General features: G+C 60.1%; 113 protein-coding genes, 7 tRNA genes and 2 pseudogenes. 107 read left to right on the top strand and 15 right to left on the bottom strand.

The genetic code is table 11. The features are described 5' to 3' along the window. Positions 1–250: 250 nt before the first annotated feature. Positions 251–2104, top strand: coding sequence for a carbon starvation CstA family protein (locus VXJ24_RS07705; RefSeq protein WP_330972345.1), 1854 nt, complete (start codon positions 251–253; stop codon positions 2102–2104). 306 nt (positions 2105–2410) lie between these two features. Next, positions 2411–3637, top strand: coding sequence for an iron-containing alcohol dehydrogenase (locus tag VXJ24_RS07700; RefSeq protein WP_330972344.1), 1227 nt, complete (start codon positions 2411–2413; stop codon positions 3635–3637). A 136-nt stretch (positions 3638–3773) separates the two neighbouring features. On the opposite strand, the gene VXJ24_RS07695 is transcribed toward VXJ24_RS07700, so the two are convergent. Beyond that, on the bottom strand, positions 3774–5330 hold the full coding sequence (locus tag VXJ24_RS07695) for a Mur ligase family protein (RefSeq protein WP_330972343.1): 1557 nt from the start codon (positions 5328–5330) through the stop codon (positions 3774–3776). A 72-nt stretch (positions 5331–5402) separates the two neighbouring features. On the opposite strand from VXJ24_RS07695, the gene VXJ24_RS07690 reads away from it, so the two are divergent. Next, positions 5403–5478: transfer RNA gene (locus VXJ24_RS07690), tRNA-Val, on the top strand. Between the two features lie 157 nt (positions 5479–5635). Here the strand turns inward: VXJ24_RS07690 and VXJ24_RS07685 are convergent. Further along, positions 5636–5899, bottom strand: a complete 264-nt coding sequence (locus VXJ24_RS07685; RefSeq protein ID WP_330972342.1) for a Txe/YoeB family addiction module toxin — start codon at positions 5897–5899, stop codon at positions 5636–5638. Between the two features lie 3 nt (positions 5900–5902). Next, complete coding sequence (locus VXJ24_RS07680) at positions 5903–6169, bottom strand: type II toxin-antitoxin system RelB/DinJ family antitoxin (protein ID WP_330972341.1); 267 nt, start codon at positions 6167–6169, stop codon at positions 5903–5905. Positions 6170–6455: 286 nt separating this feature from the next. On the opposite strand from VXJ24_RS07680, the gene rph reads away from it, so the two are divergent. The 3 genes from rph (at position 6456) to nagB (ending at position 8752) form a co-directional block, all read left to right on the top strand. Beyond that, positions 6456–7211, top strand: a complete 756-nt coding sequence (gene rph / locus VXJ24_RS07675; protein ID WP_330972340.1) for a ribonuclease PH — start codon at positions 6456–6458, stop codon at positions 7209–7211. A 2-nt stretch (positions 7212–7213) separates the two neighbouring features. Beyond that, the gene (gene rdgB / locus VXJ24_RS07670) at positions 7214–7846 is read left to right on the top strand and encodes an RdgB/HAM1 family non-canonical purine NTP pyrophosphatase (protein WP_330972339.1); all 633 of its coding nucleotides are present in this window, start codon (positions 7214–7216) and stop codon (positions 7844–7846) included. 171 nt (positions 7847–8017) lie between these two features. Continuing rightward, the gene (gene nagB / locus VXJ24_RS07665) at positions 8018–8752 is read left to right on the top strand and encodes a glucosamine-6-phosphate deaminase (protein ID WP_330972338.1); all 735 of its coding nucleotides are present in this window, start codon (positions 8018–8020) and stop codon (positions 8750–8752) included. Between the two features lie 112 nt (positions 8753–8864). Here the strand turns inward: nagB and VXJ24_RS07660 are convergent, their stop codons facing one another. Then, positions 8865–9605, bottom strand: coding sequence for a GntR family transcriptional regulator (locus VXJ24_RS07660; protein ID WP_330972337.1), 741 nt, complete (start codon positions 9603–9605; stop codon positions 8865–8867). 211 nt (positions 9606–9816) lie between these two features. On the opposite strand from VXJ24_RS07660, the gene VXJ24_RS07655 reads away from it, so the two are divergent. The 3 genes from VXJ24_RS07655 to VXJ24_RS07645 all read left to right on the top strand — a co-directional run bounded on the left by VXJ24_RS07655 (position 9817) and on the right by VXJ24_RS07645 (position 14230). Continuing rightward, positions 9817–11148, top strand: coding sequence for a 6-phospho-alpha-glucosidase (locus VXJ24_RS07655; RefSeq protein ID WP_330972336.1), 1332 nt, complete (start codon positions 9817–9819; stop codon positions 11146–11148). A gap of 61 nt (positions 11149–11209) precedes the next feature. Continuing rightward, entirely contained in the window at positions 11210–12658 is a 1449-nt protein-coding gene (locus VXJ24_RS07650) for a PTS transporter subunit EIIC (protein ID WP_330972335.1), read from the top strand. A 96-nt stretch (positions 12659–12754) separates the two neighbouring features. Next, the gene (locus tag VXJ24_RS07645; protein ID WP_330972334.1) at positions 12755–14230 is read left to right on the top strand and encodes a serine hydrolase domain-containing protein; all 1476 of its coding nucleotides are present in this window, start codon (positions 12755–12757) and stop codon (positions 14228–14230) included. 194 nt (positions 14231–14424) lie between these two features. Here VXJ24_RS07645 and VXJ24_RS07640 read toward each other — a convergent pair whose 3' ends face one another. After that, entirely contained in the window at positions 14425–15501 is a 1077-nt protein-coding gene (locus VXJ24_RS07640; protein WP_330972333.1) for a M24 family metallopeptidase, read from the bottom strand. Positions 15502–15708: 207 nt separating this feature from the next. Here VXJ24_RS07640 and VXJ24_RS07635 point away from each other — a divergent pair, with 207 nt between their 5' ends. The 3 genes from VXJ24_RS07635 to VXJ24_RS07625 all read left to right on the top strand — a co-directional run bounded on the left by VXJ24_RS07635 (position 15709) and on the right by VXJ24_RS07625 (position 17093). Beyond that, positions 15709–15999: a Veg family protein gene (locus VXJ24_RS07635; RefSeq protein ID WP_330972332.1), complete on the top strand. Its 291-nt coding sequence runs from the start codon at positions 15709–15711 to the stop codon at positions 15997–15999. Positions 16000–16122: 123 nt separating this feature from the next. Next, a complete protein-coding gene (locus VXJ24_RS07630; protein WP_330972331.1) occupies positions 16123–17001 on the top strand; it encodes a 4-(cytidine 5'-diphospho)-2-C-methyl-D-erythritol kinase in 879 nt (292 codons plus the stop codon). A 15-nt stretch (positions 17002–17016) separates the two neighbouring features. Continuing rightward, positions 17017–17093 (top strand) — tRNA-Pro (locus VXJ24_RS07625). Positions 17094–17134: 41 nt separating this feature from the next. Here the strand turns inward: VXJ24_RS07625 and VXJ24_RS11585 are convergent. Beyond that, complete coding sequence (locus VXJ24_RS11585; protein WP_489685561.1) at positions 17135–17311, bottom strand: DUF8462 domain-containing protein; 177 nt, start codon at positions 17309–17311, stop codon at positions 17135–17137. An 83-nt stretch (positions 17312–17394) separates the two neighbouring features. Between VXJ24_RS11585 and VXJ24_RS11580 the strand changes: the two genes are divergently transcribed. The 3 genes from VXJ24_RS11580 to VXJ24_RS07615 all read left to right on the top strand — a co-directional run bounded on the left by VXJ24_RS11580 (position 17395) and on the right by VXJ24_RS07615 (position 19294). After that, the gene (locus VXJ24_RS11580; protein WP_489685560.1) at positions 17395–17541 is read left to right on the top strand and encodes a hypothetical protein; all 147 of its coding nucleotides are present in this window, start codon (positions 17395–17397) and stop codon (positions 17539–17541) included. Between the two features lie 225 nt (positions 17542–17766). After that, entirely contained in the window at positions 17767–18021 is a 255-nt protein-coding gene (locus VXJ24_RS11575; RefSeq protein ID WP_489685559.1) for a hypothetical protein, read from the top strand. 589 nt (positions 18022–18610) lie between these two features. Continuing rightward, positions 18611–19294 carry a VanZ family protein gene (locus VXJ24_RS07615; protein WP_330972329.1) on the top strand — a complete coding sequence of 228 codons (684 nt, stop codon included), beginning with the start codon at positions 18611–18613 and terminating at the stop codon, positions 19292–19294. Positions 19295–19339: 45 nt separating this feature from the next. On the opposite strand, the gene VXJ24_RS07610 is transcribed toward VXJ24_RS07615, so the two are convergent. Together VXJ24_RS07610 and VXJ24_RS07605 are read right to left on the bottom strand one after the other, a co-directional pair. Beyond that, on the bottom strand, positions 19340–19540 hold the full coding sequence (locus VXJ24_RS07610) for a hypothetical protein (RefSeq protein WP_330972328.1): 201 nt from the start codon (positions 19538–19540) through the stop codon (positions 19340–19342). Between the two features lie 23 nt (positions 19541–19563). Beyond that, positions 19564–19920 carry a DUF1304 domain-containing protein gene (locus VXJ24_RS07605; RefSeq protein ID WP_330972327.1) on the bottom strand — a complete coding sequence of 119 codons (357 nt, stop codon included), beginning with the start codon at positions 19918–19920 and terminating at the stop codon, positions 19564–19566. 156 nt (positions 19921–20076) lie between these two features. Here VXJ24_RS07605 and VXJ24_RS07600 point away from each other — a divergent pair, with 156 nt between their 5' ends. The 3 genes from VXJ24_RS07600 to VXJ24_RS07590 all read left to right on the top strand — a co-directional run bounded on the left by VXJ24_RS07600 (position 20077) and on the right by VXJ24_RS07590 (position 23252). Beyond that, on the top strand, positions 20077–21495 hold the full coding sequence (locus VXJ24_RS07600; RefSeq protein ID WP_330972326.1) for an MATE family efflux transporter: 1419 nt from the start codon (positions 20077–20079) through the stop codon (positions 21493–21495). A 111-nt stretch (positions 21496–21606) separates the two neighbouring features. Further along, positions 21607–22098 (top strand): DUF3955 domain-containing protein, encoded by a 492-nt coding sequence (locus tag VXJ24_RS07595; protein WP_330972325.1) that lies wholly within the window; start codon positions 21607–21609, stop codon positions 22096–22098. A 14-nt stretch (positions 22099–22112) separates the two neighbouring features. Further along, positions 22113–23252, top strand: a complete 1140-nt coding sequence (locus VXJ24_RS07590) for a DUF3810 domain-containing protein (RefSeq protein WP_330972324.1) — start codon at positions 22113–22115, stop codon at positions 23250–23252. Here the strand turns inward: VXJ24_RS07590 and VXJ24_RS07585 are convergent. Next, positions 23249–24832: an alpha-amylase gene (locus VXJ24_RS07585; protein ID WP_330972323.1), complete on the bottom strand. Its 1584-nt coding sequence runs from the start codon at positions 24830–24832 to the stop codon at positions 23249–23251. The genes VXJ24_RS07590 and VXJ24_RS07585 overlap by 4 nt on opposite strands. A 224-nt stretch (positions 24833–25056) precedes the next feature. Here VXJ24_RS07585 and VXJ24_RS07580 point away from each other — a divergent pair, with 224 nt between their 5' ends. The 6 genes from VXJ24_RS07580 (at position 25057) to VXJ24_RS07555 (ending at position 33560) form a co-directional block, all read left to right on the top strand. After that, entirely contained in the window at positions 25057–25566 is a 510-nt protein-coding gene (locus VXJ24_RS07580) for a MarR family winged helix-turn-helix transcriptional regulator (RefSeq protein WP_330972322.1), read from the top strand. Beyond that, complete coding sequence (locus VXJ24_RS07575; RefSeq protein WP_330972321.1) at positions 25544–27319, top strand: ABC transporter ATP-binding protein; 1776 nt, start codon at positions 25544–25546, stop codon at positions 27317–27319. The genes VXJ24_RS07580 and VXJ24_RS07575 overlap by 23 nt, the downstream gene beginning before the upstream one ends. Beyond that, a complete protein-coding gene (locus tag VXJ24_RS07570; RefSeq protein WP_330972320.1) occupies positions 27306–29168 on the top strand; it encodes an ABC transporter ATP-binding protein in 1863 nt (620 codons plus the stop codon). The genes VXJ24_RS07575 and VXJ24_RS07570 overlap by 14 nt, the downstream gene beginning before the upstream one ends. Positions 29169–29557: 389 nt before the next feature. Then, complete coding sequence (locus VXJ24_RS07565; protein WP_330972319.1) at positions 29558–31027, top strand: APC family permease; 1470 nt, start codon at positions 29558–29560, stop codon at positions 31025–31027. Between the two features lie 78 nt (positions 31028–31105). Then, a complete protein-coding gene (locus VXJ24_RS07560) occupies positions 31106–32353 on the top strand; it encodes a metal-dependent hydrolase family protein (RefSeq protein ID WP_330972318.1) in 1248 nt (415 codons plus the stop codon). A gap of 352 nt (positions 32354–32705) precedes the next feature. Next, positions 32706–33560 (top strand): LysR family transcriptional regulator, encoded by an 855-nt coding sequence (locus tag VXJ24_RS07555; RefSeq protein ID WP_330972317.1) that lies wholly within the window; start codon positions 32706–32708, stop codon positions 33558–33560. Positions 33561–33638: 78 nt separating this feature from the next. Here VXJ24_RS07555 and VXJ24_RS07550 read toward each other — a convergent pair whose 3' ends face one another. After that, positions 33639–34937: an alpha-amylase family glycosyl hydrolase gene (locus VXJ24_RS07550; RefSeq protein ID WP_330972316.1), complete on the bottom strand. Its 1299-nt coding sequence runs from the start codon at positions 34935–34937 to the stop codon at positions 33639–33641. A gap of 249 nt (positions 34938–35186) precedes the next feature. Between VXJ24_RS07550 and VXJ24_RS07545 the strand changes: the two genes are divergently transcribed. The 8 genes and pseudogenes from VXJ24_RS07545 to VXJ24_RS11500 form a co-directional block, all read left to right on the top strand. After that, positions 35187–36197, top strand: coding sequence for a LacI family DNA-binding transcriptional regulator (locus VXJ24_RS07545; RefSeq protein ID WP_330972315.1), 1011 nt, complete (start codon positions 35187–35189; stop codon positions 36195–36197). Between the two features lie 45 nt (positions 36198–36242). Continuing rightward, a complete protein-coding gene (locus VXJ24_RS07540; RefSeq protein ID WP_330972314.1) occupies positions 36243–37583 on the top strand; it encodes an ABC transporter substrate-binding protein in 1341 nt (446 codons plus the stop codon). A gap of 106 nt (positions 37584–37689) precedes the next feature. Next, the gene (locus VXJ24_RS07535) at positions 37690–38577 is read left to right on the top strand and encodes a carbohydrate ABC transporter permease (RefSeq protein ID WP_330972313.1); all 888 of its coding nucleotides are present in this window, start codon (positions 37690–37692) and stop codon (positions 38575–38577) included. Then, on the top strand, positions 38577–39440 hold the full coding sequence (locus tag VXJ24_RS07530; RefSeq protein WP_330972312.1) for a carbohydrate ABC transporter permease: 864 nt from the start codon (positions 38577–38579) through the stop codon (positions 39438–39440). The genes VXJ24_RS07535 and VXJ24_RS07530 overlap by 1 nt, the downstream gene beginning before the upstream one ends. A gap of 10 nt (positions 39441–39450) precedes the next feature. Continuing rightward, positions 39451–40941 carry a 4-alpha-glucanotransferase gene (malQ, locus tag VXJ24_RS07525; RefSeq protein ID WP_330972311.1) on the top strand — a complete coding sequence of 497 codons (1491 nt, stop codon included), beginning with the start codon at positions 39451–39453 and terminating at the stop codon, positions 40939–40941. A 1-nt stretch (position 40942) separates the two neighbouring features. Continuing rightward, positions 40943–42142 (top strand): ABC transporter ATP-binding protein, encoded by a 1200-nt coding sequence (locus VXJ24_RS07520; protein WP_330972310.1) that lies wholly within the window; start codon positions 40943–40945, stop codon positions 42140–42142. Between the two features lie 488 nt (positions 42143–42630). Continuing rightward, the gene (locus tag VXJ24_RS07515) at positions 42631–42756 is read left to right on the top strand and encodes a hypothetical protein (RefSeq protein ID WP_330972309.1); all 126 of its coding nucleotides are present in this window, start codon (positions 42631–42633) and stop codon (positions 42754–42756) included. Between the two features lie 12 nt (positions 42757–42768). Further along, a pseudogene (locus VXJ24_RS11500) lies at positions 42769–42924 on the top strand (ATP-binding protein); the annotation flags it as partial. Between the two features lie 385 nt (positions 42925–43309). Here the strand turns inward: VXJ24_RS11500 and VXJ24_RS07510 are convergent. Both VXJ24_RS07510 and VXJ24_RS07505 read right to left on the bottom strand, forming a co-directional pair. Beyond that, positions 43310–44794 (bottom strand): RNA/DNA-binding domain-containing protein, encoded by a 1485-nt coding sequence (locus VXJ24_RS07510; protein WP_330972308.1) that lies wholly within the window; start codon positions 44792–44794, stop codon positions 43310–43312. Positions 44795–45027: 233 nt separating this feature from the next. Then, complete coding sequence (locus tag VXJ24_RS07505) at positions 45028–45483, bottom strand: hypothetical protein (protein WP_330972307.1); 456 nt, start codon at positions 45481–45483, stop codon at positions 45028–45030. 134 nt (positions 45484–45617) lie between these two features. Here VXJ24_RS07505 and VXJ24_RS07500 point away from each other — a divergent pair, with 134 nt between their 5' ends. The 4 genes from VXJ24_RS07500 (at position 45618) to VXJ24_RS07485 (ending at position 48913) form a co-directional block, all read left to right on the top strand. Beyond that, a complete protein-coding gene (locus tag VXJ24_RS07500; protein WP_330972306.1) occupies positions 45618–46457 on the top strand; it encodes an LOG family protein in 840 nt (279 codons plus the stop codon). Positions 46458–46775: 318 nt separating this feature from the next. Beyond that, the gene (locus tag VXJ24_RS07495; protein ID WP_330972305.1) at positions 46776–47840 is read left to right on the top strand and encodes a hypothetical protein; all 1065 of its coding nucleotides are present in this window, start codon (positions 46776–46778) and stop codon (positions 47838–47840) included. A gap of 6 nt (positions 47841–47846) precedes the next feature. Continuing rightward, positions 47847–48536 (top strand): ATP-binding cassette domain-containing protein, encoded by a 690-nt coding sequence (locus VXJ24_RS07490; protein WP_330972304.1) that lies wholly within the window; start codon positions 47847–47849, stop codon positions 48534–48536. A gap of 38 nt (positions 48537–48574) precedes the next feature. Further along, a complete protein-coding gene (locus VXJ24_RS07485) occupies positions 48575–48913 on the top strand; it encodes a hypothetical protein (protein WP_330972303.1) in 339 nt (112 codons plus the stop codon). A 113-nt stretch (positions 48914–49026) separates the two neighbouring features. On the opposite strand, the gene VXJ24_RS11495 is transcribed toward VXJ24_RS07485, so the two are convergent. Then, positions 49027–49182: a type II toxin-antitoxin system RelE family toxin gene (locus VXJ24_RS11495; RefSeq protein WP_430623815.1), complete on the bottom strand. Its 156-nt coding sequence runs from the start codon at positions 49180–49182 to the stop codon at positions 49027–49029. 124 nt (positions 49183–49306) lie between these two features. Continuing rightward, a pseudogene (locus tag VXJ24_RS11490) lies at positions 49307–49459 on the bottom strand (DUF6290 family protein); the annotation flags it as partial. Between the two features lie 296 nt (positions 49460–49755). Here VXJ24_RS11490 and VXJ24_RS07480 point away from each other — a divergent pair. The 5 genes from VXJ24_RS07480 (at position 49756) to VXJ24_RS07460 (ending at position 53147) form a co-directional block, all read left to right on the top strand. After that, positions 49756–50619 carry a transporter substrate-binding domain-containing protein gene (locus tag VXJ24_RS07480; protein ID WP_330972302.1) on the top strand — a complete coding sequence of 288 codons (864 nt, stop codon included), beginning with the start codon at positions 49756–49758 and terminating at the stop codon, positions 50617–50619. Between the two features lie 74 nt (positions 50620–50693). Further along, positions 50694–51347: an amino acid ABC transporter permease gene (locus tag VXJ24_RS07475; protein ID WP_330972301.1), complete on the top strand. Its 654-nt coding sequence runs from the start codon at positions 50694–50696 to the stop codon at positions 51345–51347. After that, positions 51340–52104, top strand: coding sequence for an amino acid ABC transporter ATP-binding protein (locus tag VXJ24_RS07470; protein WP_330972300.1), 765 nt, complete (start codon positions 51340–51342; stop codon positions 52102–52104). Before VXJ24_RS07475 ends, VXJ24_RS07470 begins: the two co-directional genes overlap by 8 nt. Before the next feature lie 29 nt (positions 52105–52133). Beyond that, the gene (locus VXJ24_RS07465) at positions 52134–52739 is read left to right on the top strand and encodes a GIY-YIG nuclease family protein (RefSeq protein ID WP_330972299.1); all 606 of its coding nucleotides are present in this window, start codon (positions 52134–52136) and stop codon (positions 52737–52739) included. A gap of 114 nt (positions 52740–52853) precedes the next feature. After that, complete coding sequence (locus VXJ24_RS07460; protein ID WP_330972298.1) at positions 52854–53147, top strand: DUF1292 domain-containing protein; 294 nt, start codon at positions 52854–52856, stop codon at positions 53145–53147. A 65-nt stretch (positions 53148–53212) separates the two neighbouring features. On the opposite strand, the gene VXJ24_RS07455 is transcribed toward VXJ24_RS07460, so the two are convergent. Then, positions 53213–53947 (bottom strand): HAD family hydrolase, encoded by a 735-nt coding sequence (locus tag VXJ24_RS07455; protein WP_330972297.1) that lies wholly within the window; start codon positions 53945–53947, stop codon positions 53213–53215. 232 nt (positions 53948–54179) lie between these two features. Here VXJ24_RS07455 and tatA point away from each other — a divergent pair, with 232 nt between their 5' ends. From tatA to VXJ24_RS07125, 66 genes are all read left to right on the top strand, one after another. Then, on the top strand, positions 54180–54500 hold the full coding sequence (tatA, locus tag VXJ24_RS07450) for a twin-arginine translocase TatA/TatE family subunit (protein ID WP_330972296.1): 321 nt from the start codon (positions 54180–54182) through the stop codon (positions 54498–54500). Between the two features lie 62 nt (positions 54501–54562). Then, positions 54563–55030: a transcription elongation factor GreA gene (greA, locus tag VXJ24_RS07445; protein WP_330972295.1), complete on the top strand. Its 468-nt coding sequence runs from the start codon at positions 54563–54565 to the stop codon at positions 55028–55030. Between the two features lie 87 nt (positions 55031–55117). Further along, positions 55118–57472 carry a lysine--tRNA ligase gene (gene lysS, locus VXJ24_RS07440; RefSeq protein ID WP_330972294.1) on the top strand — a complete coding sequence of 785 codons (2355 nt, stop codon included), beginning with the start codon at positions 55118–55120 and terminating at the stop codon, positions 57470–57472. 78 nt (positions 57473–57550) lie between these two features. Beyond that, positions 57551–58078 (top strand): heme-binding protein, encoded by a 528-nt coding sequence (locus VXJ24_RS07435; protein WP_330972293.1) that lies wholly within the window; start codon positions 57551–57553, stop codon positions 58076–58078. Between the two features lie 171 nt (positions 58079–58249). Continuing rightward, positions 58250–60838 carry an ATP-dependent Clp protease ATP-binding subunit gene (locus VXJ24_RS07430; protein WP_330972292.1) on the top strand — a complete coding sequence of 863 codons (2589 nt, stop codon included), beginning with the start codon at positions 58250–58252 and terminating at the stop codon, positions 60836–60838. A gap of 214 nt (positions 60839–61052) precedes the next feature. After that, complete coding sequence (gene disA / locus VXJ24_RS07425; RefSeq protein WP_330972349.1) at positions 61053–62093, top strand: DNA integrity scanning diadenylate cyclase DisA; 1041 nt, start codon at positions 61053–61055, stop codon at positions 62091–62093. Then, entirely contained in the window at positions 62090–62908 is an 819-nt protein-coding gene (gene ispD / locus VXJ24_RS07420; protein WP_330972291.1) for a 2-C-methyl-D-erythritol 4-phosphate cytidylyltransferase, read from the top strand. Before disA ends, ispD begins: the two co-directional genes overlap by 4 nt. Beyond that, positions 62908–63411 (top strand): 2-C-methyl-D-erythritol 2,4-cyclodiphosphate synthase, encoded by a 504-nt coding sequence (gene ispF / locus VXJ24_RS07415; RefSeq protein ID WP_330972290.1) that lies wholly within the window; start codon positions 62908–62910, stop codon positions 63409–63411. The genes ispD and ispF overlap by 1 nt, the downstream gene beginning before the upstream one ends. An 80-nt stretch (positions 63412–63491) precedes the next feature. Continuing rightward, a complete protein-coding gene (gene cysS, locus VXJ24_RS07410; protein WP_330972289.1) occupies positions 63492–64967 on the top strand; it encodes a cysteine--tRNA ligase in 1476 nt (491 codons plus the stop codon). Positions 64968–64970: 3 nt separating this feature from the next. Beyond that, the gene (gene rlmB, locus VXJ24_RS07405; protein WP_330972288.1) at positions 64971–65921 is read left to right on the top strand and encodes a 23S rRNA (guanosine(2251)-2'-O)-methyltransferase RlmB; all 951 of its coding nucleotides are present in this window, start codon (positions 64971–64973) and stop codon (positions 65919–65921) included. Next, the gene (locus tag VXJ24_RS07400) at positions 65918–66475 is read left to right on the top strand and encodes an NYN domain-containing protein (protein WP_330972287.1); all 558 of its coding nucleotides are present in this window, start codon (positions 65918–65920) and stop codon (positions 66473–66475) included. The genes rlmB and VXJ24_RS07400 overlap by 4 nt, the downstream gene beginning before the upstream one ends. An 18-nt stretch (positions 66476–66493) precedes the next feature. Continuing rightward, a tRNA-Thr gene (locus tag VXJ24_RS07395) sits at positions 66494–66568 on the top strand. A gap of 554 nt (positions 66569–67122) precedes the next feature. Further along, positions 67123–67206 (top strand) — tRNA-Tyr (locus VXJ24_RS07390). Between the two features lies 1 nt (position 67207). Beyond that, a tRNA-Thr gene (locus tag VXJ24_RS07385) sits at positions 67208–67283 on the top strand. Between the two features lie 13 nt (positions 67284–67296). After that, positions 67297–67373 (top strand) — tRNA-Met (locus VXJ24_RS07380). A gap of 96 nt (positions 67374–67469) precedes the next feature. Beyond that, a complete protein-coding gene (gene tuf, locus VXJ24_RS07375) occupies positions 67470–68660 on the top strand; it encodes an elongation factor Tu (protein ID WP_330972286.1) in 1191 nt (396 codons plus the stop codon). Between the two features lie 208 nt (positions 68661–68868). Beyond that, the gene (rpmG, locus tag VXJ24_RS07370) at positions 68869–69018 is read left to right on the top strand and encodes a 50S ribosomal protein L33 (RefSeq protein WP_330972285.1); all 150 of its coding nucleotides are present in this window, start codon (positions 68869–68871) and stop codon (positions 69016–69018) included. A 15-nt stretch (positions 69019–69033) separates the two neighbouring features. Beyond that, a tRNA-Trp gene (locus tag VXJ24_RS07365) sits at positions 69034–69109 on the top strand. 76 nt (positions 69110–69185) lie between these two features. Further along, complete coding sequence (secE, locus tag VXJ24_RS07360) at positions 69186–69545, top strand: preprotein translocase subunit SecE (protein ID WP_330972284.1); 360 nt, start codon at positions 69186–69188, stop codon at positions 69543–69545. A 2-nt stretch (positions 69546–69547) separates the two neighbouring features. Then, positions 69548–70093 (top strand): transcription termination/antitermination protein NusG, encoded by a 546-nt coding sequence (gene nusG, locus VXJ24_RS07355; protein WP_330972283.1) that lies wholly within the window; start codon positions 69548–69550, stop codon positions 70091–70093. Between the two features lie 91 nt (positions 70094–70184). Continuing rightward, the gene (rplK, locus tag VXJ24_RS07350) at positions 70185–70616 is read left to right on the top strand and encodes a 50S ribosomal protein L11 (protein WP_330972282.1); all 432 of its coding nucleotides are present in this window, start codon (positions 70185–70187) and stop codon (positions 70614–70616) included. Between the two features lie 119 nt (positions 70617–70735). After that, on the top strand, positions 70736–71440 hold the full coding sequence (rplA, locus tag VXJ24_RS07345; RefSeq protein ID WP_330972281.1) for a 50S ribosomal protein L1: 705 nt from the start codon (positions 70736–70738) through the stop codon (positions 71438–71440). A 343-nt stretch (positions 71441–71783) separates the two neighbouring features. Then, positions 71784–72299, top strand: a complete 516-nt coding sequence (gene rplJ, locus VXJ24_RS07340; protein ID WP_330972280.1) for a 50S ribosomal protein L10 — start codon at positions 71784–71786, stop codon at positions 72297–72299. Positions 72300–72381: 82 nt separating this feature from the next. After that, positions 72382–72759: a 50S ribosomal protein L7/L12 gene (gene rplL / locus VXJ24_RS07335; protein WP_330972279.1), complete on the top strand. Its 378-nt coding sequence runs from the start codon at positions 72382–72384 to the stop codon at positions 72757–72759. A gap of 276 nt (positions 72760–73035) precedes the next feature. Continuing rightward, on the top strand, positions 73036–76551 hold the full coding sequence (rpoB, locus tag VXJ24_RS07330; protein ID WP_330972278.1) for a DNA-directed RNA polymerase subunit beta: 3516 nt from the start codon (positions 73036–73038) through the stop codon (positions 76549–76551). Between the two features lie 2 nt (positions 76552–76553). Next, the gene (locus VXJ24_RS07325) at positions 76554–80996 is read left to right on the top strand and encodes a DNA-directed RNA polymerase subunit beta' (RefSeq protein WP_330972277.1); all 4443 of its coding nucleotides are present in this window, start codon (positions 76554–76556) and stop codon (positions 80994–80996) included. 244 nt (positions 80997–81240) lie between these two features. Next, a complete protein-coding gene (gene rpsL, locus VXJ24_RS07320; protein WP_330972276.1) occupies positions 81241–81615 on the top strand; it encodes a 30S ribosomal protein S12 in 375 nt (124 codons plus the stop codon). Between the two features lie 44 nt (positions 81616–81659). Next, the gene (gene rpsG, locus VXJ24_RS07315; protein WP_330972275.1) at positions 81660–82130 is read left to right on the top strand and encodes a 30S ribosomal protein S7; all 471 of its coding nucleotides are present in this window, start codon (positions 81660–81662) and stop codon (positions 82128–82130) included. Positions 82131–82151: 21 nt separating this feature from the next. Then, complete coding sequence (gene fusA / locus VXJ24_RS07310; RefSeq protein ID WP_330972274.1) at positions 82152–84251, top strand: elongation factor G; 2100 nt, start codon at positions 82152–82154, stop codon at positions 84249–84251. Positions 84252–84292: 41 nt separating this feature from the next. After that, a complete protein-coding gene (gene rpsJ, locus VXJ24_RS07305) occupies positions 84293–84601 on the top strand; it encodes a 30S ribosomal protein S10 (RefSeq protein ID WP_330972273.1) in 309 nt (102 codons plus the stop codon). A gap of 345 nt (positions 84602–84946) precedes the next feature. Beyond that, complete coding sequence (rplC, locus tag VXJ24_RS07300) at positions 84947–85567, top strand: 50S ribosomal protein L3 (protein ID WP_330972272.1); 621 nt, start codon at positions 84947–84949, stop codon at positions 85565–85567. Positions 85568–85605: 38 nt separating this feature from the next. Beyond that, positions 85606–86232 carry a 50S ribosomal protein L4 gene (gene rplD / locus VXJ24_RS07295; RefSeq protein WP_330972271.1) on the top strand — a complete coding sequence of 209 codons (627 nt, stop codon included), beginning with the start codon at positions 85606–85608 and terminating at the stop codon, positions 86230–86232. Next, entirely contained in the window at positions 86233–86535 is a 303-nt protein-coding gene (rplW, locus tag VXJ24_RS07290) for a 50S ribosomal protein L23 (protein WP_330972270.1), read from the top strand. A gap of 149 nt (positions 86536–86684) precedes the next feature. After that, positions 86685–87521, top strand: a complete 837-nt coding sequence (gene rplB, locus VXJ24_RS07285; RefSeq protein ID WP_330972269.1) for a 50S ribosomal protein L2 — start codon at positions 86685–86687, stop codon at positions 87519–87521. 22 nt (positions 87522–87543) lie between these two features. After that, the gene (rpsS, locus tag VXJ24_RS07280; RefSeq protein ID WP_330972268.1) at positions 87544–87804 is read left to right on the top strand and encodes a 30S ribosomal protein S19; all 261 of its coding nucleotides are present in this window, start codon (positions 87544–87546) and stop codon (positions 87802–87804) included. 15 nt (positions 87805–87819) lie between these two features. Next, positions 87820–88182 carry a 50S ribosomal protein L22 gene (rplV, locus tag VXJ24_RS07275; RefSeq protein ID WP_330972267.1) on the top strand — a complete coding sequence of 121 codons (363 nt, stop codon included), beginning with the start codon at positions 87820–87822 and terminating at the stop codon, positions 88180–88182. Positions 88183–88185: 3 nt separating this feature from the next. Beyond that, entirely contained in the window at positions 88186–88896 is a 711-nt protein-coding gene (gene rpsC / locus VXJ24_RS07270; protein ID WP_330972266.1) for a 30S ribosomal protein S3, read from the top strand. Then, entirely contained in the window at positions 88896–89309 is a 414-nt protein-coding gene (rplP, locus tag VXJ24_RS07265; RefSeq protein WP_330972265.1) for a 50S ribosomal protein L16, read from the top strand. Before rpsC ends, rplP begins: the two co-directional genes overlap by 1 nt. Before the next feature lie 3 nt (positions 89310–89312). Continuing rightward, entirely contained in the window at positions 89313–89528 is a 216-nt protein-coding gene (gene rpmC / locus VXJ24_RS07260; protein ID WP_330972264.1) for a 50S ribosomal protein L29, read from the top strand. A 16-nt stretch (positions 89529–89544) separates the two neighbouring features. After that, the gene (gene rpsQ, locus VXJ24_RS07255; protein ID WP_330972263.1) at positions 89545–89811 is read left to right on the top strand and encodes a 30S ribosomal protein S17; all 267 of its coding nucleotides are present in this window, start codon (positions 89545–89547) and stop codon (positions 89809–89811) included. A gap of 83 nt (positions 89812–89894) precedes the next feature. Further along, positions 89895–90263, top strand: coding sequence for a 50S ribosomal protein L14 (gene rplN, locus VXJ24_RS07250; RefSeq protein ID WP_330972348.1), 369 nt, complete (start codon positions 89895–89897; stop codon positions 90261–90263). Positions 90264–90277: 14 nt separating this feature from the next. Continuing rightward, complete coding sequence (gene rplX, locus VXJ24_RS07245) at positions 90278–90595, top strand: 50S ribosomal protein L24 (RefSeq protein WP_330972262.1); 318 nt, start codon at positions 90278–90280, stop codon at positions 90593–90595. 114 nt (positions 90596–90709) lie between these two features. Beyond that, positions 90710–91708 carry a D-2-hydroxyacid dehydrogenase gene (locus VXJ24_RS07240; protein ID WP_330972261.1) on the top strand — a complete coding sequence of 333 codons (999 nt, stop codon included), beginning with the start codon at positions 90710–90712 and terminating at the stop codon, positions 91706–91708. 204 nt (positions 91709–91912) lie between these two features. After that, complete coding sequence (gene rplE / locus VXJ24_RS07235; RefSeq protein WP_330972260.1) at positions 91913–92470, top strand: 50S ribosomal protein L5; 558 nt, start codon at positions 91913–91915, stop codon at positions 92468–92470. A gap of 85 nt (positions 92471–92555) precedes the next feature. Beyond that, entirely contained in the window at positions 92556–92741 is a 186-nt protein-coding gene (locus VXJ24_RS07230; protein WP_330972259.1) for a type Z 30S ribosomal protein S14, read from the top strand. Positions 92742–92828: 87 nt separating this feature from the next. Further along, positions 92829–93227: a 30S ribosomal protein S8 gene (gene rpsH / locus VXJ24_RS07225; protein ID WP_330972258.1), complete on the top strand. Its 399-nt coding sequence runs from the start codon at positions 92829–92831 to the stop codon at positions 93225–93227. A gap of 30 nt (positions 93228–93257) precedes the next feature. Continuing rightward, positions 93258–93794, top strand: a complete 537-nt coding sequence (gene rplF, locus VXJ24_RS07220) for a 50S ribosomal protein L6 (RefSeq protein WP_330972257.1) — start codon at positions 93258–93260, stop codon at positions 93792–93794. A 53-nt stretch (positions 93795–93847) separates the two neighbouring features. Then, entirely contained in the window at positions 93848–94216 is a 369-nt protein-coding gene (rplR, locus tag VXJ24_RS07215) for a 50S ribosomal protein L18 (RefSeq protein ID WP_330972256.1), read from the top strand. Between the two features lie 10 nt (positions 94217–94226). Continuing rightward, a complete protein-coding gene (gene rpsE / locus VXJ24_RS07210; RefSeq protein ID WP_330972255.1) occupies positions 94227–94748 on the top strand; it encodes a 30S ribosomal protein S5 in 522 nt (173 codons plus the stop codon). Positions 94749–94750: 2 nt separating this feature from the next. Beyond that, positions 94751–94942, top strand: coding sequence for a 50S ribosomal protein L30 (rpmD, locus tag VXJ24_RS07205; RefSeq protein ID WP_330972254.1), 192 nt, complete (start codon positions 94751–94753; stop codon positions 94940–94942). Between the two features lie 10 nt (positions 94943–94952). Beyond that, positions 94953–95402: a 50S ribosomal protein L15 gene (gene rplO / locus VXJ24_RS07200; protein ID WP_330972253.1), complete on the top strand. Its 450-nt coding sequence runs from the start codon at positions 94953–94955 to the stop codon at positions 95400–95402. Further along, positions 95396–96682, top strand: coding sequence for a preprotein translocase subunit SecY (secY, locus tag VXJ24_RS07195; RefSeq protein WP_330972252.1), 1287 nt, complete (start codon positions 95396–95398; stop codon positions 96680–96682). Before rplO ends, secY begins: the two co-directional genes overlap by 7 nt. Before the next feature lie 32 nt (positions 96683–96714). Then, a complete protein-coding gene (locus VXJ24_RS07190) occupies positions 96715–97344 on the top strand; it encodes an adenylate kinase (protein WP_330972251.1) in 630 nt (209 codons plus the stop codon). Continuing rightward, complete coding sequence (map, locus tag VXJ24_RS07185; protein WP_330972250.1) at positions 97338–98204, top strand: type I methionyl aminopeptidase; 867 nt, start codon at positions 97338–97340, stop codon at positions 98202–98204. Before VXJ24_RS07190 ends, map begins: the two co-directional genes overlap by 7 nt. A gap of 174 nt (positions 98205–98378) precedes the next feature. Beyond that, positions 98379–98597 (top strand): translation initiation factor IF-1, encoded by a 219-nt coding sequence (gene infA / locus VXJ24_RS07180; RefSeq protein WP_330972249.1) that lies wholly within the window; start codon positions 98379–98381, stop codon positions 98595–98597. Positions 98598–98660: 63 nt separating this feature from the next. After that, entirely contained in the window at positions 98661–98774 is a 114-nt protein-coding gene (gene rpmJ / locus VXJ24_RS07175; RefSeq protein WP_013252436.1) for a 50S ribosomal protein L36, read from the top strand. Between the two features lie 15 nt (positions 98775–98789). Beyond that, positions 98790–99161, top strand: coding sequence for a 30S ribosomal protein S13 (gene rpsM, locus VXJ24_RS07170; protein ID WP_330972248.1), 372 nt, complete (start codon positions 98790–98792; stop codon positions 99159–99161). 10 nt (positions 99162–99171) lie between these two features. Then, complete coding sequence (rpsK, locus tag VXJ24_RS07165) at positions 99172–99573, top strand: 30S ribosomal protein S11 (RefSeq protein ID WP_330972247.1); 402 nt, start codon at positions 99172–99174, stop codon at positions 99571–99573. Between the two features lie 15 nt (positions 99574–99588). Next, entirely contained in the window at positions 99589–100182 is a 594-nt protein-coding gene (gene rpsD, locus VXJ24_RS07160; RefSeq protein WP_330972246.1) for a 30S ribosomal protein S4, read from the top strand. Positions 100183–100203: 21 nt separating this feature from the next. Continuing rightward, positions 100204–101145: a DNA-directed RNA polymerase subunit alpha gene (locus VXJ24_RS07155; protein ID WP_330972245.1), complete on the top strand. Its 942-nt coding sequence runs from the start codon at positions 100204–100206 to the stop codon at positions 101143–101145. A gap of 33 nt (positions 101146–101178) precedes the next feature. Beyond that, positions 101179–101664: a 50S ribosomal protein L17 gene (rplQ, locus tag VXJ24_RS07150; protein ID WP_330972244.1), complete on the top strand. Its 486-nt coding sequence runs from the start codon at positions 101179–101181 to the stop codon at positions 101662–101664. A gap of 243 nt (positions 101665–101907) precedes the next feature. Beyond that, on the top strand, positions 101908–102735 hold the full coding sequence (gene truA / locus VXJ24_RS07145) for a tRNA pseudouridine(38-40) synthase TruA (RefSeq protein ID WP_330972243.1): 828 nt from the start codon (positions 101908–101910) through the stop codon (positions 102733–102735). A gap of 5 nt (positions 102736–102740) precedes the next feature. Then, the gene (locus tag VXJ24_RS07140) at positions 102741–103688 is read left to right on the top strand and encodes a putative manganese transporter (protein ID WP_330972242.1); all 948 of its coding nucleotides are present in this window, start codon (positions 102741–102743) and stop codon (positions 103686–103688) included. A 39-nt stretch (positions 103689–103727) separates the two neighbouring features. Further along, positions 103728–104462 (top strand): hypothetical protein, encoded by a 735-nt coding sequence (locus VXJ24_RS07135; RefSeq protein WP_330972241.1) that lies wholly within the window; start codon positions 103728–103730, stop codon positions 104460–104462. Positions 104463–104786: 324 nt separating this feature from the next. After that, a complete protein-coding gene (locus tag VXJ24_RS07130) occupies positions 104787–105830 on the top strand; it encodes a glycosyltransferase family 2 protein (RefSeq protein WP_330972240.1) in 1044 nt (347 codons plus the stop codon). Positions 105831–106232: 402 nt separating this feature from the next. Beyond that, positions 106233–113193, top strand: a 6961-nt coding sequence (locus VXJ24_RS07125) for an MBG domain-containing protein (protein WP_330972239.1), incomplete at its 3' end; no start/stop codon positions are given.

Raw genomic sequence — 113193 nt, 5'->3', positions numbered from 1 at the left:
TTACGCGATGAATAAGCTCCGGATGTACATTTGATTGCAAAATTGTTGCACAAATGAATATAGACAGATAAATAATAGATATAGTGCATAAATATGCATCGCATTGCGAAATTCTGGAAGTGTGGAGGCAACAAGACGCTCACAGCACTGAAAACAGGCTTTTGAAATCAGTGTAATGTCCAGCGTCACCACACGTCGAAGTACGGGAACGGCCTGCTACGCGGCGTCCAAGCTAAGGAGGTAAGAAGACATGAACGGTATCACGATCATCTTAGTTAGCGCGGTGGTCCTCATTATTGGCTACCTCGGATATGGACGCTGGCTAGCGAATCAGTGGGGCGTCGACAAGAATGCTCTGACTCCTGCAGTGCGCATGGAGGACGGCAAGAACTTCTCGCCCGCTTCCCGCTTTACCGTTTTTGCCCATCAGTTCTCTTCCATCTGCGGCGCTGGCCCTGTCACGGGCACCATCGTCGCCATGGCATTCGGCTGGGTCCCGGTCATGCTCTGGGTCCTCGTCGGTGGCATCTTCTTCGGCGCTGTCCATGACTTCGGCGCTCTCTATGCTTCCATGAAGAACAACGGCAAGTCGCTTGCCCAGCTCATCGAGAAGTACATCGGCAAGACCGGCCGTCGCCTGTTCCTGCTCTTCAGCTGGCTCTTCTGCCTCATCGTCATCGCCGCCTTCACCTCCATGGTTGCAGGCACCTTCAAGATGACCGTGGCTGACGGCGGTGCTGTCGACTATGCCAAGTCCTACTACGGTGGCGCTGCTGGCACCATCTCCCTGCTCTTCACCTTCGTCGCCATCCTCTTCGGCTGGGCCTGCCGCAAGTTCGACCTCAAGGGCTGGAAGGAACTCGTCTGCGCTGTCGTGCTGCTCGTCCTCATGTTCGCTGTCGGCATGCAGCTTCCGCTCTACCTCGACGAGAACGGCTGGATCGCTGTGACCATGGCATACCTCGTGTTCGCAGCCGCCATGCCGATCCAGACCCTGAAGCAGCCGCGTGACTACCTCACCACCATCATGATGGTCGTCATGATCGTCGCAGCTGTCCTCGGCATCTTCGTCATGGGTGCCAACGGCCAGGGCGAGATGACCGCTCCTGCCTTCGTCGGCTTCACCAACGCTTCCGGCCAGTTCCTCTTCCCGGTCCTCTTCGTCTCCGTCGCCTGCGGCGCACTCTCCGGCTTCCACAGCCTCGTGTCCACCGGCACTTCCTCCAAGCAGGTCTCCAATGAGACCGACGCTCTCCCTGTCGGCTACGGCGCCATGGTCCTCGAGTCCTTCGTCGGCATGATTGCCATCGTCATTGCTGCCATCATGTATAAGGACATGAACACCGCAGGCGTCAACGGTGCTGCCGCTGCCACCCCGTTCCAGATCTTCGCTGCAGGCATCGCAAAGGGCATGACCATGTGCGGCCTGAACCAGACCGTCTCCACCGTGTTCATGACGATGTGCGTGAGCGCTCTTGCTCTTACCTCCCTTGATGCTGTCGCTCGTATTGCACGCCTCTCCTTCCAGGAGTTCTTCGCCAAGTCCAACGACGCTCTCGCTGTCGAGCGCGAGAAGGCCGGCGTCATGAAGGTTGTCGGCAACCCCTGGTTCGCAACCATTGTCACCCTGGTCTGCGGCCTGTCCCTTACCTTCGGCGGCTACCTCAACATCTGGCCGCTCTTCGGCGCTTCCAACCAGCTCCTCGGCGGCATGACGATGATCACGATCGCTGTGTTCTGCAAGGTCACTGGCCGCAAGGGCTGGATGCTCTATGTCCCCGTCGTCTTCCTGCTCTGCTGCACGTTCACCTCGCTCGTCCAGTCCATCATGGGCTGCACCGCCGCAATCGCCACGTATGGCCTGCTCGGCACGACCGCGAAGGGGGCTTCCGTGCTTCTGACCTCTGGTCTCCAGCTTGTGTTCGCTGTCCTGCTCGTCGTCCTCGGCGTCATCGTCTCCTACAACTGCCTCAAAGAGTTCTTCACCAAGAAGGCAGGCTCCATCCCCGACGAGGAGCCCGAGTGGAGCGAGCTTGGCCGCAAGCACTATGAAGAGGCCAAGAAGACCCCGGTCATGGATGCGAAGAAGCAGGTCACTGCCTAATCGTCTCCAGCAGATGAACTAGCTGATGCGCCTGTCCCTCACGGGATGGGCGCATTGCTTTATGCAGCAAGCGTATGCGGAAAACGTTTGACCCAATATGTCAAGTCACGTCGCCGAGCTATAGCATCCATTCGCGGATTAGATGAATAGATGTGAATATAACGGCTCTATCTGGATACGAACCTGAATTGGCAGAGCATTGGCAATCGGTTTCGGTGCATGTCCATGCAAGGGACGCCAGGGAAGGACGTCTACAGCATGTATCCGCTGCTCTGACTGGCAGCGGCAGACGAAAGGATGGATAGAATGGGTCGTTTTACCAATCCGCGTGATGTCTACTTCGGAGAGGGCGCTCGCCACGAGGTCAAGAACCTCAAGGGCAAGAAGGCAATCATCGTTTCCGGCGGCCACAGCATGCGCCGTGGCGGCTTCCTGCAGGATGTCCAGAAGGACCTCGAGGACGCTGGCTTCGAAGTGAAGCTGTTCGAGGGCGTCGAGTCCGATCCTTCCGTCGAGACCGTCGAGAAGGGCGCTGCTGCGATGCGCGAGTTCCAGCCTGACTGGATCGTCGCAATCGGTGGTGGCTCGCCTATCGACGCTGCAAAGGCCATGTGGGTCTTCTACGAGTATCCTGACGAGTCCTGGGATGAGATCATCAAGCCGTTCAACTTCCCGGAGCTTCGCCACAAGGCACACTTCTGCGCCATCTCCTCGACGTCCGGCACCGGCACCGAGGTCACCGCATTCTCCGTCATCACCAACTATCAGCAGGGCATCAAGTACCCGCTCGCTGACTTCAACATCACGCCGGATGTCGCAATTGTCGACCCTGAGCTCACCTACAGCATGCCTGCAAAGCTCTGCGCACACACCGGCATGGACGCTCTGACGCACTGCCTCGAGGCCTACGTCTCGACTGCAGCCTCCATGTTCACCGATGCCAACGCTCTCCACGGCATCCGTGAGATCACCGAGTGGCTGCCGAAGTCCTATACGGGCGACCATGAGGCTCGTGCCCATATGCATGAGGCACAGTGCATCGCCGGCATCGCCTTCTCCTCGGGCCTTCTCGGCATCGTCCACTCCATGGCACACAAGACCGGTGCTGCCTTCGAGGGTGGCCACATCATCCACGGCTGCGCAAACGCAATGTATCTCGGCAAGGCCATCGAGTGGAATGCACGCGACTCCCGCGCTAACGAGCGCTACGCCTACGTCGCAAAGGAGATCCTGCATCTCCCGGGCGAGACGAACGATCAGCTCGTCTCCAACCTTGTCCAGTACATCCGTGGCATGAACGACAAGCTGAACATCCCGCAGTCCATCAACAACTATGCTGTGGGCGGCATCAAGGCCGACGACAACAACCAGCCGGTCATGGTCTCCGAGAAGGAGTTCCTCGAGAAGCTCCCGAAGGTCGCTGCAAACGCCGCTCTCGACGCCTGCACGCCGGAGAACCCGCGTGAGACGAAGCCGGAGGACTTCGAGAAGATCCTGAAGTGCTGCTACTACGACGAGCCGGTCAACTTCTAGTACCGCTTGGCATAGAAAGCCAGAAGGGAGCCCCTCGGGGCTCCCTTTTTTCACGGCGAGAAACAGGGGCGCAGTTCACAGAGAAGCGCGCCCCTGGCTTTAATCGATGCTCTGAAGGCTGTTCCTGGCTCTTCCTTTAAGCCTTGGCATCCTCAGGATGCTTGGCACACCAGTCCCTCACAGCATCCTGGAAGAGATCTGCATCGAGAGGTGCCGGGATGAGCTTGCCGCACTCGTGCTGGACGCCTTCCGTGCCGCGTCCGAGGACGCAGATGACGGCAGGGCCATCTGCTGCAAAGCCAAGCTCTACAGCACGGGCGATGGCCGCCTCTCTGTCCGGGACAATCTCGCAGGGCACGCCTTCGGGCGTCGCTTCCACCATCGCGCGGCAGATGTCTTCCGGCTTCTCGTGGCCGGGGTCGTCCTTCGTGAAGATGAGGCGGTCTGCGAACTTGCCTGCGACTGCCGGAAGCTCGAAGCGCCTCTCCGTCGCCTTGTCGCCTGTGGCGCCGAAGACGGCAATCACGTGATGGTCAGGGAAATCCTTCACGACAGAGGGGAAGAACTTCTCGAACGCCATCTTGTTGTGGGCAAAGTCCACGATGCCTGTGACCTTGGCATTCGGTGTCTGGATGAGCTCCATGCGGCCTGGCACCTTCGTGCGGGCGAGGCCTTCTGCAATCTGCTCGTAGGGCACATGGAGTTCGGTGGCGCAGGCAATGGCGCACAGGGCATTCTCCACATTGAACGTGCCCGGCATCGTGAGCGTGATGGGGCCTGCCCACTCAGGCGTATGGCACGTGAAGGTGACAAAGCCACAGGCGCTCTCTATGTCTTCTGCCCAGATGTCGGCGTCGGGCCTCTCTGCTCCGAACGTCACGAGCTTCTTGCATGTCTTGGCACGGTCCAAGATCTCGTCCACATGGTCGGAGTTCAGGTTCACGACGGCGCATGTTGCCTGGGAGAAGATCTTGAGCTTGCTCTGGAAGTAGTCGTCCCAGTTCGGATGCTCGAGCGGGGAGATATGGTCCTCGCCGATGTTCAGAAATCCTGCGATATCGAGCTTGAGGCCGAGCACACGGTCGTACTTGAGCGCCTGGGAAGAGACCTCCATCACGGCGTAGCGGAGGCTCCTGTCCCGCATATGGGCCAGATAGCGCCAGAGGTCAGGGGATTCCGGCGTCGTGTTCACGGACTCCTGGGAGGTCACACCGTCATACGTCTCGATCGAGCCTATGAGGCCACAGGCAGAATAGGGATCGTTGCCCTCGAGGATGGCACGCAGCATATAGGTCGTCGTCGACTTGCCCTTCGTGCCGGTGATACCGATCGTGGCGAGGTCCTCGTCGGGGTTTCCGTACGCTGCCTTCGCCACCCATGCCATGGCCTCCCTCAGATTCGTCGCAATGAGGGCCGGGAAGTCCGGCATGAGGGAGGAGAGCCCATCTGCCTGCGCCTCGTCTGCGAGGTAGCCGCAGGCACCTTTCTCCCGTGCGGAGACGAGGTAGGCGCTCTTGAAGGCGGCGCCTTTGCAGATGAAGAGGTGGTGGGGCTCGACGACTCTCGAGTCGCAGTCCGCTCCCGTCACGGCGATGTCTTGGGCATCCTGCCCAAGTGTCGTCGCGTCGGAAAGGAGGCCCTTCGTGGTGAGCAGCTGGGCCAGGTCTGCCAAGGTAAGAAGTGAGGTATTCATGGGTCAGAGTATACGCTGCGCAAGGCACAAATGACTCAGGCGTCGGCATGTGATAGAATTTCAGGACATTCTGGGCGATTGGCGCAGTGGCTAGCGCAGGTGCTTTACACGCACAAGGTCGGGGGTTCGAACCCCTCATCGCCCACCAGAAGAGATTGAAGGCCGGAGAGCTTGAAGCTTTCCGGCCTTGTTCATAAGAAGGCTCCAATTCACATAATTGTGCGCTGGCGCCCGTAGCCAGATGTACAGAGAGATGGAGAAGCGGCTAGAAAAGCATCTGAGAATTCGCATCTCTGCAGTGTCCATCACTTGTCCGAGCAGTGTCCGCGGCACGAGATGATGCGCACGATGTCACCATCCACAGAGAAAACGAGCCGGTTCTGGACATCGATGCCTGCGCTCGTCAATGTGTGAAGATTGCCCTTGAGGAGCTCTGCCTTCCCGATGACTCTGCCACCCGTTCGGGCTATGTCTTTGAGGAGCGCGTTGATTCGTTTGAGGGTCTTCTTGTCCTGACTCTGCCAGTATTGATAGTCAATCCAAGCCTGATCATCCCATAGATAAGGCATGCTCTATTCCTCGATGAGGTCATGTTCGGTCTCATGGCCGTCAAGCATGCGCTCGTAACGGTCTTCCATCTGAGCAATGAATTCAGACTTGCTCGGGGTTGGCTTGCGCACGTCGAAGGGGAATCCCCCGTCCTGGACGAAGCGCTTCATGAATACCGTGATTGCGACCGTGGGCGTGAGACCGAGGTCCTCGGCGGTGCTATCGAACTCGCGCTTGAGGTTGACATCGACGCGACTGCCCAACGGAACGGTTGTAGTTGATGCTGCCATGATAACTCCCGACTACATATGACAACAATACAAGATTAATTGTCTGCAATATACCAGTGATTGTGCATGTTATATTACTTCGGCAGCTTCCAGAGGCTGCGCAGCACTCATATGGCTCGAGTACAGACTCCGCAAACGTGCGAATCGGAGAGCTGCAGCGAACCTGTCTTGGAAGGGCTCACCGTGCTTTCCATGCGGACGAGATGAATGGCGGGAATGAGTGACAGGTGCCCAAAGGCACATGGCCTTATGATGGAGAGGACTGGCAAAGACTCAGGAGGTCAGCATGGAAGACAAGGTAGCTCAAGGCTCTGTGCCCGAGCGCTCCTATGGACGCTCGCTCGAGAAGATGCGCCCCGTGAAGCTCACCCGTGATGTTATGAAGAATGCCCAGGGCTCGTGCCTGGCCGAGTTCGGCGATACGAAAGTGCTCTGCTCGGCCACGATCGAGGAGGGCGTGCCCGCCTGGAGGAAGGGCCAGCGTGCCGGCTGGGTGACGGCCGAGTATGCAATGCTTCCTGCCTCCACGTCGAAGCGGACGCCGCGCGAATATCGCGGACGCAAGGGCCGTTCCATGGAGATAGAGCGCCTCGTCGGCAGGAGCCTCCGGAATGTCTGCGACATGCGCCGCATGGGCGAGATCACGGTGACCGTGGACTGCGATGTCCTGCAGGCAGATGGCGGCACGAGAACGGCCTCGATCACAGGTGGCTGGGTCGCGCTCTTCGAGGCGCTCCGTGCGTGGTGCGATGCCGGCAAGATCAATCACATCCCCATTACCCATCAGGTAGCAGCAATCTCCATGGGCAAGGTCGGAGGATTGCTGATGCTCGACCTCGACTACCCGGAGGATTCGTCTGCCGAGGTCGATATGAACCTCGTCGAGCGTGATGATGGAGGCATCGTCGAGGTGCAGGGCACAGGAGAGCGGGCGCCGCTCACGCGCGAGGAGCTCAATGCCCTCCTCGATATGGGAGATGCCGGCATAAAGGAGCTGCTTGCGCTCCAGAAGAAGATCACCGGATTCGAAGCGAGAGGATAGCCATGAGGAATATCGAAGAGCTTGACCCGGCAAAGACGGTCGTCGTCGCTACCGGCAATGCCCATAAGGTGAAGGAGATCGAAGCGATCCTGGGGCCCGTGCTCGAGGATATGGAGTTCGTCGCCTTGGGTGAGCTCGGCGACTTCCCCGACCCCATCGAGGACGGCGATACCTTCGCTGCCAATGCCCTCATCAAGGCCGAGGCGGCGCTTGAGGAGACCGGCCTTCAGATGGCGGTGGCAGACGACTCGGGCCTCTGCGTCGATGCGCTCGATGGGGCGCCCGGCATCTTCTCTGCCCGCTGGGCCGGCGAGCACGGAAACGACGATGCGAACAACACGAAGCTCGAACATGCAATGAAAGATGTGCCGGATGATGCGCGTGGTGCCCACTTCCATTCGAGCGTCGTCTTCGTCTCGCGCGACGAGGATGGGGAAGAGGTGCTCCACGGCGAGGGAGACTGCCCGGGAAAGATCGGACATGAGCGCAGGGGAGATGAGGGCTTCGGCTACGATCCGCTCTTCCTGCCTGATGCAACGCCGGGGCGTACGATGGCGGAACTGACGATGGAAGAGAAGAACAAGATTTCCCACCGCTTCCACGCACTCGAAGATCTCGCAGAGAAGCTTCGCTAGGAAAGGGGCCGCAAGGCCCCTTTCTCATGGAGAAGTTGCCAAAATTGGTATCAAAATATCAAACCTTGGGTATCTCGCGCTTCTGACGCTTCCGGCTGCCTATAATCGGCAGTGATAGAGAGAGAAAAGGCAACGGAAGGGCTTTGAGGCTCTTCCAGATAGGAGACTTCCATGAGGATTGTACGCTGCAAGGACTACAACGATATGAGCCGCAAGGCTGCCAACATCATCTCTGCCCAGGTCATCCTGAACCCGAAGTCCATCCTGGGACTTGCCACGGGTTCGACGCCGATTGGCGCCTATGCGCAGCTCGTCAAGTGGTATGAGAAGGGCGATGTCGACTTCTCGCAGGTCGAGACCTACAACCTCGACGAGTACCGCGGACTCACGCATGAGGACCCGCAGTCCTATCACTACTTCATGCGCAAGAACTTCTTTGACGGCATCAACATCGACCTCGCAAAGACGCATGTGCCGGATGGTGCCGACCCCGATATCGAGCATGCCTGCTCCACCTACGACCAGATGGTGGCAGATGCCGGCTTCTGCGATCTTCAGCTCCTCGGTATCGGCAACAATGGCCACATCGGCTTCAACGAGCCGGACGATGTGTTCAGCAAGGGCACGCACTGCGTGAACCTGACCGAGTCCACGATCAAGGCGAACTCCCGCCTCTTCGAGTCCGAGGACCAGGTGCCGCGCCAGGCCTACACGATGGGCGTCCAGACAATCATGCGTGCCCGTTCGATCCTCGTCGTCGCCAATGGCCCGAAGAAGGCCCAGGCTGTCTACGACATGATCTATGGCCCCGTGACGCCGAAGGTCCCTGCCTCCATCCTGCAGCTGCACACGAACTGCACGGTCGTGGCAGACGAAGAGGCGCTTGCCCTCTGCCCGAAGGAGTAGGCAGGATACAGGCAGCGTACAGCCGAAGGCCTCCGGAGCCCCGCTCCGGAGGCTTTTTCGTATCCTGGCGATATCTGCCGGACGCTATACGCGACGGCAGCATCGTGCATGCCTAGGGCAAAGGAGTGCGCGTCGCCGAATCGAAGAAGTGGAACCAGTTCGGAAGATACTTGCTTTCGACATGCTCGAACTGGTCTCCCGCCGAGTCGTAGGTACGCGAGCGCACCACGGCAAGCCAGAGCGGCTCCGCGATGCCGAGAAGGCGGATGTCCTCCCTGGTGGGCTCTTCGACCGTGACCTCGCGGTTCGATACGGCAATCTCGAGACCCAGGTCGTGTTCGCAGTAGCGGAACAGCGAAGAGACTGCCACCTTCTCGTCGATTCCCGGCACCACCTTCGAAAGGAACAGGTGCCGGTCTATTGCCATCGCCTGTCCGTTGAGCGAGCGCACGAGATTCACGCGGGTGAGGTCCTCTCCTTCAGGAAAGCCTGACATATGCGCGAGGGCGGGCGTGCATGCAACATGGTCGAGCAGGAACAGCTTGGCCGACGGGACGGCTCCGATCGAGCGGGCAGATTCGGTGAACGACGTGAGCCCATCGACGCGGAAGGTGCTCTCGGCTGCATTCTGCTTGGCTGGCAGATAGATGACGCGCACGCCGCGGCCCTTGATCGAGGTCACCATGCCTTCGTTTGCAAGCATCGATATCGCCTTGCGCACGGTCATCCGCGAACAGCCGAATTCCTGTGTGAGGCTTGCCTCTGACGGCAGGTAGCTCTGCGGCGCGAAGCTGCCGTCAAGGATGCGCTGCCGCAGATTCCGATAGATTTCGTCGTATATGGCTTTTCCCATCGCGAGGCCTCCTCCAGCAGCGCGGGATGTGCTGCCGCTATCTCCAGTATGCCCCAATGGTGGGGCGGGAGAGAGATGTCTAGCCTGTTTAGACAGGCCCTGCCGTCTGGAGGGAAAACGCTGCCGCTTGCCCAGACATGAAAACATATCTAGACAGGAACGCTATGGTTGCAGATGGAGCGCAAACCTATCTAGACAGGAAGGGGCCTCTATGGGAAAGCAGAGCTATGCCGTGACGATTGCGGGAGGCGGCTCGACCTATACGCCAGGAGTCGTGCTGATGCTACTGAACGATGCGGAGAAGTTTCCGGTCAGAAAGATCGTCCTCTACGACAATGACGCCGAGCGGCAGAAGACGATAGGAGACGCCTGCGCCATCTATATCAGGGAGCGCCACCCCGAAGTCGAATTCTCCTACACGACCGATCCTGCCGAGGCGTTTTCGGGCATCGATTTCGTGCTGGCACAGATTCGCGTCGGCAAGTACGCGATGCGTGACAAGGACGAGAAGATACCGCTGAAATATGGGGTCCTCGGCCAGGAGACCTGCGGACCTGGCGGCATTGCCTATGGCCTGCGCTCGATCGGCGGCGTGATCGGGCTCGTGGACTACATGGAAAAGTACTCTCCCGATGCTTGGATGCTCAACTACTCCAACCCTGCTGCAATCGTCGCAGAAGCGACGAGGAGGCTTCGCCCCGATTCGAGGATCATCAACATCTGCGACATGCCGATTGCCCTGATGGACATCATGGCATCGATGTGCGGGCTCAAGGACTACCGCGATCTCAGCTATGGCTATTATGGCCTGAACCACTTCGGATGGTGGTGGAAGATCGAAGACCATGCCGGCCATGATCTGATGCCGCATATCAAGGAGTGCATGGCGCGCAATGGGTATGCCGATGCTACGGCGGGGCTCGAGTTCGTCGATGCATCCTGGCAGGCGACCTTCGAAAAGGCGAAGGATGTCTATGCGGTCGATCCTTCGACGATACCGAACACCTATCTCAAGTACTACCTGTATCCCGACTACGTGGTCGCCCACACAGACCCGAAGCATACCCGCACCGACGAAGTGCGCGAGGGGCGCGAGAAGCGCGTCTTCGGGACTGCGCGCGAGATTGTCAGGCGCAACACAGCGGAGGGGTTCGGACTCAAGCCGGACGAGCACTCCGAATACATCGTCGATTTGGCAAGTGCCCTTGCAGAGAATGCGAAAGAGCGCTTCATGCTGATCGTGCCGAACCACGGGGCAATCGAGAACTTCGATCCCGATGCCACGGTCGAGATTCCCTGCATCGTCGGCTCGGATGGCTATGAGAGAATCTGCCAGGGGAAGATCCCGCAGTTCCAGAAGGGGCTCATGGAGCAGCAGGTGAGCGTCGAGAAGCTTGCGGTCTCCGCCTGGATCGACCACTCCTACCAGGAGCTTTGGCAGGCATTGACGCTAAGCAAGACCGTGCCTTCGGCCGCAGTCGCAAAGCAGATCCTCGACGATCTCTATGAGGCGAACAAGGAGTTCTGGCCCGAGCTTTCGTAGCCGGGAGCAAGATGGATGCACAGGAGAGGGAAGGGCACGCCCTTCCCGGAAAGGGTATGAAATGGGCGCATATGACAGCCTTGCTGCCCAGATCGTCGACAAGGTCGGCGGCAGCAGCAATATCGTCAACATCTCGCACTGCATGACAAGGTTGAGGCTCAAGCTCAAGGATGACAGCATTGCCGATACCAAGGGCATCGAGCAGCTCGACAAGGTCATCCAGGTCGTGAATGCCAATGGCCAGTACCAGGTCGTCGTCGGCATGAACGTGATCGAGGACCTCTACGATGCGGTTGCGGAGCTGACAGGTGCCGAATCTCTCGGCGAGGTCACAGAGGACGGAGAGCCCGTCAAGCATCAGAATGCCGTCTCTGCCCTGATCGACCTCATCTCCGGCATCATCGCCCCGATCCTTGCCGTGCTCTGTGCGGCAGGCATGATCAAGGGCATCCTGACGATTGCGGTCTTCCTTGGATGGATGTCGGCGACAGATGGCCTCTACCAGGTGCTCTATGCAGCAGGAGACGGCTTCTTCTACTTCCTGCCGATCATCTTGGGCTATACCTCGGCCAAGAAGTTCCACTGCTCCGAGTTCATCGGCATGACGCTCGGCATCGCTCTTACCTATCCAGCCATGGTCAACATCACGGCGGGCACCGTGCTCGGAACGGTCTTTGCCGGCACGCCCTTCGCAATGAACTACTACGCAACGCTTCTGGGCATCCCCATCATCATGCCTGCCTCCGGCTACACCTCCTCGGTCATCCCGATCATCCTGGCGGTGTGGGTGGCATCGAAGCTCGAGAAGTGGTGCCGGACGCACTTCAACCAGTATGTGAAGTTCTTCTTTGTCCCCTTCGTCGTGCTCGTGGTCTGCGTTCCTCTGACCTATCTCGTTATCGGTCCTGTCGCCACGGTCATCACGGACGCCCTGAGCCTGTTCTTCAACTCCCTCTATAGCATCCCTGTCATCGGCGGTGCGCTTGGCGGAGCCGTGCTCACGGCTATCTGGCAGCCGATGGTCGTCTTCGGCTTCCATTGGTCCGTCATTGCGCTCATGCTCATGAACATCGGCTCGCAGGGCTTTGATGTCATCATGGCCCCCTATATGGTCTGCTCCTTTGCCCAGGTCTTTGCCGTGCTTGCAATGCTTCTCAGGACGAAGGACACCAAGCTCAAGGAGATCGGGTGGCCTGCCTTCATCACCGGCTTCTTCTTCGGTATCACCGAACCCTGCATCTACGGCGTCACTCTTCCCCGCAAGAAGCCGTTCTGGATCTCCTGCATCGCGTCTGTGCCGGGCGGCCTTTTCATCGGCCTTATGGGCACCCGCATGTTCGAGTTCACGGGCGGTGCCTTCTGCGCGCTGCCGGGCTTTGTCGATCCGACCGGTGAGATGGGCGCAAGCTGCGTGCTCTATGTCCTCGTCGGCATCGCGATCTCGAGCGTCATCTCGTTCATCATGACCTTCGCGACATACAAGGACGAGCCTCGCGCAGACGCTGCCTAGAGAAGGCTCCAGATTCTGTGCTTTCAGGCGATGCCCCGCTCTTGGAGCGGGGCATCTTGCCAGAGACACTATCGTATGTGCTGGAAGTGATGTGCTGTGAAATTCGATAGATCATGCGGAACCAGATACCTCGAGCTTCTCAGGAAGCGGGGCATCGAGGTCCGTTCTGTGGTGGTGCGCCAGGATGGAGAGGTGGCCTTCGCGCACTCTTCGTCGCCTTTTGCGCTCGATCAGGTCCATCCGCTCTACTCGGTCACGAAGTCCTTCACCTCATGCGTTGTCGGCATGCTCGAGAACGAGGGCAAGATCGTGCTTTCCCGGCCATGGATCTCCTATTTTCCGGAGTATGCCCCAGATGTGGCCGATCCGCGCTTTCTCGATGTGACGGTCCGTGACCTTCTGACCATGCAGATGGGACAGGACGCAGAGCCGGCGCTTGCCGGAGACGATGACTGGGCCAAAGGCGTTGCCGGAAAGCCGCTTGCCCACGATCCGGGGAGCGTCTTCTTCTACAATTCGCTGTGCTCGCATCTGCTGAGCATGCTGGTCGAGCGCGTATCGGGCGTGCCGGAAGATGTATTCCTTGCCAGGAGGCTCTTTGCTCCTATGGGCATCGTGCACTGGTGGTGGGAGCATGACCGCCATGGGCATGCGACAGGCGGCTTTGGCCTGCATCTTGCGACGCCCGATCTCGCGAAGTTCGGGCAGTGCCTGCTCGATGGGGGAAGATGGGAAGGAAGGCAGCTGATACCGCGCGCGTGGGTTGCGGCAGCAACCACGCGGCAGGCAGAGACGGCACCCTTCTATCCAGCGTCTGCCACCGAGGACAGGAATGGCTACGGCTATCAGTTCTGGATGTGTGCAGGGGGAGGGTTCAGGTGTGCCGGGCTCTTCGGACAGCTCTGCTATGTCCTGCCCGAGGAGCACCTGGTCGTTGCGGCCTCGAGCTCCACGACAGGCTCGAAGCCTCTGATGGATGCCCTCTACGACGTGCTGGGGATTGCTCCCTGCTGGAGGCCGGCCTTGCCGCAAGCGGCGCTTGCCCATGAGCTGGAAGGGGCCGGCAGCGAGGATCTCTCGTGCATTCCCTGCCTGCAGGGGCTTCCCCGCTCTCCTTTCGTGCCGATTCCTGCCGAAGGGATCCTGCGTCCGCTGGATGGCGCCCAGGGATTCACGTCGCTCAGGATCGCTGCCTCCGAGGGTGCTGTGCCAGAGCTTCTGGTCGAGCTTGAAAGGGGTGGGGAGACCTTCAGCATGCAGGCGGGCTATGGAACGTGGCGGAAGCTGGAAGCGGGAAGGCGCCCGGTGGGCAGCCTCTTCCCGTTTGCGGCGGAATCCTCCGAGATCGCAGTCCCGCCCTCCTGGGCAGCGGAAGCTGCCTTCGGCTCCTTTGCCTGGATATCCCCGTCGACGCTTCTGGTGGAGACGCGCGAGCTCGATTCGACGCGCAGATGCACGGTCCAGATCTCGTTCGACGGCAACCATATCGTGGCCAGCGTCTCGGCAGAGGGGATGCTCTCAGGAGCCAGCCCCTCCTCATATGTCCTGGTGGCGCCCCGCCACGGCTGCTGATGCTCTGAGCTGCCATGGCATGGAGCGCCCTATGCTGCCCTGCAGAGGCTGGGACAGGGCGCGGAGGCAGCGCCTCCACATCGGGCGCTTGCGATGGCCTGGACATTTCCAGAAATCCGGTGCAGAGAATGCAGCCCCGTCCCGGAAAGATCCGGGACGGGGCTGCCCTGCTCTTTGGAAGGATGGACTGTCTCTCAGAGATCGATGACCTGGATTCCCTTCGGGTAGGAGTTCAGGACTTCGCAGCTGTCCTCGGTCACGATTACGAGATCCTCGATGCGGACGCCGATCCTGCCCGGGATATAGATGCCCGGCTCGATCGAGAAGCACTGGCCCGGGCGCACTGCCTCGTCGTGCGTTGCGGAGACATCTCCCGGCTCGTGGTCGTTGAGGCCGATCTGGTGTCCCAGACGGTGCGTGAAGTAGGGACCATACCCTGCGTCCTCGATGATGTGGCGAGCGCAGAGGTCGATCTCTGCAAACGTGACGCCTGGCTTCACGAGGGCCTCTGCCGCCTCGTTGGCATGACGCACGGTCTCGTAGACACGCTTCTCCTCTTCGGTCGGCTCTGCCGTGAAGAAGGTACGGGTCATATCGGAGCAGTAGGCATCCTTCCTGCAGCCCACATCGTAGAGCACCATGTCGCCACGCTTGAGGACGGTGCCATCCGGCTCGTGGTGAGGATCTGCCGCATTGGCGCCGAAGCTCACGATCGGGGCGAATGAGTGGTCCTGGGCACCAAGCGAGCGGTAGGTGCCAAGGAGGCCCTCTGCGATGCTCTGCTCGGTAACGCCCTCTTTGATCTGGCTCTTGAGCCACTCCATTGCCTTGTCGTTCACGCGCGAGGCTTCGCGCATGAGCTCCTGCTCTTCAGCGCTCTTGATGGAGCGTGCGTCGTCCACGGCTTTGGAGGCAAGGATGAAGGACGGAGCTGCCTTCGCATCGATCAGGGGCAGCACCCAGCGCGCCGGGAAGATCTTGTCGAGGCCGAGCGCGGAGGTGTGGTCGATGTGCTCGATCAGCGCCGGCAGCGGATCTTCCGTATCGTCGTGCACGACGACCTCGGGGCAGAAAGGCGTGGCGTCCGGGAAGAGGCGATTCGCGAAGAGCACGCACTCCTTCGGGCTCACGTAGAGCGCAAGGAAGCGCTCGTAGGGCTCCGTGTAGTAGCCCGTGAGATAGAAGATGGATGTGGGGTCAGAGACCACGGCCTGATGGCAGCCCTGCTTCTCCAGGTTTGCCAGCACGGCCTGGATGCGTTCCTGATGCATAGGATGCACTCCTTCATACACTGTCTGTTTGCTAGACAAGGCGAGTGTACACCTCTTGTGCAATACGGTGAGACCTTTAAGCTTTGCAGCGCCTCTTCACGCTTCCGCCAAGGTCAGAGGCCCAGAATGTGAAGAGTCTATGGACAGGTGTAAGATAGCTTCTTGCTGAATTTTGAACAGCCGTACAGAAAGTCAGGAGGCCGTTTCATGGATATCGATATGCCGCCCGTCAACCGTGTGGACGAGATTCACGACAAGCTCAAGTCACTCGAGGGCCAGCGCATCAAGGTGCGTGCCAACATGGGCCGCTCCCGTATTGTAGAGGGAACCGGCGTCCTTGTACAGGTGCATCCGTCGCTGTTCGTCGTCGAGATCGAGGAGCGCCGCGGCCGCAAGGACCGCCAGTCCTATCAGTATGTCGATGTGCTGACAGGCGGTGTGGAGGTCTTCGACGCCGATACCGGCGAGCGCCTCTTCGACTACGTCGCAGAAGAGTAGCCTGCATGTGCGCTGCAGCCCTCTAAGATAGAGGGAAGCAGCTGAGAACCCCTGATGCCCCGGAGCAGCTGTTCCGGGGCATCTCTTTTTGCATACATGAATCTCGGAGCGGAGGTGCGCAAGGTGGATATCCTCGCCGTGAAGGCGCCTGCCAAGATCAATCTCTATCTCGGTGTCCATACAGACAGGGACGAATGTGGCTATCACCGCGTCGATTCTGTCATGGCGGCCCTCGACTTCGGCGATGTGGTCACGCTCACGCCTGCTGAGGGACTGAGCGTCACCTGCGAGCCGGGCATCAGGGCGCATATGGACGATACGACGACCTATCGTGCCGTAGAGGCGCTTGGAAAGGCGTTTGGGCATAATCCTGCCTTTGCGGTCCATATCGAGCGCCATATCCCCGAGAGAAGCGGCATGGGAGGGTCCTCGACCGATGCGGGGGCAGCATTGCGTGGCGCCTGCCAGCTCTGGGGCATAGACCCGGAAGATTCCCGTGTTGTGGATATCGCCCGAAGCATCGGAGCCGATGTCGCGTTCTTCCTGAAGCCCGACGTGAGCTATCTTGCCGGCGCGGGCGATGTGCTCCAGGAGCAGTTCCCGACGCCTCAGCTCGCACTTGCGGTCGTACGTCCTCCTGTCATGGGATCCTGTGCCCAGGATGCCTATGCAGCCTTCGACCGCGACCCTCAGGCACTACCGCCGCTTGTGCCCTATCTCGAGGCACTCAAGACAGGCAATCAGGATGCGATTGTGGAAAAGTCCACAAACAATCTTGCTGCCGCAGCGATTGCTCTCGAGCCGGAGCTCGGGCGTGCGCTTGCGTGGCTGAGATCTCGCCCTCATGTCCTGAATGCGCAGGTCAGCGGCTCAGGAGCCTGCCTTTTTGCTATCTGCGACAGTGCCTCTGCAGCCGAAAAAGTGGCCTGCGACGCAAAAGAAAACAGAAATTGGTGGGCAATTTCTTCAAAAGTGGTCGACTCGAGCCAGATTTTCTGTTAAAGTACCGTCTGCTGACGGGTTGTGGCTCAGCTTGGTAGAGCGCTCGGTTCGGGACCGAGAGGTCGCTGGTTCAAATCCAGTCAACCCGACCATTTGAAATGACAGCCGGAGGGAGCAATTCCTCCGGCTTCTTTCATAAGAAGGCGAGAAGGCCTTTGCAGATTCCGCCCCCTTCGAGCTTCTCCTCTATGAATGCCCGCCACCCTGGCAGCTCGAAGCTTGCCTTTCCGCGTCCGGACATGCCGATGACGCCCTCCTCAAGCAGGCGCCTGCGGTATCGGGAGGCATAGGCCGAGCTTTTCCCATGCATCTGGCAATCTCGGCGGTCGAGCTGGGCCCTTCGTCGGGAAGCATCGCCTCTATGAAAGCGATATCCATATCGGAAAGCTCCTGATGGGTGGTCTCCAGGATGTTCATGCGCATTTCCTGCTGCTCAGTCTCAATGCCACGCTCGGCTGCAGAAAGATCGATTGCATCTCCTTCAGCCTGGGTTCGCATGCGGTAGCCGACGGGCTGCATCATGAAAGGGAAGCCGCCTAAAGCTTTCATGGCTGCTTCGAGGGCATATGCTTCGATTGTCCTGCCACCGCTTTCGATGGTCCCTGCGAGAGCCTTCTGCATGTCCGCGTCGTCGATACGGCCAAGACGGTAGCATATGGCTCTGCGAAGGAAAGAGATTGGCTGGTCATTGAGGATGCGCGACACCTCAGAGGGAAGGCCCGCCATAAGGAGTGAAATCCTTCTGCCTGCAGATACAAGATGCTGATGGACCGATGCAAGCTGCACCATCTCATCAAAGTCGCGCACGTCGTCGACCATTATCAGGAGACCTGTGCCGGAAGCTTCAAGAGCATCGAGCAGGCTCTCAAGACGGGACCTCCAGTTCCGGCCGTCCTCTTCCTGTCCCAGCGTGCCGGCTTCCCTCGTGCCTATAGAGCTGATGCGTGCGCGAGACACATCGTCAGAGCGCCCTTTTCCCGCCTGCACAAGGATGTCTTCCAGCGTGCCAGGAACAGCTGAAACACGTGCAGCAATCCAGCCGCGCTCTTCTGCTGCATCTGCAGGCAGCGTCAGAAGCGCTGTCTTGCCGGTTCCGCATGCGCCGTCAAAGATGCCTGTCAGGTTTGGGTCCCCAGGGCCATTCCGGAAGGCATCTTCGATGCTCTCTATCGCATTGCCGTAGCCTGCCATGACAGGCGGGACCCGACCGGATCCAAGTGTGAAGGGATTGATGCGTGCTGCCACTGCATTCCTCCTCTCTCTGCCAACGCTTCCTTGATATCTTTTGCAATCTTAGGAAAACTATGCTTGCTAGAAATTTCAGGAAACCTGGCAAGCCGTCTAAGAGGCCAGCGGATGTGCCGTACGACTCTGTTGGGGAAAGCGACAAGGGGCAAGCGGAAGAGCAGGCGGCAAGCGGATAAGCGGCAATTGGAAAAGGTGGCCAGAACTGGGAATCCGGAATGCCGGAAACCTTGCGGTGTGGCGCAAAGCGAATATGGATATGGGCAGCCTGGTCACTTCCTGTGTGATAAGGATGCAGGCAGCCTCTCTGCTGCTATGCTTGCCTCTCCGAGGGCGAACCTGAAAGCGGAGGAGGCAGACATCCATGCGTGCAATCGTGGCACTTGGCTATGAGGCAGTATGCGCTCTTGTCCCTTACGCAATCGCTTCCGGCGTGAATGCGCACAGGAGCCATGTCTCCGCTCGCCGCAAGCAGACGTCCGCATCCAAGCGGCCCAGCATGTGGGCGCATCGGCTGGCGGTGGCTCTCTTCGGCATCTGTCTCTTTTCCATTCTCTGGATCTGCGGGGTAGGGACCTTCGCAGACCTCTGGCGTGGCACATCGCTCCGGACGATGCTGAACATCAATCTCGTGCCCTTCGATGCCTATCTGAACTGGACGGCCTGGGCACTCAATGTCGTGCTCTTCGTGCCGCTCGGGCTCCTGCTTCCCTGCTGCTGGGAAGGCTTCGACCGGATCGGCCATGCAGCGCTCTTCGGCTTTCTCTTCTCGCTTGCAATCGAGCTCTCGCAGCTCCTGAACTTCCGCGTCACGGACATCGACGACCTCATTGCCAATACCCTGGGCGCTGTCGTCGGCTGCCTCATCTTTCTCGCTCTCAGGGCTGTCTTCCCGAGATGGTGGGGAAGGCACCTGGGACCTCAGACGCTCGAGCCCCGCGGCAATGCTGCCAAGGATGCGGCAGCGCTCTTCCTGGGAGTCTTTTTCCTCTATGCCTCGAGGCGACATGCCGAGATGGGCATCGTGAACTTCCTCGACAGGCTCTGAGCATGAAGAAGGAGGGCGGAGCCTGAGCTCCGCCCTCCTGTGCTCTTACGGCCTGTAGCGCAGAGAGACTTCCAGAAACTCTGCCTTGCCCTCTATGTAGTCTGAATAGGCTTCGGTCGGGTCCTGCCCATGGTAGGCAGCGCAGAAGCCGCACTGGTCGCAGTCTGCGATGCAGGGGAAGCGGTCCTTTATATACCAGAGCCTGTCAGACCGTGTGGACTCCTCGATGCTTGGCGCTGGCTTCATGGCATGACACTTCTTCCTGATGCTTAGAGGATGATGCAGCTCAGGAGGCAGAGGATGGCAAGGCCGCCCTGCTGGAGCAGGATCTTCGGATTCGAGCTCACAGCTCCGTAGGCTGCTACGCAGATGATATAGAGCATGAGGAAGATGAGCGCAAGGGGGCTCTGGAGGAGAAGCGCGCAGATTACAAGCACGGCAATGAGACCGTTGTAGACGCCCTGGTTCTTGAAGAGGGTGGAGACGGAGTTGCGCGAAAGCTCCTCTTGAGTCATGTTGAAGACCTTGGCGGTGCGGGCAGAGGTCGTGGCGATGGTCTCGAGATAGAAGATGAAGCAGAACTCCGCTGCGACAAGCACGGCGAGAATGATGGTGATGGGCGACATAGGTCCTCCTTGAGAGCTTGGCTTCTTTTCTAGGATAATATAGCGCAAAATATAATTGCGCACAATATAAAATTGAAGAAGCGAGGAAATGCGCCGACTTCTTGAAATCGGGACCCGTACTCTGGCAGAAACCTGATGCGCGTACCATGGGACACTATGAAGAACTTGAAGCAGATGCTCGCGGCACGTGCCGCCATGGGAGCAGAAGAGAGATACAGGGAGATGACGGAGAGGCCGGTCGGCCCCCTCGTCCTGTCGATGGCCTGGCCATCGATCCTCTCGAACCTCGTGACTGTGGTCTACAACCTCGCCGACACCTATTTCGTCGGCAGGATCAATACTTCGGCCTCTGGCGCCATAGGCATTGCCTTCGTCGCAATGACGGCTATCCAGGGCGTCGGCTTCTACTTCGGCCAGGGCACAGGCAATGCGATCTCGCGCGACCTCGGGGCCCACCGGGAAGAGGATGCCTGCGTCATGGCATCCACGGGCATCGTCTGCACGTTTGCCTGCGGCATCCTGATAGCCCTTCTGGGAAATCTCTTCCTCGAGCCCCTCTGCCTCGTCGCGGGAGCGACGCCCACGATCCTTCCTTATGCCAAGTCCTTCATCGGCATCATCCTTCTCGGCGCTCCCTGGATGTGCAGCTCCCTCATGCTCAACATGCAGCTGCGCTTCGAGGGGGAGAGCCTCTTCTCGATGCTTGCGATCATGTGCGGCACCGTGCTCAACATCTTCCTCTCGCCTCTCCTCATCTTCGGGGCGGGCATGGGGATTGCGGGCTCTGCGCTTGCGAATATCATCTGCCAGTTCATAAGCTTCTGCCTCCTCGTCGCGGAGATGCAGAAGATCGGCACGACCCCGCTCTCGAGGAAATATGTCCGCTTCTCGAAGGCCCTCTTCCGGGAGATCAACAACGGCGGCGTGCCGTCGTTCGTCCGCCAGTGCATGCTCGGTGTCGCGACGACGCTCCTGAACGATGCGGCGGCCCCCTTCGGTGATGCGGCCGTTGCCGCTATGGCGGTCGTCCAGAGGATCACGGGCGTCGGCAACTATGTGCAGATCGGCATCGGCCAGGGCTACCAGCCAGTCCTTGGCTATAACATCGGCGCGAAGCGCTATGACCGCGTGCGCAAAGGGTACTTCTTCTCGCTCAAGGCAGCTTCCATCTCGGTCCTGGCCATAGGCATCGTCACCTGCATCTCCGCACCGAACCTCATCGGCTTCTTCCGGGACGACCCTGAGGTCGTCGCGGTAGGCACGCTGACGCTCCGGCTTGCGTCGTTCTCGATTGCGCTTACCGGTGCCTCCATGATCACGAACTTCATGCTCCAGACCTCTGGGCATATGTGGAGCGCCACGATTCTCGGCGCCTGCCGCTTGGGGCTTGTCCTTGGTCCCGTCGTCACGATCCTCTCCCACACGCTTGGCCTCTTCGGTCTCCAGATCGCGCAGCCCGTCTCCGATCTCATCACCTTTGCCGTGACGATACCTATGGCAAGAGGGTGCCTGAAGAGCTTCGATGAGGCAGAGAAAGCGGCTGAGGCAGAAAGCGCTGCAGTGCATACGGCCTGATAGAAGGCAGAGTAAGCACGCCTTGTTGGGCTTAAGGCCGCATGCAAGGGATGCTTTCCTGTATGCTGGACTGAGCTTCTCCATGCTCATCCGAGGAGAGGAGGGAGTGCCATGGCGGAGATTATAGAAGCACTGAAGGAGCTGCGTGCAGAGCATCATCTGACACAGCGGGAGCTGGCAGATGCGCTCGGCGTGACGAGGCGGCCGGTCTCGAACTGGGAGCGGGGCAAGAACCTGCCCGATATCGAGACGATCGTGTGCATCTCTGAGACCTGCGGCATCTCTCTCGACACCCTGATCCTCGGAAAGGATGGAAAGAGCGAGATGAAGGAAAAGCTTGTACGTGATGGAGCAGACGGTGCGAGGGAACAGCGTTTCGAGCTGGCAGCTGCCATGGGTGCCGTGCTCATGCTCGCAGGAATTGCGCTCTGGTTCGTGAAGGCGCATGCCGTGGAATATATCGATGCAGAGGGCATCCTGCATGAGAGCTTCTGGCTCATCCCGGCAGGCTGGCTCTTCGTCTTCCTGGGTGCCTCTGTCGTGCTGGTCTCTGTGATCGGATTCGTGCGTCTCAGGAAGCGCGGGAACAAAGAGGAAGACTAGCTGGAAAGGAAACGATGGGGAAGAAGAGGAAAGGCACACGCAGACGTACCAAGAAGGAGGAGCGCCCGGTCTGGGTGCGTGTGCGTCTGGCTCTGGCCTGCGTCCTTCTTGCCTCCTGCCCCATCCTGATGCTTCTTTTTTCTAGTTCGCCGGACTCCTATTTCCCGGCCTACCGCGACTTCTCGAGGAGCCTCGCCTCCGTCCTTGCCGGGCTTACATCGTGGGCACCTTTCGCTCTCTGGGACTTCGGCCTTGTGGTAGCGGCCATCTGGATTGTCTTCACGCTCATACGGAGGCTCTGGAAGCGCGAGAAGCTCCTTCCGTGGGCATCCTGGACGCTTCTTTTCCTGGCGGCTGTCGCAGCGCTTGCCGTGGACGGGTGGGCGCTCAACCACTATGGGCCGACGCTTGCAGAAGAGATGGACCTGCCCGTGCATGAGTACTCGGAAGACGAGCTTGCAGAAGCCACAGGCTACTACCTGGGGCGTGCCGCCGATGCAGCTGCGTCTGTCCCCAGAAACGACGACGGATCGCTCGCAGAGCAGGACTTCTCCGAGCTGGGACAGATTGCCGGCTCCTCATACACTGTGCTCTCGGAGCAGTATCCCTTCCTCTCGGGCAGCACGGCACCCGTGAAGGAGCTTGTGCTCTTCGGAGAGCCGCTCCTCTATAGCGGACATACCGGCATGTATTGGGCGGCAACAGGCGAGGCGAGCGTGCCAGCCGATGATGCAGCGGCAGAGCTGCCATTCACGATGTGCCATGAGGCGGCACATCGTCTCGGCATCGCAAGCGAGGAAGACGCCAATTACGCAGCCTTCCTCGCATCCAGCACGAGCGAGGATGTCCGCTTCGTCTACTCGGGCTACTATGACGCCTTTGCCTACTGCCTGAATGCCCTCTACTCCCAGGATCCGGCACGTGCTCAGGACGTGGTCGCAGAGGCGCTTTCTGCCAATGAGAGCGGCACAAGGCTTGTCTTTGCGGACCGTGCCGCCACGCAGGAGCACTATGCGGCCTATGAGGGGACGTTCGAAGAGGTCGGAACCTCTGTCAACAACAGCTATCTCAAGAGCTTCGGCGAGACCGAAGGTGTCAAGTCCTACGGCCTCGTCGTGGACGATCTCATTGCGTGGTACGAGATGGGACTCTAGGCCTCAGTGCCGTCGTCCTCTGCCTTCTCCTCGAACTTCTCTGCGAGGTGGAGGGCTTCTTCAGGTGTCGGCAGCTCCTTCGTGAGGTCGCGGGGTGCATCGCGGCTGTAGCGGATCGTGTCGTTTGCCAGCACCTCTGCTGCACGTTCGGGCAGATAGACGCTCATGGATCCCGGTGCACAGGTACAGTCGATGCAACCATCGTCACCGACGATGGGGAAGTCTTCAGGGCCGATGACAGAGCACCAATGCTCGCCTGTGTGGTTCGGCCCGACATACATATGCTTCCTGCCGCCGTTCCTGTCCGTGAGGATGACGGCGAGGCCCGCCATGCCGTGGTCGGCGTCGCCTTCGCGTGTCCAGCCGATCGTGTCGGGATCGTCGAGGTAGTCATACTGCTGCCCATAGGCAAAGCGCTGCCTCAGCTCCATGAGAAGTGGCAGCTCGCGGACCGCCGGGATGTTGCCGTCGTTCGGCATGCCAAAGAGGTCGCCGTAGAAGACGCAGGGATAGCCATCCTGGCGAAGGAGGATGAGCGCATAGGCAGCTGGCTTGAACCAGCTCTGCACGAAGGACTGGAGGGCCTGTCCCGGCTGCGTGTCATGGTTCTCGACGAATGTGACAGCGTGCCAGGGATCTGCCGAGACGAGCGTGCCTTCGAAGAGGGTCCTGAGGTCGAAATCGCCGAAGGAGCTCGAGGCGGCAAACAGGTGGTAGTGGAGCGGCACATCGAAGAGGCTCATGATCTTCTCCTGGCCAAGGTAGCTCTCGAGCTCGCCCACATCGGGAGACCAGTATTCGCCGACCGTGAAGAGCTCGCGGCCGAACTCGTAGCGAAGGGTCGGGAGCCAGTCGAGGTAGAACTGCCTGTCCATATGCTTGCAGGCATCGAGACGGAAGCCATCGAGGTCGCAGGTCGTGAGATACCATCTGCCCCACTTCAGGAGCTCGTTGTAGACCGGCTCATACATCTCGTCGACATCGGCACCCATGAGGTAGTCGTAGTTGCCGTTGTCGCGGTGGTCGACCTGCTCGCTCCAGTGCTTGCCGGAGAAGAGATAGATGCCGCTTCTCTTTGTGGCCTCGTCCCAGTCCACCGCGTGGAAGTCGTTCCAGTCCCATTGGAAGTCGGAGTACTTGCCGTGGCGTCCCGGGAATGTGAAGCGGGTCCACGCCTGGATCTGGCGGGGCGCTGCGATGGGGTTCTCGCGATTCCTCGAGTCCATCTCCTGGGCTGTGACCTCTTCAGTCGCATCTGCGCCGAGCCGGTGGTCCAGCACGATGTCGCCGAGCGCCTGGACACCTGCATCATGGAGGGCATTGATGGCAGCCTGGTATTCTTCCTTCGTGCCGTACTTCGTGCGGACAGACCCCTTCTGGTCGAACTCGCCCAGATCGTAGGTGTCGTAGACGCCGTAGCCGACATCCACCCCGCCGGCAGAGCCCTTGTAGGCCGGAGGCAGCCAGACGGCTGTGATGCCATTGTCGGCAAAGAGCTGCGCATCCTCGGCGATGCGGCGCCAGTGCGTGCCATCCGCATCGAGGTACCACGAGAATCCCTGCAGCATTGTTCCGTTCATGGTGCACCTCCAGCCGCAGCGGCGCTGCGGTATTGAAATCTTCTTCTGACAGATTACGTGCCCTCATTCGGGGTGCATATACCGAGGCCAGGGCAAGACACCGGAATCGGGATTTCTGGAGTTCGGAAGAACCTCAAGAAAATCTTGGCAGCTCATTGACAATTGTCCGGATACGGATTAATGTACCTTCCGCATTGTCCGAAACCGGATGAAAATGAGGAACGATGGAGAGGGAAGACGGGCAGGAAACTGCCCACGCACCGACCGCACGAGATCTCGACGTGCTCTACCGCGAGTCGGACCGCCTCTACTATGAGCTGGCACGGGGCTGCGGGCTGTCTGATGCTGCCTACTGGATGCTCTATGAGATCGTCTACTGCGGCGGCAAGGCGACGCAGCGCTCGCTTGCGCAGTCCTTTGCCTACTCGCGGCAGACCGTCAATACGGCTATCAAGTCGCTCGAGGCAAAGGGGCTCGTGCGCCTCGAGTTCGAGGAGGGAAGCCGCAAGTGCAAGGTCGTGCTCCTGACCGAAGCGGGACGTGCCCTCTGCGAGGAGCGGCTCGTGCCTGCCATGGAGGCAGAGACGCGGGCATTTGCAGGCCTTTCGGCCCATGACCAGGAAGAGCTTGTCCGCCTCGTCGGGGCCTATGCGGAGGCAATCGACCGTCAGATCGATGCTCTGAGAGAGAAAAGGAAGGAGGAGACAGAAGATGGAAATGACGAAAGCCGCTGAGAGGAAGTCCTCATGGGCGCTTCTCGTGAAGCTGGCACGTCCCTACAGAGGGATGGCTGTAGCTGCGCTCGTGCTTCTGCTCTGCGATATCTGCGGCATGCTCTTCATTCCGACAGAGCTCTCTGCTCTCATGAATGCTGCCATTGAGGGGGCAGGAACGCCTGAGCTCATCCACCATGGCACAGCCATGCTGCTTGCTTCGGTCATAGGCTCGGGAGGATGCGTCGCCTCATACTGGATAGCCTCGCGCTTTGCTGCCAATGTGGGACGCGATCTGAGGGTGGCGGTCTATAAGAAGTCGCTCGACCTTTCCGGCACGGAGTTTGCCCAGATCGGCACGGGCTCCATGATCACGCGCACGCTCTCTGATGCCAACGTCGTGCAGCAGACGCTGCTCATGTCATTCGTGATGCTTGCCCCCTTCCCGGTGACCTGCGTCGTCGCAATCGTGCTTGCCTATTCGACAGACGCCGTGATGGGACAGCTCCTCCTTCTTGTGACGGCTGTGATCCTTGCAATCTCCGCCCTTGCCATCAAGAAGTCGGCACCGATCTTCCTTCGGCTCCAGGGCTTCATCGACCGCATGAACGCGCGCCTGCGCGAGGCCATCACCGGCACGCGCGTGATCCGTGCCTTCGGCAAGGAGGAACATGCCAAGAAGCGCCTCGACGAGACGTTCGAGGACTATGCGAGAAACGCCATCCGCGTGAACTTCATCTTCGCAATCACGGATGCCACCTGCTTCTGCTTCATGAACTTCGTCGAGTTCGCGATCTTCTGGCTCGGCGCCGATCGTGTCGGCGCCCATGCGATGCAGATTGGCTCGATCTCGGCGCTTGTGCAGTACGCGATCCTCATCCTCTGGTTCTCGATGATGGCGCAGTTCGCGCTTCTGCAGATGCCTCGAGCCATGGCATGCATGGCGCGTGCGCAGGAAGTGCTCACGGCTGTGCCTGCCATCCAGGACCCCGTAACGCCGGAAGAGCTCGATGGCACAGACGTCCAGGACGTCGCCTCCTTCGACCATGCCTCCTTCCGCTTTGCGGATGCCTCGGAGGATACGCTCAAGGACATGGACTTCACGATTCCGCGTGGTGCTGTCACCGCCATCATCGGCAATACGGGATCGGGCAAGTCGACGATTGCAAAGCTCCTGCTGCGCTTCCACGATGTGACGGAAGGCAAGGCGGAGTTCCTGGGCCACGATATCAGGAACATCAGGCAGAAGGATCTGAGGTCCCGCATCGCCTATGTGCCGCAGACAGCCTGGCTCTTCAGCGGCACCATTGCAGAGAACCTGCGTGACGGCGCACCCGAGGCCACACTCGACGAACTCTGGCATGCGCTCGATATCGCGCAGGCCAGCTTCGTGCGAGAGCTTCCCGAAGGGCTCGCAGCTCCTGTCGCCCAGGGCGGCAAGAACTTCTCGGGCGGCCAGCGCCAGCGCCTGGCGATTGCACGTGCGCTCACAAGGAAGGCAGATCTCTATATCTTCGATGACTCGTTCTCGGCACTTGACTACAAGACCGATGCAGCTCTTCGGCATGCCCTTTCGCAGGAGCTTTCCGATGCGGCGGTCCTGATCATTGCCCAGCGCGTCTCGACGATCCGCGATGCAGCGAAGATCGTGGTCTTGAAGGACGGCGAGATCTCCGGCATCGGCACGCACGACGAGCTCATGGAGAGCTGCCAGGACTATCGAGACATTGTCGAGTCCCAGGAGAGGGGAGGTGGCGCAGATGCAGCGCGCTGAGAAGAAGCATGAAGGCCGAAAGAATGAAGAGCAGAAGAAGGCTCTTTCCCTTTCCGACGAAGAGCTCGAAGAGGAGGTGCCCGAGCACCCCTGGGAGACCGCGAAGCGTCTCTGGGAGGTTGCAGGAGACCAGAGGTGGCGCCTTGTCGTGGCATCGATCTCTGCCATCTTCTATGTGGTGGGAACGCTCTGGGCGGTCGCCTACTCGGCGGGCCTTGTGGACCTCATCTGGAAGAACATCCAGGCTGCGTTTGCAGCAGGAGAGGTCTATGTCGTGAGGATCGGTGATGGCGGGGAGGAGATCTTGGCCTACCTTGGCATCTGGACCTTCGCCTGGGCTTTCTATGCCCTCCAGTCCCTGGTCATGCAGTCCTTCGCAGAGCGCCTCAACCTCAAGCTCCGCGAGCGCATTGCAGACAAGCTCGGGCGTCTTCCGCTTGCCTACTATGACTCACACAAGCCGGGAGACACGATCTCGCGTGCGACGAACGACCTCGACAAGATCTCCGAGGTCCTGCAGCGCGGGCTCCTCCAGCTCATCATCGCGGCCACGATGCTTGCAGGCTCCGTGATCATGATGCTCACCTACAACATCTTCCTGACGCTTGTCTTCGTCGCCTTTGCGGCAGCCACGTTCCTCGTGACAAAGATCGTGGCAGGACGCACGATCTATGTGGCAGCAAAGCGCCAGGCACTCCTCGGCACGCTCACGGGCTCTGTCGAGGAAGCCTATGCAGGACGTGCCGTCGTTGCCGCCTATGGCCTCGAGGCCAAGACCGAGGCTACGATCGAGGCGGAGGCAGAGGCGCTTGCCCGTGAGAGCGCGCATGCCGACTTCCTCACGAATGCGATCTCTCCTGCCATCCGCTTCATCGTGCGCCTGGCACAGGTCACGATCGGCATCATGGCAGGCGGCATGCTGCTTCAGGGGAGCATGACGATAGGCGTCTTCCAGGCCTTCTTCCAGTATGTGACGGAAGCTTCGGAACCCTTGACCGAGCTCTCGCTCACGGTCAACATGCTCCAGGGTGCCTTGGCGGCAGCGGAGCGCGTCTTCGACCTGCTTGATGAGGACGAGATCGTGCCTGACCCCGAGAAGCCCGCTGAGCTTCCCGAGCCGGTGCGTGGTCGCATCGAGTTCTCCCATGTGCGCTTCGGCTATCGTCCGGAGAAGACGCTCATGCACGACGTGTCGCTTGTCGCAGAGCCAGGGGAGAAGGTCGCCATCGTCGGCGCTACGGGTGCCGGCAAGACGACCCTCATCAATCTCCTCATGCGCTTCTATGAGATAGACGGCGGCACCATCACGCTCGACGGCGTCGATATCAGGGATATCCCGCGCCACGAGCTCAGATGCCAGTTCGGCATGGTGCTCCAGGACACCTGGCTCTTCGAGGGCACGATTGCAGAGAATATCGCCTACGGCAGGCCCGACGCCACGCGCGAGGAGATTGAGGCGGCGGCGAAGGCAGCGCATGTGGACTTCTTCGTGAGGACGCTTCCCAAGGGCTATGACACGATGGTGACAGCAGACGGAGAAGGCATCTCGCAGGGCCAGCGCCAGCTCCTGACGATTGCCCGCGCCATGCTCGCAGACCCTGCGATGCTCATCCTCGACGAGGCCACCTCGAGCGTCGACACGAGGACTGAGCAGGCCATCACCCGCGCTATGGAGGCCATCATGGAGAACAGGACGTCCTTCGTGATTGCGCACCGCCTCTCGACAATCGTCGATGCCGACCTCATCCTCGTCATGGACCACGGCACGATCGTGGAGCAGGGCACCCATGAGGAGCTGCTGAGGGCGCACGGCGTGTATGCAGAGCTCTACCGCTCCCAGTTCGCGTAGACCCGCGTCCCATATCGTAGTCACGGCCCCTTCCGGCAATCGTTTGCTCGGGAGGGGCCTCTGATCATATTTCGGGCGTTCCTGTTCGCAATCTGAAAACCGTTTGCCGTTTTTTCAAAACGGATGAACGGCATCTCATATATAGGCATCTACCTGCGGTGATGTAGCATCCGAATGACCCCTAGCGTGCATTGCTATGTTAGCCTTTGCGAACATAATCCGCTCAGGGTCCGCATTCTCCCTCTCGGCCCTGCAGCATCCCCGAAACCTTTGCGAAATACAGGCGATTCTCCGAACATTGAATTGTGCCGAAGACAAGGCACCGGGCACATCTTGCCCGCAAACTGGATCTTCGCCTTCAGGGCGAGTGCATGCGAGGGGAGAGAGATATGGCAGAGACTGCACCGGCAGAAGGGGGCATGAAGAAGGAGCTGACGCTCTTCAACTTCTTCACGATCGGCTTCGGCGCCATCATCGGAACCGGATGGGTGCTGCTGGTAGGCGACTGGATGGTTCTGGGCGGCGGTCCGATTCCGGCCATGATCGCATTCGCGATCGGTGCCGTGTTCCTCGTGCCGATCGGCATGTGCTTCGGCGAGCTGACGGCAGCCATCCCGATCTCCGGCGGCATCATCGAGTATGTGGACCGCACGTTCGGCCGCAAGCTCGGCTTCTTCACCGGCTGGATGCTTCTGCTCGGCAATGCACCGCTGTGCCCCTGGGAGGCCATCGCGATCTCCACGCTCCTGACGGACCGCTTCGCCGAGTTCCCGGCCCTTGCATGGCTGCGTTCCGTGAAGCTCTACACGATTCTCGGCGCCGATGTCTATCTCTGGCCGACTGTCATCGCGCTCGCTGCTGCCATCCTCGTCATCTACCTCAACTTCCATGGTGCCGGCGCAGCCGCGAAGCTCTCGAGCTTCCTCACGAAGGCGCTTCTGTGCGGCATGGTGCTGGCCATGGTCATCTCGTTCATGACGGGATCCCCCTCGAATGCGCTTCCGGTGTTCTCGCAGGTGCATGACGCGGCAGGCGGCAGCTCCACCGAGGCGACCTCGCTTCTGGGCGGCATCGTCGCAGTCTTGGTCATGACGCCGTTCTTCTATGCAGGATTCGACACGATTCCGCAGCAGGCGGAGGAAGCCTCCGCGAACCTCGACTGGAAGAAGTTCGGCCTGATCCCGGCCATCGCGCTTCTTGCTTCGGGTGCCTTCTACCTCGTCTGCATCTACTCGTTCGGCACGATCATCGACTGGCATGAGTTCGTGAAGTCCTCCGTGCCTGCCCTGGCCGTCCTCGAGCGCATCAACATCTTCTTCTACATCGCGATGCTCATCATCGGCACGCTCGGCCCTCTCGGCCCCATGAACTCGTTCTTCGGTGCTTCTGCCCGCCTCATGCTCGCCATGGGCAGGAAGGAAATGATTCCCTCCTCGTTCGCAGAGCTCGATCCTGTCTCGGGCGCTCCGAAGAAGGCCAACACGGTCATGGCAGTGCTGACGCTCGTCGGCCCCTTCCTCGGCAGGAACATGCTCGTGCCGCTCACGAACGTCGCATCGCTCGGCTTCATCTTCGCATGCACGATGGCCGGCTTCGCCTGCCTGAAGCTGCGCAAGACCGAGCCGGATCTGCCGAGGCCCTACAAGGTCAATGGCGGCAAGCCCATCATCGCCTGCGCCATCATCGCCGGCCTCATCATCATCGGCCTCATGGTCGTGCCTATGAGCCCTGCAGCCCTCGACACGGTCGAGTGGATTATCACGGGTGCCTGGATCCTCATCGGCGTCGTCATCCTCGTTGCCTTCGGCAACAAGCACATGGAAGCCGACACGCACCCCGCAGCAAAGCACGCTGCATAGCTCCAAACGTATGCATACGCCACAAGGCGACGCATAGCTGGTCAAGAAACGTGGTTGGAAAGATTGGGAGGATTTGCAATGGCAAAGTATGCTATCAAGGGCGGCAAGCTCGTCGACGGCACCGGCGCGTCTCCGGTCGAGGATTCCCTTGTCCTGGTGGACGACAAGAAGATCACGTATGCCGGCGAGGCTACGGAGATTCCTGAGGGGTACGAGATCATCGACGCGACCGGCAAGACGGTCATGCCGGGCATCATCGATACCCACATCCACTTCTCCGGCAACCTCACGGACAACGACAATGACTGGGTCATCGAGACGGTCGCACAGAAGCAGGCATGCGCTGTCAAGCAGGCCTACGACGCCGTCACCCACGGCCTCACGACGGTCTGCGAGATCGGCCGCAACGGCATCGCTATCCGTGACCTCGTCAACATGGGCGTCATGAAGGGCCCGCGCATCTTCGCAACCGGCCTCGGCTTCTGCCGCACGGCAGGACACGGCGACTGCCACAAGCTTCCGTTCGAGATGTCGAAGAACGGCCATCCTTGGGGCGACCAGGTAGACGGTCCGTGGGAGCTCCGCCATGCCATCCGCATGCGCCTGCGCGAGAACCCTGACGCAATCAAGATCTGGGCAACCGGCGGCGGCATCTGGCGCTGGGACTCGGGACGTGCCCAGCTCATGAGCACGGAAGAGATCAAGGCTGTCTGCGACGAGTGCGCAATGGTCGGCATCCCGGTCTGGTCTCACTCCTACAACTCGATCTCTGCCGCATATGACTCCGTCCGCTTCGGCGCAGAGCAGCTGATCCACGGCTTCGAGCTCGACGACAAGACCATGGACCTCATGGCACAGCAGGGCACGTTCTTCACGCCGACGGTCGGCTTCCTGCCGTCCTGGTACGCGACGTATCCTCCCGAGTGGACGCCCGAGCTCGACAAGTGGCCTGGCAAGAACAATGCAGAGAAGGGCATTGCCCGCTCCTATGCAAACCTCAACCGCGCCTACAAGCTCGGCGTCACGCTGACGGTCGGCTCCGACTCCTTCAGCTTCTCCACGCCGTACGGCTACACGACGCTCGATGAGGTATACGCCTGGGTCGAGCACTGCGAGATCCCGAACATGGATGCCATCGTCGCAGCTACCCTCAACGGCGCCAAGATGGTGCACCACGAGAACGACTTCGGCTCCGTCGAGGCTGGCAAGCTCGCCGACATCCTCGTCGTCAACGGCGATCCTCTGAAGGAGATCCGCGACCTCGACCCGGACAAGATGGACGTCATCATGAAGGAAGGCGACATCATGATCAAGGGCGCCCTGTAAGGTGCCCCTGGGGATCTAGGTCCCGAAACAGATCGATGGTGTGGGCCGGGCCTCTTCGGAGGCCCGGCCTTTTTGCGTTGCTCCGATGTGGCAGATATATGCTCCAAAGAGACGGCTGTGTGAACCTTGTCTCCATAAGGCTATGGGTTCTGCATCCCGGACGGTGGAAATTGTGCCGTGAACGGCAGCGGGAGACCCGTGCCAGAGATTGAAACTGCATGCCGACCATTCCGTGGTAGAAGATAGACTCTTGGAAGACGCAGGAGTGCGGATGTGGCCTGTAGCCCATAGCGCTCTCAATGCGCAGCTGCGCTCCGGCATGCCGGAGCCGAAGCGGAATGAGAGGGATTGCATGGAGGCCAACATCCACAAGTTCCAGGCATTCGTGAAGGCAGCAGAATGCGGAAGCTTCACCCGTACGGCCCAGCAGCTTGGCTATACGCAGTCATCGGTGAGCCGCATGGTGCAGGGGCTTGAAGAGGACTGGGGCGTGCGCCTGTTCGAGAGGGCGGGAGGCACGGTAAGGCTCACGAAGGAAGGGGAAAGGCTCCTGCCCGAGGCACGCGCCGTCGTGCAGTCGTTCGAGTGCCTCACCATGAAGGTCGACGATATCAATGGCCTCGAGTCGGGAAACGTGAGCATCGCTGCCCCCTCCTCTATCGTGTCCTGGAAGCTTGCACGCCCGCTTGGCGCCTTTGCCGAGGACCATCCCAACATCGAGATCGATATCACGGAGTCGACGTACGGCGAGGCGGAGAAGCTCCTCACGGAGGGTGCGGTCGATGTGGCCTTCGTGCCGAAGAAGCTTGATCCTGCTTCCTTCTCCTCGAAGCTCTTCCACAAGGATGAGATCGTCGTCGTCTCGAAGCGCGGGCACTTCGGAGAGGGACGCAGCTCCATCCCCATCGACCTTCTGAAGGACGAGCGCTTCATCGCAGATACCGAGACGGCCCCTCTTCTCCAGAAGGAGCTCAGGCATGCGGTCGTGCGCTGCGAGACGTCTGACTTCAATGCGATACTTGCCCTCATCGATGCAGGCTTGGGCATCTCGCTTCTGCCGATGCTTGCCTTGGGAAAGCTCCCCGATACGCTCGAGATCCACCATCTCGAGATCCGTGCCTTCCGCACGATGTATATGGTGCACCGCCTGGGGCAGGGGCTCTCGCTTGCTGCCCTCACGTTCCTGAACTACCTGCGCGAGCAGTAAGAGCGACAGAGAGGCAAGAGAAGGCCCCGCACGCCTCTTTGTGGCGTGCGGGGCCTTCTGCGTAGCTCTATGGGATGCCTAGCGCTCGATGATGCAGGCGCAGCCCGGAAGGGAGACCGTGCCATCGGATACCGTCACAGGCTGGCCCGTGACGAGATTTCGATAGGTGCCGTCAGGAAGATCGACGGCAGCCACTGCGTCCCTTCCCCTGAGCGGGAAGATGCCAAGCGTCGGGTGCAAGCCGTCGCGGCGGCAGACCATGATGCCCCGCTCGTCGTCTGCAGCTGCCTGGAACGTGTCATCGCCGCCGAGGACTTCGTGTGCGATCTTCGACATGCGTGCCATAAGGTCGGAAAGGTCGCGTCCGTCGAGCTCTGCGCGCCTCCAGTCCCAGAGGACCGTGTCCTTATCGAAGAGGGAGGGGCGCAAGGTCGAGCCGATTTCCTGGCCGCCGTAGATCAAGGTCGTGCCCTTGAGATAGAAGACAAGAGCCGTGAAGACGGCAAGCGCCTTCGGGTCGTGCACGAAGGAAGCGATGCGCTCCGTATCGTGGTTCTCGAGGAAGCGGAGCTTGTCGTAGTTGGCAGGATAGCGCGTCTCCTGGCCATTGAGCGCTTCTGCCCAGGCAGAGAGCGGCTTTTTGCCCTTGAGCACGTCTTCGAAGAGCTCGCGGATATCGTATTCATACTCGATATCGAAGGCCTCGAAGTCCTCGTCGTCCGTGGCGCAGTTGAGCCCCTTGCTCCTCATAAGGTCGCCGAAGGAGGCGTGTACCGTCTCGGCGAGCCAGATGCAGTCAGGACGGACCTTTGCGACCTCCTCGCGGGCGCGCTTCCAGAACTCCACCGGCACGAACGACGCTACATCGCAGCGGAACCCGTCGACGTAGTGTGCCCACTGGCAGAGCGTCTCGATCTGGTAGTCCCAGAGCTCTGTGTGCGTGTAGTCGAGGTCGATGATGTCAGACCAGTCGCCGACATGGTTTCCGGGCGTGCCGTCTGGCTTGTGGTAGAACCACTCGGGATGTGTCTGCCAGAGCACGGAGTCGGGAGAGGTGTGGTTGTAGACCACATCGATCATGAGCTTCATGCCGAGGGCATGGACCGCGTCGGCGAAGGCGGCGAAGTCCTCGAGCGTGCCGTACTCGGGATTGATGGCACGGTAGTCAGAGATTGCGTAGGGGCTGCCGAGCGCTCCCTTGCGGGCAACCTTGCCGACGGGATGGATTGGCATGAGCCATATATAGTCTGTGCCGAGCGCCCGGATGCGACCGAGGTCGGCCTGGGCCGCCCTGAAGGTTCCCTCCTTCGTATGGTTTCTCACAAAGATGGAATAGATGGTCTTCTGCCTCAGGGCAGAAGGTGTGCTTTCAGCCATGCAGTCCTTCCTCTCTCTTGTGCTGCAGGGGCATGACCAGACCCTTGCAGACCGTTTGCAGAATCTTTTCCGAACGTTCGCCGCTCATAAAATACCGTTCGCCCCACATGCATTGACCGAATGAGGGGATGGTGGTTTTATGTAGACAACGGTTCCGGTAACGCTACCAGAAACGATACCAGAAACGGTTATGCGTACAGGAATAACCGTTCACGAATCGGTGGACGTAACGGATGGAAGGGGAGAGCAATGACCATCAAGGATGTCGCAGCCTACTGCGGCGTTTCGGTCTCTACGGTCTCCCGTGTCCTCAACAACCATCCCGACGTCTCCGACGAGGTCAGAAACAAGGTCATGAAGGCTGTGTCCGACCTGCACTACACGCCGAACAGCACAGCCAGAGACCTTGCCCGCACCCAGGTCAATGCCATTGGCCTTGTGGTCCGCGGCATCTCGAATCCCTTCTTCACGCCCATCATCCGCACGATCGAGCATGGGTGCGAGGCAGCGGGCTACACGATGGTGCTGCACCAGGTCTCCACGACCGACGACGAGGTCAGGGCTGCCACGGAGCTCGTGCAGTCCAAGCGCCTGAACGGCGTCATCTTCCTCGGCGGCCGCTACGACTATACGAAGGCAGAGATGCAGGGGCTCACGGTTCCGTATGTGTGCTGCACGTATACGAACCATTTCGGCAACCTCGATCGCTCGAGCTACTCCTCCGTCGCAATCGACGACAAGGCAGAGGCCGAGCGTGCCGTGAAGTACCTGGTCTCGAGGGGACACAGAAGGATTGCGATCCTTCTGGACAACCCGGAAGATCACTCCATCTCCGAGCGCCGCTATGCAGGCTACTGCAAGGCGCTGCGTGAGGAGGGCATCGAGCCCGATCCCGATCTCGTCCTGGAGGCGGCAGACTTCGATCTCGCTTCCTCCTATAGGTGCGTGAAGGACTTCGCCGACAGGCGCGAGGATTTCACCGCACTCTTCGCGGTCGCAGATACGCTCGCGATCGCAGCTATCAAGGCCCTCTACGATGCCGGAAAGCGCGTGCCCGATGACGTCTCGGTCATCGCAATCGACGGCATCGAGATATCCAATTACCTCATCCCGACACTGACGACCTTGTGCCAGCCCAAGGATCGTCTGGGAGAGGAAGCAGTGCGCATTCTGGTGGATGTGCTTGAGGGACGTGCTGGCAACCGTCATATCCGGTTGGAGACGACTCCGCGGCTTGGTGGAACCGTTAAGTCGTTGTAGGGCATCCGCCCAGGGAGGGCGGACAAAGAAAGGGGAGTAGTTCCTATGAAGTCGATTACACGTAGGTCGTTCGTCGGTGGCGCCGGCGCAGGTCTCGCAGCTCTTGGTCTTGCTGCCTGCGGCAACTCCAGCTCTTCCGATTCTTCGAGCTCGAGCTCTTCCAGCTCCAACTCCGACGACCGTTCCGGCAACGTCTATTGGCTGAACTTCAAGCCTGAGCTCGATACCGCAGCTCAGAAGCTCGCCTCCGACTACATGGAGAAGTATCCTAACGTCAAGGTCAAGGTCCAGACCGCAGCTTCCGGCACCTACGAGCAGACGCTCACGTCCGAGATGGACAAGTCCGAGGCTCCGACCCTCTTCGTCATCGGCAACCAGGCCGGCGTCAAGGAGTGGGCAGACTACGCAATGGACCTCTCCGACACCCCCATCGCAAACGAGCTCACGACGAATGACTACAACCTCTACGACGAGTCCGGCAAGCTCGTCTCCATCGGCTACTGCTACGAGTGCTACGGCATCGTCGTGAACAAGGACCTCGTCGAGAAGGCAGGCCACAGCGTCGACGACATCAAGGACTTCGACTCCCTCAAGACCGTCGTCGAGGACATCCACAAGAACGCTTCCAAGCTCGGCTTCGACGCCTTCGTCGCAACCGACCTGGACTCCTCCGCTTCCTGGCGTGTCACTGGCCACCTTGCCAACCTCGAGTACTTCTACGAGGAGAAGAAGGCTGGCACGAAGTGGACGTCTGCCCCTGCAACGATCACCGGCGACTATCTGCCGAACTACAAGAAGCTCTTCGACCTCGCCATCAACAACTCCCTCGTCGAGCCGAACACGCTCGCCACGGGCGGCCACGATCCTTCGACCGAGTTCGCAGAGGGCAAGGCAGCCTTCATCTTCACCGGCTCCTTCGGCTACAAGGACTTCAAGGGCAAGGTTGCAAACTCCTGCTGCATCCCGTACTACTGCGGCGTTGACGGCGAGGAGAACGCCGGCCTGAACTGCGGCACCGAGAACTGCTGGGCCATCAACGACAACGCCTCCGACGAGGACAAGAAGGCCACGATGGACTTCATGGTCTGGCTGGTCTCCGATCCTGACGCTTCCAAGACCATGGTCGAGAACCTCGGCATCCTCCCGTACAAGAACTCTCCGGAAGGCGACAACCCGTACCTCAACAACGCCAAGGAGTACCAGGACAAGGGCTGCTACACGATGGACTGGGCAACGAACTTCCAGCCGAACGTCGATGCCTACCGTGCTGCTCTCGTCTCTGCTCTGAACTCCTACACGGCAGATCCTTCCGATTCGACCTGGGCTGACGTCAAGACCGCCTTCGTCGATGGTTGGGCTTCCAACTACAAGAAGGTCAATGGCTAAGGCCAGCTGAATCAGTCTCAGCAAGGGCGGGAGCCGGACGCGTCCGCGCCTGGTTCCCGCCCCTCTTACGTTCCAAGCAAAGGAGTGAGATATGAAAAGCAAGGCTTTGGCCGAGAATTCGCAGATCCGTGCCACGAAGAAGTGGTCATGGCTCTTCATCCTCCCGGTCACCGTTGCCTTCGTGATCGGCTTCGTCTGGCCGTTCATCCAGGGCATCTACCTGTCGTTCTGCTCGTTCAAGACGACGAACAATGCAAAGTTCGTCGGTCTCAGCAACTACGCTGCAGCGCTTACCGACCAGTCCTTCCAGCATTCGTTCTGGTACACGGCGCTCACGGCAGTCGTCCTTCTCGTCCTCATCAACGTGATCGCCTTCTTCGTTGCCTATGTGCTCACGCAGGGCATCAAGGGATCGACGCTCTTCCGCACGATCTTCTTCATGCCTAACCTGATCGGCGGCATCGTCCTCGGCTACATCTGGTCCATGATCTTCGACGGCATCCTGCAGCAGTACGGCACCTCGATCCTCCTGGAGACGAAGTACGGCTTCTGGGGCCTCATCATCCTCATGTGCTGGCAGCAGATCGGCTACATGATGATCATCTACATCGCAGGCCTCCAGGCTGTCCCTGAGGACATGATCGAGGCAGCGAAGATCGACGGCGCCAGCAAGGCGCAGACCCTCTTCAAGGTCATCATCCCGAATGTCATGCCGTCCATCACGATCTGCACGTTCCTGACCCTCACGAACGGCTTCAAGCTCTTCGATCAGAACCTCGCGCTCACGGGCGGCCTGCCGTACACGCAGCTCGCCGACGGCTCGACGATCAACACGACCGAAATGATGGCTCTGAACATCTACAACACGTTCTACACGGCAGGCGCTGCGAACCGTGGCGTGGCACAGGCCAAGGCTGTGATCTTCTTCATCCTTGTTGCCGCCATGGGCCTGGCACAGCTCAAGTACACCCGCTCCAGGGAGGTGCAGCAGTAATGAAGCAAGCACAGCAGACGCTCACGTCCGAAAAGCACGGAAAGACAGCCCTCGCGGTCATCTTCGCCATCATCTGCTTCATCTGGGTGCTCCCGGTCGTCGCTGTCGTCATCAACTCGTTCAAGCTCAACACCTACGTCAAGACCGAGACGTTCGCCCTGCCGACGGCAGAGTCCTTCGCAGGCTGGCAGAACTTCATCACCGGCGTCACGTTCGGCAACTACAACTTCTGGATGGCTGCAGGCTACTCTGCGCTCATCACCGTGCTCTCCACGTTCCTGATCCTCTTCTTCTGCTCGATGGCAGCATGGTACATTGCCCGCGTGAATTCGAAGTTCTGCAAGATCATCTACTACCTCTGCATCTTCTCGATGGTCGTCCCCTTCCAGATGGTCATGTTCACCCTCTCGAAGACGGCAGACACCCTGCAGCTCAACACCCCTTGGACCATTCCTGTCATCTACCTCGGCTTCGGCGCAGGCCTTGCCATCTTCATGTTCACAGGCTTCGTCAAGTCCATCCCGCTCGAGATCGAGGAAGCTGCCGCCATTGACGGCTGCGGACCCGTCCGTACGTTCTTCTGCGTGGTGCTCCCGATGCTCAAGCCGACGCTCATCTCGGTCGGCATCCTCGAGATCATGTGGGTCTGGAACGACTACCTTCTGCCGTACTTGGTGCTCGACATCAACAAGTACCGCACGATTCCTATCCAGATCCAGTATCTGAAGGGCTCCTACGGCACAGTCGATCTCGGCGCCACGATGGCACTGATCCTCATGTCCATCATTCCTGTCATCATCTTCTACTTCGCATGCCAGAAGTACATCATCAAGGGTGTCGCAGCTGGCGCAGTCAAGGGATAGGCTTCATCTCATGAAACGTGCAAGCGGCATCATCCTTCCGATATCGTCGCTCCCTTCTCCTCATGGCATCGGCACCTTGGGCGAGGCAGCCTATGAGTTCGTGGACTTCCTCGCCGACGCCAAGCAGTCCTGGTGGCAGATCCTTCCCGTCGGGCCGACGAGCTACGGCGACTCCCCTTACCAGAGTCCGTCGGCCTTCGCAGGAAACCCCTACTTCGTCGATCTCGACCTGCTCGTCGCAGACGGTCTCCTCGAGAAAGACGAGGTGGAGGGCATCTCCTGGGGAGAGGATCCGGCGCGCGTCGACTATGCTCTGCTCTATGAGATGAGGCCGAAGCTCCTCCGGAAGGCAGCCAAGCGCGGACTTTCCCGCGACGCTGCCGAGGTCAAGGAGTTCCGCGAGGCCAATTCCACCTGGCTCGAGGACTATGCCCTCTTCATGAGCATCAAGGAGCACTTCGGCATGGTCGCCTGGAACGAGTGGCCAGACGAGGATGCAAGGCTGAGGAAGCCCGAAGCGCTCAAGCGCTACGCTTCTGAGCTCAAGGACGATATCGATTACTACATCTATGTGCAGTACCTCTTCTTCAAGCAGTGGGAAGCGCTCCGCGCCTACGCGCATGCCAAGGGCGTGAAGATCCTGGGCGACATGCCGATCTATGTCGCAATGGATTCTGCCGACGTCTGGGCAAACCCCCAGTGCTTCCAGCTCGACGAGAAGAACGTGCCCTACGAGGTGGCAGGAGTTCCTCCTGACTACTTCAGCGCCGACGGCCAGCTCTGGGGCAACCCCCTCTACGACTACGACGCAATGGAGAAGGACGGCTTCGCCTGGTGGATCCAGCGCGTCGCAGGCGCAGGCAGGCTCTACGATGCCCTGCGCATCGACCATTTCCGCGGCTTCGAGTCGTACTGGGCTGTGCCTTACGGCGAGAAGACGGCACGCAACGGACATTGGGTCAAGGGTCCGGGCATGAAGCTCGTGGGACTCTTGAAGGAGCAGTTCCCCGGCATCACGTTCATCGCCGAGGACCTGGGCTATCCCACGCCTGAAGTGCGCCAGCTTCTCCTCGATTCCGGCTTCCCGGGCATGAAGGTGCTCGAGTTTGCCTTCGATTCGCGCGATGGGGGATCGGACTACATGCCCCATTGCCATATCTGGAACTGCGTGTGCTATACCGGCACGCACGACAATCCACCGCTCATCGCCTGGAAGCACGAGGCGGCACCGGAAGATGTCGCAATGGCGTGCGACTACCTGGGCATCAAGTCCGACGAGGACTTCGTCTGGGGATTCATCCGCGGCGGCATGAGCAGCATTGCCAATCTCTTTGTGGCTCAGATGCAGGACTACCTCGAGCTTGGTTCTGAGTCACGCATGAATATTCCTGGTGTTCTGGGCGGCAATTGGCAATGGCGGCTGCTCCCGGGCCAGGCAAGCCCCGAGCTCATCCAGCGCCTCGCTGCGATGACTCACCTCTATGGAAGGGACGGTAAGTAGCATGTCCGATGTGAGCCTCAGGCACATCACCAAGATCTATCCGAATACGGAGCCTGCCAAGAAGAAGCACTTCGGCAAGAAGGAGCCGGAGAAGAAGCACAACGCGAACCTCAAGGTCACGGACGAAGGTGTCGTCGCGGTCGAGGACTTCAACCTCGAGATCAAGGACCGCGAGTTCATCGTGCTCGTCGGACCTTCCGGCTGCGGCAAGTCCACGACCCTGCGCATGGTTGCAGGCCTTGAGTCCATCTCCGGCGGCGAGCTCTACATCGACGGCAAGCTCATGAACGACGTGGCGCCGAAGGACCGCGATATCGCAATGGTCTTCCAGTCCTACGCCCTCTACCCGCACATGACCGTCTACGACAACATGGCATTCCCGCTGAAGCTGAGGAAGCTTCCGAAGGACGAGATCGACAAGAAGGTCCGCGAGGCTGCAGAGACCCTGGGCATCACCCAGTACCTCGACCGCAAGCCGAAGGCACTCTCCGGCGGCCAGCGCCAGCGTGTCGCTATCGGCCGCGCCATCGTACGTGAGCCGAAGGTCCTCCTCATGGACGAGCCGCTCTCGAACCTCGACGCAAAGCTCAGGAACCAGATGCGCGCAGAGATCATCAAGCTGCGCCAGAAGATCGATACGACCTTCATGTACGTCACGCATGACCAGACCGAGGCAATGACCTTGGGCGACCGCATTGTCGTCATGAAGGACGGCGAGGTCCAGCAGATCGGTACCCCGCAGGAGGTCTTCGAGACGCCGGCCAACCTCTTCGTCGCAGGCTTCATCGGCGTGCCGCAGATGAACTTCTTCGACGCCGACCTCGTCCGCTCCGGCGCTGACTACGCCGTCAAGCTCGGCGATGTCACGATCAAGGTGCCGAAGGACAAGGCTGCCAACCTCGCTTCCCACGACGTGCAGTCCCAGACCATCACGCTCGGCGTCCGTCCTGAGCATCTCACGCTCGGCGTCACGGATGGCCCGCGCCTCGAGGGCACGGTCGATGTGTCCGAGATGATGGGCTCCACGGTGCACCTGCACATGACGAGCCTCGGCCAGGATGTCATCGCTGTCGTCAACATGATGGAGGAGGGCAACGGCCACGCTGCCAACTACCGTCTCGGCGACAAGGTCGAATACACGTTCCCGACCTCTGTCATCCACATGTTCAGCAAGGAGACGTCCAAGAACCTCGAGCTCTAATCTCCCGAATCGATTCCCCCCAATTATCTCCCCTGGGACAGCCCCTGCTTCGCGCGGGGGCTGTCCCTGTATAGGCAGGCAGCACGCTCTATGCCGGCGCATATGCTCCGGACCGAATAGCGCATATGCGCTAAATACGCCAGCGCATATGCGCTAAACGTTTCAGCGCGTTAGCGCGTTTCCAGCGCAATCTATAGGTCGAAGGCGCGGGGATGGGGTGATTGGCCCTGAAGGGGCCAATGCTTTCATGAATGCTGGAGACAAAGGCTGTGAGCTGCATATTCGCCAGCCATGAAAAGCCGGCATGCCGCTTGATCGCGGAGCCAATTATGTCCTGCGACCTCTGGCGACAAGGCGACGGGGATGCAGATCCCAGCGGCGAAGCATTATGCGCTTCAAGAAATAGCGCATATGCGCTAGTGGTTTCAGCGCGTTAGCGCAATTCTGGCGCAATGCAGATGCGAAGAGATGGAAAGAGCGGAAAGACGATGCTTGCCTTCTTTAAGCTGACGAGCGAGGCGCTTGCAAATGCTCTGGCGCACAGGACGTGGGACGTCGATGCCAATGTGCGTGTCGCGATGTATCAGGATAGGGTAGAGATTACGTCGCCGTGAGGCCTTCCGTCGGGAATCAGCGTTCAGGAATATCTGGACGGCCAGGTCTCAAAGCTGAGGAATCCGATACTGGGGAATGTCTTCTTCCGGCTGCATCTGATTGAGAGATTCAGGACCGGAATTCCCAGAATCAGGAAAGCATGCCACATCTTCGAGAGGCAGCCATAATTCGAGGTCTACGAGAACTCGATCCGCGTGACGCTTCCCCTGGCAAGCAGGGAGCTGCCCATCTCCGAGGACGAGAGGAAGGTGTATCGCGAGCTGGTCGGGAAGTCCTTCCAGATGTCGGAACTGGCTCAAGCGACAGGCTTTGGAAAAACGAAAGCCCTGTCCATTCTGAAGGCCCTCATCGACAAGGGGCATGCCTCTTTCTCTGGCACGGGAAGAGGGACGAGATATTCTGCTCCGAGGTAGGCTCTTTCTGGGCCCGGCCGATCTGCTGCCATCAATATCGAGCTGCTGAAGCGACGGTGTTGGTTGTCTGCTGGAGGCGGATATGGAAAGGCGGGAAGTACAAAAGCGTTTCCTTGCTCGTCCTCAGATGCGCTGTGCCCTAGACGTCCTTCTGGCTTCCTCCTTGTGCCTTTTTATAGCGTATCCTTCCTCCATCATGGATGGGGACAATCCTTCCGTCCTCTGCCATCGTGTCTACGACTGTGCGGAGCTTTGCAGTCAATCTCTTATAGCCGATCTTGCGCGAGAGCTCGGAAATCAGCAGCGGTTCATTTTCAAGGGCATCCAGAACGCGCTTTTCAAGCTCGACACTGTGGCGCTTCTTGGCATCCCTTGGCGCAAAAGCTGGATGCACTGGAATCTCAACCGAAAGGTAGCTGCGATCAGGATCCATGTGGAATGCAGGCAAGGCAGAACCGTTCTCGCGGAGGGCTTTAAATGCGGTAGGAAAGCCGGTGTTGCGGCCCTCGATGAGATGCAGCTCCTTCAGGAAATCGCCAATGCGACGATTCCGATAGATGCGTGATTGTATGTGCCGCGCGGCAATATCGGCATCCGTGATGCTCCTGTCAAAGCCGGGATAGCTGGTGATTTCCATGGATTTGGGTGTGATGCGTACAACGATGGGCTCGGATATCTGGTATGAGCGGTGGTATACCGCATTCGAGAGAATCTCTTCGACGGCGGCATAGGGATAATTCCAGACAGTGAGGGCTTCGGCCTTATTGGGCAACTTGTTTGTCTTGCTTGCAATGATGTAGTTCTTGATGAAGAGGAGAGCGTCGCTGAGCTGAGTCTGTATCGGCCCTTTGAAAACTTTCTCGGTCATATCCTTGCCCGTGGGGTCAGGCAGATTGACGACTTCGATGCGGGCATACTTGAAGTACTGCTCGATATGATCCGAGAACATGAGAATACCGACGTTGCGGGGGTGCAGGTCTTCGGGAGGTCCCGCGAGAAGCTGCAGATCCTCCGCGAGCGCTTCGAGACTCATGTCTTTGGACCTGTTGTAGAGAGCGCTGCCAACTTCGCGCAGATAATCTTGGATGCGGTTCCTGCTGAGGGCTTCTACGCTTGCCGTCAGATTTGGCCTGTCGTCAAAGGGAATGTTGGAGGAAACGTAGAAGAGCTCACGTTCTTCCTGCGGAGATGCTACAACTGTGCTCGCCATCTTCCGTATGTAATAGCGCTTGTCGGAAGTGTTCTTGTAGACATTCTTTGCAGCTTTGTAGGGACGCCCGAAGCCTCCGGGGCACCAGATTGCGATGATATAGCGTCCATCAAGAAGCTTTGGTTCCACAATGGGTTCGTAGAGCGGCTCGATGCAATGGCAGAAGCCCTCGAGCTTCTTCAGGATGGAGTCGATACGCGATTTGTCGATGCCTTTTGGTGGGAGCTGCGGAATCGAGTCCTTTTCTTCGATGCCAATGATTATGTAGCCGCCGCCAATGTTGTCTATATCGTTGGCGAAGGCGCAAATGGTATGGATGATTGGCTCTGGATTGAAGTCAGACTTGAACTCGATTCGTGTCGATTCGACTGTTGTTCCGCTGATGAGCTCGGAAATATCAGCTGGTATTGCCATGGACGCCTCCGCCGATCTGCACTGCGCGCTAATACGATGATAGCAGTTAGCGCATATGCGCTGAAAAAAATAGCGCATATGCGCTAATATTTTTAGCGCGTTAGCGCGTTTTCAACGTATCGCGTTGTGTGAGCTAGTTAACCTATCAGGTCGTGGCATGGTTTCGCAAAGAAAAAGAGTGGAAAGACTCTTCAAGGCGTCTTTCCACTCTTCACCAGATGTGCCGTGCTGTCCTAAGCGTTCTTCTGGCAGCCACAGCCCTTCTTGCCTGCATCCTTCGGCAGGATGCCTTCCTGCTGGGCATGGCGGATAGCATCCTCCATATGGAGAAGCACCGGTGCTGGCTCATGGCCGAGCTCGGTCGCGCAGAGGGACTCCTGCGAGAAGTCGGGGTCGGGCAGGGGATTGCCGTTCCTGTCCACGCCGAAGAGGGCTGCGATGAGATCGGGAAGCGGGGAGTCGGCTGCACCTTCATCGTCCTTGGGGTCATAGCCCTCGACCGTGTATCCGGAAGCCTCGAGCGCCATTGCGATGACGGGGAGACCGACGTCGAGCCTCTTTGCAAGCTGGGGGATGGTCTCGGTAGGGTCTTCCACCTCGATATCGAGCTCATGCAGGTCTTCCTTGAGAGAAGGATGGGTATCCATAAGCTCAGAGAGCGGGCGGGTGAAGTCGAGCGTTTCTGCCATGTTCTGGGTGTCCTTTCCGTTGTGGTGGAGCCATTGTACCCCGGCTCACGCATTGCGTACGGGACCCTTACAGGAATTGGAAAGAGCGCTGCTACCCTGAAAAGCACTGCGCTGAATAATGAACAAGGAGAGATATGGCAGCAAAGAAGAAGTCGAAGAAGGCTGCGGAGAAGAAGGACGCTCTGAAGGACAAGCTGGTCGCGGTCCACACGAGCGTGGCTACGCACAGGGAGCGTCCTGAGGAAGAGAACCCTGATACGTCGTACATGAAGGGCCCGATCCTTCTGCGCGGCAAGATGGTGCCGGCACATACGACATCCGGCAACCTTCTGGCACCCGAGCACGATACCAATTGGCTCCACGAGGATCCATGGCGGGTGCTGAGGATCCAGGCAGAGTTCGTGGATGGCTTTGGTGCGCTTGCAGAGCTGGGGCCTGCCATTGCGGTCTTCGGATCTGCACGTACGCCAGAAGACGACCCGATGTACCAGAAGGCACAGGAGATTGGCAAGGGCATCGCGAAGGCAGGCTTTGCCGTGATCACCGGTGGCGGCCCGGGCATCATGGAGGCTGCAAACCGCGGTGCCTATGAGGCAGGCGGCACCTCGGTTGGCCTCGGCATCGAGCTTCCTCATGAAGAGGGGCTCAACCAGTGGGTCAATATCGGCATGGTCTTCCGCTACTTCTTCGTGAGGAAGACGATGTTCGTGAAGTACTCTTCGGGCGCTATCGTCTGCCCGGGAGGATTCGGCACGCTCGATGAGCTCTTCGAGCTCGTGACCTTGATCCAGACTCACAAGACGAACTATGCGCCGCTCGTGCTTCTGGGGACAGACTACTGGGAGGGCCTCATCTCCTGGCTTCGCACTTCTGTGCTCGAAGCAGGAAACATCTCGCCCGAAGACCTTGACCGCATTGTCGTGACGGACGATGTGGAAGAGGCGGTGCGTGTCGCGACGGGATGCAGGAAGTAGGCCTGTGCCATAGCATGAACCTTCGGATGCCCTTCCTGCTGCAAGCAGGAAGGGCAGCTCTGCCCCTGCGGCTTGACGGACCTCCATCGGGGGCAATCCTGCCGCTGGGCGCCGAGGAGGGGCGCTTCGCCGGAGATGAAGCGGGCTTCCAACTGAAAGACATCTGAATCACCTATGCTTTGAGCTGAAGCTGAAACGTTCCCTGTCGGATTTTTAGCCGAGGCCAGGTGATGCGCTGTGCGGTATGGTAGACGGCTTGTCCAGATTCTGGTAGCGGAGCGCGGCCTCTGGGCCGTCTGCATGGCCTCTGCACTGCTTATGGCAGCACCCCTGCTCATACCCTTCCCGACCTTCGGAGAAAAGACGCTCCGGGACGAGGTGCGCATCAACCTCGATATCGCGGGGCAGACGACACCTTCTGCGGAAGACCTTGCATCTATGCCGGAAGATATGAGAGAGCTCATGGCAGAAAGCAGAGAGGCGCTTTCAGATGCTGGGGCCGCAGAAGATGCTGGCAGCTTCTACGATGCAGTCATCAGAAGGTGCAATGCCGAGCTCGAGATGATCGACAAAGGATATCTCTCGGGAGATCGGGATACGGACGAGCTGCGCCTGCGCTTTGCTGAGCTGATGCGGGACCTCGATGATCCTGACTATCTCGGCACGTCGCTCGATGCTTCGGCTCTGGATGCCATCTCGCTTGCTCCTGCATCCATGCCGGCACTTCTGGCGCTTCTGCCCTCGCTTGCCATTGCCTTCTTGGTGCAGCGTGCGGTGGGGCAGCAAAGGCTCATGGGCCAGGCGGCAGATCCGGCCATCCGTATCGTATCATCGTCCGTGTGCAGCATGCTCTGTGCTGCAGCGGCGGTCCTGCTCACGCTTGTGCCTGCTGCAGCAATAGCTCTTGTGCGGAATGGCTTGGGAGATCCGAGCTATCCCGTGCTCTATAGCCAAGTGGGCCAGACCATCGTCTGGAGCGCTGCTGGATGTGCGGCATGGACAGTTGCTCTCCTGGTGCTTGCAAGCTGCTTTGTGGCTGCCGCTGCGAGCGCTATCTCCCTGATTTTCGGGAAGGCATTTGCCGGCCCTGCGGTCCTTGCGATCCTTGCACTGTTGTCTGGGATGCCGCAGTACTATCTGGCAAGCTCTCCCCTGAGCGGAATCGTGCCGTTCCTTCCCATGAGCTATGCCTGTCCCTCCAAGGTCGTCGGCTATGCCGGCATCTTTCCCTATATGGATCTTGCAGACAGCGCCGCCCTTTCGCCTGCTTTCGGATGCCTCGTGCTTGCTGTGGGCGCTGCCATCTGTGTCATATGCGCTGTCACCCTGGATGCTGCCATGCGCTGGCACAGGGCAGCGCGTCTTGCGCCTCAGGGAGCGTGACGGAAGATGCTCAGCCTTCAGCATGCCACCATCGGGTATGGCCGCAATATCATCCTGGAGGACGCCAGTTTCGAGCTCAGGCCCAAGAGCATCTGCGGGCTTGTGGCGCCGAACGGCTTTGGCAAGACGACGCTTCTTCGTGCTCTTTCGGGCACGGCCTCGCTCATGAAGCATGGCAGCGTCGTTCTGGACGGAGAGAGCGTCTATGCACGGCAGGACGTGCGGACGAAACTCTTTTTCGGGCCTTCTGACGAATCCCTTCTCTATCCGCAGAAGACGGGAACCTTTCATCTGAAGCTCGTGCAGGAGCTCTGGGAGTCGGATGCGGAGAGCGGGACGGCAGCAGCTCTTATCGGCATTGAAGGCTTTGCGGGACGTCCGGTCCGTACCTATTCGCAGGGTATGAAGCGGCAGCTCCTTCTGGCGATGGCCTATGCGTCGCAGGCGAGCTATATCCTTCTGGACGAGCCGCTCAATGCACTCGACCCGGACAAGGCGGAGCGGGGATGTGCCGCTCTGTTCAGGATGGCAGAAGAAGGCGCAGCCATCCTTGTGGCATCCCACCAGCCCGAGGAGCTGGACCGTATCTGTGACTCCTACCTGGTCTTCAAGGGAACGAAGCTTGCGGTCGTGCCGAAGCAGGGCAGCTGCAGGGGGCTCTTCCATAGATGCTACGGAAAAGATGCCGAGCGGTAATGCCGCAGGAATAGCAGGACTGGCGAAGGAGGAGCAGTATGAGATTCGGAAAGAAGGCTGTTGCAGCGTTGTTGGCACTGTCATTGGGTGTTATCCCTGCAGGGGCTGGCGCTCTAGCAGTAGAAGGGGAGTGGAAAACGCCAGATGATGAATCGCTCCGCGCTACGCTCATAGCGGAAGTCGAGGACACTTATAAGTCCTTTACTCCTTTGAGCGCTGGGCCAGTTGATCCAAAGTATGATGTAACCTACAAGAATCTGTACTTTAGAAATTCTTATGGACTGAGCTCAGTAGATCTTATATCGGGTACTCGTGGATGGCATGGTGGCTGGCAGGGCACCATCAACACATATAAATGTAGGTACTGGACGAATTAACTGACAGAGGGGTTATCTGCTCGGCATGAGGCCAGCCTGACGGGTGCTCAGGCTGGCCAAATTTTAACTAGATTTTAGCAAGCGAGTATATGCGGCTCTATAATGGCTGGGAGCTACTTTGAACGGTATATGCGACTTCTGCGATCAATCGCAATCACCTCGATTGTGAGAATCTCTTGTTCGATGAAACAGATGATGCGATAGTCACCTACGCGGTAGCGCCATTCTCCTGAATGGTTTGCTGTAAGCCCCTGCCGAAAGCAGGGCAGCTGCAGGGAGCTCTTCCATAGATGCTACGGGAGAGATGCCGAGAGGCGAGGCTGAAGAATTGGCAGAGCTGGCAGCGGGGGGATGGCCTGGATTCTGCCATGTGCAGCCACAGGGCGCAATGCATCAATGCATACCCAGCTCCTGCAGGGCCTGCTCAGGGGAATAGCGTGTTCCGTCATCCTGGGCAAGCGCCTCGCGAAGCGCAGCCAGATCCTCTGCGTCCTCGATTCCCTCGAGGACATCATCGCGCATGAAGTCCGAGGCCGATCTGCCATCGTGTTCTGCACATCTCTAGATGGCAGCCACCTCATCGTCAGGCAGTTCTGCCTTCATCTCTGCCATCAGCCCTCCTTCCGGATGGTGGTACGAGCGGGTCAATGATGAAGCAGAACGAGGTCTTGTCTTATGGCCAAAGAGCTGGGGTGGCTGCAGCTGGCCTCCTTGTGCCTTTGGGCTCCGTATCACATTTCATATAGGTGAACTGATGCTGTCCTATGGGCTGCTGGCACTTTACTGTGCTAAAGTGTTCCGCACGGGTCGGCAGGCTGCTGCCGCATATGAAAGGGGAGACCATGTCCACCATGAACCGCCGCCAGTTCCTTGGCCTTGCAGGAAGCTGCGCTTCGTTTGCAGCGCTCGCATCTCTTGCTGCCTGCGGAAACAGCTCTTCGTCCTCGTCTTCTTCGAGCCCGAGCTCCAGCTCTTCGAGCTTCACGGGCCCCTTTGTCCTGGGCTTCGATCAGGAGTTCCCGCCGTATGGCTACATCGGCGACGACGGCGCAGCGACCGGCTTCGATATCGATCTTGCTCAGGCAGTCTGCGATATGGAGGGCTGGGAGTTCAAGCCCACGCCCATCAACTGGGACTCCAAGGACGCAATGCTCAATGCTGGCCAGATCACCTGCATCTGGAACGGCTTCACGATCGAGGGGCGCGAGGACGACTACGCCTTCACCGATCCCTATATGGAGAACCGCCAGGTCGTGGTCGTTCGCGCCGACTCCGGCATCGAGAGCCTCGCCGACCTTGCAGGCAAGAATGTCGCGACGCAGACGGACTCTGCTGCCTACTACCTCCTCGTCGACGGCGGCGACCAGGCGGACCTCGGCAAGACGTTTGCAAAGCTCGATACGATCGGCGAGTACAACACGGCCTTCATGATGCTCCAGCAGGGCACCTATGATGCACTGGCCGTCGACTATCCGGTCGCTGTCTACAACATAGGCGACGACACGAGCTACAAGATCCTCGACGAGGCGCTGAACTCCGAGCACTTCGCTGTTGGCTTCAAGAAGGACGATGCTGGCGAGGCTCTTGCCAAGACCGTCGAGGCCGACCTCCAGAAGCTCGACAGCGAAGGCAAGGTCGAGGAGGTCTGCGAGAAGTACGCAGACCAGGGCGTCTCCTATACGGCCTGGTGCCTGCCGAAGGCATAGGCATATCTGTTTCTGTCAGCTGGTAGCCGCATGCAGCATGCGCTGCATGCGGCCTTGTGTGCAAGGTGATGATCTTGGATCTCTCTACGATGGTGGGGCTTCTGGGGACGGGCTATGTCACGTCGCTCGAGATATTTGCCCTGACGCTTCTGGGTTCCATCCCTCTTGGCATCATTGTGGCCCTGGGCAGGCTCTCCCACATAAAGCCGCTCTCCTTCATCGTGAAGCTCTACATCTCGCTCATGCGCGGCACCCCGCTCATGCTCCAGATGTTTGCGGTCTTCTTCCTGCCCTATTACGGCTTCGGCCTCTCGACGGGCACGGACTACATGTTCACAGCCTGCATGATTGCCTTCATCGTGAACTATGCGGCCTACTTCGCAGAGATCTACCGTGCTGGCATCCAGTCCATTCCGCGCGGACAGTATGAGGCAGCAGAGGTCCTGGGCTACACGCACTCCCAGACCTTCTTCCGCATCATCCTGCCGCAGATGTTCAAGCGCATCCTTCCTGCCATGGGCAACGAGGTCGTCACGCTCGTGAAGGATACGTCCCTTGCCTTCTCCATCGGCGTGGCGGAGATGTTCACGCAGAGCCGCGCCCTCGTCGCGAGCCAGAGGAGCATGGTACCCTTTGCCATTGCGGCACTCTTCTACTGGGTCACCTGCCTCCTCATCGAGTTCGTGATGCGCCGCATCGAGAAGAAGATGGACTACTACCATGACTAGAAGCGATATCGCAGTGAGCTTCTCCGGAGCCTGCAAGGCCTTCGGAGACAAGGAGGTCCTGCACGGCGTCGATTTCGAGATCGGCCGTGGCGAGGTCGTGTCGCTCATCGGCCCTTCCGGTGCCGGCAAGTCCACGATGCTTCGCTGCCTCACGCTCTTGGAGACCCTCGATGCAGGATGCATCGCCTACGGGGATGCCGTGGTCTGCGAAGGAGCGGAGAAGGCGGTCTACAACAAGGCAGCCATGCGTGAGGCGAGGATGCGCTTCGGACTTGTCTTCCAGGACTACAACCTCTTCCCGCACCGCACTGTCCTCCAGAATGTAATGGATGCCCCTTTGATCGTGCAGCACAGAAAAGAGGACGAGGTCAGGCGGGAAGCGGAAGACCTTCTGGGAAGGCTTGGCCTCGAAGGCAGGGAAGGTGCCGTGCCGTGCGAGCTTTCGGGCGGCCAGCAGCAGCGCGTTGCCATTGCCCGCGCCCTCTGCATGAACCCCGAGGTCATGTACTTCGATGAGGCGACAAGCGCCCTCGATCCGAAGCTCACGAAGGACATGCACGACCTCATCCGCCAGCTTGCGGGAGAGGGCATGGCGGTAGGGATCGTCACGCACGAGATGGGCTTTGCCGAGACGGTCTCCGACAGGATCTGCCTTCTTTTCGATGGGCAGATTGTCGAGGATGGCACGCCCCACGAGGTCATGGAGCATCCGAAAGATCCCCGCACGAGGGCTTTCCTGGACCTCGCGTGCGACTGATGGGAAGACGTCAGAAACGCTCTTTCGCAATGCGTGTCCTTGTGCTCCTGCTCGTCCTCTGGGCGGCAGGAGCATTTCTTGCATTCGTGCAGCTGATGGAAAGCTATCCCAAAGCAGCGGATGCGGAGACGTGGCTTGCCGAGGCGGAGGTTGCGACAGACGTGCTGGCAAAGCCCTGCCTTCTTGCGCTTGCCCTCGTGCTCCTCGTCTGGGCGGCAGGGACCGTGCTCTTCCGCACACGGGCAAAGCGGAAGATAAAGCGGCTCTCGCGGGGTGCCAAAGCCTTGACGCCCGAGCAGTTCCTCCATATGCGCAATGGAGGAGGCACGCGGGGCAGAAGCGATGTGCTTTCCCATGACTTTGCCGGCATCTACATCTTCACGAACACGGATGACGGGAGATGCTATGTCGGGCAGGCCCACAACGTGATCTCGCGCGTGAACCAGCATCTCACGGGCAAGGGCAATGGCGATGTCTATGCCGACTATGTCCACGGGGCGCATTTCGAGATCAGGATGATCGCCCTCAAGGGCTCGGGCTACCACACGCTCGACGATCTCGAACGCACGGCAATCGCAGCCACCGGTGCCTATGAGCGGGGCTACAACAAGACGCGCGGCAACCGTCCGTCGTGAGAGGGTGCCGTTCAAGGGATAGGACCTTTCGTACAGAAGTGCTGCGGCTACACTTGATATGTCCCGAAGGGGCTGCCTAGCTGCCCTTCATGCAGCCGAGCGAAAGGATAGTCCATGGCTGACGAAGATGAGGTCGAGTTCATCACGCTTGACTACGAAGATGGAACCTCCGAAGAGTGCGAGGTCCTGGGCGTATTCGAGAGCGGCGACGGCGAGTATGTGGCGCTCTCTCCCGAGACGCACCCGGAAGATGTCTACCTCTACGTCTACAACGAGACGGACGACGGAGACTTCTATGTGACAGAGATCCCGGATGCGGACTACGACCAGGTCTCGAGCGACTTCGACGATCTGTGGTTCGCTGACGCGGACGAAGACGACGACTTCGACGCAGAGGATTCTGAGTAGGAATCCCGAGCAGGGGAGATATGGGGAGACGGGGACCGGAAGGCTTGGCTTTCCGGTCCCCGTCGCTATGGCACGATTCTTTTCACAAGCTCCTCGAGCTCTTGTACCGTGTGCACCTCATGCTCTGCCGGGAACTGGTCTGAGGGTGCTCGGCGCAGCCTGTGGTTGAACCAGACGACCGGCATATGCACGGAGTGGGCGCCGAGCACATCGATCGGGAAGGCGTCTCCTATATAGAGCGAGTGTGTGGGGTCTGCACCTGCATGTGCAAGGGCCATCTCGAAGATCTCAGGCGAAGGCTTGGCCGTGCCTACAGCGTCGGAGATGAAGACGTTGTCGGATGAGATCCAGCGGGAAAGGCCCAAGATCTCGATCTTCTGGCGCTGCGGCGCCTCGCGGCCGTTCGTGATGATGCCAAGAGCGCATCTGACATGGACGGCACACCAGTCGAGCGTGCGCTCCATCTCGGGGGCAAGCTTCATGGCAGCCTTGCTCTGTGTCCCATAGACATGCTGGAGGGCAAGCGCTGTCTTCTCGTCGATCGTGACGCCGTAGGTCGCAAGCGTCCTCTGCATGCGGCGGATATACATCTCGCGGGTCGGGTGCTGATCGTTTCGGAGTGCCGAGAAGATTTCCTGGGAGTAGCGCCTGCTCGTATCGAAGAGGTCTGCAGCCGTGGCATGGGGAATGGGCCCTACGACCTTTTCCACGGCATATGCGAAGGGCTGCGCCTGGTCATAGAGCGTATCGTCCAGGTCGAAGAACACGGCATCGCGCTTGCCTGCGGCCTCTTGTCCCATTGCGTCAGCTCCTGCTCTGTGGTATCCAAACTATAGATGGCATGATAGGTTTCTTGTATCGGTCGCTCAATTGCGAGCGTGCTACATTGAGCCTGTCCTGCAACATGAATAGTACCAATTCGTGCAGAATGTTTCTGTGCGTATAATGACTCGGAGCCGCTTTCTGGTGCGGATATGCAGCTTCGTGGCTATACTATGGTGCTTGTAGCAATGTCTCCGGAAGAGCCGGAGCGTGAAAGAGAGGGAACGCATGAGCCTCGGACCTTTGGAAATCATCGTTATTCTGGTCGTTGCCCTGCTCATCTTCGGACCCAAGAACCTTCCGAAGCTTGGCAGCGCCCTGGGCAAGACCGTCAAGAATGTCCGTGAGGGCATGGAGGGCGACGAAGGCAAGGACGACGAGAAGAAGGCTACCGAGACCGAGGCCTCGATCGAGGATGCCGATGCTGACGCCGATGCCGCTGACGAGAACGTGAAGTTCTGCCCGAAGTGCGGTACCAAGAACCCGGCAGACAACGCCTTCTGCTCCAAGTGCGGCGCAAAGCTCGAGTAATCCCTTTTCGCCCCCAGGTCCCGCCGGACCAGTCCTTGCACCAGGTCGTGAGAAAGCAGAGCATGGAAAACACAATCACCTTGACCCCTGAGGGCCGTCAGAAGCTTGTCGACGAGCTTGCCTACCGTGAAGGCGAGAAGCACGACGAAATCGTCGAGCGCATCAAAGTTGCGCGCGATTTCGGCGACCTTTCCGAGAACTCGGAGTTCGACGATGCAAAGGAAGAGGAGGCAAAGAACGCCTCCCGCATCAACGAGATTCGTACCATTCTTGCAACTGCCAAGGTGATCGACGCTGCCAACGGCCTTGAAGTCTCCATTGGCTGCACGGTCGAGCTCACGGATGCCAAGGGCAAGAAGACGACCTTCACGATCGTGGGCACGACGGAGACCAACTCGCTCGAGCACAAGATCTCGAACGAGTCCCCTGCAGGAGCTGCCGTCATTGGCCATGAGGTGGGAGACCATGTCTCCTTCTCTTCGCCTTCCGGCAAGGTGCGCGAGTACACGATCACGAACGTCACGCGCTAAGGCATGCACAGATAGGATTCGCTGCGCCCCGAACCCATGGGACACCATGGGGCCGGGGTGCTTCATGTTGAAGGAGATATACACACCATGCAGGAAGAAGAGGCACGCACGCAGGATGCACCGCTCTTGGATGAGCGCGCACAGAGAAGGGCACGCCGCCAGGAGCTGATTGCAGCCGGCATCAACCCCTACCCGATCAAAAGCCACGTCGATGCCCATGCAAAGGACATCGAGGAGAAGTATGCAGGCCTCGCTGCAGGCGAGGACACGACAGACGTCGTGACCGTCGCCGGCCGCATCCGTGCGCTCAGGAACCAGGGCAAGATCGCCTTCATCGTGCTCGAGGATGTCACGGGCCAGATCCAGCTCTTCTGCCGCGTGAACACGCTCGGCGAGTCCTGGCCGCTCGTGGGCGAGCTCGACCTCGGCGACATCGTCGAGGCGACGGGTGCCGTCGTCCGCACGAAGAGGGGACAGCTCTCCGTCGCGCCGACGAAGCTCACGCTCCTCTCCAAGAGCCTGCGCCCGCTTCCCGAGAAGTTCCACGGCCTCACCGACCGCGAGGTCCGCTACCGCCAGCGCTATGTCGACCTCATCATGAACCCCGAGGTCCGCGAGGTCTTCCGCAGGCGCTCTGCCATCATCTCCCTCATCCGCCGCTACATGGAGGCAGATGGCTACCTCGAGGTCGAGACGCCTGTCATGCACTCGATTCTGGGCGGTGCGAACGCAAAGCCGTTCGTCACGCACTTCAACGCGCTCGACCGTGACTTCTACCTGCGCATCGCGACGGAGCTGCCGCTCAAGCGCCTCATCGTCGGCGGCATGGAGCGTGTCTTCGAGATCGGACGCCAGTTCAGGAACGAAGGCATGGACCTCACGCACAATCCCGAGTTCACCTCCATGGAGGCCTACTGCGCCTACTCCGACCTCGAAGGCATGAAGGAGCTCACGCAGGGCCTCTTCAAGACCATTGCCCGCGAGATCCTGGGCTGCGAAGAGGGCAAGGAGATCATCACCTATCAGGGGCAGAAGATCGACATGTCCGGCACCTGGAAATCCATCCCGCTGGCAGAGGTGGCCTCCTCGGTCGTGGGCGAGCACATCGATATGGATACGCCCGTCGAGCATCTGCGCGAGATCCTCGACGCCCACGGCATCGAATGGCAGAAGGACTGGGGCGCCGGCAAGCTCCTCTTCGAGATCTACGACGAGCTCGGCGAGGCGACGCTCGTGAACCCGACGTTTGTCTGCGACTACCCTGAAGAGGTGAGCCCGCTCTCGAAGCGCAAGGACGAGGACAAGCGCCTGACGGACCGCTTCGAGCTCGTTATCTGCGGCCATGAGTACGCCAACGCCTTCTCCGAGCTCAACGACCCGGTCGACCAGGCAGGCCGCTTCGCCGAGCAGGTCGCTGCCAAGGACTTCGGCGACGACGAGGCCATGGGCTATGACTACGACTACGTGCGTGCTCTCGAGTACGGCATGCCTCCTGCAGGCGGCATCGGCTACGGTATCGACCGCATGATCATGCTGTTCTGCGACCAGCCGGCTATCCGCGATGTCCTCCTCTTCCCGCAGATGAAGCCCGAGACGATCACGAAGGAAGACATCGCCTCGCAGCTGCCTGACAAGACGGACAACGCTGCCGCCTCCGTCGATGCCCTCGCGAAGAACGCCGAGGACGGCGCCACGGCAGACCGCAAGGCGGACGAAGCCGCTCATGCTGAGGCTCAGGAAAAGGCAGAGGAAGCACCTGCAGAAGAGTCCGCAGAGGAGCCGGAGGGCCTCTCTGAGGCTGCCAAGGCTGCCATCGCGGCCGATATGTCCGGCACGCTTACGGCGGGCATCACGCGCGATGAGGCGCTCGACCTTCTGAAGCGCTACAACGACGACGCCTTCCACATCGAACACGGCGAGACGCTTGAGGGGCTCATGCGCCACTTTGCCGAGCAGTACGACCCGGAGAATGTGGACTTCTGGGGCATCGTGGGCCTTCTCCACGATCTTGACTGGGAGAAGTTCCCGTCTGTCACCAACCACACGGTCAAGACGGCTGAGCTCCTGGCCGAAGCTGGCGCCACGCCGCAGCTTGCGCATGCGATCATGACGCACAACGCAGACAACAACGACGAGCTGCCCCAGCCTGAGCTCAAGATGGAGCGCGTGCTCTTCGCGACCGACGAGCTCTCCGGCCTCATCCAGGCTGCCGCCAAGATGCGTCCCTCCGGCTCTGTCGCAGACATGCCGCTCAAGTCGCTCAAGAAGAAGTTCAAGGACAAGCGCTTCGCTGCCGGCTGCGACCGTGCTGTCATGGAGCGCGGCGCCGAGCTCAACGGCGAGGACATGAATGCCTGCATGGAGTCCGTCCTCGAGGCGATGAAGGCCATCGCCCCTGTCGGCGACATCTATGCAAAGCCCGCCGAGGACACTGAGGCATAGGCTCTAAGGCCATATGAGAATGGAAGCGCGGCAGGTGGTTGGCTACCTGCCGCGCTTTTGTCTTTCGAGGAGGAAACGATGGGGAAGATGCCTGAGGTCGCGCCTCGCGAGGCAGCCGCATGCGAGGAGATGCTCCTCGAGCAGGAGCAGGTGCTCCGCTACAAGGAGAGCTTCGATTCGGCTGCTGCCTTGGAGCTTGGATGTGCGCTGGCTGGGCTCGAGAAGGAGTTCTCGGAGACCTATGTCGTGCAGATCGTGCGCGCAGCGGATGCGGAGGTCGTCTTCCAGTGGCTGCCCGACGACAAAGGGACAAGGAACCTCGATTTCGCGGCAGGAAAGATTGCAGAGACGCTCGCCACGGGACATGCAAGCTGCTTCCGGCAGATCGAGGCGCTGAAAGAAGGGGAGGGCTTGGATGCGCTCTTTGCAGAGGCGCCTGAGCGCCTCGTCTCGGCAGGGGCCTTCCCGATCTATGCGGACGGCGAGCTGACTGCCGTCATCGGCGTGAGCGGGCTTCACCAGGGCCTCGACCATGAGGCAATCGTACGGGCCTTGGAGCAGGTTCTGGGAAAGAGCGTGAGGCGCTTCCCGGTCGCTCTGGCATAGCTTCTCCTTCCCTCTCCTCATAAATGCCATATGCGGGCTAGGAATTTTCTGAGGAGAAGGCATGCGCGATTGAGCATTCGAGCTCGTGGGTACAGAAAGGACAATCAAACGGCGCCCTGCAGGAGAGAGCCTTCTGCAGGGCCTTATGCACAAGGGGTGGTTGGACCCAACATGTTCGAGAAATTCACCGACAAGGCGCGGAAGGTGATGTCGCTTGCCCAGGACGAGGCAAAGAGCCTCGGCCAGATGTATGTCGGCACCGAGCATCTGCTCCTTGCCCTCATCAAGGAAGGCGATGGCATAGCCGCGCAGGCGCTCGCGCAGCTCGATGTGAGCTACGAGGAGACGCTCGAGACCGTGAAGGAGATCACGAAGGATGACTCCGAGCCCATCCCTGGCGGCCACATCCCGTTCACGCCGCGTGCGAAGCGCGTGCTCGAGGATGCCTACCGCGAGACAATGAGCCACGGCCAGACGTATATCGATACGCAGCACCTGCTTCTCGGCATCGTCTCCGAAGGCAACGGCGTCGCAATGGAGGCGCTCTCCCGCATGGGCATCTCAGGGGATGCCGTGAGGAATGCCGTGGACGAGCTCATGAAGGACGCAGAGCCGCAGTCGCAGCAGGCTGCAGAAGCTGCAGGCGTACGCATCGGGCCTGAGCTCTTCGGAGGAGGCGCACAGCAGCAGGAAGGCTCGCTTCTCAAGGAGTACGGCCGCAACCTCACGCAGCTTGCCGCTGATGGCAAGCTCGATCCTGTCATCGGCCGCGACCGCGAGATCGAGCGCGTCATGCAGGTGCTCGCACGCCGCCAGAAGAACAACCCGATGATCCTGGGCGACCCGGGCGTCGGCAAGACCGCTATCGCCGAAGGCCTGGCGCAGCTCATCTGCGCCGGCAACGTGCCTGATATCCTGCGCAACAAGCAGATCTGGACGCTCGATGTCGCAGCGCTCGTCGCAGGCTCCAAGTACCGTGGCGAGTTCGAGGACCGCCTGAAGAAGGTCATCAACGAGGTCGAGGAGTCGAAGCAGGACATTCTCTTCATCGACGAGATCCATACCCTCATCGGTGCCGGCTCTGCCGAGGGCTCCATCGATGCCGCCTCGATCCTGAAGCCGCCGCTGTCCCGTGGCGAGATCCAGGTCATCGGTGCCACGACGGTCGACGAGTACCGCAAGCACATCGAGAAGGATTCCGCCTTCGAGCGCCGCTTCCAGCCGGTCTTCGTGGGCGAGCCTTCGCCTGGGGACACGTTCAAGATCTTGAAGGGACTGCAGTCCCGCTACGAGAAGCACCACCACGTCCACTATACGGACGAGGCGCTCGAGGCAGCGGTGCAGCTCTCGATCCGCTATGTCCAGGACCGCTATCTTCCGGACAAGGCGATCGATGTGATCGACGAGGCAGGTGCGCGCACCCGCGTGCACAAGATGGTGCTGCCGCCTGAGGTCGCGAAGGTCGACGAGGAGCTTGCCCGCGTCAAGCAGGAGAAGGCGAAGGCTGCCGCAACCCAGGAGTACGAGGAAGCAGCACGCTACCGCGACCAGGAGAAGGAGCTCACGCAGAAGCGCGACGAGCTCGAGGAGACCTGGCACAAGCAGCTCGAAGAGCATGTCGTGACCGTCGAGGCGAAGGACATTGCCGACGTGGTCTCCGATATCACGGGCGTCCCCGTCTCGAACCTCACGGAGGCAGAGGCCTCGAAGCTCCTGCGCTGCGAGGATGCACTCCACGAGCGTGTCATCGGCCAGGACGAGGCAGTCTCTGCTGTTGCCCGCGCCATCAGGAGGAGCAGGAGCCCGCTCAAGGACCCGAGGCGCCCTGGCGGCTCGTTCATCTTCCTCGGCCCCTCCGGCGTCGGCAAGACCGAGCTTGCCAAGGCGCTCGCCGAGTTCCTGTTCGGCTCCGAGGATGCCCTCATCAGCTTCGACATGTCCGAGTTCATGGAGAAGCATGAGGTATCGAAGCTTGTCGGTGCCCCTCCAGGATATGTGGGCTACGACGAGGGCGGCGAGCTCACGAAGGCCGTGCGCAGGCGTCCGTACTCCGTCGTGCTCTTCGACGAGATCGAGAAGGCGCATCCCGATGTCTTCAATATCCTGCTCCAGATCCTCGATGAAGGCAGGCTGACGGATGGGCAGGGCCGCAAGGTCGACTTCTCGAACACCGTGATAATCATGACGTCAAACATCGGCGCCAGGGATATCGCGCAGACGACGACGCTCGGCTTCGCGGGAGACTCCAATGGCCTTTCCGACAAGGAGATCCACTCCCGCGTCATGGGCGAGCTCAAGAAGCTCTTCCGTCCCGAGTTCCTGAACCGTGTGGACGAGATCGTCGTCTTCAAGTCGCTCACGACCCCGCAGCTGCGTGGCATCGTCGACCTCATGGTCTCCGACCTCAGGAACCGCCTCATTGCGAACGGCATGTCGATCGAGCTCACCGATGCAGCGCGCGACCTTGTGGCCAAGCGCGGTACGGACAAGATCTACGGTGCACGTCCTCTCCGTCGTGCCATCCAGACCATGATCGAGGATCCTCTTGCAGAGGAGCTCCTCGAAGGCAAGTGGGCTGCCGGCGACATCGTGAAGGTGGATGCTGCGGGAGATGAGCTCACATTCACGAAGACCCAGGGGGAGATTCCTGCACCGATGGAGCGCGTCCACATGGACGGCCCGCAGGCACACGAGAGCTGGTCTCTGCCCGAGTCGGCTCCGACAGATGCAGGGAGCGGCCTCGAGACAGCAGGTGCATAAGAGGGCCGCTGTCCTGAATAAGGCGCAAATGTTTCGATGCGGACCGAAGCTCCGAGTTCTGGGGGCTTCGGTCCGCTTCGGTCATATACACTGAAGATGATGTAGCGGACGAAAGAGTCGGGTCCGCACTTCAAGCGAAGGGGTCGATGCAATGGAAGCCGAGGGAACCGAACCAAGCCGTCCGGAGGCCCAGCCCCAGACAGGCGCAAAGAGCATGGATGAGCGCATCAAGGAGGCTGTGAAGGCCACAGCCCCTGGCACCTCCCTGCGACTTGCTCTCGATATGATCATCGCCGGCAATCTCGGCGCCCTCATCTGCGTGGGCGACACGGATGCCGTGCTTGCAGCAGGAAACGATGGCTTCCCGCTCAATATCTCGTTCACGGCAAACCGCGTGTTCGAGCTCGCGAAGATGGATGGCGCCATCGTCGTCGACAAGGGGCTCACGCAGATCTACCGCGCGAACTTCCATCTCGACCCCGATCCGTCGCTTCCGACGTCCGAGACCGGCATGCGCCACCGCACGGCGGCACGCATGAGCCTGCTCACGAAGGCTGTCGTGATTTCCGTCTCCGAGCGCAGGCATGTGGTCTCCGTCTTCGTGAACGGCTATCGCTTCCAGCTCAGGACCGTGACAGAGATCATGAGCACGGTGAACCAGCTGCTCGTGACGCTCCAGAACACGCGCCAGCAGCTCGACCATTCGCTCCTGCGTCTCACGACGCTCGAGCTTGACAACTATGTGACGCTCGGCGACATCACGGAGGTCTTCTACCAGTTCGAGGTGCTCATGACCGCTGCAGGGCAGCTGCAGAAGTGCATCGACGAGCTTGGCTCCGAAGGCAAGACCGTCGACATGCAGCGCGACGAGTTCGTGGGCGACATGGATGAGGAATATGACCTCATGATCCGCGACTATGCGCTCGACTCCTCCGAAGAGAACGCAAAGGCGATCCGTGCCAAGTTCCATGCGATGAACAACAAGGACCTGCGCTCGCCGAAGCGCATCGCCTCGATCTTGGGCTACGACGACCGTGGCGAGGATTCGATCATGACACCATTGGGACTCAGGACCCTCTCGCGCGTCTCTGTCGTGCATGAAGGCATGGCAGACAAGATCGTCGATGAGTTCGGTTCTCTCCAGGAGCTCATGGACGATATCGAGGAAGACCCCTCGAGGCTCGACAGCATCGGCGTCAAGAACCCGACGATCCTTGCGGACAGCCTCTACAGGATGTGGGGCAAGCGCGCATGAGCGGCCATTGCTTCGTTCTCGACACCCAGGTGGGCACGAAGGCGTCCTTCATCGGCACGGCGGCAGCCGGCCATGACTGCGCGGCCGTGATCGTGGCCGCAGGCTCGGGTACCCGCTTCGGCGCTTCAGAGGGCAAGCAGTTCGTGAAGCTCTGCGGCCTCCCGCTTGTCGCCTGGTCGGTCCTTGCCTTCGATGAGGCGCCTTCCTGCGCACAGATCGTCGTCGTGTGCCCGCCAGGCAGGAAAGACGAGATGGCCGAGGCAATCTTGGGCAAGGTCCATATCGCGACATCCTTGAAGATTGTCGAGGGCGGTGCCACCCGCCAGGAATCGAGCAGGCTCGGCGTGCTTGCACAGGACCCGAAGCTTGCCTATACCGCAATACATGACGGCGCGCGCCCCCTGATCACGGGGGCGACGATTGAGAATGCGCTTGCGCATCTTCGGTGCGCACCTGAGCTTGCAGGCGTCGTCTGCGCCCATCCTGCGACCGATACGCTCAAGATCGTGGACCACGAGATGGTCATGAGCACGCCTGACCGCTCGCTCTTCTGGGCTGTGCAGACGCCCCAGATCTTCCGCCGCCAGCGCATCATCATGTACCACGAGGCGGCAGCCAAGGAAGGATACGTCGGCACAGACGACGCAAGCCTGGCCGAGCACTATGGCGGAGCCATCCGTTGCGTCAAGTCGCCGCGCTCGAACCTCAAGGTCACAGTGCCGGAAGACCTCTCGCTCGCAGAGGCCATCCTCGACCAGCGTCTCTGCTCCTGGCAGGACGAGAGGCGGCAGAGTTCCTCGAAGGGGGAAGCCTGATGCTTCGTATAGGACACGGATACGATGTGCACCGCTTCAAGGAAGGCAGGAAGCTCATCCTGGGTGGCGTGGACATCCCGAGCACACGTGGGCTCGATGGACATTCGGATGCCGATGTGCTCGTGCATGCCCTGATGGACGCCATCCTCGGTGCCATGCGCGCAGGCGATATCGGCCAGCTCTTCCCGGACTCAGACCCGGCCTATGAGGGAGCAGATTCGATAAAGCTTCTGGAGCGGGTCGCTCAGCTCATGCGCGACGAGGGCTTCGAGCTTGTGGATGCCGACACGACCATTGCAGCGCAGGCACCGAAGCTTGCTCCCTACAAGGACGAGATGCGCCGATGTATGGCTTCTGCCCTGGGCGTCTCGCCTGACCATGTCGGCGTGAAGGCGACGACGACGGAGCGCCTCGGCTTTGTCGGCCGCGAGGAAGGCATGGAAGCTTGGGCGGTCGTGCTGCTCGAGGGCAGCGAGAATGAGCGGCCTTGTACGCAGGAGTAGCCGCACCTACAATATCCTGACACGCAGGAACCTCGGCCAAGGTGCATGAGGAGCCTGGATCCAGCAGAGGAGAAGCGCAGATGCTTATCTATAACAGCCAGATGCACAAGAAGCAGGAGTTCAAGCCGATCGAGCCGGGCAAGGTCCGCATGTATGTCTGCGGCCCCACGGTCTACGACCAGATCCATATCGGCAATGCACGCACGTTCCTCTGCTTCGACGTGATCAGGCGCTATCTGACCTACAAGGGCTACGCCGTGACGTTCGCCCAGAACCTGACCGACGTCGACGACAAGATCATCAACCGTGCCAATGAGCAGGGCAGGACCGCTGCCGAGGTGGCAGAGGAGTGCTCCCAGGCCTTCATCGAGCAGATGCACCGCTTCGGCATCCTGGATCCTGACATCCGTCCGCGCGCCACGCGCGAGATCGCTGCGATGCAGGAGATGGTCCAGGGCTTGATCGACCAGGGCTATGCCTACGCCGTGCCTTCGGGAGACGTCTACTTCAGCGTCCGTTCCGACACGAACTACGGCATCGTCTCCGGCAGGAATGTCGACGAGCTCATGAGCGGCGCCCGCATCGAGGAGAACGAGCAGAAGAGGGATCCCCTCGACTTCGCGCTCTGGAAGGCAGCGAAGCCGGGCGAGCCGAGCTGGCCGAGCCCCTGGGGCAATGGCCGTCCTGGCTGGCATACCGAGTGCGTCGCTATGATCCACCGCTATCTCGGCGTCCCCATCGATATCCACGGCGGCGGCTCCGACCTCATCTTCCCGCATCATGAGAACGAGACGGCACAGTGCATGTGCAACTGGCACACGCCGCTTGCAAACGTCTGGATGCATACCGGCATGCTCACGATCGACGGCGAGAAGATGTCGAAGTCGCTTGGCAACTTCTACACGCTCAAGGAAGTGCTCGACAAGTATCCTGCAGACGCGCTTCGTCTCCTCATGCTCCAGACCCACTACCGCTCGCCCCTCGACTTCTCGTTCGAGCGTCTCGAGGGCTCGGTCGGCACGCTCGACCGTCTCAAGAGCTGCGTCAAGAACCTCAGGTGGGCTGCCAAGGCAGCGCCGGAAGACGGCGAGCTCAATGATGCAGACCACGAGCTGACGCGCGCCGTGCGCGAGGCACAGGCCGAGTTCACGGCCCAGATGGATGACGACTTCAATACCGCAGGCGGCCTTGCTGCCATCTTCGGCCTCGTGACCGCAGCCAATACCTACCTCACGAAGGCAGGAGAGGACATCTCGACGGCAGCGACGCTTCGTGCAGCTGATGCGCTCGAGGAGCTCTCGGGCGTCCTCGGCATCAACCTTGCTGCAGATGAGGAGGAGGGCCTGCCGGCAGAGCTTGTCGACCTTGCAAAGAAGGAAGCAGGATATGCGGGCACAAGCCCCGAGGAGGCTGCTGACGCCCTGATCGAGGCCCGTGCCGCTGCCCGCAAGGCAAAGAACTGGGCCGTCGCCGATGCCATCCGTGACGGCATCACGTCGCTCGGCCTCGTTCTCGAAGACACCGCGGCAGGCACGCGCCTGACAAAGAAGGACTAGCACATGGCAGACAGAAGATACCAGGGCTCCTCTTCCCGCCGAGGCGCAAAGGGCCAGGGCGGATACCGAGGACAGGGCGGCTATATCGGAAAGATGTCCCAGGACAGAAGCCCCAAGAGCCGCAATTCCCGCGGCGGGCAGAAGGGTGGCCGTGGCAGAGGCGCAGGAAGGCCGCAGCGTCCGGCTCCTGTGCGCTCCGACATGCTGATGATCGAGGGCAGGCGCGCTGTCGCCGAGGCGCTCGATACCGGCGTCAAGCTTACACGTGCCTATGTGTCTGCCCCTGACGGCGATGCTTCGCTCCAGGAGCTCATGAGCAGGCTCGAGGCAGCCAATGTCCCCATCGAGGAGGTCTCGCACCGCGAGCTCGATGCAAGGTCGTCCCATGGGGCACACCAGGGAATCATGGTGAAGTGCGCACCGTTTGCCTATGCAAGCGTCCGTGACATCATCAATCGCGCAGGCGAGGGGCCGGCGCTCGTCGTCCTCCTCGACCACGTGACGGACGAAGGCAACTTCGGCGCCATCGTCCGCTCCGCCGAGGTCGCAGGTGCTGCCGGCGTGATCATCGCTAATGCCCGTGCCGCCCAGGTCGGCGTCGGTGCCATGAAGACATCGGCAGGAGCCCTGCTCCATATCCCGGTCGCTCAGGTGCCGAATCTCGTCCAGGCCATGCAAGAGCTCAAGGACGCAGGGTTCTGGTGCTGCGCTGCGACAGAGCATGCGGAAGAGGACGTGTGGCATGCCCCGCTCGAGGGTCGCATCTGCCTTGTCATGGGATCGGAGGGCTCTGGCATCTCCCATCTCGTGCTCTCGAAGTGCGACTTCGCCGTAAGGCTTCCCCAGAGAGGACATGTGGAGTCGCTCAATGTCGCGCAGGCAGCAACCGTGCTCTGCTACGAGTGGCTGCGCCGCGATATGGAGCGTACGGAAGAGCCAGGTGGCAACGCGTGAGCTCCCGTTCCCATCATGAGCTCCTCATCGTCGATGGCTACAACGTGCTCGGGGCAACCCCTCGCTATGAAGGGCTGATCGACGAACATACCGATCCTGAGCACTTTGACACCGATCCCTTTGTGCGGGCACGCGAGGCCCTGATCACGGATGTCGCAGCTTTTGCCCAGGGACGCTATGACGCGGTCGTCGTCTTCGACGGAGCGCAGAATCCCGCTCCCACGAGGAATGCGACGCATGAGGCAGGCATAGAGATCATGTTCTCCCGCGCAGGGGAGAGCGCCGATACCGTGATAGAGCGCCTCGTCACCGAGGCGCGTGTCGCAGGACGTCCGGTGAGTCTCGTCACCTCGGACAATACGATTCGGGCGACCGCAGGATTCGGCCCGGGCGAGGTCACGCGCATCTCGTCGGCTTTGCTTGTGCATGAGATCGAGCGGGTGGACCGCGAGGTAGAGACGGTCCGTGGCGAGCTCAAGCCCCAGAAGATGACGGTAGAGGACCGGATTTCTCCGGAAATGCGCGCGAAGCTCTGGAAAATGCTGAGCCATTAGGGGTAATATCATTCCCACGCCGGTATGGCTCAATGGCAGAGCAACAGTTTTGTAAACTGTGGGTTGTGGGTTCGACTCCCTCTACCGGCTCCACGATAAAGCAGCAGGCCACGATATGAATTCGTGGCCTGCTTTTTTAATCTCTGAACGATTGGAAGATGCTGATCCACGTAGGCTGTTAGCAGTTTTGCAGCAGGATCCCGCCGAAATCGAAGCCGGCTCTGCAAGAACAGGCGCCAGCAAGAACAGGCGCCAGCGCCAGAGCGCGTGGACATACTGCCGATTGCAAGTTTACAAATCTTTTGAAGGAATTCTGCATTGAGAGGCCGTTGCCAGAGCACCGCTGACGGATTTGGCGAGCGGTTCTGTGTGGTCAATGGAATGGGTGCCGTCAGCAGAGAAGAGACGAAAAGCATAGGCCGCTATGGGCGTATCCCGAAAAAACAGCAGGTCAGATGGGGTAGCAAGCAACGGCACGTCTGCTCTGGAGATCACTCCGCTCGTACAGGGATCTCTCGCAGTTGTGCAGGAATCGTGGGGGAGTTACGCCCGGCTGGGTGGATTATGTTGACATGAATTTGGGGACGTCGTACTATCTTTTCCGCTGACGGGGAGCACAGGCTCGCAGCAACGCTTGAAAACGGTATGGGGATGTGGCACAGCGGCAACTGCGGCGGACTGTAAATCCGCTCTCTCTGAGTTCCTTGGTTCGAGTCCAAGCATCCCCACCATGCCCGTGTAGCTCAGTCGGTAGAGCACTTCGTTGGTAACGAAGAGGTCACCGGTTCAAATCCGGTCGCGGGCTCCAGATTCAGGCATATGGCGGTGTAGCTCAGCTGGTTAGAGCACGCGGCTCATACCCGCGATGTCACCGGTTCGAATCCAGTCACCGCTACCAGAGCTTCCGCGGCGCCCTTGGGCGCCGCTAAGCATATAAGAGGGTATTATCAGGTAAGACCGACCAACAAGTGGTCGATTTTGAAGGAGGACGGCAATGGCCAAGGAAAAGTTCGAGCGCACTAAGCCCCATGTAAACATTGGTACCATCGGCCACGTTGACCATGGTAAGACGACCCTGACCGCAGCAATCACCAAGGTCCTTTCTGAGACCCCGGGCTGCAAGGCAAACTACACGGCCTTCGAGAACATCGACAAGGCTCCCGAGGAGCGTCAGCGCGGCATTACCATTACCGTCGCTCACGTCGAGTATGAGACCGAGAAGCGTCACTACGCACACGTTGACTGCCCGGGCCACGCTGACTACGTCAAGAACATGATTTCCGGCGCAGCTCAGATGGACGGCGCAATCCTCGTCATCGCTGCAACCGACGGCCCGATGGCTCAGACGCGTGAGCACATCCTCCTTGCCCGTCAGGTCGGCGTCAAGTACATCGTCGTCTTCCTGAACAAGTGCGACATGGTCGACGATGAGGAGCTCATCGACCTCGTCGAGATGGAGACCCGTGACCTTCTCTCCGAGTACGACTACCCCGGAGACGACATTCCTATCATCCGTGGCTCTGCACTCGGCGCCCTCAACGGCGATCCGAAGTGGGTCGAGTCCATCCGCGAGCTCATGCGCACCGTCGATGAGTACATCCCGACGCCGCAGCGCGACAACGAGAAGCCGTTCCTCATGGCTATCGAGGACGTCATGACCATCTCTGGCCGTGGTACCGTCGCAACCGGCCGTGTCGAGCGTGGCGAGCTCAAGCTCAACGAGCCGGTCGAGATCGTCGGCATCAAGCCGACCCAGAAGTCGACCGCAACCGGCATCGAGATGTTCCGTAAGACCATGGACTTCTGCGAGGCTGGCGACAACGTGGGCATCCTGCTCCGCGGCATCAAGCGCGAGGACATCGAGCGTGGCCAGGTCATCTGCAAGCCGGGCTCCGTCCAGCCGCACTCCAAGTTCTCTGCTGAGGTCTACGTTCTGACCAAGGACGAGGGCGGCCGTCACACGCCGTTCTTCTCCAACTATCGTCCGCAGTTCTACTTCCGTACGACCGACATCACGGGCACCATCACGCTCCCCGAGGGCGTCGAGATGGCTATGCCGGGTGACCACACGACGATCAACGTCGAGCTCATCCACCACATCGCAATGGAGGAGGGCGACCGCTTCGCAGTCCGCGAGGGTGGCCACACCGTTGCCGATGGCCGTGTCGTCAAGATCGTTGAGTAGATCTAACTGACGAGGCTTTCTGACCCGGTGCCCCTCGGGGTGCCGGGTCTTTTCATGCAAGCACCATCAGACCCAGTTATATGCACATTCTGTGCAGCGGTCTGAGAGTTCCTATCGGTAGTTGACAGAATCGACCTAGGGATGGTAACGTAGTCCACCGCGTCATGGTCGAGGGCGTCTCGGCTATGACAAGTATTCAGGAGGATCAATGCGTACTTTGGTTACCCTTGCATGCACTGAGTGCAAGCGCCGCAACTACACCACGAAGAAGAACAAGTCGAACAACCCTGATCGACTTGAGATGAAGAAATATTGCCCGTGGTGCCGCAAGCACACGCTGCACAAGGAAACCCGCTAAAATAGGGTTAGTCATAGGCCAGTAGCTCCAATGGTAGAGCGGCGGTCTCCAAAACCGTTTGTTGAGGGTTCGAGTCCTTCCTGGCCTGCCAGCAATTCCACCGACTATCCCTTACGGGGTAGTCGGTTTCCATGTAATAAGGTTCTTTTGATCTGAAGGGTTAGCGCATGGCTAAGAAGGAGCGCCAGAAGAGGTCCGCACGCCAGGCCCGTGCACAGAAGCGTGCAGAGCTTGAGGCGGCGCACGCCACATCCGTCGCTTCCACAGGCGATGCAAAGAAGGCTGATGCTTCTGCCAAGTCGCAGGAGACGAAGCCGGCAAAGGCTGCAAAGAAGCCGGGACGCGTCCGTTCCTACTTCCAGGCAGTCAAGGCTGAAATGCATCGTGTCGTGTGGCCGTCCCGCGAGGAGCTCAAGAACTACACTGTCGCCGTCACGGTCTTCCTGATCGTCTTCGGCTTCTGCATCTGGCTCGTCGATACGGGCGTCGTCGCTCTGATGGTCGGCTTCACGGGCCTGAGGGGGTAGAGATGGCAAAGCACTGGTATGTCGTGCATACCTACTCGGGATACGAGAACAAGGTAAAGACCGATCTCGAGCACCGTGTCGAGACCTTCGGCATGACGGACAGGATTACGGATATCCAGATTCCTGTCGAGGAAGTCACCGAAGTCAAGGAAGGCGGCAAGCGCGAGACCAAGGAATCCAAGGTCTTCCCAGGCTATGTCCTTGTCCGCATGGAGATGGACGACAATACCTGGACTGTCGTCAGGAACACGCCGGGCGTAACCGGCTTCGTCGGTCTTGATGGCTCCAAGCCGGCACCTCTTCGCCGCTCCGAGTACAACAAGATCATGCGCCGCACGCCGAACGCACCGACCGAGGTCGTTCCGAAGCGTGTAGCCTCGTCCTTCGAGGTCGGCCAGTCCGTCAAGGTCATCTCCGGTCCTCTTGCAGACTTCGATGGCCAGATTTCCGAGATCGATGCAGACGCGAGCAAGGTCAAGGTCATGCTCACGATCTTCGGTCGCGAAACCCCGGTGGAGCTCACGCTCGACCAGATTGCAAGCATCTAAGGCATCGCTGCGCGGCACCGTTCGGTGAGGAAGCTTCTCGGCAGCTGCGTTGTGAAATAGCACGTATCCGTTTCTGAATCAGGAGACTAGCATGGCGAAGAAGCAAGTCACGCACTTCATCAAGCTCCAGATTCCTGCTGGCAAGGCAAACCCTGCTCCTCCAGTAGGACCCGCTCTGGGCGCAGCACAGGTCAACATCATGCAGTTCTGCCAGGCATTCAATGCTGCCACGCAGGACAAGATGGGTGACATCATCCCGGTCGAGATCACGGTCTACGAGGACCGTTCCTTCGACTTCATCTGCAAGACCCCGCCCGCAGCCCAGCTCATCAAGAAGGAGCTTGGCATCAAGAGCGGCTCTGGCGTTCCTCAGCGCGACAAGGTCGGCCAGCTCACGCAGGAGCAGCTCACCAAGATCGCCGAGATCAAGATGCCGGACCTCAATGCCAATGACATCGAGGCTGCCAAGAAGATCGTTGCCGGCACGGCACGTTCCATGGGCGTCACGGTCGCAGCAGAGTAGCTTCATTGCTGTATCTGAGAGCGTGCGCCTCGGCGGTGCACGCTCTTTGAATGAGAAGGCGGGAAACCGCCGCTATGTGGGAGGGCATCACGCCCGCTGACCACAGGAGGTAAGAAAGAATGCCGAAGCACGGAAAGCAGTACCGCGAGAACGCGGCCAAGGTCGAGAGCAAGCTCTACACGCCGAAGGAGGCTCTCGAGCTTCTCAAGGAGGTATCCTTCGCGAAGTTCGATGAGACCGTCGAGGTCTCCATCCGCCTGGGTGTCGATACCCGCAAGGCTGACCAGAACATCCGTGGCTCCATCTCCCTTCCTAACGGCACCGGCAAGACCGTGCGTGTCGCCGTCTTCGCCGAGGGCGAGAAGGCACGCGAGGCAGAGGCTGCAGGCGCTGACATCGTCGGCTCCGACGACCTCGTCGCCGAGATCCAGAAGGGCAACCTCGACTTCGATGCTGCCATCGCAACCCCGAACATGATGAGCAAGGTCGGTCGCCTCGGCCGTATCCTCGGCCCCCGTGGCCTCATGCCGAACCCCAAGCTCGGCACCGTCACGATGGACGTCGAGAAGATGGTCAAGGAGCTCAAGGCTGGCCGTGTCGAGTATCGTGCAGACCGCTATGGCATCTGCCATGTGCCCCTGGGCAAGAAGTCCTTCGACACGAAGGCTCTGCTCGAGAACTACCAGGCTCTGATCTCCGAGATCGTCCGCGTCAAGCCGGCAACCGCGAAGGGCAAGTACATCAAGTCCGTCGCAGTCTCCACGACTATGGGCCCTGGCATCAAGGTCGATCCGACCATGGTGAGGAACCTGCTCGCCGAGTAGTGCGGATACTGCTGAATGCAGAAGAGGGAAGGGGCAAAAGCTCCTTCCCTCTTTTTTTGTGGTTCAGGGAGCTCTGCGCTGTGTGAGGAACGTGGAGAGCATGCCAAGTCCAGACGTTGCCTTGACGCGAAATTGCCCATCTGCGATACTTCCAAGCTGCAATGCATATAGCACGTCCGCTGCCAGAGACAGCCGGTGCCGAAAGGCTCAAAGGGTTCGCCCGCCAGCCTAGGTGGTCCAACAAAGACTTCCTGGACCCTGTCTGGCATGGCCGGGCAGGGTCTTCGTTTGACCCGCCGCGTCGGTGGTTCGTGCCAAACGAAGCAACAAGGAGGTGTACATCATGCCGAATCAGAAAAATACTGCCATGCTCGAGAAGGTCAAGGCCTCTCTCGATGCATCCAAAGGACTCTTCGTGGTTGACTATCGTGGCCTGACCGTGAAGGAGACGCAGCAGCTTCGCCGCGACCTGCGCGAGGCCGGTGCAGAGATGAAGGTCTACAAGAACAACATCGTTCGCATCGCTCTCAAGGACGCCGAGATGCCTGAGCTCGATTGCCAGGGCACCTGCGCCTACATCTTCTTCGAGAAGGATCCTGTCGAGGCTGCCAAGGTCGTCAAGAAGACCGCCGAGAAGCTCAACAAGCTTGAGTTCGTCGGTGGCATCGCCGATGGCCAGGCACTCTCCCCTGAGGATGCAAAGGCATACGCCGACCTGCCGAGCCGCGAGGAGCTCATGGCCCAGCTCGTCTACGTCGTTGCCAGCCCGCTGCGTGGCATCGCTTCCGTCTGCGCTGGCCCTGCACGCGGTCTCGTCACCGCTCTCGACGCTATCGCCGACCAGAAGAACGCCGCATAGGCACGCACGTCTGCACTACCTGCTAGATCAGAAAACATCAGAGGCGCTATAGAGAGCGCCCCGAACAAGAAGGAGTCATACCATGGCTGTCACCAAGGAAGAGATCGTTGAGGCCCTCAAGGAGATGCCCGCACTCGAGCTTTCTGAGCTCGTTCATGAGCTGGAGGACGTCTTCGGCGTCTCCGCTGCTGCTCCCGTCGCTGTCGCTGCTGCTCCTGCAGCAGGCGCTGCTGCTCCTGAGGAGGAGAAGACGAACTTCGACGTCGTCCTCGAGGGCTTCGGCGAGAACAAGATCGCTGTCATCAAGGTTGTCCGCAAGCTCACCAACCTTGGCCTGAAGGAGGCCAAGGAGGTCGTCGAGTCCGCTCCGAAGGCCATCCTCGAGGGTGCCAAGAAGGAGGACGCCGAGGCTGCCAAGAAGGAGCTCGAGGACGCCGGCGCAGCTGTCTCCCTCAAGTAACTTCTGCCTCACGGCATAAGCTCACCTTGTACAGAAGGGACCGGGGTTTACACCCGGTCCCTTCTTTGCTATTCTTTCTGGTGTTGAGTCAGAGGGTGTCCACAGCCCCTCCACAATTCTGCTCGATGTTTCTGCAGCTTAAACGATGGTCGGGCCTAAATAAACGATTATGCGGTATAAGTCAAGACTTCAATCTTGACTAAAGCAGTATCCTTCTGTAGATTACTAGTTTGCGGCATAATGCCGCATACGTCTGTATGAAGGAGGAAATGCCTGGTGCATACCGCAAAGTCTTCCGCCGTCAAATTCCAGAAGCGCGATCGTGTCAGCTTCAGCAAGATTCCTGAGGTAATGGAGCTCCCTAACCTCATCTCTGTACAGAAGGAATCGTACGACCGCTTCATGACGGACGGCCTCGCTGAATCGTTTGCAGAGTTCTCTCCGATCGAAAATAATGCCGGCACCATGGAAGTCACGTTCGGCGATTTCCAGTTCGGCGATCCTGCCCACACGATGGCCGAGTGCCGCGCCAAGGACATCACCTATCAGGCTCCGCTGCTTGTCGATGTGAAGTTCGTCAACAAGCTCACCGGCGAGATCAAGGAACAGCTCGTCTTCATGGGCGACTTCCCGATCATGACGGAGAGGGGCACCTTCATCATCAATGGCACCGAGCGTGTCGTCGTCTCCCAGCTCGTCCGTTCCCCGGGCGTCTACTTCTCTGAGGAGACCGATTCCGGCGTGCTCGTGCACCATGCACAGTTCATCCCGGCCCGTGGTGCCTGGCTCGAGTTCGAGGTCGACAAGCGCGGCCAGCTCGTCGTATCCATCGACCGCAAGCGCCGCCAGTCCGCGACGCTCCTGCTCCGTGCCCTTGGCATCGCAGAGTCCGACGACGAGATCATCAACCTCCTCGGCGACTCCGAGATCATCCGCTCCACGATCGAGCGCGATGTCGCAACGACGCGCGAGGATGCCCTCATCGAGATCTACCGTCGCCAGCGTCCGGGCGAGCCGCCTACCGTAGATTCGGCAAAGGCGCTCCTGAATGGCCTCTACTTCAACCCGCAGCGCTACGACCTCGCACGCGTCGGCCGCTACAAGGTGAACAAGAAGCTCGGCCTCGATCCTGCCGAGAACACCTCCACGGTCCTCACGAACGAGGATATCGTCTGCGCACTGCGCTATCTCCTTGCCCTTCATGCAGGCGACCCCTCGAAGAAGACGGACGATATCGACCACTTCGGCAACCGCCGTATCCGTACGGTCGGCGAGCTTGTGCAGAACCAGTTCCGTATCGGCCTCTCCCGCATGGAGCGTGTCGTTCGCGAGCGCATGGCTTCGCAGGACGCTGACGATATCACGCCGCAGTCCCTCATCAACATTCGCCCGATCGTGGCGGCCATCAAGGAGTTCTTCGGCTCTTCGCAGCTCTCCCAGTTCATGGACCAGAACAACCCGCTCTCTGGCCTCACGCACAAGCGCCGTCTGTCCGCACTTGGCCCTGGCGGCCTTGCAGGCCACAAGTCGGGCTCGAGCCGCCGCACGAACGTGCCGACGGCCGTCCGCGACGTCCACAACTCGCACTACTCCCGCATGTGCCCGATCGAGACGCCTGAAGGCCCGAACATCGGCCTCATCGGCTCGCTCGCCCTCTATGCCCATGTGAACGAGTATGGCTTCATCGAGGCTCCGTACCGCCGCGTCGTCGATGGCAAGGTCACCGACGATATCGACTGGATGACGGCAGACGAAGAGGAAGACCACAACATCGCACCGGCAAACACGCCGTACGACCCCAAGACCCGCCGCTTCGTCGTCACCGACCCGAAGACCGGCGAGCTTGTCGAGCCTGAGCGTGTCGTTGCCCGTACGCGCGACTTCGACGGCTCCTTCGGCGCACCTGCTGAGGTCGACGTCGCCGATGTCGACTACATGGACGTGTCTCCGCGCCAGCTGCTCTCCGTCGCTGCAAACCTCATTCCGTTCCTCGAGCACGATGACGCAAAGCGTACCCTCATGGGTGCAAACATGCAGCGCCAGGCTGTGCCTCTGATCCGTGCCCATGCACCGTTCGTCGGCACTGGCATGGAGTTCCGTGCTGCCCTCGACTCCGGCGAGCTCATCTGCGCCGAGCATGAGGGAGACGTCGTCGAGGTCGACGCTGCGCACATCGTCGTGAAGACTGCCGCGGGCCCCGAGCGCTACGACCTTCCGAAGTACCAGCGCTCCAACCAGTCCACGTGCATCAACCACCGTCCTATCGTCCATGTGGGCGACCACGTGATCGAGGGCGAGCCTCTCGCTGATGGTCCTTCCGTCGACGAGTCCGAGCTTGCACTTGGCACGAACCTCACCGTGGCCTACATGCCGTGGGAAGGCTACAACTACGAGGACGGCATCATCGTCTCCGATCGTGTCGTCCAGCAGGATCTTCTGACATCCGTCAACATCTCCCGCCACGAGATCGATGCCCGCGATACGAAGCTCGGTCCTGAGGAGATCACGCGCGAGATCCCGAACCTCTCGGAGGACATGCTTGCCAACCTCGACGAGGATGGCATCATCCGCATCGGCGCCGAGGTCGGCCCGGGCGACATCCTGGTCGGCAAGGTCACGCCGAAGGGCGAGACGGCCCTCACAGCCGAGGAGAGGCTCCTTCGTGCCATCTTCGGTGCAAAGGCCCACGACGTGCGCGATACGTCCCTCAAGATGCCTCACGGCGCCTATGGACGAGTCGTCGACGTGGTACGCTTCAGCCGTGAAGCAGGCGACGATCTGCCGCCTGGAGTCAACGAGCTCGTGCGTGTCTTCGTCGCGCAGCGCCGCAAGATCCAGCAGGGCGACAAGATCTCTGGACGTCACGGCAACAAGGGTGTCGTCTGCAAGGTCCTGCCGATCGAGGATATGCCGTACATGGCTGACGGCACGCCTATCGATGTCCTGCTCGACCCGCTCGGCGTCCCGTCCCGTATGAACGTCGGCCAGCTCCTTGAGTGCCACCTCGGCTGGGGCGCTGCACACGGCTGGGATCAGGAGTCTGCTGATTCCGACCGCTACGTGCCGGGCCCGACCTATGTCGCTACGCCGGTCCTCGATGGCGCAACCGACAAGGAGGTCGCTGAGGTCATCCGCCGCACGAACATCAACATGATGAACAAGGCGAAGGTCGACTACGGCGAGCACATGATGAGCGAGTTCGTCCCGCAGCTCAACGAGCGCGGCAAGACCACGCTCTACGACGGCCGCACCGGCGAGCCGTTCAAGAGCCCGATCACGGTCGGCGTCTCCTACATCCTGAAGCTCGGCCACATGGTCGACGACAAGATCCACGCCCGTGCAACCGGCCCGTACTCGCTCGTCACCCAGCAGCCGCTCGGCGGCAAGGCGCAGTTCGGCGGCCAGCGCTTCGGCGAGATGGAAGTCTGGGCACTGTATGCATACGGTGCCGCCTCCGTCCTGCACGAGATGATGACGATCAAGTCCGACGACACGAACGGCCGCGTCAAGGCCTACGAGGCCATCGTGAAGGGCGAGAACGTCCCGAACGCTGGCATCCCGGAGTCGTTCAAGGTCCTCGTCAAGGAAGTCCGCTCTCTGGCACTCAACATGGAGCCGATCTCCTACAAGAAGCGCGACACGCAGGCCAAGGACAAGGCAGCCGCAAAGGCAGCCAACCCGGCAGACGTGTTTGCGTCGGCAGATGCAGACGAGCTCATCGGTGGCATCTCCGGATCCGCCAAGTCCGGCCATGAGGCCCTCATTGGCAATTCGTTGAACGAGAAGGAGTAACGGTGGCAGAATTCGATACCACAGATTTCGACGCAATCAAGATCTCCCTCGCTTCCGCAGACACCATCCGCAGCTGGTCGCACGGCGAAGTCAAGAAGCCGGAGACCATCAACTACCGCACGCTGAAGCCTGAGAAGGACGGCCTGTTCTGCGAGAAGATCTTCGGTCCTGTGAAGGACTGGGAGTGCTCCTGCGGCAAGTACAAGGGCATCCGCTTCAAGGGCATCATCTGCGAGCGCTGCGGCGTCGAGGTGACGAGCGCCAAGGTGAGGCGCGAGCGCATGGGCCACATCGAGCTTGCCGCTCCTGTCTCCCACATCTGGTACTTCAAGAGCCCGGCTACGTTCCCGCTGTCCCGCCTGCTCGACATCAAGAGCAAGGACCTCGAGAAGGTCCTCTACTTCGCGTCCTACATCATCACCGATGTGGACACGGAGGCCCGCGATGCTGACGCAGCAGACCTCAAGGAAGAGCTTGCAGCCGACCTCGAAGAGCTCGATGCCGAGCGCGACGACCAGATCCAGCGCGTCCGCGCGCAGGCAGCCGGCCAGGAAGAGGGCTCGGAGTTCGACGGCGTCGAGCCGCTCTCCGACGACGAGATCCGCGCCGAGGTTGCCGATCTCGAGGCAGAGTATGCCGAAGAGAAGCAGCTTCGCCAGGAGGCCTTCGACCAGTTCATGCAGCTCGAGAAGCGCCAGCTCATCGCTGACGAGGCACTCTTCTCCGAGATGAAGCGCTACTACTCCATCTACTTCAAGGGCGGCATGGGCGCAGAGGCCATCCGTGAGCTCCTGCGTGGCATCGACCTAGAGAAGGAGGCCGAGGAGCTCCGCGCCATCGTGTCAAACGAGGAGTCCCAGAAGCAGAAGCGCGACAAGGCTGTCAAGCGCCTCGAGATCGTCGACTCGTTCCTCAAGGGCGGAAACGATCCTGCAGACATGATCCTGGATGTCATCCCGGTCATCCCGCCCGATCTTCGTCCTATGGTCCAGCTCGATGGCGGACGCTTCGCAGCTTCCGACCTGAACGATCTCTACCGCCGCGTCATCAACCGCAACAACCGTCTCAAGAGGCTGCTCTCTCTCGATGCCCCTGACATCATCGTCAACAACGAGAAGCGCATGCTCCAGGAGGCCGTGGACGCCCTCTTCGACAACGGCCGCCGTGGCCGTCCTGTCACGGGCAGGGGAGGACGTGCACTCAAGTCCCTCGCAGAGTCCCTCAAGGGCAAGCAGGGCCGCTTCCGCCAGAACCTCCTCGGCAAGCGTGTCGACTACTCTGGCCGTTCCGTCATCGTCGTCGACCCGCAGCTCAAGCTTCACCAGTGCGGCCTTCCGAAGACCATGGCCTTGGAGCTCTTCCGCCCCTTCGTCATGCGCCGTCTTGTCGAGCTCGGCAAGGTCGAGAACATCAAGGGCGCAAAGCGTGCCATCGACCGCTCGCTTCCTGCTGTCTGGGACGTGCTCGATGAGGTCATCAAGGACCGCCTCGTGCTCCTGAACCGTGCACCTACGCTTCACCGCCTGTCCATCCAGGCCTTCGAGCCGGTGCTCGTCGAGGGCAAGGCAATACATCTGCACCCGCTTGTCTGCGCGCCGTTCAATGCAGACTTCGACGGCGACCAGATGTCCGTGCATGTGCCGCTTTCGACCGAGGCCCAGACCGAGGCTCGCGTCCTCATGCTCTCTGCCAACAACCTGCGCTCTCCTGCATCCGGCAAGGTCCTCACGGTTCCTTCGCAGGATATGGTCTTCGGCGTCTACTATCTGACGACGGAGAAGGACGGCGTGTCCGGCGAGGGCGCGGTCTACGCTGACTTCGACGACGCCGTGAACACGATCGAGAACGATGTCGACCTCGACATGCAGGCAAAGGTCACGGTCCGCGTGTACCCGAAGGATGCCAATGTCATCGAGGACGGCAGGAGCCTCTTCCGCGTCAAGCTGTCCCAGAAGGAGGTCCAGGACTTCGACGTCACCGACGGCCCTGTCCACTTCGAGACCACGACTGGCCGCATCATCTTCAACCGCCAGTGCCTGCCTGCTGACTTCCCCTTCATCAACTACAAGATGGTGAAGAGCGATATCGGCAAGCTCGTCAACGAGTGCTGCGACCGCTACAGCACGGCCGAGGTCGAGCCGATCCTCGACGCAATCAAGGCAACGGGCTTCCACTATGCCACGCGCGCAGGCCTGACCGTCTCCGTCTGGGATGCTGTCATCCCGCCGGAGAAGCAGTCCATGCTCGATGAGGCGCAGGCCAAGGTCGACGAGATCAACGAGAACTACGAGGATGGCTTCCTCACGGAGCAGGAGCGCCACGTCGAGGTCGTCAATGCCTGGACCGAGTGCACCGAAGCCCTCGGCTCGAAGATGCTTTCGGGCTTCAGCGAGGACAACCCGATTTACATGATGGCTGACTCCGGCGCCCGTGGTTCCAAGACGCAGCTTCGCCAGCTCGCCGGCATGCGTGGCCTCATGGCCGATATGTCCGGCGATACGATCGACCTCCCGATCAAGTCGAACTTCCGTGAAGGCCTCGAGCCCCTCGAGTACTTCATCTCCACGTACGGCGCCCGCAAGGGCCTCGTCGACACGGCGTCCCACACGTCCGACTCCGGCTACCTTACCCGCCGTCTTGTCGACGTCGCCCAGGATGTCATCGTCCGCGAGGAGGACTGCGGCACCGACGAGGCAGTGCACTACAACATCTACCTGCCGGGCACCACGACGCTCAACACCGACCTCATCGGTCGCTGCACGCTGCACGACGTCGTCGATCCTGAGACCGGCGAGGTCCTCATGGCTGCAGGCGACTACATCGAGTCTGCTGCCGATCTCCAGAAGCTTGCTGACCACAAGCTCAAGAAGGTCGAGCTCAGGGCGCTTCTGACCTGCAAGTCGAAGTACGGTGTCTGCCAGAAGTGCTACGGCTGGGATCTTTCGACCCGCCGTCCGGTCAACATCGGCACGGCTGTCGGCGTCATCGCCGCACAGTCCATCGGCGAGCCGGGCACCCAGCTGACGATGCGTACGATTCACTCCGGCGGCGTTGCAGGCGCAGACGACATCACGCAGGGTCTCCCGACCGTTGCCCGCATGTTCGACGTTGTCGGCAACATCAACGAGAAGATCCTCGGCCGTGAGGCTGACCTTGCCTCTGTCTCCGGCATCCTCAAGATCACGCCGGAAGGCACCGAGTATCTCGTCCAGATCGTCGATCCGGACGACACGACCCGCGTCCTCTCCGAGAAGCGCATCCCGGCATCTGTCCGCTTCATGCCTGAGGTGGAGGATGGCTGCGAGGTTCGCGCCGGCGACCAGCTGACCCGCGGCTTCGTCAACTTCCGCAAGCTCCGCCAGCTCACGGATATCGAGTCGACGATGCACACGTTTGTCAACTCCGTCAAGGAGGTCTACACCTCCCAGGGCGTTGACCTGAACGACAAGCACATCGAGGTCATCGCACGCCAGATGCTGCGCCGTGTCCAGGTCACGAACCCGGGCGACTCGACCTACCTGCTCGGCCAGTATGTGGACCGCTACGTCTTCGCTGATACGGTCAGGAACATCACGCTCGCAGGCGGCACGCCGCCTGAGGCAGAGCCGGTCATCCTGGGCACCCTCAAGGTGGCAAGCTCCATCGACTCCTGGCTCTCGAGCGCATCCTTCATCCGCACCGCCGGCGTCCTCACCGAGGCTGCCATCAAGGGCGATGTTGACCACCTCCTGGACCTCAAGTCCAACGTCATTGTCGGCAAGAAGATTCCTGCCGGCACCGGCCTTTCCGCCTACAGCGACGTCGAGCTCACCTACCACGGCCAGAAGATCGATGGCCCGACGAGCCCGACCGCAAAGTCCCTGCCTGACTGGGCACCTGAGGAGCTCAAGTCCATCGAGGACCAGCTTCCGAAGCAGCTCGACTGGGTCGGCGACGATTACGGCTACGGCGGATCTGTCTACTCGAAGAACGGCCGCACCCTCTCTTCCGAGGATGCCAAGCTCTACCTCTTCGACGACCTCGGCGTGTCCCAGCGCTGGACGAACAAGTTCAGCGAGGAGGGCATCGAGACGGTTGGCGACCTCATCGGCAAGACCGAGGATGACCTGCTGCGCATCGACGGCATCGGTGCCAAGGCCATCGAGGAGCTTCGCGATGGCCTCGAGGCGAGGGGCCTTCTCTACGTGCTCGAGCCGGATGAGGACGAGGCGGACTCCGAGGATCTCTCGCAGCTCCTCAATATGGTGTTCTCGCCTGATGCCGATTCCGACATCATGCTCGGCACTGCTGCTCCTTCCACGCACACCTACGACGACGAGCTCATCGGCGCGCCGACCGAGGCAACGAAGGAAGAGAACGAGAAAGACGGTGTCATCAACGAGGACCTCACGTCCCTGGACGATCTCTTGAGCCAGGTCGTGAACAACGAGGACGACGACAAGTAAGTCCTGAAAACAGGTTCTGAAACAGGGTCCGGCTTCGCTTTGGCGGGGCCGGACCTTTGTTTTGGAGTCATTTCCAAGAAATATATGTGGCTGTCATGGAATAAGGATACGCCCGGTGGCGTGGTGTTTTGACAACTGGGATGGCGGGTCGTAAAGTATCTGCTTGCGCCTATTCCGGCGATGTCGTGCTGCGTCGTCTGTAGCATAAGCGTACGTTGTACCAGTAGCAAAAAGGAGAAGAGCTTTGCCTACTATTAATCAGCTCGTTCGCCAGGGCCGCGTGAGCGTCAAGGCCAAGTCCAAGAACGCTGCTCTGCAGCACAACCCCCAGAAGCGTGGCGTCTGCACGCGCGTCTTCACCACGACGCCGAAGAAGCCGAACTCGGCACTCCGCAAGGTTGCCCGTGTCCGTCTCGTCAATGGCATCGAGGTCACTGCCTACATTCCGGGCGAGGGCCACAACCTTCAGGAGCACTCCATCGTCCTGATCCGTGGCGGCCGTGTCCGCGACCTTCCTGGTGTCCGCTACAAGATTGTCCGTGGCGCCTACGACTGCGCTGCTGTCCAGAACCGCAAGAAGGCTCGTTCCCGCTACGGCGCAAAGCGCCCCAAGGAGTAGCAGCCGCTTTCGAGTTTCAACCGCTAGCTTAGAGGAGATATAACATGCCGCGTCGTGCAGCAGCAGTCCGCCGCGAGGTCCAGCCGGATGCAAAGTACAACAACCGTCTGGTCACCCAGCTTATCAACAAGGTCCTTCTTGACGGCAAGAAGTCGACCGCAGAGCGCATCGTCTATGGTGCCTTCGATATCGTCGCAGAGAAGACCGGCGAGGATGCCCTGACCGTCTTCAAGAAGGCCATGGACAACATCCGCCCGACTCTCGAGGTCAAGCCCCGTCGTGTCGGTGGCGCAACCTATCAGGTTCCTATGGAGGTCAACTCCCGTCGTGCCACGACGCTGGCTATCCGCTGGCTCGTGAACTTCTCCCGTGCCCGCAAGGAGAAGACGATGGCCGAGCGCCTTGCCTCCGAGATTCTCGATGCCTCCAACGGCGTCGGCGCATCCGTGAAGCGTCGCGAGGACCTCTACAAGATGGCAGAGGCCAACCGCGCCTTCTCTCACTACCGCTACTAGTCGGGATCTGAGGAGCAGAATATGGCAAAGCCAAAGTATGACCTTCATAACCTGCGCAATATCGGCATCATGGCCCATATCGATGCAGGCAAGACCACGACCACGGAGCGCATCCTCTACTACACCGGCAAGACCCACAAGATCGGCGAGGTCCACGACGGCGCAGCAACGATGGACTGGATGGTTCAGGAGCAGGAGCGCGGCGTTACCATTACGTCCGCAGCTACGACGTGCTTCTGGAAGGACCATGTCATCCAGATCATCGACACCCCGGGCCACGTCGACTTCACGGCTGAGGTCGAGCGTTCCCTGCGTGTCCTCGACGGCGCTGTCGCTGTCTTCGATGCTGTCGCCGGTGTCCAGCCCCAGTCCGAGACGGTCTGGCGCCAGGCCCACAACTACAACGTCCCGCGCATCGCCTTCATCAACAAGTATGACCGTGTCGGCTCTGACTTCTGGCACGCCATCGACACGATGAAGGACCGTCTGGGTGCCAACGCTGTCGCAGCCCAGATCCCGATGGGCGCAGAGGCAAACTTCTGGGGCCTCATCGACCTCGTCACCATGGAGGCATGGGACTTCAAGGAAGACGCCAAGGGCATGATCTACCCTGAGGTCATGGACGAGATTCCTGACGAGTTCAAGGAGCAGGCACAGGAGAAGCATGATGAGCTTCTCGAGCAGGCCGCCAACTTCGACGACGATCTCATGGAGAAGATTCTCGAGGACGAGACCCCGACGGTCGACGAGGTCAAGGCTGCCCTGCGCAAGGGCGTCATCGCCAACAAGCTCAACCTTGTCTTCGTGGGCTCTGCCTACAAGAACAAGGGCATCCAGGAGCTTCTTGACGCAATCTGCGACTACCTGCCGTCCCCGCTCGACATTCCGCCTACCGAGGGCACCGATCCCAACACGGGCGAGACAATCTCGCGCAAGGCGGACGTCAACGAGCCGTTTGCAGCTCTCGCATTCAAGATCATGACCGACCCCTACGTCGGCAAGCTCACCTACATCCGCGTCTACTCTGGTCACGAGGAGGCAGGCTCCTACGTCTACAACGTGAACAAGGACACGCGCGAGCGTCTCGGCCGCATCCTCGAGATGAATGCAAACGACCGTGTCGACCGTGAGGCATGCTCTGCAGGCGACATCGTTGCATGCGTCGGCCTCAAGAACACGACGACCGGCAACACCCTTTGCGACGAGAATCACCCCATCGTGCTCGAGTCCATCGAGTTCGCAAAGCCCGTCATCGACGTCGCTGTCGAGCCGAAGTCCAAGGCCGAGCAGGAGAAGATGTCTGTGGGCCTCGCCAAGCTCGCTGAGGAGGACCCGACCTTCCAGGTCCACACCGACCACGAGACCGGCCAGACCATCATCGCCGGCATGGGCGAGCTGCACCTCGAGATCATCATCGACCGTCTGCGCCGTGAGTTCCACGTCGACTGCAACGTGGGCAAGCCGCAGGTTGCCTACCGTGAGACCGCTGGCCACGCTGTGAAGCATGTCCAGGGCAAGTTCGTCCGCCAGTCCGGTGGCCGTGGCCAGTACGGCGACGCCATCATCGACATGGAGCCGAACGAGGAGGGCAAGGGCTACGAGTTCATCGACGCTACCGTCGGTGGCTCCATCCCCAAGGAGTACATCCCGTCTGTCGACAAGGGCATCCAGGAGGCGCTCCAGTCTGGCGTCATCGCCGGCTACCCGGTCGAGGACATCAAGGTCACCCTCGTCGATGGTTCCTACCACGAGGTCGACTCCTCCGAGGCTGCATTCAAGATTGCAGGCTCCATGGCCATCAAGAAGGCCCTTCAGGAGTCCGACCCTGTCCTTCTCGAGCCGATCGAGCGCGTCGACGTCGAGACGCCCGAGCAGTACATGGGCGACGTCATGGGCAACCTTTCCAGCCGCCGCGGCAAGATCGAGGGCATGGAGGATCGCTCCAACACCAAGGTCATCCGCGCCAAGGTGCCCCTGGCCGAGATGTTCGGCTATGCTACCGACCTTCGCTCCCAGACGCAGGGCCGTGCAAGCTACACCATGCAGTTCGACAGCTACGAGGCCGTCCCGAAGAACATCAAGGACGAGATTGTTGCCAAGAACGCCGGAAAGTCTGAGTAATTACAAGCTCGAGCGTCTTCGCTCTAAATGGAGGTACCACCGTGTCAAACCAGAAGATCAGGATCCGCCTCAAGGGCTATGATCACGAGGTAGTTGATCAGTCCTCGAAGCTCATCGTGGACACTGCACAGAAGACGGGCGCCCGTGTTTCCGGCCCCATCCCCCTGCCCACCGAGCGTTCCCTCTATACGGTCATCCGTTCGCCGCACAAGGACAAGGATTCCCGTGAGCAGTTCGAGATGCGCACTCACAAGCGCCTCATCGACATCCTCGACCCCACGTCCTCGACCGTCGACTCGCTCATGCGTCTCGACCTCCCCGCAGGCGTCGATATCGAGATCAAGCTCTAAGGTCTCCCGATAGTGCATGCAAGGCTCCTCTGCTTCGGCAGGGGAGCCTTTTCTTCTCTCAGGGAGCTCAAGAAGGGCATCCAAACAGCCTGCAGAACGTGGCCTTCGTGTCTAGGGAACGCCCGGGAACGTGGAAAACAAAGCCGCAGGCAGATGGGCTGAAAAACATTGAGAAGATATTGTGAAACCAGGCATATGAGTGTAAAGTAATAAAGCTGTCTTTCGGGGACATCTATGCGCATGCGCCGATTGTCCAGAAAGATGCACATCACAGGATGTGGTCCGCTGGGGGAGGACACACGAGTGTCCACTGGGTCCCATGACCACCGAAGGTAAGGATTGAGTATGGTCAGCACTATTCTCGGCCGCAAGCTGGGGATGACGCAGATCTTCGACGAGGACGACAACTTCGTCCCTGTCACCGTCATCCTGGCAGGCCCCTGCACCGTCTCACAGGTGAAGACCAAGGAGACGGACGGCTACGAGGCCGTTCAGATCGGCTTTGGTGCGCTCAAGCCGAAGCACGTGAACAAGCCTATGGCTGGTCACTTTGCCAAGGCCGGCGTCGAGCCGATGAAGTATCTGCGCGAGGTCCGCGTCGATGATGCTTCTCAGTACAGCTGCGGCGACAAGGTCACCGTTGAGGCCTTCGCAGACGTGAAGGCAGTCGACGTCACCGGCACCTCCAAGGGCAAGGGCTTCCAGGGCACGGTCAAGCGCTGGAACTTCTCCCGCGGTCCTATGGCTCATGGTTCCCGCAACCAGCGTGAGCCGGGCTCCATCGGCCAGTGCGCCTATCCTGCCCGTGTCCGCAAGGGTCTCCACATGGCAGGCCACATGGGCGATGAGCGCGTGACGGTGAAGAACCTCAAGCTCGTGCGCGTCGACGCAGAGCAGAACCTCATGCTCGTTAAGGGCGCTGTCCCCGGCGGCAAGGACGCTATCGTATCTATCCGCATGGCTTAAGGCCACACAGCACAGCTTTAGGCTAACAAGGAGGACAAATGTCCAGCATCGATGTAAAGAATATGGCAGGTGAAACGGTCTCTACCGCAGAGCTGGCTGACGCCATCTACGGCATCGAGCCCAACATCCCTGTCGTGCACAAGGTCGTGACTGTCCAGGCTGCAAGCCGTCGCCAGGGCACCCACTCCACCAAGAACCGCGCAGCCGTCTCCGGCGGCGGCGTCAAGCCGTTCCGCCAGAAGGGCACGGGTCGTGCTCGCCAGGGCACTATCCGCGCTCCTCAGATGGTCGGCGGCGGCGTTGTCTTCGGACCGACGCCCCACAGCCATGCACGCCGCGCGAACAAGAAGGAAGTCAAGCTCGCAATGCGCTCCGTCCTCTCCGGCAAGCTCGCTGATTCCGAGCTCGTCCTTCTGGACAACGTTGCATTCGAGAAGCCTTCCACGAAGGCTGCAGCTGCCATGATCAAGGCTCTCGGCCTTGACAGCAAGCGCGTGACCGTCGTCGTCGACGACGAGGATGTCACGAGCTACCTCTCGCTTCGCAACCTCCCCAATGTCCTCGTGATCGGTCAGTCCGAGGCCAACACGGAGTACCTGATCGACAACGGCGCACTGGTCATGCCGGTTGCTGTCGCGAAGTACTTCGAGGAGGTGCTCGCGTAAATGAACTCCAAGTACAACGTGATCATCCGCCCGGTCGTCACCGAGCGTTCCTTTGACTTCATGGAGCAGGGCAAGTACACCTTCGAGGTTGCCGCCAAGGCACCGAAGGAGGAGATTGCCGACGCTGTCGAGAAGCTCTTCAACGTCCATGTCGTGAAGGTCAACACCATGTGGGTGAAGCCGAAGACGAAGCGCGTCCGCTATGTCGCAGGCAAGACCCGCACGTGGAAGAAGGCTATCGTCACGCTCGCCGAGGGTGAGTCCATCGAGGTCTTCGCTCAGAAGGCAGCTGCCGAAGAGTAGGTATCTCTGCCCCCGCGCAAGCGGGGGCTCAGTTCGGGTGCCGTGCATGTAGGATACGCGCGGTACCGTGGTAATCCGGCGTCATCGCGTCCCGAGGCATGAGCCTCACATCCCTGAACACGATGGCCAACGGACAAGAAGGGAAAGCAATGGCTGTTAGGCATCTAAAGCCCACGAGCGCAGGCAGGCGCTTCCAGACGGTATATGACTACAAGGAGATTACCGCCTCCAAGCCCGAGAAGTCGCTCCTCGCGCCGCTGCCGAAGAAGGCAGGACGCAACAACTATGGCCGCATCACCACCCGTCACCAGGGCGGCGGCAACAAGCGTCGTTACCGTATCATCGACTTCAAGCGCCAGAAGGACAACGTCCCGGCCAAGGTCGCTACGATCGAGTACGATCCGAACCGCACCTCCCGCATCGCTCTTCTCCACTATGCTGATGGCGCAAAGGCCTACATCCTGGCCCCGAAGGGCCTTCAGGCCGGCGACGTCGTCGTCTCCGGCGAGAAGGACATCGACATCAAGCCGGGCAACGCAATGCCGCTGTCCGAGATTCCTGTCGGTACGCTGATTCATGCTATCGAGTTCCAGCCGGGCAAGGGCGCAGCAATCGCCCGTTCCGCAGGCACCTCCGTCCAGCTCATGGGCAAGGAGGGCAAGTACGCAATCCTGCGTATGCCGTCCTCTGAGATGCGCCGCGTGCTCCTCACCTGCCGTGCAACGATCGGCGAGGTCGGCAATGCCGAACACTCCAACATCGTCATCGGCAAGGCTGGCCGCCAGCGCTGGCGTGGCGTCCGTCCGACCGTCCGTGGTACGGTCATGAACCCTGTCGACCACCCGCACGGCGGCGGCGAGGGCAAGAACCACACCTCCGGCCGTCCGTCTGTGACGCCGTGGGGCAAGCCGACGAAGGGCTACAAGACGCGTGACCCGAAGAAGGCTTCGAACCACATGATCATCCGTCGTCGCAAGACCAACTAGACCGCGAACAGGAGTTGAAACAATGAGCAGAAGTCTCAAGAAGGGCCCGTACGTGGAGACTCGCCTCCTCGAGCGTGTCACCAAGATGAACGAGTCTGGCGACAAGGAGGTCATCAAGACCTGGAGCCGTTCCAGCACCATCTATCCTGAGATGGTCGGACACACGATCGCTGTCCACAACGGTCGTCAGCACGTCCCCGTATTCGTCACCGAGTCCATGGTCGGCCACAAGCTCGGAGAGTTCTCTCCGACCCGCACCTTCCGTGGCCACAAGGAAGCATAAGGAGGTCACGACTAAATGAAGCGTATTGAAGTCGAGAACGGCGTCTCCGCTACTGCAAAGTACGTGCGCATGGCTCCTCGCAAGGTTCGTCTGGTCGTCGACCAGATTCGCAACAAGTCCGTGTCCCAGGCTCTGGAGCTTCTCCAGTTCGCCGAGGTCGCAGCTGCAGTGCCCGTCGAGAAGGTCCTGCGCTCTGCCGTCGCGAACGCCGAGAACAACAACAACCTCCGCGCGAACAACCTCTACATCGCCGAGGCCTACGTCGATGAAGGCCCGACGCTGAAGCGCATCCGTCCGCGTGCAAAGGGCTCTGCGTCCCGCATCAACAAGCGCACGAGCCACATCACCATTGTTGTCGCTCCTCGAAAGGAGGCGTAAGGGATGGGCCAGAAAGTACAGCCTACTGGTTTCCGCCTCGGCATCACCGAGAACTGGCGTTCCCGTTGGTACGCTGGCAAGGATTACTCCACCAAGCTTGGCAACGACCTCAAGATCCGCAAGTTCCTCGAGAAGAAGCTCGAGCGCGCAGCCCTGTCCCGCGTCGAGATCGAGCGTGCTGGCGACAAGGTCAAGGTCATCATCTACACCGCCCGTCCGGGCATCGTGATCGGCAAGAAGGGCTCTGAGATCGACGCCCTCCGCACCGAGCTCGAGAAGGTCGCTGGCGTCTCCAAGGGCCAGATCTCTGTCGACGTCGTCGAGATCAAGCGTCCGGAGCTTGACGCCACGCTCGTTGCCCAGTCCATCGCTGAGCAGCTCGAGGGCCGTGTCGCCTTCCGTCGTGCCATGCGCAAGGCAGTCCAGTCTGCCCGCAAGGCCGGCGCAAAGGGCATCCGTATCCAGTGCTCTGGCCGTCTGAACGGCGCAGAGATGGGCCGCCGTGAGTGGTACCGCGAGGGCCGCGTGCCTCTGCACACGCTTCGCGCCAAGATCGACTTCGGCGAGGCCACTGCCCGCACCTCCATGGGTGCCTGCGGCATCAAGGTCTGGATCTACCTCGGCGAGAAGCTTCCGGGACAGCCTGTGCCCAACCCGGCACTCGAGGGCCCGTCGCGTCCGCGCCGCCGCAATAACGAGAGGAGGGGCAACTAATGCTGGCTCCTAAGCGTGTTCTTCACCGCAAGGTTCAGCGTGGCTCCATGAAGGGCCAGGCCAAGGGCAACACCAAGATCTACAACGGCGAGTGGGGTCTCGTGTCCCTCGAGCGTCACTGGATCACCAACCGCCAGATCGAGGCTGCCCGTGTCGCCATCACGCGTTATATGAAGCGTGGCGGCCGCATCTGGATCACCATCTTCCCGGACAAGCCGATCACCAAGCACCCGGCCGAGGCCCGAATGGGTTCCGGCAAGGGCAACCCGGAAGAGTGGGTCGCTGTCGTCAAGCCTGGCCGCATCATGTTCGAGGTCGGCGACGTCGACGAGGCAACCGCCAAGGAGGCTCTGCGTCTTGCGCAGCACAAGCTTCCTATCAAGACCAAGATCGTCAAGCGCGGGGAGGAGTAGAACATGAAGCCGAGTGAAGTCCGCGCACTTTCCGACGAAGAGCTCCAGAAGAAGCTCGAAGACGCTCGTGCCGAGCTCTTCAACCTCCGTTTCCAGATGGCAACGAGCCAGCTGGACAACACGGCACGCGTGACGACCGTCAAGCGTGACATTGCCCGCATCCTTACCGAGATGCGTGCACGCGAGCTCGCAGCCGCAAAGACTGCAGCCGAGAACTAGATCGTAGGAGATACAAATGGCTGATACCGAAGAGAGGAACTCTCGCAAGGTCCGTACCGGCGTCGTCTGCGCTATCTCTGGCGACAAGACGGTTGCTGTCGAGATGACGTACAGGAAGCGTCATCCGAAGTACGGCAAGATGATGACCATCAAGAAGAAGCTTCACTGCCACGACGAGAAGAACGAGTGCGGCCTCGGCGACACCGTCCGCGTCATGGAGACCCGCCCCCTGAGCAAGACCAAGCGCTGGCGTGTCGTGGAGATCGTGGAGCGCGCCAAGTAAGTTTTCTGGTATAAGACATCCCCGTCACGTGCGCTGCACGTGTGGACGCACCTCTGGCGGGGTCTATGTTCGGAGGAACATTCATGATTCAGATGGAGACCATGCTCAACGTCGCCGACAACTCCGGCGCACGTCGAGTCAAGTGCATCAAGGTCATGGGCGGCTCCAAGCGTCGTTACGCAGGCATCGGCGACATCATCAAGGCCGCCGTGCAGGAGGCCACGCCCGGTGGCAACGTGAAGAAGGGTGACATCGTCACCTGCGTTGTTGTCCGCACCGTCAAGGAGACGCGTCGCAAGGACGGCAGCTACATCAAATTCGATCAGAACGCCTGCGTCCTGGTCCAGAAGGACGGCACCCCCGTGGGCACCCGTATCTTCGGGCCGGTTGCGCGTGAGCTCCGCGATCGCAAGTACATGAAGATCGTCTCGCTCGCACCTGAGACGCTGTAAGGAGACGATTAGTCATGGCAAAGATGAATGTGAAGAAGGGCGATCAGGTCCAGATCATCTCTGGCAAGGACCGCGGCAAGCAGGGCGAAGTCCTGCGCGCGTTCCCCTCTGACCGCAAGGTCGTCGTCGAGGGCGTCGCTCTCGTCAAGAAGGCTCAGCGTCCTGACGCTCAGGGCCAGAACGGCGGCTTCGTGACCCGCGAGGCAAAGATCGACGTTTCCAACGTCATGCTTATCTGCCCGTCCTGCGGCAAGCCGACCCGCGTTGGCCATGCCAAGAACGACGAGGGCAAGAAGGTTCGCGTCTGCAAGAAGTGCGGCGCACAGTTCTAAGCCTGCTTCCAGAGTACGCCCAAGCGCTCCGAGCCATACGGTTCGGGGCGCTTTTCTTATAGGCAGAGGGCTCAGGCGGCGCTAGAGTGGATTCATCGAGAGAAAGGGCCACCTATGTCCGATATGCGTATCCTGGTCGTGCTGCCAGTAAGCGAAGAGGAAGCACAAGAGCTCAAAGAGACAGCACCTCAGGCCACCTTCATGTTCAAGGCGCTGGTCAAAGACCCTGAGCGCATTGCAACGACGCCTGAATTCGAGCTCGCGGATGAGGAGATTGCCGCTGCGGATATCATCATCGGCAATGTGCCTGCAGCGCGTCTTTTGGGCGCAGCACGTCTCAAGTGGATCCAGCTCGGGAGTGCCGGTGCCGATGCCTACGCGAAGCCAGGCGTGCTGGGGGAGGATGTGCGCGTCTCGAACTCGGTAGGCTGCTATGGGCCTGCTGTGGCCGAGCACTCCTTTGCGCTTCTGCTATCGCTCATGAAGAAGCTCTATCGGTATGAGGATGACCAGAGAGCGCATGTGTGGGGCGAAGAGGGGAATGTGTCGACGCTTGATGGTGCCTCTGTCCTTGTTATGGGCGCAGGAGATATTGGCGAGCACTTCGCTCGGCTCTGCACTGCCATGGGCGCTACCTGCACCGCCTACAGGAGCCGCGTGCCAGCCGAGCTTTCGGATTCATACCGGGCAGCGTTTGCCCATACCATTGCGGGCAGAGATGCACTCATGGAGGCGCTGCCTTCCTCCCAGGTCGTGGCATCCTTTCTGCCAAGCACGCCCGAGACGAAGGGGCTCGTCGATGAGGAGTTCCTGGCGGCACTCCCGAAGGGCGCCTATCTCGTGAACGCCGGCAGGGGGGACCTCATCGACTATGCAGCGCTCAAAGAAGCGCTTGAGATCGGGGCGCTGGCAGGTGCGGCCATAGATGTCTCGGATCCTGAGCCTCTGCCTGAAGAGAGTCCGCTCTGGGATGTGCCGAACCTCCTCATCACACCGCATGTCGCAGGCTTCTGGCATCTGCCGAAGACGAGGAAGCTCGTGTTCCTGCGTACGAAGGAGAATCTTGCGCACTATCTTGCAGGGGAGAAGCTTGTGCATGAGGTGAAGAGGTAGATTTGTGCCTCCAATTATGAATTCGCTCCATAAGCTGCGATTCTTCTGGCAAACCTCGTGAAGAACTCGTAAGATATCAATTTGTGTCTCTATGCCGGGGAGATTTCTGTCTCGGACATGAGATGCAGCTGGCTCCTGGGTGGACCAGGAGGCGTGAGGACGGAAACCCCACGCTCAAAACCCCAAGATCGAAGGAGTACCTTCATGGCAGACAAGTATGTGCCGCGCCTCAAGGAGAAGTACTACGCAGAGGTGCGTGACGCTCTCCAGAAGCAGTTCAACTACCCCAACCCGATGATGATCCCGAAGTTCGAGAAGATCGTCGTCAACATGGGCGTCGGCGAGGCTGCAACGGACGCCAAGGCAATCGACGGCGCTGTCGCTGACCTCCGCGCCATCACCGGCCAGCAGCCGATGATCACGCACGCACGCAAGTCCATCGCTACGTTCCACCTTCGCCAGGGCCAGGCAATCGGTGCCAAGGTGACCCTGCGCGGCGACCGTATGTGGGAGTTCCTCGATCGCCTGATCGCAACGGCAATCCCCCGCATCCGCGACTTCCGCGGCATCTCCCCGAAGAGCTTCGACGGCCGTGGCAACTTCTCCATGGGCGTCACCGAGCAGCTCATCTTTCCGGAGATCGAGTTCGACAAGATCGACCACACCCGCGGCATGGACATCACCATCGTCACGACCGCTGCGACCGACGAGGAGGGCAAGGCTCTTCTCGACGCCTACCACTTCCCGTTCAAGGCCGAGTAGCATTTTCGTTGGGCACTGAGATGTGCCCTTGAGTTCAGAGACGCGCCCCGGATAAGAGCCGGGGCTGCTCAAGTTAGGAGGATCTGTGGCTAAGACATCGATGATCGTCAAGGCTTCGCGTGAGCCGAAGTACTCTACGCGCACTCAGAACCGCTGCCAGCGTTGTGGGCGTCCCCACTCCGTGTACCGCAAGTTCGGTCTGTGCCGTGTGTGCCTTCGCGAGCTCGCAAGCAAGGGCGAACTTCCTGGCGTCACCAAGGCTAGCTGGTAGGCGAGGGAAGACCACGACGAGGCGCTCGGGCCACGGGCTCGGGTGAACCGGCCGTGCAGTTTCATCACGAACTAAGGAGAAGGATCAATGAAGATTACCGATCCCATTTCGGACATGCTGACGCGTATCCGCAACGCCAACTCGGCAGGCAAGCCGACGGTTTCGATGCCGTCGACGAAGGTGCTTGTCGAGATTGCTCGCGTCATCGCCGAAGAGGGCTACATCGAGGGCTATTCCGTTGAGGACACCAAGCCTCAGAAGACCCTCCATATCACGCTGAAGTACGGCAAGCGCAATGCCCGCGTCATCAAGGGCATCAAGAGCGTTTCCAAGCCGGGCCTGCGCATCTACTCTTCCGCCAAGGATCTTCCGCGTGTCCTGGGTGGCCTCGGCACTGCCGTCATCTCCACCTCCAAGGGCATGATGTGCGACCGCGATGCCAGGAAGCTCGGCATCGGCGGCGAAGTCATCTGCTTCGTCTGGTAAGTCCGCGACAGGAAGAAGAAGGGAGACACAATGTCCCGTATCGGCAAGAAGCCTGTCACGGTTCCAGCAGGTGTCACCGTGACCATCAATGGCAACGAAGTTAAGGTCAAGGGCCCCAAGGGCGAGCTTGACCGTACGTTCTCCGATCTCGTCACCATCTCTCAGGAGGGCGAGGAGATCCTCGTCGCCCGCAACGACGAGACCACCGAGTCCAATGCGCAGCAGGGCCTTACCCGCACGCTCATCCACAACATGGTCGTCGGCGTGTCCGAGGGCTTCGAGAAGAAGCTCGAGCTCACCGGCGTCGGCTATCGTGCACAGCTCAAGGGCAAGGATCTCGACCTTTCCCTCGGCTATTCGCACCCGGTCATCTACGCGTGCCCGGAGAACATCTCCTTCGAGGTTCCCGACAACACCCACATCACGGTGAAGGGCATCTCCAAGGAGCAGGTCGGCCAGGTCGCCGCAGAGGTCCGCGCCAAGCGTCCGCCCGAGCCGTACAAGGGCAAGGGTATCCACTACGAAGGCGAGCACATCCGCAGGAAGCTCGGCAAGGCAGCCAAGTAGTGAGCTAACAAGACCATTACCCCGTCAGGTAATGGCACGACTAAGGAGCAACAATGAACAAGTTCCAGAAGAAGAAGGCTGGTCTCAAGCGCCGCGAACGTCGTGTCCGCTCCAAGATCACTGGCACCGCCGACCGTCCCCGTCTTTCCGTCCACCGCACCAATGCAAACATCTATGCACAGGTGATCGACGACGTCGACGGAAAGACCATCTGCAGCGCTTCTACGCTGAGCCCTGAGTTCCGCGCTACCGGCAAGATCGGCTCCAACAAGGAAGCTGCCGAGTTCGTGGGCAACCTCATTGGCCAGCGCGCCCTCGAGAAGGGCGTCACCGCAGTCAGGTTCGACCGCGGCGGCCGTATCTATCATGGGCGCGTCCAGGCTCTCGCCGATGCTGCCCGCAACGCCGGACTGAAGTTCTAGGAGGAATCAGATGCCACGTGATCGCAAGCGCCAGGAGGAATCCGATCTTCAGGAGCGCGTCATCTTTATTCACCGCGTGTCCAAGACCGTCAAGGGTGGCCGCCGCATGTCCCTGCTCGCTCTCGTAGCAGTGGGCGACGGCAAGGGCAATGTCGGCCTCGGCATCGGCAAGTCCGCCGAGGTTCCCCAGGCCATCTCCAAGGCTGTCGTGGATGCCAAGAAGAACATGTTCCACGTCCCCGTCACTGAGACGGGCACCATCCCTCACGATGTCGAGGGCTACTATGGCGCGGGCCATGTCCTGATCAAGCCTGCTATCGAGGGTACCGGCGTCATCGCCGGCGGCCCCGTCCGTCCGCTCTTCGAGCTTGCAGGCATCACCAACGTCCTGTCCAAGTCTCTCGGCACCTCCAACGCCCTGAATATGGTCAAGGCTGCCGTCGAGGGCCTCAAGTCGCTCGAGATGCCTGCCGACACCGCAGAGCGCCGCGGCATCACGGTCGCTGAGATGTTTGCCGGGAAGGAGAACTAACGATGGCAGAGGAGAAGACTCTTACCGTCAAGCTCGTGCACAGCTCCTACGCCTCAAAGCGCAAGGACATGACGGCCACGTGCCATGCCATGGGCCTTCGCAAGATCGGCGACACGTCTGTGCTGCCTGACAACCCGAGCGTTCGTGGAATGATCTTCAAGGTCAAGCACCTTGTTGAGGTAGAAGAGAACTAGGAGTCATCACATGCAGCTTCACGATCTCCGTCCCGCAGAGGGCTCCAAGAAGTCTCGCAAGCGCATCGGCCGCGGCAATTCTTCCGGCCACGGCACGACGGCGGGACGCGGCACCAAGGGCCAGCTCTCCCGCGCAGGCCGCGGCAAGGGCGCTGGCTTCGAGGGCGGTCAGACGCCGCTCGCCATGCGTCTCCCGAAGCTCGGCGGCTTCATCAACCACAACCGTGTCGAGTATGCACCGGTCAACGTTGCACGCCTCGACGCACTGTTCAACGACGGCGACACCGTCGACTCTGACTCCCTGTATGCCAAGGGCGTCATCAAGCGCAACTACATTCCTGTCAAGGTCCTGGGCGACGGCGAGCTCACCAAGAAGCTCACGGTCAAGGTAGACAAGGTCTCCAAGTCTGCACAGGCCAAGATCGAGGCAGCTGGCGGAAAGGTCGAGGCAGCGTGCTAAAGGGAATTGCGAACGCGTTCCGCGTAGCGGAGCTGCGTAACAAGATCCTTATCACGATTGGCATTCTCGTGCTTTATCGCATCGGGGCCTACATCCCCGTACCGGGCATCCCCTTCCAGGGGATGCTCTCCGCTTATGAAACGGCGGCATCGGGCTCCGGTGCGCTGGCTGTTCTCAACCTCTTCTCGGGCGGTGCCCTTTCCCGTGTTTCCGTCTTCAGCCTGGGCATCATGCCGTACATCACTGCTCAGATCATCATGCAGATGATGCAGGCTGTCGTTCCTTCCCTCGGCGAGATGGCCAAGGAAGGCGAGGCAGGCCAGCGTAGGATCACGCAGTACACGCGCTATCTCACGGTCGTTCTCGCGCTCATCAGCGCAATCGGCTATCTGTTCCTGTTCCAGTCCAGCCTGTATGGCATAACGTTCGCCAACGCCGGCGCGCCGGTGTGGCTCATGGATGTCATCGTCATCTTCACGATGGTTGCAGGCGCCCTCATCATCATGTGGCTCGGCGAAGTCATCACACAGCGTGGCATCGGCAACGGCATGTCGCTGATCATCTTCGCCAACATCATGGCTGGGTTCCCCTCGGCGCTCATCAGCTCCGTGCAGAACTCGACGACGGGCGTCCTCAATACGGTCATCACGATCATCGTGATTCTCGCTGTCATCCCGTTCATCGTCTACATCGAGCGCGGACAGAGGCGCATCACGGTCCAGTATGCCAAGCGCGTCGTCGGCCGCCGCGTCATGGGTGGCCAGTCCACGTATCTGCCTATCAAGGTGAACACGGCGGGCGTCGTGCCCATCATCTTCGCTTCCGCAATCCTTTACCTCCCGGCTCAGATTGCCGTGTTCTTCCCGACGGTCAACTGGATGTCCGTGTTCGCGAATGCGGTCTCATCGGGCTGGCTGAATTGGATCCTCTCTGTGGTCCTCATCGTGTTCTTTGCATACTTCTATACGGCCATGGTCTTCAATCCTGAAGAGACTGCAGACCAGCTGCGCAAGCAGGGCGGCTTCATTCCGGGCGTCCGTCCGGGACAGGCTACGGCCGACTACATCAAGAACGTGATCGACCACATCACGCTGCCTGGTGCCATCTTCATGGCAATCATCGCAGTCGTGCCTTCCATCATCTTTGCCTTCACGAGCAACACTCTCATCCAGGCATTCGGCGGCACGTCCATCCTCATCATGGTCGGCGTGGCAATGGATACCCTGTCTTCCCTTGAGAGCCAGCTCAAGATGCACAACTACGAAGGCTTCTTCAAGTAGACCTCAATAACCTACGGAGCAAGGGAGTTCGCATGAAGATCGTTCTGCTCGGTGGTCCCGGTGCCGGCAAGGGCACGCAGGCCCAGCGTCTTGTTGCTGAATACGGAGTGGCGCACATCTCTACGGGCGACCTGCTCCGTGCTGCCATCAAGAACGGCACAGAGCTCGGCAAGCAGGCCAAGTCCTACATGGACAAGGGCCAGCTCGTTCCCGACGAGCTTGTCGTCAATCTCGTGAAGGAGCGTCTCGCCGACGACGATGCCCAGATGGGCTTCATCCTCGACGGCTTCCCGAGGAATACAGCCCAGGCTGTCGTCCTCGATTCCGAGCTCAAGGACATGGGTCTTGCACTCGATGCAGCTGTCCTCGTCGATGTCGACCCTGATGTCATCGTCAAGCGTCTTTCGTCCCGCCGTACCTGCAAAAACTGCGGCTATACGGCACCGGCTGGCGTCGATGTGTGCCCGCGTTGCGGCGGCGAGATGTACCAGCGCGACGACGACAAGCCTGAGACAATCCAGCGCAGGCTCGATGTCTACCAGACCCAGACGGCACCGCTCATCGAGTACTACAAGGGCCATGGGCTTCTGAAGACCGTGAACGGCGAGCAGGCAGTCGACGATGTCTACAAGGATATGAAGGAACAGCTCGGACTATGCTGAAAATCAAGACGGCAGAAGATATAGCAGCCTACAAGGCAGGGGCAGGAAAGCTCTCCAAGGAGGTTCTGCGCCATGTCGGGCTCATGGTGAAGCCGGGCGTCACGACGCTCGAGCTTGACCGCGCTGCCGAGTCCTATATCCGTGCCCACGGCGGAACTCCTGGCTTCAAGGGCTATGGCGGATTCCCGGCTACGCTCTGCACGTCAGTGAACGAGCAGGTCGTGCACGGCATCCCGTCTCCCACGACGAAGCTCCGCGAGGGCGATATCATCTCCATCGACACTGGTGCCAATGTGGATGGCTGGGCGGGAGACAATGCTTGGACGTTCTACGTCGGCGAGATCTCTGACGAGGTCCGCGGCCTCTGCGAGTGCACGCGTGACTGCCTGAAGGCTGCAATCAAGGAAGCTGTTCCAGGCAACCATCTGGGAGATCTTGGCCATGCGGTGCAGACGCTTGCCGAGTCCAATGGCTACGGCGTCGTCCGCGACTACGTCGGCCACGGCATCGGCCACGATATGCACGAAGATCCGAATGTCCCGAACTGGGGCAAGCCGGGCAGGGGAGTGCTTCTGCAGGTCGGCATGTTCATCGCGATCGAGCCGATGATCACACTCGGCTCTCCGCGCGTTAAGACGCTCAGCAACGGCTGGACGGTCGTCACCCGTGATGGCAAGCCGGCAGCGCACTACGAGAACGTCGTCGCAATCACGGAGGATGGTCCTGTCATCCTCTCCGAGGATGAGACCGGACCCTGGTGCGCCATGTTCGGCGGAGCCGACTACGTCGAGCTCAAGATCGACGAGATCGACGAATCCGATGAAGCTCCCGAAGAGGAGAAGAAGGAAGACGCCGAATAGCGGCTCCGATGAGAGCGGGAACAAGAGGCCCGAGCGCAGATGCGCCCGGGCCTTTCTCCGAAAATTTGTCCTGCTTATGGACATTGCATTGTGCTCTATGCGGAGCAGATATTTTTGCTATGATAATATGCCGCTGTCACTGTGGAAACATCGTGCGAGGAGAAGGTAGACAGGTTGAGTAAGCAAGATGCAATCGAGCTCGAGGGCAAGGTCATCGAACCACTCCCGAATGCCATGTTCAACGTAGAGCTGGAGAATGGCAAGAACATCCTGTGCACCATTTCCGGAAAGATCAGGATGAACTACATCCGCATCCTTCCAGGCGACAAGGTTGTCGTGGAGATTTCTCCGTACGATCTGACACGTGGCAGGATCACCTATCGCTACAAGTAAGCCGGTAATTCACGCCTGCGGCTGGGCGATTACATAGTAAGGGAACAACCGAAAGGAATTGCAATGAAGGTACGTCCTTCGGTAAAGAAGATGTGCGACAAGTGCAAGATCATCCGTCGCCATGGCAAGGTTTACGTCATCTGCGAGAACCCGCGCCACAAGCAGCGCCAGGGCTAAGAGAGGAGCACCAAATTGGCCCGTATTAACGGTGTAGACCTCCCGCGCGAGAAGCGTGTCGAGATCGGACTTACCTATCTTTATGGCATTGGCCGTACGTCCGCTACCAAGATCTGCGCTGAGGTTGGCATTGACCCCAGCACGCGTGTCCGCGACCTCACTGAAGAGGAAGTCGCAAAGATTCGCGATTACATCGATGCTAACTACACGGTCGAGGGTGACCTGCGTCGTGAGCGCAGGCAGAACATCGCCCGCCTGATGGAGATTGGCTGCTACCGTGGCCTCCGTCACCGCAAGGGTCTTCCTGTTCATGGACAGCGTACCCACACGAACGCCCGCACCCGCAAGGGTCCGCGTCGTCAAATCGGTGGCAAGAAGAGGGCCTAGGGAGTAAGACATGCCGCAGAAGAAGAACGTGCGCAACGTCCGCGTCAAGCGCTCTGAGCGCAAGAACATTTCCGTGGGCCAGGCCCACATCAAGAGCACCTTCAACAACACCATCGTCTCCATCTCCGACTCCCAGGGCAACGTGATCTCCTGGCAGTCCGGTGGCACGGTGGGCTTCAAGGGCTCCCGCAAGTCCACTCCGTTCGCTGCTCAGATTGCTGCAGAGGCTGCAGCAAAGGCCGCTATGGAGCACGGTCTGCACAAGGTGACCGTCTTCGTGAAGGGCCCCGGCTCTGGTCGCGAGACGGCAATCCGCTCGCTTCAGGCAGCAGGCCTGGAGGTTTCGGGCATTCAGGACAAGACCCCCATTGCGCACAACGGTTGCCGTCCGCGCAAGCGTCGTCGCAACTAAGGAAGGACAGTAGCTATGGCAGTTGATAGGACCCCTGTCCTTAAGAGATGCCGCCAGCTCGGCATCGAGCCCGCTGTGATGGGCATCAACAAGAAGTCTAATCGTCAGCCGAAGCAGCGCCGTCGTCAGGAATCCGAGTACGGCCAGCAGCTCCGCGAGAAGCAGAAGGCCAAGTTTATCTACGGCGTGCTCGAGAAGCAGTTCCGTGGATACTACGACAAGGCCAAGAAGCTCGAGGGCGTTACGGGCGATAACCTCATGATCCTGCTTGAGACCCGTCTCGACAATGTCGTGTTCCGTCTCGGCTTCGCCCGTACGCGCAAGGAGGCCCGTCAGACCGTCCGTCACGGCCACATCACCGTGAACGGCAAGCGTGTCGACATCCCGTCCTACCGCGTCAAGGCCGGCGACGTCGTCGCTGTCGCTCCGAAGGCAAAGGAGCTCCTCCCGATCAAGGAGTCCCTCATCTCCTCCGAGCATATGGCCGTTCCCTCCTGGCTTGAGGTCGACATCGAGAAGCTTCAGGGCACCGTGCTCCAGCTCCCGACGCGCGATCAGATCGATCTTGACATCGACGCACAGCTGATCGTCGAGCTCTACTCCAAGTAACAGGAACGGTTGGAGGTTTACATGTCCGAATTCATCCGGCCGAATGTGTCGGTAGAAGAGGTCAACGACAGGGTCGCACGCGTGACCGCCGAGCCGCTCGAGCGTGGCTACGGCGATACGCTTGGCAACTCCCTGCGCCGCGTGCTGCTCTCCTCCCTCGAGGGCGCAGCCGTCGAGGCCATCCAGATCGATGGGGTGCAGCACGAGTTCACGACTGTCGAGGGCGTCTATGAGGACGTCACCGATATCGTTCTGAATGTGAAGGGCCTTGTGTTCCGCTCCATGGACACGGGCGACAAGGGCACGGCAACCATCTCCGTCGACGGCCCCATGACCGTCACGGGCGGCGACTTCAAGGTTCCCGCTGAGTTCGAGCTCGTCAATCCCGACCATGTCATCTGCACGCTCGGCGAGGGCGCACACCTCACCATGCAGATGCGCATCGGGTGCGGCCGTGGCTATGTCTCCGGCGAGGACAACGAGCGTGACGATGATCCTATCGGAATCATCCACGTCGACTCGCTCTATTCGCCGGTGCGCCGCTGCGCCAAGGTCGTCGAGCCGTGCCGTGTCGGCCAGCGTACGGACTATGACCGTCTCATCCTCGAGGTTGAGACCGATGGCTCCGTCACGCCGCGCGATGCTGTCGTCGAGGCCGCGAACATCATCAACCAGCACATGAGCGCCTTCATGGGTCTGGCTGAGGAGGCAGAGCCGCAGGAGGACACCTCCATCTTCGCAGTCAACACTGAAGACGACAATACGGAGCTCGACAAGAAGATTGAGGACATGGACCTCTCCGTCCGTTCCTACAATTGCCTGAAGCGCGCTGGCATCCACTCGGTCCGCCAGCTCGTCGAGTTCTCCGAGAACGATCTTCTGAACATCCGCAACTTCGGCGTCAAGTCCATCGAGGAAGTCAAGGACAAGCTCGAGTCCATGGGGCTCGGACTCAAGCCTTAAAGACGCCGCGTCTTCAATAGGAGCAATAAGACCATGAGACACAACAAGAAGCATGGCATGAAGCTCGGAACTGATGCGAGCCATACCAAGGCCATGAAGAAGAGCCTCACCAGCGCTCTGCTTGCCAATGACCGCATCAAGACCACGCAGCCGCGTGCCAAGGCCATCCGCACGGACGTTGACCGTGTCATCACCTGGGCCAAGAAGGGCGATCTGCACTCCCGCCGTCTCGCTATCGCGAAGCTCGGCGACAAGGAGCTCGTCCGCGAGGTCTTCGAGAAGGCCGCACAGGGCATGTGGGAAGGCCGCAACGGCGGCTACACCCGCATCATGAAGCTTGGCCGCCGCAAGGGCGACAACGCCGAGATCGTCATCATCGAGCTTGTCACCGAGCCGGTCCAGCCGAAGGCCAAGAAGGCAGACTCCGTCAAGCCAGTCGCTGCTGCCGAGGCTGAGAAGCCGGCAGAGGTCGAAGAGGCACCTGCTGAGGCTGCCGCCGAGGAGACCCCTGCAGAGTAGCATCTGCTGTATAGGAGCACATGTGAGAGAGGTCCTGGGAAACCAGGGCCTCTCTTCTGTTATAGAGGAGTTGTGTCCATGCGGGCAAATGCTACTGCGAGACTGGGAATATGTTGCATAGATACAGGCATATGCTAGTATGGAGCGGCAATGCACAGGGACCTGTGAATATATGAGCAGCAGCTCAGATAGGGTGTCTCGGATACGAACAAGGGATTTGACGCTCGGAAGGATTGCATGTTGGTGAGCCAGGAAATGGACAAGGCAGAGGGAGCGACGCTTGTCGTGAAGATCGGCTACCGCGGAGCGGGCTTTGTCGGCTATGCAGCACAGCCCGGCAAGCGGAGCGTCGAAGGCGAGATGGAGCATGCCCTCTCGACCTATCTGAGGCGTCCTGTGGAGCTCTCCTGCGCTGGCAGGACCGATGCTGGGGTGCACGCCCTCGCGCAGCATGTGAGCCTCCCTGTGACGCCTGAGGAGTGCTCTCTCGAGGGCCGGAGACTCGCTCGTGGCCTCTCAGCGCTGACGCCTGATGACATATCCATAAGAGGACTCTACCGCGCTCCCGCGGGCTTCTCGGCGCGCTTCGATGCCCAGTCGCGCACCTACCGCTATCGCATCGCAGACGGAAACGCACGCCCGGTCCTTGCCTGGGACCATGCCTGGTGGGTGAGGTCCGAGATCGACGCCGAGGCAATGGATGAAGCGGCGCAGGCTCTCGTCGGCGAACATGAGTTCATGAGCTTCTGCAAGGCAGACTCGGCCGAGCTTCTGCATGAGCAGGGCCTTTCGACCTCAAGGTGCCTCACGTCCATCCATTGCCGGCGCGTTATGGAGGCAGGAGAGGAGCTTGTGATCGTCGAGGTCACGGGAAATGCGTTCCTCCACAACATGGTGCGCATCATCGTCGGCACGCTCGTCGAGGTTGGACGGGGCCACAGACCTGCTTCCTGGGTGGCAGAGGCGCTTTCCGCCCACGACAGACGTGCTGCGGGCCCCACAGCACCTGCGCAAGGACTCACATTCGCAGACGTCGCCTACAAGCCAGGCACGCTTGCTCTCTGGAGGTAGAACACGTGGATTTCTTTCTCGATGTACTCATAGACTCTTTCTGGGACACGCTCGAGCTCGTGCCCTTCCTTTTCCTTACCTATCTTGCAATGGAAGCGCTCGAGCATGGAGCGGCCGGAAAGACGGAGAAGGTCGTGCGCGAGGCGGGCAAGGCGGGCCCTGCCGTCGGAGCCCTTCTGGGTGTCCTTCCGCAGTGCGGGTTCTCTGCCATGGCCGCAACGCTCTATGCGGGCCGCGTCGTCACGGCAGGCACGCTTGTCGCTGTCATCCTTGCCACCTCCGATGAGATGCTGCCGGTATTTCTGGCCCACCAGGAGGCGCCGGCCCGCATGCTTGCAATCCTTCTGATCAAGATCGTCTGCGGCATGGTTCTGGGCTTTGCGGTGGATGCCGTGCTCCGTCTCCTGCACCGCGCAGGGGATGGCCATGCACATATCCATGAGCTGTGCGAGCGAGAGCACTGCGAATGCGACGAGTGCAAGGAGGAAGAGCCATCTGATGCTCCCGTACATGAGCACCATCACCACCATCACGAGGACGGGCACCATGGCAGGCTCTGGCACATCACCCGCTCAGCGCTCATCCATACTGCGCAGGTGACGGCCTTCATCTTCCTCATCACATTCCTCTTCGGCCTCATGATTGAAGGCGTGGGTTCCGATGCTCTGGCACAGATCCTTGCGGACCATCCGGTGCGTGCCATCTTCCTCTCTGCCCTTGTCGGCATGATTCCGAACTGCGGCGCCTCCGTCACAATCTCGGAGCTCTTCCTCGATGGGACCCTGTCGACCCCTGCGATGCTTGCCGGGCTTCTCTCCGCTGGCGGCGTCGGCTTGCTTGTTCTCTCCCGCACGAATGCCAATATGAGGCAGAATATAGCCATTGCTGCATTCATCTACGTGGCGGGCGTTGCCCTTGGCCTTCTTGCGGCCATGCTTGGTATCGTTATCTAGCAGGTGCCGCGGCACGCCCAATGTGCGAAAGGGGTTCTCATGGCCAGACAGCGCGAGAGGTTCGAACGTACCGATGTACCACAGCCCAGCCATACGCGTACCGTCGTCTCGGCGGTCGTCGTCGTAGTGGTCTTTGCTGCCCTCTTCATATCCCTTTCGATGTTCTGGAACAAGGCCTACAGCTACTCCACGTACAATGACTCGACGCTCGAGGATGTCGTGGACGAGCAGGAGACGCCCGCTGCGGTGGCAGGCGCCACGAAGTCTGCTGACGACTTCACGACCTCGCTCTATCTGACGACAGGAGAAGACGGAGCGACGCTCGTGGATGCCCGTATCGTTGCGCTCGATGACACGACAGGAAAGGCCACGGTGGCAGAGCTTCCGCTCGACCTCTCCGTCACGACCGAGGCGGGCACGCTCACGCTCTCTGCCCTCATCGCACAGTCGGGCGGCGCTGCCTGCGTCGTGCCGGTATCGACGGCATCAGGCATTGCCTTCGACCATGTCTTCGTCTGCCAGGAGAGCTTCTGGTCCGCACTTACCGCCTATGCTGAGAGCGGAGCGGACTCTGCCCTGACCGATATGCGCAAGGCTGCCACATCCGACCTCTCGAACCGCAAGGTCGATGATTACTACAAGGAGCTTGCGGCATCCGGCATCGATGCTGCCATCGCCGTCCCTGCAGCCTATCCGATCTATGCAGGCGATGCCGGAAGCACAATCGATGCGGCGCAGCTCAACATCGTGCTCGGGCTCTACGTCGTTGCCTAGCAGCTCTTCCAGAGGCACTCCATCAGAGGCCATCTGCCTTCGGGTGGATGGCCTCTGTCTTTGCCGCTATGCATCACGCAACTTGCGGCCATGCGATCCTTTCCTGCATAAAAACTTGCATATTTCCGGCATTTGGTACCTCTTTGCCTGTGGACGGTTAAGCCGCTTTGAAAAATGTAGGTGTGTTGAACGTTCTGTACGTATTGCGTAGGGCCGCTTTGGCCGTCACGGGTAGGGAAAGAGAAACTGGTAGTGTGTCAAATTGCTGGGGGGCAGCATATCTGCCCCCACCTGGCATCGGCAGAAAGGGCAGGAAAAAGCGAAATGGCAGGGTATGGCCACAGACACCCCTCGGTGACCGTCATCGTGCGGGCGCATGATGCTGCCGCCACCCTGAACCGTGCCCTTAACTGCCTGGCCGCCCAGACCCAGAGGGGCCTTCAGGTGCTCGTCGTCGATGCTGCGTCCACCGACGAGGCGAAGCGCATGCTCGCTACCGCAGAAGAGCGCGATGCGATGCTCGAATGCCTCCATATCGATTCCGAGAGCGCCTCCGACTGCTTCAATCTGGGTCTCGAGCGTGCCGAAGGTACCTACGCCTTCCTCATGGATGCAACGGATACGCTCGCGCCACGTACGCTCGAAGAGCTCTACGAGGTGGCAGAAGAGGGATCGCTCGATCTGGCCATGGCGGCAGTCGCGAACAATGCGCGCCAGGTGGCAGTGGATGGCCCCTCTCCTTATGTCTATGCAGACGACGATGCCTTCCATGCAGAGGCATGGAAGTACTTCGATGCCGGGCTTCTGCCGTTCCCGTGCGGCAAGCTCTTCCGCATGGACCGGGTGCGCAAGTCGGGCGCCAAGTTTGCCTCCGATGGGGGAACGGCATTCATGGCAGCATTCCTTATGGATGTGCATGGTGTCGCCTATGTGCGCGATGCCATCTACAATGCCGGCGACTTCTGCCTCTCCGCCTCGCTTGCCTGGGACCTCTCCCATTGCTGGACGGACGAGCACGAGCAGGATCTTCTGGACAACCTCTTTGCCCATTGGGGCATGGACGAGGACTCCCAGACGTGCAGGATGCTCCAGCGCCGCTATGTCACGAATGTCATCACCACGATCGTCAGCACGTGCAGCCCTGCCTGCGACCTCTCGGAGGACGAGAAGCGGGCACACGTCGAGCGGGTCATCACAAGCGACAAGACGCAGAAGATTGCCTCAGAGGCTGCACCCTGGTCGGGTGTCGTCCGTGCCATGCTCATGCCGATCCGCCGCAAGGATGTCGATCTTGCAATGGGCGAGGGGCGCATCATCTCCTGGATCTCCCGCCATACCACAACCCTGGGCTCGCAGCTCTTCAGCTGAGGCGTCATCCTCAGGGATGAGATAGAAATCGGTTTAAGCTTGCCTTCATATACAGGTTTGCAAGACCGCTCGCCGTTTTTTACCAAAATGATATAAATGAATATTTGTCATCCTGCCATAGCGTGGCAGTCATGGACATAATCCGAACTATCAGTGCAAACTATTTTCAGATATATAAAATACTTAATGCGAACTGCATGAAATAGCGTCTTGATGCATGCAAATCGCTCATCTCATACTTCGGGACGATGCGCACCCTGCCAAAAGTCGGCTATATAACGTACATGTGGCACAGAACTGGCACAGCTCTTACATAGCTGCTCGACAATTCTTGAAGCACTATGCATATCGGTGCCAGTGATAGGCCATTTGACACAGGAGCTGAATGGAAGGGGCTTGGCTATGTCAAAGAAGCACAAGAAGTCAGACAAGAAGGGCAACGTCTTCGACCCGAAGAGTCCGGCCAGCAAGGCGCTTGCCATCGCGCTTTCTGGCGCCATGGTGACAGCAGGAACGCCGCTGCCGGTCTTCGCGGCAGAGAACCAGAGCGTGTCTCAGCCTTCTGAGCCTGATGCCACATCTGCCGACGAGACGAGCTCTCAGGCTGCAGCAGCCCAGGAGACGGCTGCCACGACGACTCAGGAGAGTGCATCTGCTGCATCTACGTCTTCGACGACGGCTGCGGAAGAGGCGCCTGCAGCAGCTGCCACGACCGAAGAGACGGCTCCTGCTGCACGGGAGAGTGCAGCCGAGACGAGCGCGTCTGCCACGACGGCCGAGACGCCCGCTGCTGCCTCTACGGCCACCACGGCCACAGCAGAGGGGACTGCTGCCTCTGAGGACACGATGCCTGCCCAGGAGCTCGAGGAGAGCGTGGCAGTCGGCACTGACACCGTCGCAGTCCATGTGTCTGCGCCTGAAGGTGCGCTTCCGAAGGACGCAAAGCTCGTCCTCGAGACGGTCGATGCAGAAGATCTCGCAGATACGTTCGAAAGCGTCGCTTCTGCCTCCAGAAACGAGGTCTCTGCCCTCAAAGCGGTGCGCGTAAGCTATGTGTCCGCCGATGGAAGCGCTGTCACGCCTGCCGCTGCAGTCGAGATTACGCTCACGGATGCAGATCCTTCGACGGATGCAACGACGCTGTGGAGCATGGTGTCAGAGACAGCAGCGCCTGTGAAGGAGGAGACGGCCACGGCTGGCAAGGCCACGGCAACCTCTTCTGCGGCATCTTCGATCTATGTGCTCGAGAGCGAGAAGGCTGCTCCTGCAGCAGCGGATGATTCGAACGCATCTGACAGCGCTTCTTCTGACGATGCTTCTGCTGCCAATGCGGCATCCAGCACGGACGAGGCCACTTCGACCGAAGAAGTCACGAAGGATGAATCCTCTGCCACAGAGGAGACCTCCGAGAGCGAAGAAGCGGCAGGCGCCGAGGAGAGCTCCAGCACGGATACGGCTGAGACCAGCACGACGCTCGTCTCCGCTCTCTCGATTAATTCGCTGCTCGGCGTCAGCAAGGCGGCTGCAGCGACGTCTGCGACGGTCACGTTCGTGAACGACAACGACGGCACCACGACGACCGGGACCCTTGAAGCAGGCAACATCGCCGCGAATGCAGCTGCGTCCGGCATTATTCCTGCTGGCTACGCATTTGACCATGCATCCATCTACAACACCGATGTCGTCTCGTTCTCCATCGCTTCTGACGGAACACTCCTTGCTATGACCGCTGATGGCTCCATCGCGCAGATCGAGGCAGCGAAGGCAACGGATCTCCAGGTCCACTACCGTGGTTCCTACGCCATTACCTACAAGTACACGATTGACGGCAAGGAGGCCACGGCAGCCGATGCCGGCTCGCTCGTCGGTCCTTCCGGTGTGACTCCCAATGGCACCGCGAACATCACCTTCACGCCTGCTACGGGCCTTTCGGTCGACAGCGTCACCTCGGATAGCGGCACCATCACGTCCACCAGCAACGGCTACACCCTGAGCGGCGTCACCGGCGCCACGACCGTGACCGTGAACCTCTCGAGCCAGCATACGCTGACATTTGCAAACTCCTCCAACACCTATCTGACCTACGGCGATACGAGGCTGAATTCCAAGAACGGCGGCAGCCTCAGCTACACGACGGGCAGCTCCGTCAGCTTCCAGCTGGATAGGTACGACCAGTGGTCCTCCAACCCGAAGGTGCTGAACAAGCTGACCATCACGCTGGCTTCCGACGAAGTCATGGCCAACATTCCACCTACCAATGGCACCGCCACCACGACGCTCTCCGATGGCACGACCATCACGGTCACGAGGAGCGGCTCCCCTTCGGCTCCGAGTTATCTGGTCACCATCGCGGCTGCCTCGGGCAAGAATGTCTACGGCAACATCTCGGTGAGCACGAACTACAAGGACCAGGCCACCTCCGAGGTCTGGGTCAACCAGCTCGTCGGCGTCGATTATGTGACGTCCAACGGCGGCACGGCCAACCATGTGGATGGCAACAAGCTCTATCCGGGCATCTTCGACTTCTATGTCAGGAACACCAGATATAGCTCGACGTTCACGTTCACTGTCAAGGACGGCTACACGCTGAGCGCGTCTGGCGTGACCATCACCGCGCGCGATCAGAATGGCAACCTGCTGACGAATACGAGCGGTCACTGGTCGCTGAAACCGAACGGCAACGGCTCCTACACCATCACCATCGGCGCCGATGCGAGAAGCTGGAAGCCGAAGGACATCCGCATCTCCATCGTCGCGACGCCTGATGCCACGACGACCTATACGACGAGCTACGACGACGCAGCTGCCTCTGGTTCGTATAGCTACAACGGCTCCTTCACCATCCCTGAGTGCACAACCACAAAGCAGGGCCAGCACTTCACGGGCTGGGTGCTCGAGGGCGACACGTCCGGCAAGGTCTACAAGCCAGGCGACACCTTCACCATCAATGACAGCAACGTTGCCTACGCGTCCAATGGCAACTTCCACTTCGTGAGCCAGTGGACCCAGAACGGCGAAGCCAACGTCACGGTGAATGTCAAGCTGCACAATGCAGATGGCACCACAACCAATGCAGGCTCCGCTACGGCTGTCGTCGCTATCGGCGCAGCAGCGCGCATCGACCAGTCCCAGGTCGAGGCAATTGTCGCCAAGGCCGCAGGCTCCGGCTGGGCCAGCACCTATGAGCCGCTGGACGACGGCCAGTTCAGTGTCAGCTCCGCTGCCGATGGCCAGACCATCACGATCGTCTACTGCGCAAAGATCAACCTGGTCAACGCAGACTCCATCGACACCACCTACAACGGCCAGGCCCATACGCTCAGCGCCTCGGCTTCCGTCTCTGGCGCAACGATCGAGTACTCCACCGATAACGGAAAGACGTGGTCGACGACCGCACCGAGTCGCACCGACGCGGGCACCACGAGCAACATCAGCGTCCGTGCTTCCAAGGACGGCTACAAGACCGTCCAGAAGGATGGCCTTGCCATCCACGTGAAGCGGGCACCGGTCACGGTGAAGGCCAACAACACTTCGAAGAAGTACGGCGAGAAGGATCCGTCCTTCACTGCTACGGTCACGGGCCTCGTGAACGGCGAATCCGAGTCGCTCATCAAGTACGAGCTGACCCGCGAGCAGGGCGAGGAAGCCGGCAAGACTTACGCCATCACCCCGTCTGGCGAGGCCAGCCAGGGCAACTACAGCGTGAGCTTCGTGCCTGGCACCCTCACCATTACGGCTGCTGACATTACGGATCAGTCCCGCTTCGAGGTCTCGACTCCTTCTAACGTTACCTACAATGGCAAGGATCAGAAGCAAGGCATCACGGTCAAGGACACCAAGACCGGCGCAACGCTGGCTGAGGGCACCGACTATGAGCTCTCCTACAGCGGCGATACCACCAACGTGGGTACCGTCACGGTCACCGTCAACGGCACCGGCAACTATTCCGGCACCGTGGCGCAGACCTACCAGATCACGCCCGCCACGCTGACGGTCACGACGCCTGATGCCACCAAGGCCTACGACGGCACAGCGCTGACGAAGTCTGATAGCGCTACCTACAAAGGCCTCCAGAACGGCGAGACGGTCGACTTCAAGGTGACTGGCTCCCAGACCGAGGTCGGCAGCTCGAAGAACACCTACGAGCTCAACTGGACCGGCACGGCAAAGCAGTCCAACTATAACGTGGTCGATAGCCTTGGCACTCTTGAGGTGACCAAGAACTCCGCGACGGTGACCTTCACCGCTGGCAGCGCATCGAAGGCGTATGACGGCACTGCTCTGACGTCTGCTGGCGTAACTGAGACCGGCTTGCCTGATGGCCTGACCTACCAAGCCACCGCATCTGGCACCATCACTGATGCCGGCTCTGTTGCCAACAAGGTCGCTACGTACAAGATTCTCGATGCCTCCGGCAACGACGTGACCGCCAACTTTACGGACATCCAGACCACGAATGGCACCCTTACGGTGTCACCGCGTCAGGTCACGCTGACCTCTGCGTCTGACTCCAAGACCTATGACGGCAAGCCTCTGATTAACCACACTGTGACTCCTAGCGGAGATGGCTTCGTCGAGGGCGAGGGCGCAACGTACGACGTGACCGGCACCATCACGAACGCCGGCTTCGTGAAGAACGCCTTCACGTACAAGCTCAACGACAACACGAAGGCCACAAACTACAACATCACGACGGCTGAGGGCACGCTGACCGTGAACCAGGCCGAGGAGGCTACCGTCCATGTGACGGGCGAGTCCGGCTCGTTCACATACGATGGCACCCAGAAGTCCGTCGAAGGCTGGACCTCTGACGCCGCTTCTGTTGACAGCTCCATCAGCGTCAGCCTGAACGGCGGCCAGAGCGCCGTTGCGCAGGGTACGGACGTGGGCACCTACTCCATGGGCCTGACCTCGAGCAAGTTCACGGCGACCAGCCCGAACTTCAAGAAGGTCTATGTCGAGGTCACTGATGGCACCCTAACCATCACAGCAGCTACCATGCCTGCCACGGTCACGGGCGAGAGCCAGACCATCACCTATGATGGCCAGGAGCATGAGCTCACCGGGTATACGACCACTGGCCTGCTTTCTGGCCAGACGCTTGGTGGCCTCGCGTACTCCGCCAAGGGTACGAACGCAGGCAGCTACGATGGCGCGTTCAGCGGCACTGCAAAGGTCACCGATGCAGCTGGCACCGACCAGACGCAGAACTACGTCGTGAAGACGGTCACCGGCACCTTGACCATCGAGGCTGCTGGCATCAATGACAGCACGCGCTTCCAGGTGACCGCTCCTGAGGATGTCACCTACAACGGACAGTCCCAGCAGCAGAAGCCGACGGTCCACGACGCCACGACCGGCAAGGACCTCGTGGAGGGCACGGACTACACGCTCTCCTACAGCGACGACACCACCAACGTGGGCACCGTCAACGTCACCATCACCGGCAAGGGCAACTACTCCGGCTCCGTCGACACGGCCTACCAGATCAAGCAGGCCGAGGTCGTCGTGAAGGCGGCAGACGCCTCCAAGAACTACGGCGAGAAGGATCCGTCCTTCACTGCCACGGTCACGGGCCTCGTGAACAACGAGTCCGAGTCGCTCATCAGCTACAGCCTGACCCGCGATGAGGGCGAGGCCAAGGGCACCTACGCCATCAAGGCCTCTGGTGACGCCAGCCAGGGCAACTACAGCGTGACGTATCAGGACGGCACGCTCACGATCAACGCCGCCGAGATCAACCCCGACACGCCTGATCCGAACCAGCCGGACAACCCTGACGCCAAGCGCTTCACCATCAGCGAGCCGGCTGACACCGTGTACAACGGCCTCTCCCAGGAAGAGGAGATCACCGTCCGCGACGCAGCGACGGGCAAGGACCTCGAGCTCGGCACCGACTACACGCTGGCCTACAGCGGCGACACCACCAACGTCGGCACCGTCACGGTCACCGTCAACGGCACCGGCAACTACTCCGGCACCGTGGCGCAGACCTACCAGATCACGCCCGCCACGCTGACGGTCACGACGCCAAGCGACACGAAGTCCTACGACGGCACGCCTCTGACCGCTCAGGGCACCATCACCGGCTTCGTCAACGGCGAGCGTGCTGAGTTCCAGACCACCGGCTCGCAGACCGCAGTCGGCAGCTCGCAGAACACCTATGAGCTCAAGTGGACCGGCACGGCACAGCAGAAGAACTACACGGTCAATGAAAATCTCGGCACCCTTACGGTGACCGCAGGCAACATCGCGGACGAGGACGCCTTCACGGTGAGCCAGCCTGCAGACGTCACCTACAACGGCGAGTCCCAGCAGCAGCCTGTCACCGTCAGCTTCAAGGATGGTGGCGCCGTCAGCACTGATGACTACACTGTCAGCTACAGCGAGGACACCGTCAATGCTGGCAAGGTCACGGTGACCATCACCGGCCAGGGTAACCTCTCCGGCCAAGTCACGCGCGAGTACCAGATCCTGCCGAAGGGCTACACGGTCACGACCGAGGGCGCTTCGAAGACCTATGACGGCACGCCTCTTACCGCCACGGGCCATGTCGACGGCATCCTGCCCAACGAGACCTACACCTTCGTGGTCACGGGCTCGCAGACCAATGTCGGCAAGTCGACCAACAGCTACACGCTGACCTTCGGCGACGGCGTCTCCCGTGTCGTCAAGGCTCGTGCCCTGTTCGCTGCGGCAACCACGCCTTCCAAGTCCTCCAACTACAAGCTGGATCAGGAGAATCTCGGAACTCTCGAGGTGACTGCTGCCAACATCAATCCGGACGACCCGACGAACCCTGATGCCAAGCGCTTCACCATCACTGCTCCTGAGGATGTCATCTACAACGGCACCTCGCAGCAGCAGAAGCCGACGGTCCACGACTCCGCTACCGGCAAGGACCTCGTCGAGGGCACGGACTACACGCTCTCCTACAGCGAGGACACCACCAATGTGGGCACTGTCACGGTGACGATTAAGGGCATCGGCAACTACGCGGGCTCCGTCGAGACGACCTACCAGATCAAGCAGGCACCTGTCACGGTGACCGCAAATGATGCCTCCAAGAGCTACGGAACCGCAGACCCGACCTTCTCGGCCAAGGTTGACGGTCTCGTGAATGGCGAGTCCGAGTCGCTCATCACCTACGAGCTGACCCGCGAGCCTGGCGAGAATGCTGGCACCTACACGATCAGCGCCACTGGTGAGTCCAGCCAGGGCAACTACAGCGTGACGTACAAGACCGGCACCTTGACCATCGAGGCTGCTGGCATCAATGACAGCACGCGCTTCCAGGTGACCGCTCCTGAGGATGTCACCTACAACGGACAGTCCCAGCAGCAGAAGCCGACGGTCCACGACG

The sequence above is a fragment of the Olsenella kribbiana genome (assembly GCF_036408795.1).
GTDB classification, from domain to species: domain Bacteria; phylum Actinomycetota; class Coriobacteriia; order Coriobacteriales; family Atopobiaceae; genus Olsenella_L; species Olsenella_L kribbiana.
The sequence above is the reverse complement of the archived record's forward strand: the minus strand, read 5'-3'. Positions and strand labels throughout refer to the sequence as shown.

What these genes read in the sequence shown, in the direction of transcription:
- VXJ24_RS07705 (WP_330972345.1), top strand. Translation starts at nt 251, where the DNA reads ATGAACGGTATCACGATCATCTTAGTTAGCGCGGTGGTCCTCATTATT.
- VXJ24_RS07700 (WP_330972344.1), top strand. Translation starts at nt 2,411, where the DNA reads ATGGGTCGTTTTACCAATCCGCGTGATGTCTACTTCGGAGAGGGCGCT.
- VXJ24_RS07695 (WP_330972343.1), bottom strand. Translation starts at nt 5,330, where the DNA reads ATGAATACCTCACTTCTTACCTTGGCAGACCTGGCCCAGCTGCTCACC.
- VXJ24_RS07685 (WP_330972342.1), bottom strand. Translation starts at nt 5,899, where the DNA reads ATGCCTTATCTATGGGATGATCAGGCTTGGATTGACTATCAATACTGG.
- VXJ24_RS07680 (WP_330972341.1), bottom strand. Translation starts at nt 6,169, where the DNA reads ATGGCAGCATCAACTACAACCGTTCCGTTGGGCAGTCGCGTCGATGTC.
- rph (WP_330972340.1), top strand. Translation starts at nt 6,456, where the DNA reads ATGGAAGACAAGGTAGCTCAAGGCTCTGTGCCCGAGCGCTCCTATGGA.
- rdgB (WP_330972339.1), top strand. Translation starts at nt 7,214, where the DNA reads ATGAGGAATATCGAAGAGCTTGACCCGGCAAAGACGGTCGTCGTCGCT.
- nagB (WP_330972338.1), top strand. Translation starts at nt 8,018, where the DNA reads ATGAGGATTGTACGCTGCAAGGACTACAACGATATGAGCCGCAAGGCT.
- VXJ24_RS07660 (WP_330972337.1), bottom strand. Translation starts at nt 9,605, where the DNA reads ATGGGAAAAGCCATATACGACGAAATCTATCGGAATCTGCGGCAGCGC.
- VXJ24_RS07655 (WP_330972336.1), top strand. Translation starts at nt 9,817, where the DNA reads ATGGGAAAGCAGAGCTATGCCGTGACGATTGCGGGAGGCGGCTCGACC.
- VXJ24_RS07650 (WP_330972335.1), top strand. Translation starts at nt 11,210, where the DNA reads ATGGGCGCATATGACAGCCTTGCTGCCCAGATCGTCGACAAGGTCGGC.
- VXJ24_RS07640 (WP_330972333.1), bottom strand. Translation starts at nt 15,501, where the DNA reads ATGCATCAGGAACGCATCCAGGCCGTGCTGGCAAACCTGGAGAAGCAG.
- VXJ24_RS07635 (WP_330972332.1), top strand. Translation starts at nt 15,709, where the DNA reads ATGGATATCGATATGCCGCCCGTCAACCGTGTGGACGAGATTCACGAC.
- VXJ24_RS11585 (WP_489685561.1), bottom strand. Translation starts at nt 17,311, where the DNA reads ATGCATGGGAAAAGCTCGGCCTATGCCTCCCGATACCGCAGGCGCCTG.
- VXJ24_RS11580 (WP_489685560.1), top strand. Translation starts at nt 17,395, where the DNA reads ATGGGTGGTCTCCAGGATGTTCATGCGCATTTCCTGCTGCTCAGTCTC.
- VXJ24_RS11575 (WP_489685559.1), top strand. Translation starts at nt 17,767, where the DNA reads ATGGACCGATGCAAGCTGCACCATCTCATCAAAGTCGCGCACGTCGTC.
- VXJ24_RS07615 (WP_330972329.1), top strand. Translation starts at nt 18,611, where the DNA reads ATGCGTGCAATCGTGGCACTTGGCTATGAGGCAGTATGCGCTCTTGTC.
- VXJ24_RS07610 (WP_330972328.1), bottom strand. Translation starts at nt 19,540, where the DNA reads ATGAAGCCAGCGCCAAGCATCGAGGAGTCCACACGGTCTGACAGGCTC.
- VXJ24_RS07605 (WP_330972327.1), bottom strand. Translation starts at nt 19,920, where the DNA reads ATGTCGCCCATCACCATCATTCTCGCCGTGCTTGTCGCAGCGGAGTTC.
- VXJ24_RS07600 (WP_330972326.1), top strand. Translation starts at nt 20,077, where the DNA reads ATGAAGAACTTGAAGCAGATGCTCGCGGCACGTGCCGCCATGGGAGCA.
- VXJ24_RS07595 (WP_330972325.1), top strand. Translation starts at nt 21,607, where the DNA reads ATGGCGGAGATTATAGAAGCACTGAAGGAGCTGCGTGCAGAGCATCAT.
- VXJ24_RS07590 (WP_330972324.1), top strand. Translation starts at nt 22,113, where the DNA reads ATGGGGAAGAAGAGGAAAGGCACACGCAGACGTACCAAGAAGGAGGAG.
- VXJ24_RS07585 (WP_330972323.1), bottom strand. Translation starts at nt 24,832, where the DNA reads ATGAACGGAACAATGCTGCAGGGATTCTCGTGGTACCTCGATGCGGAT.
- VXJ24_RS07580 (WP_330972322.1), top strand. Translation starts at nt 25,057, where the DNA reads ATGGAGAGGGAAGACGGGCAGGAAACTGCCCACGCACCGACCGCACGA.
- VXJ24_RS07575 (WP_330972321.1), top strand. Translation starts at nt 25,544, where the DNA reads ATGGAAATGACGAAAGCCGCTGAGAGGAAGTCCTCATGGGCGCTTCTC.
- VXJ24_RS07570 (WP_330972320.1), top strand. Translation starts at nt 27,306, where the DNA reads ATGCAGCGCGCTGAGAAGAAGCATGAAGGCCGAAAGAATGAAGAGCAG.
- VXJ24_RS07565 (WP_330972319.1), top strand. Translation starts at nt 29,558, where the DNA reads ATGGCAGAGACTGCACCGGCAGAAGGGGGCATGAAGAAGGAGCTGACG.
- VXJ24_RS07560 (WP_330972318.1), top strand. Translation starts at nt 31,106, where the DNA reads ATGGCAAAGTATGCTATCAAGGGCGGCAAGCTCGTCGACGGCACCGGC.
- VXJ24_RS07555 (WP_330972317.1), top strand. Translation starts at nt 32,706, where the DNA reads ATGGAGGCCAACATCCACAAGTTCCAGGCATTCGTGAAGGCAGCAGAA.
- VXJ24_RS07550 (WP_330972316.1), bottom strand. Translation starts at nt 34,937, where the DNA reads ATGGCTGAAAGCACACCTTCTGCCCTGAGGCAGAAGACCATCTATTCC.
- VXJ24_RS07545 (WP_330972315.1), top strand. Translation starts at nt 35,187, where the DNA reads ATGACCATCAAGGATGTCGCAGCCTACTGCGGCGTTTCGGTCTCTACG.
- VXJ24_RS07540 (WP_330972314.1), top strand. Translation starts at nt 36,243, where the DNA reads ATGAAGTCGATTACACGTAGGTCGTTCGTCGGTGGCGCCGGCGCAGGT.
- VXJ24_RS07530 (WP_330972312.1), top strand. Translation starts at nt 38,577, where the DNA reads ATGAAGCAAGCACAGCAGACGCTCACGTCCGAAAAGCACGGAAAGACA.
- malQ (WP_330972311.1), top strand. Translation starts at nt 39,451, where the DNA reads ATGAAACGTGCAAGCGGCATCATCCTTCCGATATCGTCGCTCCCTTCT.
- VXJ24_RS07520 (WP_330972310.1), top strand. Translation starts at nt 40,943, where the DNA reads ATGTCCGATGTGAGCCTCAGGCACATCACCAAGATCTATCCGAATACG.
- VXJ24_RS07515 (WP_330972309.1), top strand. Translation starts at nt 42,631, where the DNA reads ATGCTTGCCTTCTTTAAGCTGACGAGCGAGGCGCTTGCAAATGCTCTG.
- VXJ24_RS07510 (WP_330972308.1), bottom strand. Translation starts at nt 44,794, where the DNA reads ATGGCAATACCAGCTGATATTTCCGAGCTCATCAGCGGAACAACAGTC.
- VXJ24_RS07505 (WP_330972307.1), bottom strand. Translation starts at nt 45,483, where the DNA reads ATGGCAGAAACGCTCGACTTCACCCGCCCGCTCTCTGAGCTTATGGAT.
- VXJ24_RS07500 (WP_330972306.1), top strand. Translation starts at nt 45,618, where the DNA reads ATGGCAGCAAAGAAGAAGTCGAAGAAGGCTGCGGAGAAGAAGGACGCT.
- VXJ24_RS07495 (WP_330972305.1), top strand. Translation starts at nt 46,776, where the DNA reads ATGGCAGCACCCCTGCTCATACCCTTCCCGACCTTCGGAGAAAAGACG.
- VXJ24_RS07490 (WP_330972304.1), top strand. Translation starts at nt 47,847, where the DNA reads ATGCTCAGCCTTCAGCATGCCACCATCGGGTATGGCCGCAATATCATC.
- VXJ24_RS07485 (WP_330972303.1), top strand. Translation starts at nt 48,575, where the DNA reads ATGAGATTCGGAAAGAAGGCTGTTGCAGCGTTGTTGGCACTGTCATTG.
- VXJ24_RS07480 (WP_330972302.1), top strand. Translation starts at nt 49,756, where the DNA reads ATGTCCACCATGAACCGCCGCCAGTTCCTTGGCCTTGCAGGAAGCTGC.
- VXJ24_RS07470 (WP_330972300.1), top strand. Translation starts at nt 51,340, where the DNA reads ATGACTAGAAGCGATATCGCAGTGAGCTTCTCCGGAGCCTGCAAGGCC.
- VXJ24_RS07465 (WP_330972299.1), top strand. Translation starts at nt 52,134, where the DNA reads ATGCGTGTCCTTGTGCTCCTGCTCGTCCTCTGGGCGGCAGGAGCATTT.
- VXJ24_RS07460 (WP_330972298.1), top strand. Translation starts at nt 52,854, where the DNA reads ATGGCTGACGAAGATGAGGTCGAGTTCATCACGCTTGACTACGAAGAT.
- VXJ24_RS07455 (WP_330972297.1), bottom strand. Translation starts at nt 53,947, where the DNA reads ATGGGACAAGAGGCCGCAGGCAAGCGCGATGCCGTGTTCTTCGACCTG.
- greA (WP_330972295.1), top strand. Translation starts at nt 54,563, where the DNA reads ATGGAAAACACAATCACCTTGACCCCTGAGGGCCGTCAGAAGCTTGTC.
- lysS (WP_330972294.1), top strand. Translation starts at nt 55,118, where the DNA reads ATGCAGGAAGAAGAGGCACGCACGCAGGATGCACCGCTCTTGGATGAG.
- VXJ24_RS07435 (WP_330972293.1), top strand. Translation starts at nt 57,551, where the DNA reads ATGGGGAAGATGCCTGAGGTCGCGCCTCGCGAGGCAGCCGCATGCGAG.
- VXJ24_RS07430 (WP_330972292.1), top strand. Translation starts at nt 58,250, where the DNA reads ATGTTCGAGAAATTCACCGACAAGGCGCGGAAGGTGATGTCGCTTGCC.
- disA (WP_330972349.1), top strand. Translation starts at nt 61,053, where the DNA reads ATGGATGAGCGCATCAAGGAGGCTGTGAAGGCCACAGCCCCTGGCACC.
- ispD (WP_330972291.1), top strand. Translation starts at nt 62,090, where the DNA reads ATGAGCGGCCATTGCTTCGTTCTCGACACCCAGGTGGGCACGAAGGCG.
- ispF (WP_330972290.1), top strand. Translation starts at nt 62,908, where the DNA reads ATGCTTCGTATAGGACACGGATACGATGTGCACCGCTTCAAGGAAGGC.
- cysS (WP_330972289.1), top strand. Translation starts at nt 63,492, where the DNA reads ATGCTTATCTATAACAGCCAGATGCACAAGAAGCAGGAGTTCAAGCCG.
- rlmB (WP_330972288.1), top strand. Translation starts at nt 64,971, where the DNA reads ATGGCAGACAGAAGATACCAGGGCTCCTCTTCCCGCCGAGGCGCAAAG.
- tuf (WP_330972286.1), top strand. Translation starts at nt 67,470, where the DNA reads ATGGCCAAGGAAAAGTTCGAGCGCACTAAGCCCCATGTAAACATTGGT.
- rpmG (WP_330972285.1), top strand. Translation starts at nt 68,869, where the DNA reads ATGCGTACTTTGGTTACCCTTGCATGCACTGAGTGCAAGCGCCGCAAC.
- secE (WP_330972284.1), top strand. Translation starts at nt 69,186, where the DNA reads ATGGCTAAGAAGGAGCGCCAGAAGAGGTCCGCACGCCAGGCCCGTGCA.
- nusG (WP_330972283.1), top strand. Translation starts at nt 69,548, where the DNA reads ATGGCAAAGCACTGGTATGTCGTGCATACCTACTCGGGATACGAGAAC.
- rplK (WP_330972282.1), top strand. Translation starts at nt 70,185, where the DNA reads ATGGCGAAGAAGCAAGTCACGCACTTCATCAAGCTCCAGATTCCTGCT.
- rplA (WP_330972281.1), top strand. Translation starts at nt 70,736, where the DNA reads ATGCCGAAGCACGGAAAGCAGTACCGCGAGAACGCGGCCAAGGTCGAG.
- rplJ (WP_330972280.1), top strand. Translation starts at nt 71,784, where the DNA reads ATGCCGAATCAGAAAAATACTGCCATGCTCGAGAAGGTCAAGGCCTCT.
- rplL (WP_330972279.1), top strand. Translation starts at nt 72,382, where the DNA reads ATGGCTGTCACCAAGGAAGAGATCGTTGAGGCCCTCAAGGAGATGCCC.
- rpsG (WP_330972275.1), top strand. Translation starts at nt 81,660, where the DNA reads ATGCCGCGTCGTGCAGCAGCAGTCCGCCGCGAGGTCCAGCCGGATGCA.
- fusA (WP_330972274.1), top strand. Translation starts at nt 82,152, where the DNA reads ATGGCAAAGCCAAAGTATGACCTTCATAACCTGCGCAATATCGGCATC.
- rplC (WP_330972272.1), top strand. Translation starts at nt 84,947, where the DNA reads ATGGTCAGCACTATTCTCGGCCGCAAGCTGGGGATGACGCAGATCTTC.
- rplD (WP_330972271.1), top strand. Translation starts at nt 85,606, where the DNA reads ATGTCCAGCATCGATGTAAAGAATATGGCAGGTGAAACGGTCTCTACC.
- rplW (WP_330972270.1), top strand. Translation starts at nt 86,233, where the DNA reads ATGAACTCCAAGTACAACGTGATCATCCGCCCGGTCGTCACCGAGCGT.
- rplB (WP_330972269.1), top strand. Translation starts at nt 86,685, where the DNA reads ATGGCTGTTAGGCATCTAAAGCCCACGAGCGCAGGCAGGCGCTTCCAG.
- rpsS (WP_330972268.1), top strand. Translation starts at nt 87,544, where the DNA reads ATGAGCAGAAGTCTCAAGAAGGGCCCGTACGTGGAGACTCGCCTCCTC.
- rplV (WP_330972267.1), top strand. Translation starts at nt 87,820, where the DNA reads ATGAAGCGTATTGAAGTCGAGAACGGCGTCTCCGCTACTGCAAAGTAC.
- rpsC (WP_330972266.1), top strand. Translation starts at nt 88,186, where the DNA reads ATGGGCCAGAAAGTACAGCCTACTGGTTTCCGCCTCGGCATCACCGAG.
- rplP (WP_330972265.1), top strand. Translation starts at nt 88,896, where the DNA reads ATGCTGGCTCCTAAGCGTGTTCTTCACCGCAAGGTTCAGCGTGGCTCC.
- rpmC (WP_330972264.1), top strand. Translation starts at nt 89,313, where the DNA reads ATGAAGCCGAGTGAAGTCCGCGCACTTTCCGACGAAGAGCTCCAGAAG.
- rpsQ (WP_330972263.1), top strand. Translation starts at nt 89,545, where the DNA reads ATGGCTGATACCGAAGAGAGGAACTCTCGCAAGGTCCGTACCGGCGTC.
- rplN (WP_330972348.1), top strand. Translation starts at nt 89,895, where the DNA reads ATGATTCAGATGGAGACCATGCTCAACGTCGCCGACAACTCCGGCGCA.
- rplX (WP_330972262.1), top strand. Translation starts at nt 90,278, where the DNA reads ATGGCAAAGATGAATGTGAAGAAGGGCGATCAGGTCCAGATCATCTCT.
- VXJ24_RS07240 (WP_330972261.1), top strand. Translation starts at nt 90,710, where the DNA reads ATGTCCGATATGCGTATCCTGGTCGTGCTGCCAGTAAGCGAAGAGGAA.
- rplE (WP_330972260.1), top strand. Translation starts at nt 91,913, where the DNA reads ATGGCAGACAAGTATGTGCCGCGCCTCAAGGAGAAGTACTACGCAGAG.
- rpsH (WP_330972258.1), top strand. Translation starts at nt 92,829, where the DNA reads ATGAAGATTACCGATCCCATTTCGGACATGCTGACGCGTATCCGCAAC.
- rplF (WP_330972257.1), top strand. Translation starts at nt 93,258, where the DNA reads ATGTCCCGTATCGGCAAGAAGCCTGTCACGGTTCCAGCAGGTGTCACC.
- rplR (WP_330972256.1), top strand. Translation starts at nt 93,848, where the DNA reads ATGAACAAGTTCCAGAAGAAGAAGGCTGGTCTCAAGCGCCGCGAACGT.
- rpsE (WP_330972255.1), top strand. Translation starts at nt 94,227, where the DNA reads ATGCCACGTGATCGCAAGCGCCAGGAGGAATCCGATCTTCAGGAGCGC.
- rpmD (WP_330972254.1), top strand. Translation starts at nt 94,751, where the DNA reads ATGGCAGAGGAGAAGACTCTTACCGTCAAGCTCGTGCACAGCTCCTAC.
- rplO (WP_330972253.1), top strand. Translation starts at nt 94,953, where the DNA reads ATGCAGCTTCACGATCTCCGTCCCGCAGAGGGCTCCAAGAAGTCTCGC.
- VXJ24_RS07190 (WP_330972251.1), top strand. Translation starts at nt 96,715, where the DNA reads ATGAAGATCGTTCTGCTCGGTGGTCCCGGTGCCGGCAAGGGCACGCAG.
- map (WP_330972250.1), top strand. Translation starts at nt 97,338, where the DNA reads ATGCTGAAAATCAAGACGGCAGAAGATATAGCAGCCTACAAGGCAGGG.
- rpmJ (WP_013252436.1), top strand. Translation starts at nt 98,661, where the DNA reads ATGAAGGTACGTCCTTCGGTAAAGAAGATGTGCGACAAGTGCAAGATC.
- rpsK (WP_330972247.1), top strand. Translation starts at nt 99,172, where the DNA reads ATGCCGCAGAAGAAGAACGTGCGCAACGTCCGCGTCAAGCGCTCTGAG.
- rpsD (WP_330972246.1), top strand. Translation starts at nt 99,589, where the DNA reads ATGGCAGTTGATAGGACCCCTGTCCTTAAGAGATGCCGCCAGCTCGGC.
- VXJ24_RS07155 (WP_330972245.1), top strand. Translation starts at nt 100,204, where the DNA reads ATGTCCGAATTCATCCGGCCGAATGTGTCGGTAGAAGAGGTCAACGAC.
- rplQ (WP_330972244.1), top strand. Translation starts at nt 101,179, where the DNA reads ATGAGACACAACAAGAAGCATGGCATGAAGCTCGGAACTGATGCGAGC.
- VXJ24_RS07135 (WP_330972241.1), top strand. Translation starts at nt 103,728, where the DNA reads ATGGCCAGACAGCGCGAGAGGTTCGAACGTACCGATGTACCACAGCCC.
- VXJ24_RS07130 (WP_330972240.1), top strand. Translation starts at nt 104,787, where the DNA reads ATGGCAGGGTATGGCCACAGACACCCCTCGGTGACCGTCATCGTGCGG.